Annotated in this window: 103 protein-coding genes, 1 tRNA gene and 1 pseudogene (1 of these 105 cut by a window edge); 49 read left to right on the plus strand and 56 right to left on the minus strand. The window is 66.6% G+C overall.

Features of this window, described 5'->3' with window-relative positions:
• From M1248_RS16210 to M1248_RS16240, 7 genes are all read left to right on the plus strand, one after another.
• Window positions 1-20 carry the 3' end of a hypothetical protein gene (locus tag M1248_RS16210; protein WP_163733492.1) on the plus strand. 508 nt of this gene lie to the left of the window's left edge, so only the last 20 of its 528 coding nucleotides appear in the window; its start codon lies off the left edge, out of view; its stop codon occupies window positions 18-20.
• 43 nt (window positions 21-63) lie between these two features.
• Window positions 64-474, plus strand: a complete 411-nt coding sequence (locus M1248_RS16215) for an SRPBCC family protein (protein WP_317149052.1) — start codon at window positions 64-66, stop codon at window positions 472-474.
• Window positions 475-476: 2 nt separating this feature from the next.
• Window positions 477-575 (plus strand) — tRNA-OTHER (locus M1248_RS16220).
• Window positions 576-817: 242 nt separating this feature from the next.
• Window positions 818-1,699: a hypothetical protein gene (locus tag M1248_RS16225; RefSeq protein ID WP_317149053.1), complete on the plus strand. Its 882-nt coding sequence runs from the start codon at window positions 818-820 to the stop codon at window positions 1,697-1,699.
• Between the two features lie 559 nt (window positions 1,700-2,258).
• Window positions 2,259-2,885, plus strand: a complete 627-nt coding sequence (locus tag M1248_RS16230; protein ID WP_317149054.1) for a DUF305 domain-containing protein — start codon at window positions 2,259-2,261, stop codon at window positions 2,883-2,885.
• Complete coding sequence (locus tag M1248_RS16235) at window positions 2,878-3,192, plus strand: metal-sensitive transcriptional regulator (RefSeq protein WP_163733505.1); 315 nt, start codon at window positions 2,878-2,880, stop codon at window positions 3,190-3,192. Before M1248_RS16230 ends, M1248_RS16235 begins: the two co-directional genes overlap by 8 nt.
• 149 nt (window positions 3,193-3,341) lie before the next feature.
• On the plus strand, window positions 3,342-4,385 hold the full coding sequence (locus M1248_RS16240; protein WP_163733508.1) for a L,D-transpeptidase family protein: 1,044 nt from the start codon (window positions 3,342-3,344) through the stop codon (window positions 4,383-4,385).
• Window positions 4,386-4,436: 51 nt separating this feature from the next.
• Here the strand turns inward: M1248_RS16240 and M1248_RS16245 are convergent, their stop codons facing one another.
• Complete coding sequence (locus M1248_RS16245; protein ID WP_163733512.1) at window positions 4,437-6,461, minus strand: M13 family metallopeptidase; 2,025 nt, start codon at window positions 6,459-6,461, stop codon at window positions 4,437-4,439.
• 74 nt (window positions 6,462-6,535) lie between these two features.
• On the opposite strand from M1248_RS16245, the gene M1248_RS16250 reads away from it, so the two are divergent.
• Window positions 6,536-7,117 carry a hypothetical protein gene (locus tag M1248_RS16250; protein ID WP_317149055.1) on the plus strand — a complete coding sequence of 194 codons (582 nt, stop codon included), beginning with the start codon at window positions 6,536-6,538 and terminating at the stop codon, window positions 7,115-7,117.
• Complete coding sequence (locus M1248_RS16255; RefSeq protein WP_317149056.1) at window positions 7,114-7,803, plus strand: hypothetical protein; 690 nt, start codon at window positions 7,114-7,116, stop codon at window positions 7,801-7,803. Before M1248_RS16250 ends, M1248_RS16255 begins: the two co-directional genes overlap by 4 nt.
• On the opposite strand, the gene M1248_RS16260 is transcribed toward M1248_RS16255, so the two are convergent.
• The 4 genes from M1248_RS16260 to M1248_RS16275 are packed head-to-tail and all read right to left on the minus strand — an operon-like array spanning window position 7,800 to window position 12,003.
• On the minus strand, window positions 7,800-8,195 hold the full coding sequence (locus M1248_RS16260; protein WP_163733521.1) for a CoA-binding protein: 396 nt from the start codon (window positions 8,193-8,195) through the stop codon (window positions 7,800-7,802). The genes M1248_RS16255 and M1248_RS16260 overlap by 4 nt on opposite strands.
• A gap of 6 nt (window positions 8,196-8,201) precedes the next feature.
• Complete coding sequence (locus tag M1248_RS16265; protein ID WP_163733524.1) at window positions 8,202-8,570, minus strand: DsrE family protein; 369 nt, start codon at window positions 8,568-8,570, stop codon at window positions 8,202-8,204.
• Between the two features lie 17 nt (window positions 8,571-8,587).
• The gene (locus M1248_RS16270; protein WP_174262141.1) at window positions 8,588-9,109 is read right to left on the minus strand and encodes a helix-turn-helix domain-containing protein; all 522 of its coding nucleotides are present in this window, start codon (window positions 9,107-9,109) and stop codon (window positions 8,588-8,590) included.
• Window positions 9,106-12,003, minus strand: a complete 2,898-nt coding sequence (locus M1248_RS16275) for an MMPL family transporter (protein WP_317149057.1) — start codon at window positions 12,001-12,003, stop codon at window positions 9,106-9,108. Before M1248_RS16275 ends, M1248_RS16270 begins: the two co-directional genes overlap by 4 nt.
• 362 nt (window positions 12,004-12,365) lie before the next feature.
• On the opposite strand from M1248_RS16275, the gene M1248_RS16280 reads away from it, so the two are divergent.
• The 4 genes from M1248_RS16280 (at window position 12,366) to M1248_RS16295 (ending at window position 15,586) form a co-directional block, all read left to right on the plus strand.
• A complete protein-coding gene (locus M1248_RS16280; protein WP_317149058.1) occupies window positions 12,366-12,938 on the plus strand; it encodes a hemophore in 573 nt (190 codons plus the stop codon).
• Between the two features lie 170 nt (window positions 12,939-13,108).
• Window positions 13,109-13,507: a heme-binding protein gene (locus M1248_RS16285; protein WP_163733535.1), complete on the plus strand. Its 399-nt coding sequence runs from the start codon at window positions 13,109-13,111 to the stop codon at window positions 13,505-13,507.
• Between the two features lie 60 nt (window positions 13,508-13,567).
• Window positions 13,568-14,236 carry a response regulator transcription factor gene (locus M1248_RS16290; protein WP_174262285.1) on the plus strand — a complete coding sequence of 223 codons (669 nt, stop codon included), beginning with the start codon at window positions 13,568-13,570 and terminating at the stop codon, window positions 14,234-14,236.
• 3 nt (window positions 14,237-14,239) lie between these two features.
• Window positions 14,240-15,586, plus strand: a complete 1,347-nt coding sequence (locus M1248_RS16295) for a sensor histidine kinase (protein WP_163733542.1) — start codon at window positions 14,240-14,242, stop codon at window positions 15,584-15,586.
• On the opposite strand, the gene M1248_RS16300 is transcribed toward M1248_RS16295, so the two are convergent.
• Genes M1248_RS16300 through M1248_RS16310 form a run of 3 tightly spaced genes read right to left on the minus strand, consistent with a single transcriptional unit; the run spans window position 15,542 to window position 18,227 of the window.
• Complete coding sequence (locus M1248_RS16300) at window positions 15,542-15,919, minus strand: DUF3054 domain-containing protein (protein WP_163733545.1); 378 nt, start codon at window positions 15,917-15,919, stop codon at window positions 15,542-15,544. The two genes, M1248_RS16295 and M1248_RS16300, sit on opposite strands and share 45 nt — an antisense overlap.
• Window positions 15,906-17,147, minus strand: coding sequence for a M23 family metallopeptidase (locus tag M1248_RS16305; RefSeq protein ID WP_317149059.1), 1,242 nt, complete (start codon window positions 17,145-17,147; stop codon window positions 15,906-15,908). The genes M1248_RS16300 and M1248_RS16305 overlap by 14 nt, the downstream gene beginning before the upstream one ends.
• An 18-nt stretch (window positions 17,148-17,165) precedes the next feature.
• On the minus strand, window positions 17,166-18,227 hold the full coding sequence (locus M1248_RS16310) for a YbhN family protein (protein WP_163733551.1): 1,062 nt from the start codon (window positions 18,225-18,227) through the stop codon (window positions 17,166-17,168).
• 77 nt (window positions 18,228-18,304) lie between these two features.
• Here M1248_RS16310 and M1248_RS16315 point away from each other — a divergent pair, with 77 nt between their 5' ends.
• Together M1248_RS16315 and M1248_RS16320 are read left to right on the plus strand one after the other, a co-directional pair.
• Window positions 18,305-19,453: an AI-2E family transporter gene (locus tag M1248_RS16315; protein ID WP_317149060.1), complete on the plus strand. Its 1,149-nt coding sequence runs from the start codon at window positions 18,305-18,307 to the stop codon at window positions 19,451-19,453.
• 94 nt (window positions 19,454-19,547) lie between these two features.
• Window positions 19,548-20,390, plus strand: coding sequence for a hypothetical protein (locus M1248_RS16320; protein WP_317149061.1), 843 nt, complete (start codon window positions 19,548-19,550; stop codon window positions 20,388-20,390).
• A gap of 57 nt (window positions 20,391-20,447) precedes the next feature.
• On the opposite strand, the gene M1248_RS16325 is transcribed toward M1248_RS16320, so the two are convergent.
• The 3 genes from M1248_RS16325 to trmB are packed head-to-tail and all read right to left on the minus strand — an operon-like array spanning window position 20,448 to window position 25,287.
• Window positions 20,448-23,732: an MMPL family transporter gene (locus M1248_RS16325; RefSeq protein WP_317149062.1), complete on the minus strand. Its 3,285-nt coding sequence runs from the start codon at window positions 23,730-23,732 to the stop codon at window positions 20,448-20,450.
• Window positions 23,733-23,779: 47 nt separating this feature from the next.
• The gene (locus tag M1248_RS16330) at window positions 23,780-24,463 is read right to left on the minus strand and encodes an NYN domain-containing protein (protein WP_163733560.1); all 684 of its coding nucleotides are present in this window, start codon (window positions 24,461-24,463) and stop codon (window positions 23,780-23,782) included.
• The gene (gene trmB / locus M1248_RS16335; RefSeq protein ID WP_317149063.1) at window positions 24,460-25,287 is read right to left on the minus strand and encodes a tRNA (guanosine(46)-N7)-methyltransferase TrmB; all 828 of its coding nucleotides are present in this window, start codon (window positions 25,285-25,287) and stop codon (window positions 24,460-24,462) included. The genes M1248_RS16330 and trmB overlap by 4 nt, the downstream gene beginning before the upstream one ends.
• Window positions 25,288-25,472: 185 nt before the next feature.
• Between trmB and M1248_RS16340 the strand changes: the two genes are divergently transcribed.
• From M1248_RS16340 to M1248_RS16360, 5 genes are all read left to right on the plus strand, one after another.
• A complete protein-coding gene (locus M1248_RS16340; protein ID WP_317149106.1) occupies window positions 25,473-26,453 on the plus strand; it encodes a hypothetical protein in 981 nt (326 codons plus the stop codon).
• On the plus strand, window positions 26,450-27,922 hold the full coding sequence (locus tag M1248_RS16345; RefSeq protein WP_317149064.1) for a hypothetical protein: 1,473 nt from the start codon (window positions 26,450-26,452) through the stop codon (window positions 27,920-27,922). Before M1248_RS16340 ends, M1248_RS16345 begins: the two co-directional genes overlap by 4 nt.
• 211 nt (window positions 27,923-28,133) lie before the next feature.
• Entirely contained in the window at window positions 28,134-29,963 is a 1,830-nt protein-coding gene (locus tag M1248_RS16350; RefSeq protein ID WP_317149065.1) for a phosphoenolpyruvate carboxykinase (GTP), read from the plus strand.
• 140 nt (window positions 29,964-30,103) lie between these two features.
• Complete coding sequence (gene fadD4 / locus M1248_RS16355) at window positions 30,104-31,624, plus strand: fatty-acid--CoA ligase FadD4 (RefSeq protein ID WP_317149066.1); 1,521 nt, start codon at window positions 30,104-30,106, stop codon at window positions 31,622-31,624.
• Entirely contained in the window at window positions 31,621-32,505 is an 885-nt protein-coding gene (locus tag M1248_RS16360) for an enoyl-CoA hydratase/isomerase family protein (RefSeq protein WP_163733571.1), read from the plus strand. Before fadD4 ends, M1248_RS16360 begins: the two co-directional genes overlap by 4 nt.
• A 52-nt stretch (window positions 32,506-32,557) precedes the next feature.
• On the opposite strand, the gene M1248_RS16365 is transcribed toward M1248_RS16360, so the two are convergent.
• Together M1248_RS16365 and M1248_RS16370 are read right to left on the minus strand one after the other, a co-directional pair.
• Complete coding sequence (locus tag M1248_RS16365; protein ID WP_163733574.1) at window positions 32,558-33,286, minus strand: GntR family transcriptional regulator; 729 nt, start codon at window positions 33,284-33,286, stop codon at window positions 32,558-32,560.
• Window positions 33,286-34,443, minus strand: coding sequence for an acyl-CoA dehydrogenase family protein (locus M1248_RS16370; RefSeq protein ID WP_163733576.1), 1,158 nt, complete (start codon window positions 34,441-34,443; stop codon window positions 33,286-33,288). Before M1248_RS16370 ends, M1248_RS16365 begins: the two co-directional genes overlap by 1 nt.
• Before the next feature lie 29 nt (window positions 34,444-34,472).
• Between M1248_RS16370 and M1248_RS16375 the strand changes: the two genes are divergently transcribed.
• Genes M1248_RS16375 through M1248_RS16385 form a run of 3 tightly spaced genes read left to right on the plus strand, consistent with a single transcriptional unit; the run spans window position 34,473 to window position 37,919 of the window.
• Entirely contained in the window at window positions 34,473-35,495 is a 1,023-nt protein-coding gene (locus M1248_RS16375; RefSeq protein ID WP_317149067.1) for a MaoC family dehydratase, read from the plus strand.
• A gap of 13 nt (window positions 35,496-35,508) precedes the next feature.
• Complete coding sequence (locus M1248_RS16380; RefSeq protein ID WP_317149068.1) at window positions 35,509-36,624, plus strand: CoA transferase; 1,116 nt, start codon at window positions 35,509-35,511, stop codon at window positions 36,622-36,624.
• A complete protein-coding gene (locus tag M1248_RS16385; RefSeq protein ID WP_317149069.1) occupies window positions 36,618-37,919 on the plus strand; it encodes an amidohydrolase family protein in 1,302 nt (433 codons plus the stop codon). Before M1248_RS16380 ends, M1248_RS16385 begins: the two co-directional genes overlap by 7 nt.
• On the opposite strand, the gene M1248_RS16390 is transcribed toward M1248_RS16385, so the two are convergent.
• Together M1248_RS16390 and M1248_RS16395 are read right to left on the minus strand one after the other, a co-directional pair.
• Entirely contained in the window at window positions 37,916-38,830 is a 915-nt protein-coding gene (locus M1248_RS16390) for an alpha/beta hydrolase (RefSeq protein WP_163733589.1), read from the minus strand. The genes M1248_RS16385 and M1248_RS16390 overlap by 4 nt on opposite strands.
• A gap of 86 nt (window positions 38,831-38,916) precedes the next feature.
• Window positions 38,917-41,097 (minus strand): acyl-CoA dehydrogenase, encoded by a 2,181-nt coding sequence (locus tag M1248_RS16395; protein WP_317149070.1) that lies wholly within the window; start codon window positions 41,095-41,097, stop codon window positions 38,917-38,919.
• A 176-nt stretch (window positions 41,098-41,273) separates the two neighbouring features.
• On the opposite strand from M1248_RS16395, the gene M1248_RS16400 reads away from it, so the two are divergent.
• The gene (locus tag M1248_RS16400) at window positions 41,274-42,497 is read left to right on the plus strand and encodes an alpha/beta hydrolase (protein WP_163733594.1); all 1,224 of its coding nucleotides are present in this window, start codon (window positions 41,274-41,276) and stop codon (window positions 42,495-42,497) included.
• A gap of 24 nt (window positions 42,498-42,521) precedes the next feature.
• On the plus strand, window positions 42,522-43,937 hold the full coding sequence (locus tag M1248_RS16405; RefSeq protein ID WP_317149071.1) for a wax ester/triacylglycerol synthase family O-acyltransferase: 1,416 nt from the start codon (window positions 42,522-42,524) through the stop codon (window positions 43,935-43,937).
• On the opposite strand, the gene M1248_RS16410 is transcribed toward M1248_RS16405, so the two are convergent.
• Together M1248_RS16410 and M1248_RS16415 are read right to left on the minus strand one after the other, a co-directional pair.
• The gene (locus M1248_RS16410; protein ID WP_317149072.1) at window positions 43,927-45,201 is read right to left on the minus strand and encodes an alpha/beta hydrolase; all 1,275 of its coding nucleotides are present in this window, start codon (window positions 45,199-45,201) and stop codon (window positions 43,927-43,929) included. The genes M1248_RS16405 and M1248_RS16410 overlap by 11 nt on opposite strands.
• 41 nt (window positions 45,202-45,242) lie before the next feature.
• Window positions 45,243-45,986 carry a lysophospholipid acyltransferase family protein gene (locus M1248_RS16415; RefSeq protein ID WP_232076677.1) on the minus strand — a complete coding sequence of 248 codons (744 nt, stop codon included), beginning with the start codon at window positions 45,984-45,986 and terminating at the stop codon, window positions 45,243-45,245.
• Between the two features lie 143 nt (window positions 45,987-46,129).
• Here M1248_RS16415 and M1248_RS16420 point away from each other — a divergent pair, with 143 nt between their 5' ends.
• The 3 genes from M1248_RS16420 to M1248_RS16430 are packed head-to-tail and all read left to right on the plus strand — an operon-like array spanning window position 46,130 to window position 49,035.
• Window positions 46,130-47,359 (plus strand): serine/threonine-protein kinase, encoded by a 1,230-nt coding sequence (locus tag M1248_RS16420; RefSeq protein ID WP_317149073.1) that lies wholly within the window; start codon window positions 46,130-46,132, stop codon window positions 47,357-47,359.
• A gap of 17 nt (window positions 47,360-47,376) precedes the next feature.
• Window positions 47,377-48,159 carry a crotonase/enoyl-CoA hydratase family protein gene (locus M1248_RS16425; protein ID WP_163738048.1) on the plus strand — a complete coding sequence of 261 codons (783 nt, stop codon included), beginning with the start codon at window positions 47,377-47,379 and terminating at the stop codon, window positions 48,157-48,159.
• A gap of 51 nt (window positions 48,160-48,210) precedes the next feature.
• Window positions 48,211-49,035 carry an arylamine N-acetyltransferase family protein gene (locus M1248_RS16430; RefSeq protein WP_163733608.1) on the plus strand — a complete coding sequence of 275 codons (825 nt, stop codon included), beginning with the start codon at window positions 48,211-48,213 and terminating at the stop codon, window positions 49,033-49,035.
• On the opposite strand, the gene M1248_RS16435 is transcribed toward M1248_RS16430, so the two are convergent.
• Both M1248_RS16435 and M1248_RS16440 read right to left on the minus strand, forming a co-directional pair.
• On the minus strand, window positions 49,013-50,026 hold the full coding sequence (locus M1248_RS16435) for an acyl-CoA dehydrogenase family protein (RefSeq protein WP_163733611.1): 1,014 nt from the start codon (window positions 50,024-50,026) through the stop codon (window positions 49,013-49,015). The two genes, M1248_RS16430 and M1248_RS16435, sit on opposite strands and share 23 nt — an antisense overlap.
• Window positions 50,023-51,180: an acyl-CoA dehydrogenase family protein gene (locus M1248_RS16440; protein ID WP_317149074.1), complete on the minus strand. Its 1,158-nt coding sequence runs from the start codon at window positions 51,178-51,180 to the stop codon at window positions 50,023-50,025. The genes M1248_RS16435 and M1248_RS16440 overlap by 4 nt, the downstream gene beginning before the upstream one ends.
• 41 nt (window positions 51,181-51,221) lie before the next feature.
• On the opposite strand from M1248_RS16440, the gene M1248_RS16445 reads away from it, so the two are divergent.
• Window positions 51,222-52,196 (plus strand): helix-turn-helix domain-containing protein, encoded by a 975-nt coding sequence (locus M1248_RS16445; protein ID WP_163733617.1) that lies wholly within the window; start codon window positions 51,222-51,224, stop codon window positions 52,194-52,196.
• Between the two features lie 5 nt (window positions 52,197-52,201).
• On the plus strand, window positions 52,202-52,723 hold the full coding sequence (locus M1248_RS16450; RefSeq protein ID WP_163733621.1) for a dihydrofolate reductase family protein: 522 nt from the start codon (window positions 52,202-52,204) through the stop codon (window positions 52,721-52,723).
• On the opposite strand, the gene M1248_RS16455 is transcribed toward M1248_RS16450, so the two are convergent.
• The 4 genes from M1248_RS16455 to M1248_RS16470 form a co-directional block, all read right to left on the minus strand.
• On the minus strand, window positions 52,720-53,367 hold the full coding sequence (locus M1248_RS16455) for a TetR/AcrR family transcriptional regulator (RefSeq protein WP_317149075.1): 648 nt from the start codon (window positions 53,365-53,367) through the stop codon (window positions 52,720-52,722). The genes M1248_RS16450 and M1248_RS16455 overlap by 4 nt on opposite strands.
• Window positions 53,368-53,398: 31 nt before the next feature.
• Window positions 53,399-53,533 (minus strand): hypothetical protein, encoded by a 135-nt coding sequence (locus M1248_RS16460; protein ID WP_317149076.1) that lies wholly within the window; start codon window positions 53,531-53,533, stop codon window positions 53,399-53,401.
• Window positions 53,534-53,722: 189 nt separating this feature from the next.
• The gene (locus M1248_RS16465) at window positions 53,723-55,198 is read right to left on the minus strand and encodes an aldehyde dehydrogenase (RefSeq protein WP_317149077.1); all 1,476 of its coding nucleotides are present in this window, start codon (window positions 55,196-55,198) and stop codon (window positions 53,723-53,725) included.
• Window positions 55,199-55,212: 14 nt separating this feature from the next.
• Complete coding sequence (locus M1248_RS16470) at window positions 55,213-56,007, minus strand: class I SAM-dependent methyltransferase (protein WP_163733628.1); 795 nt, start codon at window positions 56,005-56,007, stop codon at window positions 55,213-55,215.
• Between the two features lie 35 nt (window positions 56,008-56,042).
• Here M1248_RS16470 and M1248_RS16475 point away from each other — a divergent pair, with 35 nt between their 5' ends.
• Window positions 56,043-57,203, plus strand: a complete 1,161-nt coding sequence (locus tag M1248_RS16475; protein ID WP_317149078.1) for a glycosyltransferase family 4 protein — start codon at window positions 56,043-56,045, stop codon at window positions 57,201-57,203.
• Here the strand turns inward: M1248_RS16475 and M1248_RS16480 are convergent.
• Together M1248_RS16480 and M1248_RS16485 are read right to left on the minus strand one after the other, a co-directional pair.
• Window positions 57,187-58,878: a hypothetical protein gene (locus tag M1248_RS16480; RefSeq protein ID WP_317149107.1), complete on the minus strand. Its 1,692-nt coding sequence runs from the start codon at window positions 58,876-58,878 to the stop codon at window positions 57,187-57,189. The genes M1248_RS16475 and M1248_RS16480 overlap by 17 nt on opposite strands.
• 38 nt (window positions 58,879-58,916) lie before the next feature.
• On the minus strand, window positions 58,917-60,113 hold the full coding sequence (locus M1248_RS16485; protein ID WP_163733632.1) for a DUF3068 domain-containing protein: 1,197 nt from the start codon (window positions 60,111-60,113) through the stop codon (window positions 58,917-58,919).
• Window positions 60,114-60,345: 232 nt separating this feature from the next.
• On the opposite strand from M1248_RS16485, the gene M1248_RS16490 reads away from it, so the two are divergent.
• Window positions 60,346-61,467 (plus strand): acyltransferase family protein, encoded by a 1,122-nt coding sequence (locus M1248_RS16490; protein ID WP_232076679.1) that lies wholly within the window; start codon window positions 60,346-60,348, stop codon window positions 61,465-61,467.
• Here M1248_RS16490 and M1248_RS16495 read toward each other — a convergent pair.
• The 4 genes from M1248_RS16495 to M1248_RS16510 are packed head-to-tail and all read right to left on the minus strand — an operon-like array spanning window position 61,433 to window position 68,384.
• Complete coding sequence (locus tag M1248_RS16495; protein ID WP_317149079.1) at window positions 61,433-62,920, minus strand: AMP-binding protein; 1,488 nt, start codon at window positions 62,918-62,920, stop codon at window positions 61,433-61,435. The two genes, M1248_RS16490 and M1248_RS16495, sit on opposite strands and share 35 nt — an antisense overlap.
• Window positions 62,920-63,891 (minus strand): phosphotriesterase-related protein, encoded by a 972-nt coding sequence (locus M1248_RS16500; RefSeq protein ID WP_317149080.1) that lies wholly within the window; start codon window positions 63,889-63,891, stop codon window positions 62,920-62,922. The genes M1248_RS16495 and M1248_RS16500 overlap by 1 nt, the downstream gene beginning before the upstream one ends.
• A 10-nt stretch (window positions 63,892-63,901) precedes the next feature.
• Complete coding sequence (locus M1248_RS16505) at window positions 63,902-68,233, minus strand: alpha-(1->3)-arabinofuranosyltransferase family protein (RefSeq protein WP_317149081.1); 4,332 nt, start codon at window positions 68,231-68,233, stop codon at window positions 63,902-63,904.
• Complete coding sequence (locus M1248_RS16510) at window positions 68,211-68,384, minus strand: DUF2613 domain-containing protein (RefSeq protein WP_083128208.1); 174 nt, start codon at window positions 68,382-68,384, stop codon at window positions 68,211-68,213. Before M1248_RS16510 ends, M1248_RS16505 begins: the two co-directional genes overlap by 23 nt.
• A gap of 184 nt (window positions 68,385-68,568) precedes the next feature.
• Between M1248_RS16510 and M1248_RS16515 the strand changes: the two genes are divergently transcribed.
• Both M1248_RS16515 and M1248_RS16520 read left to right on the plus strand, forming a co-directional pair.
• Entirely contained in the window at window positions 68,569-69,741 is a 1,173-nt protein-coding gene (locus M1248_RS16515) for a glycoside hydrolase family 3 N-terminal domain-containing protein (protein ID WP_317149082.1), read from the plus strand.
• Between the two features lie 59 nt (window positions 69,742-69,800).
• A complete protein-coding gene (locus M1248_RS16520) occupies window positions 69,801-70,424 on the plus strand; it encodes a TetR/AcrR family transcriptional regulator (RefSeq protein WP_317149083.1) in 624 nt (207 codons plus the stop codon).
• Window positions 70,425-70,442: 18 nt separating this feature from the next.
• On the opposite strand, the gene M1248_RS16525 is transcribed toward M1248_RS16520, so the two are convergent.
• Both M1248_RS16525 and M1248_RS16530 read right to left on the minus strand, forming a co-directional pair.
• Entirely contained in the window at window positions 70,443-71,267 is an 825-nt protein-coding gene (locus M1248_RS16525; protein ID WP_163738061.1) for a MaoC/PaaZ C-terminal domain-containing protein, read from the minus strand.
• Window positions 71,268-71,272: 5 nt separating this feature from the next.
• A complete protein-coding gene (locus tag M1248_RS16530; RefSeq protein WP_163733651.1) occupies window positions 71,273-72,655 on the minus strand; it encodes a 3-oxoacyl-ACP reductase in 1,383 nt (460 codons plus the stop codon).
• Window positions 72,656-72,693: 38 nt separating this feature from the next.
• Between M1248_RS16530 and M1248_RS16535 the strand changes: the two genes are divergently transcribed.
• The gene (locus M1248_RS16535; protein ID WP_317149084.1) at window positions 72,694-74,001 is read left to right on the plus strand and encodes an acetyl-CoA C-acetyltransferase; all 1,308 of its coding nucleotides are present in this window, start codon (window positions 72,694-72,696) and stop codon (window positions 73,999-74,001) included.
• A gap of 185 nt (window positions 74,002-74,186) precedes the next feature.
• Here the strand turns inward: M1248_RS16535 and M1248_RS16540 are convergent, their stop codons facing one another.
• A complete protein-coding gene (locus M1248_RS16540) occupies window positions 74,187-75,308 on the minus strand; it encodes a TDT family transporter (RefSeq protein WP_317149085.1) in 1,122 nt (373 codons plus the stop codon).
• A 30-nt stretch (window positions 75,309-75,338) separates the two neighbouring features.
• Between M1248_RS16540 and M1248_RS16545 the strand changes: the two genes are divergently transcribed.
• Window positions 75,339-76,280: a TIGR03564 family F420-dependent LLM class oxidoreductase gene (locus M1248_RS16545; protein ID WP_410506678.1), complete on the plus strand. Its 942-nt coding sequence runs from the start codon at window positions 75,339-75,341 to the stop codon at window positions 76,278-76,280.
• A 289-nt stretch (window positions 76,281-76,569) separates the two neighbouring features.
• Here M1248_RS16545 and M1248_RS16550 read toward each other — a convergent pair whose 3' ends face one another.
• Window positions 76,570-78,405, minus strand: coding sequence for an acyl-CoA dehydrogenase (locus M1248_RS16550; protein ID WP_163733659.1), 1,836 nt, complete (start codon window positions 78,403-78,405; stop codon window positions 76,570-76,572).
• 238 nt (window positions 78,406-78,643) lie between these two features.
• On the opposite strand from M1248_RS16550, the gene M1248_RS16555 reads away from it, so the two are divergent.
• Both M1248_RS16555 and M1248_RS16560 read left to right on the plus strand, forming a co-directional pair.
• Complete coding sequence (locus M1248_RS16555) at window positions 78,644-79,726, plus strand: dihydrodipicolinate reductase (RefSeq protein ID WP_163733662.1); 1,083 nt, start codon at window positions 78,644-78,646, stop codon at window positions 79,724-79,726.
• A gap of 20 nt (window positions 79,727-79,746) precedes the next feature.
• On the plus strand, window positions 79,747-80,232 hold the full coding sequence (locus M1248_RS16560) for a flavin reductase family protein (protein ID WP_163733666.1): 486 nt from the start codon (window positions 79,747-79,749) through the stop codon (window positions 80,230-80,232).
• Window positions 80,233-80,244: 12 nt separating this feature from the next.
• Here M1248_RS16560 and M1248_RS16565 read toward each other — a convergent pair whose 3' ends face one another.
• The 5 genes from M1248_RS16565 to M1248_RS16585 all read right to left on the minus strand — a co-directional run bounded on the left by M1248_RS16565 (window position 80,245) and on the right by M1248_RS16585 (window position 84,359).
• Window positions 80,245-80,406 carry a hypothetical protein gene (locus tag M1248_RS16565; protein WP_317149086.1) on the minus strand — a complete coding sequence of 54 codons (162 nt, stop codon included), beginning with the start codon at window positions 80,404-80,406 and terminating at the stop codon, window positions 80,245-80,247.
• A 64-nt stretch (window positions 80,407-80,470) separates the two neighbouring features.
• Window positions 80,471-81,223: a succinate dehydrogenase/fumarate reductase iron-sulfur subunit gene (locus tag M1248_RS16570; RefSeq protein ID WP_163733669.1), complete on the minus strand. Its 753-nt coding sequence runs from the start codon at window positions 81,221-81,223 to the stop codon at window positions 80,471-80,473.
• A gap of 9 nt (window positions 81,224-81,232) precedes the next feature.
• Complete coding sequence (locus M1248_RS16575; RefSeq protein WP_163733672.1) at window positions 81,233-83,146, minus strand: fumarate reductase/succinate dehydrogenase flavoprotein subunit; 1,914 nt, start codon at window positions 83,144-83,146, stop codon at window positions 81,233-81,235.
• Between the two features lie 38 nt (window positions 83,147-83,184).
• Window positions 83,185-84,024: a hypothetical protein gene (locus tag M1248_RS16580; protein WP_163733675.1), complete on the minus strand. Its 840-nt coding sequence runs from the start codon at window positions 84,022-84,024 to the stop codon at window positions 83,185-83,187.
• A 38-nt stretch (window positions 84,025-84,062) separates the two neighbouring features.
• Window positions 84,063-84,359, minus strand: coding sequence for a hypothetical protein (locus M1248_RS16585; RefSeq protein ID WP_083128142.1), 297 nt, complete (start codon window positions 84,357-84,359; stop codon window positions 84,063-84,065).
• A 109-nt stretch (window positions 84,360-84,468) separates the two neighbouring features.
• Between M1248_RS16585 and M1248_RS16590 the strand changes: the two genes are divergently transcribed.
• From M1248_RS16590 to nirD, 5 genes are all read left to right on the plus strand, one after another.
• A complete protein-coding gene (locus tag M1248_RS16590; RefSeq protein WP_163733678.1) occupies window positions 84,469-85,227 on the plus strand; it encodes an isocitrate lyase/phosphoenolpyruvate mutase family protein in 759 nt (252 codons plus the stop codon).
• Between the two features lie 3 nt (window positions 85,228-85,230).
• Entirely contained in the window at window positions 85,231-85,533 is a 303-nt protein-coding gene (locus M1248_RS16595) for a hypothetical protein (protein ID WP_317149087.1), read from the plus strand.
• Between the two features lie 59 nt (window positions 85,534-85,592).
• Window positions 85,593-86,345, plus strand: coding sequence for a class I SAM-dependent methyltransferase (locus M1248_RS16600; protein WP_317149088.1), 753 nt, complete (start codon window positions 85,593-85,595; stop codon window positions 86,343-86,345).
• A 183-nt stretch (window positions 86,346-86,528) separates the two neighbouring features.
• Window positions 86,529-89,075, plus strand: a complete 2,547-nt coding sequence (nirB, locus tag M1248_RS16605) for a nitrite reductase large subunit NirB (protein WP_163733685.1) — start codon at window positions 86,529-86,531, stop codon at window positions 89,073-89,075.
• Window positions 89,072-89,419, plus strand: coding sequence for a nitrite reductase small subunit NirD (gene nirD / locus M1248_RS16610; protein WP_163733687.1), 348 nt, complete (start codon window positions 89,072-89,074; stop codon window positions 89,417-89,419). The genes nirB and nirD overlap by 4 nt, the downstream gene beginning before the upstream one ends.
• A gap of 12 nt (window positions 89,420-89,431) precedes the next feature.
• Here the strand turns inward: nirD and M1248_RS16615 are convergent, their stop codons facing one another.
• The 15 genes from M1248_RS16615 to M1248_RS16685 all read right to left on the minus strand — a co-directional run bounded on the left by M1248_RS16615 (window position 89,432) and on the right by M1248_RS16685 (window position 101,866).
• Window positions 89,432-90,169, minus strand: a complete 738-nt coding sequence (locus M1248_RS16615) for a superoxide dismutase family protein (RefSeq protein WP_174262148.1) — start codon at window positions 90,167-90,169, stop codon at window positions 89,432-89,434.
• A gap of 73 nt (window positions 90,170-90,242) precedes the next feature.
• Entirely contained in the window at window positions 90,243-90,923 is a 681-nt protein-coding gene (locus tag M1248_RS16620; RefSeq protein WP_163733690.1) for a sirohydrochlorin chelatase, read from the minus strand.
• Window positions 90,920-92,068: a uroporphyrinogen-III synthase gene (locus tag M1248_RS16625; protein ID WP_163733694.1), complete on the minus strand. Its 1,149-nt coding sequence runs from the start codon at window positions 92,066-92,068 to the stop codon at window positions 90,920-90,922. The genes M1248_RS16620 and M1248_RS16625 overlap by 4 nt, the downstream gene beginning before the upstream one ends.
• 178 nt (window positions 92,069-92,246) lie before the next feature.
• Window positions 92,247-92,816 (minus strand): GNAT family N-acetyltransferase, encoded by a 570-nt coding sequence (locus M1248_RS16630; protein ID WP_317149109.1) that lies wholly within the window; start codon window positions 92,814-92,816, stop codon window positions 92,247-92,249.
• Between the two features lie 57 nt (window positions 92,817-92,873).
• Entirely contained in the window at window positions 92,874-93,773 is a 900-nt protein-coding gene (locus M1248_RS16635) for a 5-oxoprolinase/urea amidolyase family protein (protein WP_317149089.1), read from the minus strand.
• Window positions 93,774-93,784: 11 nt separating this feature from the next.
• Window positions 93,785-94,471: an allophanate hydrolase subunit 1 gene (locus M1248_RS16640; RefSeq protein ID WP_317149090.1), complete on the minus strand. Its 687-nt coding sequence runs from the start codon at window positions 94,469-94,471 to the stop codon at window positions 93,785-93,787.
• 74 nt (window positions 94,472-94,545) lie between these two features.
• A complete protein-coding gene (locus M1248_RS16645) occupies window positions 94,546-95,250 on the minus strand; it encodes a queuosine precursor transporter (RefSeq protein ID WP_317149091.1) in 705 nt (234 codons plus the stop codon).
• A 12-nt stretch (window positions 95,251-95,262) separates the two neighbouring features.
• Window positions 95,263-96,171 carry an ABC transporter substrate-binding protein gene (locus M1248_RS16650; RefSeq protein ID WP_317149092.1) on the minus strand — a complete coding sequence of 303 codons (909 nt, stop codon included), beginning with the start codon at window positions 96,169-96,171 and terminating at the stop codon, window positions 95,263-95,265.
• Between the two features lie 13 nt (window positions 96,172-96,184).
• Window positions 96,185-97,303 carry a YeiH family protein gene (locus M1248_RS16655; RefSeq protein WP_317149093.1) on the minus strand — a complete coding sequence of 373 codons (1,119 nt, stop codon included), beginning with the start codon at window positions 97,301-97,303 and terminating at the stop codon, window positions 96,185-96,187.
• A 151-nt stretch (window positions 97,304-97,454) separates the two neighbouring features.
• A complete protein-coding gene (locus M1248_RS16660) occupies window positions 97,455-97,751 on the minus strand; it encodes an EF-Tu/IF-2/RF-3 family GTPase (protein ID WP_317149094.1) in 297 nt (98 codons plus the stop codon).
• Entirely contained in the window at window positions 97,751-98,554 is an 804-nt protein-coding gene (locus M1248_RS16665) for an SDR family oxidoreductase (protein ID WP_163733716.1), read from the minus strand. Before M1248_RS16665 ends, M1248_RS16660 begins: the two co-directional genes overlap by 1 nt.
• 52 nt (window positions 98,555-98,606) lie before the next feature.
• Window positions 98,607-99,200 carry a TetR family transcriptional regulator gene (locus M1248_RS16670; protein ID WP_163733719.1) on the minus strand — a complete coding sequence of 198 codons (594 nt, stop codon included), beginning with the start codon at window positions 99,198-99,200 and terminating at the stop codon, window positions 98,607-98,609.
• 12 nt (window positions 99,201-99,212) lie between these two features.
• Window positions 99,213-99,812: an L-lysine exporter gene (gene lysE, locus M1248_RS16675; RefSeq protein WP_163733723.1), complete on the minus strand. Its 600-nt coding sequence runs from the start codon at window positions 99,810-99,812 to the stop codon at window positions 99,213-99,215.
• 118 nt (window positions 99,813-99,930) lie between these two features.
• Window positions 99,931-101,037: an alpha/beta hydrolase gene (locus M1248_RS16680; protein WP_197905551.1), complete on the minus strand. Its 1,107-nt coding sequence runs from the start codon at window positions 101,035-101,037 to the stop codon at window positions 99,931-99,933.
• Window positions 101,038-101,098: 61 nt separating this feature from the next.
• Window positions 101,099-101,866: a glucose 1-dehydrogenase gene (locus M1248_RS16685; protein WP_163733726.1), complete on the minus strand. Its 768-nt coding sequence runs from the start codon at window positions 101,864-101,866 to the stop codon at window positions 101,099-101,101.
• 123 nt (window positions 101,867-101,989) lie between these two features.
• Between M1248_RS16685 and M1248_RS16690 the strand changes: the two genes are divergently transcribed.
• Both M1248_RS16690 and M1248_RS16695 read left to right on the plus strand, forming a co-directional pair.
• On the plus strand, window positions 101,990-102,871 hold the full coding sequence (locus M1248_RS16690; RefSeq protein ID WP_317149095.1) for a helix-turn-helix transcriptional regulator: 882 nt from the start codon (window positions 101,990-101,992) through the stop codon (window positions 102,869-102,871).
• Window positions 102,868-103,368, plus strand: coding sequence for a cyclophilin-like fold protein (locus tag M1248_RS16695; protein WP_317149096.1), 501 nt, complete (start codon window positions 102,868-102,870; stop codon window positions 103,366-103,368). The genes M1248_RS16690 and M1248_RS16695 overlap by 4 nt, the downstream gene beginning before the upstream one ends.
• 103 nt (window positions 103,369-103,471) lie before the next feature.
• On the opposite strand, the gene M1248_RS16700 is transcribed toward M1248_RS16695, so the two are convergent.
• The gene (locus M1248_RS16700; protein ID WP_317149097.1) at window positions 103,472-103,642 is read right to left on the minus strand and encodes a hypothetical protein; all 171 of its coding nucleotides are present in this window, start codon (window positions 103,640-103,642) and stop codon (window positions 103,472-103,474) included.
• 274 nt (window positions 103,643-103,916) lie between these two features.
• Between M1248_RS16700 and M1248_RS16705 the strand changes: the two genes are divergently transcribed.
• Window positions 103,917-105,248 carry an MFS transporter gene (locus tag M1248_RS16705; protein WP_317149098.1) on the plus strand — a complete coding sequence of 444 codons (1,332 nt, stop codon included), beginning with the start codon at window positions 103,917-103,919 and terminating at the stop codon, window positions 105,246-105,248.
• Complete coding sequence (locus M1248_RS16710; protein ID WP_163733734.1) at window positions 105,248-106,120, plus strand: LysR family transcriptional regulator ArgP; 873 nt, start codon at window positions 105,248-105,250, stop codon at window positions 106,118-106,120. The genes M1248_RS16705 and M1248_RS16710 overlap by 1 nt, the downstream gene beginning before the upstream one ends.
• On the opposite strand, the gene M1248_RS16715 is transcribed toward M1248_RS16710, so the two are convergent.
• Entirely contained in the window at window positions 106,110-106,628 is a 519-nt protein-coding gene (locus M1248_RS16715; protein WP_163733736.1) for a sigma-70 family RNA polymerase sigma factor, read from the minus strand. The two genes, M1248_RS16710 and M1248_RS16715, sit on opposite strands and share 11 nt — an antisense overlap.
• A 212-nt stretch (window positions 106,629-106,840) precedes the next feature.
• On the opposite strand from M1248_RS16715, the gene M1248_RS16720 reads away from it, so the two are divergent.
• Together M1248_RS16720 and M1248_RS16725 are read left to right on the plus strand one after the other, a co-directional pair.
• Window positions 106,841-107,662: a helix-turn-helix transcriptional regulator gene (locus tag M1248_RS16720; RefSeq protein WP_163733739.1), complete on the plus strand. Its 822-nt coding sequence runs from the start codon at window positions 106,841-106,843 to the stop codon at window positions 107,660-107,662.
• Window positions 107,663-107,878: 216 nt separating this feature from the next.
• Window positions 107,879-109,204, plus strand: coding sequence for an NAD(P)/FAD-dependent oxidoreductase (locus tag M1248_RS16725; RefSeq protein ID WP_317149110.1), 1,326 nt, complete (start codon window positions 107,879-107,881; stop codon window positions 109,202-109,204).
• Here the strand turns inward: M1248_RS16725 and M1248_RS16730 are convergent.
• Window positions 109,114-109,508 (minus strand): annotated as a pseudogene (locus M1248_RS16730) (cytochrome b); the annotation flags it as partial. The gene M1248_RS16725 and the pseudogene M1248_RS16730 overlap by 91 nt on opposite strands.

Below are 109,508 nucleotides of genomic sequence, written 5' to 3' on the forward strand. Positions count from 1 at the left end.
CGCCACCGCCCCCGCGCTAGCGAGCTCTCGTTTAGTACTTCGCCATTGGGGCACAGACCGCCAATGGACTTTCGCTTCCGGCAGCGCATGCCGACCGTCGAACGGCATATTCCTGCGCCGCGTGAGGCGGTGTGGAACGTTCTTGTCGACCTCGACCTGTGGCCGAAGTGGGGCCCATCGATCCAGCGGGCCGAGCTGGCGGAGGCCGGGCCGATGAAGTTGGGTTCGCGAGGAAAAGTGTGGACGGCGATCGGAGTCGCGCTTCCGTTCACGATCACCGAATTCGAAGAGAACCGCTGCTGGGCGTGGGAGGTGGCCGGCGTACGCGCCACACGGCATGAAGTGTGGCCGACCGACGGTGGAACACGGTTGGCGTTCGCAGTCCCGTGGTGGGCGCCGGCCTACCTGTCGGTGTGCGCGGTCGCGCTGCAGCGGATCGACCGGCTAGCTACAGACCGCGCCGCCGGCGGCTGAGCCGACGAGCTTGGTGTACTTGGCCAGCACACCGGTCTTGTAGACGGGCGGCAGTGGCTCGAAGCCGGCCTTGCGCGAATCGAATTCGTCCTTGTCGACCAACACGTCGAGCGTGCCGTTCGCGACGTCGAGGCGGATCTTGTCGCCGTCCTTGATGAACGCGATGGGCCCGCCGTCGACCGCCTCCGGCGCGATGTGTCCCACACACAGGCCCGTGGTGCCGCCGGAGAACCGGCCGTCGGTCATCAAGAGCACGTCCTTGCCGAGGCCCGCACCCTTGATGGCGCCGGTGATGGCCAGCATCTCGCGCATGCCGGGCCCACCCTTGGGTCCCTCGTAGCGGATGACCACGACGTCGCCGTTGGTGATCGTGCCGTCCTCGAGCGCATCGAGCGCGGCCCGCTCGCGCTCGAAAACCCTTGCAGTGCCCTCGAACACGTCGGAGTCGAAGCCGGCCGACTTGACTACCGCACCTTCGGGTGCCAGCGATCCGTGCAGGATCGTGATGCCGCCGGTCGGGTGGATCGGGTTGTTCATCGCGCGCAACACCTTGCCGTCCGGGTCCGGCGGCTCGATGTGGGCCAGGTTGTCGGCCATGGTCTCACCGGTCACCGTCAGGCAATCCCCGTGCAGCAGATTGGCATCCAGCAGCGCCTTCATGACGACCGGCACGCCGCCGATCTCGTCGACGTGCTTCATCACGTGGCGACCGAAGGGTTTGACGTCGGCGAGATGCGGGACCTTCTGTCCGATGCGGGTGAAGTCCGCCAGTGTGAGTTTGACCCCGGCTTCCGACGCGATCGCCAGCAGGTGCAGAACCGCATTGGTGGATCCACCGAACGCCATCACCACGGCGATGGCGTTCTCGAACGCCTCGATCGTGAGGATGTCGCTGGTGGTGATACCGCGACGCAGCATCTCGACGACGGCCTCACCCGAACGACGGGCATATTCGTCGCGACGCGAGTCGATCGCCACCGGCGACGCGCTGCCCGGCAGCGACATGCCGAGTGCCTCGGCGGCCGACGCCATGGTGTTGGCGGTGTACATACCGCCGCACGCGCCCTCACCGGGACAGATCGCACGCTCGATGATGTCGACGTCCTCGCGCGACATCAGGCCGCGGGCGCAGGCGCCTACCGCCTCGAAAGCGTCGATGATCGTGACTTCTTTCTCGCTGCCGTCGGTGAGCTTCGCGACGCCCGGCATGATCGAGCCGTTGTAGAGGAAGACGCTCGCCAGGTTCAGCCGCGCGGCTGCCATCAGCATGCCGGGGATCGACTTGTCGCAGCCGGCGAGCAGCACCGATCCGTCGAGGCGCTCGGCCTGCATGACGGTCTCGACGCTGTCGGCGATGACCTCGCGCGAAACCAGCGAGAAGTGCATGCCCTCGTGGCCCATCGAGATGCCGTCGGACACCGAGATGGTGCCGAACTCCAGCGGGTAGCCGCCGGCAGCGTGCACGCCGCCCTTCACCGCCTGTGCGAGCCGCTGCAGCGACATGTTGCACGGAGTGATCTCGTTCCACGATGAGCCGACGCCGATCTGCGGCTTGGCCCAGTCGTCGTCACCCATGCCGACGGCGCGCAGCATGCCGCGGGCGGCGGTCTTCTCGAGGCCGTCGGTGACGTCGCGGCTCCGTGGTTTGATGTCGGGCGTCGCCGAGCCGCCTGCGCGGGGAGATTCGGTCGTGGGCTGTGAGGGCATGAGAGCAGTATGCCTTCGGCTTTTCACCGGACAAACTCCTTTAGATACCCCACAGGGGTATGCGGTACTCTGATCTCATGTCGCTTCGCACCACACGCCTCGCTGCCGTCTTCATAGCCATCTTCGCCGCCTTGTTTCTCACCTCGTGCTCGGGGTCCAGCGACCACACCGAGACGCACCAGGCGGACGAACCGGTCGGCACCGCCCAGCCCCCCGGCTTCAACGCCGACGACCACGCGTTCGCGACCAACATGATTCCCCATCATGAGCAGGCGATCGAGCTGGCCGCCATGGTGCCGGACCGCTCGACCAATGCCGACGTCATCGCGTTGGCCGCCAAGATCTCCGCCGAGCAGGAGCCCGAGATCAAGGCATTGCGGGTGTTCCTTGTGCAGTGGGATGAAAATCCAGACGATGACGCGTCCCAGGGGGAACACGGAGCACACGGCGGCCACGGCGCGATGGCGGGGATGGTCGACGAGGCCACGATGACGAGACTCCAGTCGCTGCGCGGTACGGAGTTCGACACACTGTGGCTGCAGTCGATGATCAGCCACCACCAGGGCGCGATCGAGATGGCCAAGGCCGAGGTCGCCAACGGTCAGAACGAGGACGTCAAGCGCATGGCCCAGACGATGATCGACACCCAGCAGGCCGAGATCGCCCAGATGAACCAGATGCTGAAAGGTGGGGGAAATGGCTGACGAGGTCACCGTGGGCGACTCCGGGGCGCATGGCTATTCGGCCCAGAAGGAGAACTACGCCAAACGCCTGCGCAGGATCGAAGGTCAGGTTCGCGGCATCGCGAAGATGATCGACGAGGACAAGTACTGCATTGACGTGCTCACCCAGATCAGCGCCGTCAACAGTGCACTGCAGTCCGTCGCGCTCGGACTGCTCGACGAGCACCTGGGGCATTGCGTCACCCAGGCCGTGGCCGAGGGCGGGGACGAGGCGGACGCCAAGCTGGCCGAGGCATCCGCTGCCATCGCCCGGTTGGTGCGTTCCTGACGTAACGTTCGACCGCCTCAGGCGGATGAACACAGCAGGTCAACGTCATTGGTGGCGTGACGGTCGGGGTTCTGGCGACATGCAGATTTCAAAGACCGCCCGGCACGCTGTGCCACACTAGACGAAGTTATGCGACTGGGAGGTCACGTATGCGGGAGCCGAAATTGAGGCGCCTATTCTCCGCCGTGCTGGCGGCCGGACTCGTCGGCGGGATGGTGCTGAGCACCCCATCAGCACTGGCTCAACCTGGCGTTCCGCCGCCACCACCGCCCGCGCCGGTCGATCCGGCCGCCGCAGTGGCACCCGCGCCCGGGCTGCCTCCGGCACCGCCTGCGGCCCCGGCCGCCTTCCCGCCCGGACCGCCCGCACCGGCTCCATTCGGTGCGCCTCTGCCGCCGGCCCCGCCACCGCTCTTTGGGCAGCCCCAGCCGATGGCGATCCCCGAGGGGACGCCGGAAGGGCAGAACCCGACGCCGTTCGTCGGGGAACCGCCGTTCCTGCCGCCGTCGTTCAATCCGACCAACGGTTCGATCGCCGGCGCCGCCAAGCCGATCTACATCAACTTCCAGCGGCCCATCGCCAATCGGCAGATGGCCCAGGACGCGGTGCACATCACGTCGGTGCCGCCCGTTCCCGGCCGGTTCTACTGGACCACCGACACGCAGCTGCGGTGGCGGCCGCAGGACTTCTGGCCGGCCGGTACCACCGTCTACATCGACGCCGCGGGCACCAAGTCGAGCTTCACCGTCCCCGAGCAGTTGGTCGCGACCGTCGACAACGCCACGCATGAAATGACGATCGTGCGAAACGGTGAGGTGGAGAAGACCTTCCCTGTCTCCATGGGCAAGGAGGGCTACGAGACCAAGAACGGCACCTACTACGTGCTGGAGAAGTTCGCCGACATCGTGATGGACTCGTCGACCTACGGAGTGCCCGTCAGTTCTGCCGAGGGCTACAAGCTCAAGGTGCAGGACGCCGTGCGAATAGACAACAGCGGCATCTTCGTTCACAGCGCGCCGTGGTCCACCGGGGCGCAGGGCAACAGCAACGTCAGCCACGGCTGTATCAACCTGAGCCCGGCCAACGCGCAGTGGTTCTACGACAACTTCGGTAGTGGCGACCCTGTTGTCATCAAGAACTCCACCGGGATCTACAACAAACCGGACGGCGCCTCCGATTGGCAGATGTTCTAAAGCACCAACGCGAAAGGCCCCGACAATGTCGGGGCCTCTTGCGTGCTGCGACTAGCTCCAGATCCGCACGCGCTCTTGCGGATCCAGGTACAGCTCGTCTGACTGGTTGACTTCGAACGCCTCGTAGAACGCGTCCAGGTTGCGGACGACGCCGTTGCAGCGAAACTCCGGCGGCGAGTGCGGATCGATCGCAAGCCGCCGAATGGCTTCGGCGTCACGCGACTTCGTGCGCCACACCTGGGCCCAGCCAAAGAACACCCGTTGCTCACCGGTCAGTCCGTCGATCACCGGCGACGGCTCGCCCTTGAGCGAGAGCTGGTAGGCGAGCAGCGCGATCGAAAGGCCACCCAGGTCGCCGATGTTTTCGCCGACGGTGAATGCGCCGTTCACATGATGGCCGTTGCTGAGCGCCCTGGGCACGTACTTGTCGTACTGCTCGATCAAAGCCTTTGTCCGCGTGCCGAACTCGGCGCGATCGTCGTCGGTCCACCAGTCGACCAGGTTCCCGTCGCCGTCGTACTTGGATCCCTGGTCGTCGAAGCCGTGACCGATCTCGTGACCGATCACCGCACCGATCCCGCCGTAGTTGGCGGCGTCGTCAGCGTCGGCATCGAAGAAGGGGGGCTGCAGAATCGCGGCGGGAAAGACGATCTCGTTCATGCCGGGGTTGTAGTAGGCGTTCACGGTCTGCGGCGTCATGAACCACTCGTCACGGTCGACGGGCCCACCGAGCTTGGCCAGATCCCGGTCGTATTCCACGGCGTAGCCACGTAGGTAGTTGCCGTACAGATCGTCACGCTTGATCACCAGCGCCGAATAGTCGCGCCACTTGGCCGGATAACCGATCTTCGGGGTGAACTTGTCGAGCTTGGCGAGCGCCTTCTCGCGCGTCTGCGGCGTCATCCACGCCAGCGAGTTGATGCTGACCCGGTACGCCTCGCGCAGGTTGGCGACCAGCTCGTCCATCCTGGCCTTGGCCAGCGGCGGAAAATGCCGTTCGACGTAGAGCCTTCCGACCGCGTCACCCATCAGACTCTCGACGACCGACACTCCGCGCTTCCACCGATCGCGCAGCTCTTCGGTGCCCGAGAGTTTGCGGCCGTAGAACTCGAAGTCCTCGGCGACCAACTCGTCGGTCAGCAGGAACGCGCGGGCGTGGATGAGCCGCCAGCGCAGCCACGCCTTCCAGTCCGCTAGATCGAAGGCGGACCACGCCGCGGCGAAGGCCGTCAAGTAATCGGGTTGGCGCACCACAACTTCGGAGACTTCGGCCACCTTGTCAGGGGTGGCACCAAGCGCGGCCACCCACCCGGCCCAGTCGAAGCCGGGCGCCTCGTTGAGCAGGTCGGTGAAGGTGCGCAGGTTGTAGGTCAGCTCGGCGTCGCGGCGCTTGACGACGTCCCAGTGCGCGGCGGCCAGCTTGGTTTCCAGCGCGACGATGCGTTCGGCGGTGGCCTGCCATTCGTTCGGCTGGGGTTCCTCGCCGTAGACGAGTCCGAACATCGCTGCGATGTGCCGCGGATAGGCGGCGAGAATGTCGGCGTGCTGCTCGTCGCGGTAGTACGACTCGTCGGGCAGGCCGAGGCCGGACTGGCTCATATGCACCAGATAGCGGGTGGAGTCCTTGGAATCGGTGTCGACGTAGATTCCCGTCCCGCCGCCGACGCCGGTGCGCTGCAGCGCGCCGAGGACCGCTGCCAGGGCCTCGGGAGTATCCGCGGCGTCGATCGCGGCCAACTCGTCGAGCAGCGGTTGCACACCGCGTTCGGCGACCGCCGGCTCGTCCATGAAGCTGGCGTACAGGTCCCCGATGCGCTGCTCGTCGGTACCGTTCGCCGGTGTTGCGGCCACCCCGTTCGATGTCGCCGCCGAGGCGGCTCCGGTGATGAGGTCCCGCACGTGCTCCTCGGCCCGGTCGTACAACGACCGGAACGCGCCGTCGGTGGCACGGTCACCTGGCATCTCGTACTCGGTCAACCAGCGGCCATTGACGTGGCCGAACAGGTCGTCCTGGGGACGGGCGTCAGAGTCGACGTGGCTCAGGTCGATACCCGAGCGAATAGCTTCAACTGTCACCCCACCAGACTGCCAGACCGGTCGTCGCGGCAGCGTGGCGATCGCGCTCGCTGCCGCCCGGTACCCTCACGCGCATGCCCGACGACGAGCCGGATGCCAACGAGCACGATTCCGCGATCTCCGGATATGGCATCGGCTCGGCGGTGGTCGGCGTGATCGCCATCGCCGCGGTCGTGCTCGCCGCGCTGATCTGGACGCAGCACCGCAGCGACGCCGCCGAACTGCGCTACCGCACGCAGGCCATGGAGGCCGCCGCTGAATGGACCACCGTGCTCATCAACATGAACTCCGACACCGTCGAGGCCAGCCTGGCCCAGCTACACGAGGGCACCGTCGGACAGCTCAACGCCGACTTCGACGCTTCGATCAAGCCGTACCGCGATTTGGTGCAGAAGCTGCAGGCCCGCACCACCGGCCAGGTCGACTCGGTCGCTGTCGAGTACGTGCACCACGAAGAGCCGGGCGCGCAGGGGCCGCCGCCCGCCTCCGATGTGTCGGTGTTCGCCTCACGCACCGACACCGTGATGGTGATCGCGACGTCGGTCAGTGAGAACGCGGGCAACGAGAAGCCCCAGACGGTTCGCTGGACGCTGCGGCTCGACGTCGCCGACGTGGACGGCAAGCCGATGATCTCCCGGCTGGAGTCGGTCCGATGAGGACCGCCTGGCGCATCGGTGCGTTCGACGTGGCGGCGCCGCTGGCCGCGATCGCCGCGTTGCTCTACATAGGCGTCGCGCTCGTCTGGCCGCTGTGGTGGGTTTCGGTCTGTTCGGTGCTGTGTCTGCTCATCGTCGAAGGCGTTGTGATCAACGTCGTGCTGGCTCGCAGGGACGGGGTCACCGTCGGCACGGATGACGACGGGCCGAGGCTGCGACTCGCGGTGGCAGGCACCGCGGCGGCGGCACTGGCGGCGGCCGTCGTCGTCGCCTACCTGAACTGGTCGGTGCCCGACCGCAACCTGGAAACCGACACCGCAGAAGTGGTCGACATCGCCAGCAGCGTCTCGGAGGCGTCGGCGACCTTCACCCCGCAGAGCCCCACCGCGTCGATCGACCGGGCCACCGCGATGATGTCGTCACAGGCCGCAGCGGAGTTCAAGAAGGAATTCGACTCTGTGGCAAAGGATTTGGCCAGCCGCAACGTCTCGGCGACGGCCAGTACCGTGTCAGCGGGCGTCGAGGCGATCGGTCCCGCGGCCGCCAGCGTCGCCGTGATACTGCACGGGTCGCAGAGCTCACCGGGCACCCCACCCGACACCGCGGTGCTCGCGTTGCGGGTCCGGCTGTCCAAGCAGGACGGCCGCTGGCTGGTCGACGACGTGTCGCCGATTCACTCCCGCTAGCCGAGCAGATTCGCGTGGTCCACCTTCAGGCAGCGGTCCATGACGACCTCGAGTCCGGCGGCGGCACCGTCGCGGGCGACCTCGTCATCCCATAGACCCTGTTGCAGCCAAAGCGTTTTGGCGCCGACGGCAATCGTCTCGGTCAGCACGGAGTGCAGATGTTCGCGGCGACGGAACACGTCGACCATGTCCGGAACCGCGGGAAGGTCCGCGAGCGACGGATAGACCTTGTCGCCGTCGATCTCGCTGATCGTCGGATTGACCAGGTACAGCTCGTAGTCACTGGCTGCCTTCAGATATTGCCAAACACCGTGACTGGGCCGCATCGGGTCATCGGAAACGCCGACGATCGCCACACTTCGGGTCTGGCGGAGAATGCGCTCGATATCCATCGGCGGCTAGTAGCTGAACGTGGTCGCGCCGTCGCCGATCCATTCCCAGAGTTGAACGGTGCCTCCGGGTTCGGCGCCGTCGATGAAGTTGTCGGCGTCGAGTTGCTTGGACTTGATGCAGATCGGGCAGACCAGATAGCGGCCGCCGGCTTTCGTGTAGCGCTCCATCAGCTCTTCCAGGGGTGGGCAGCCGTCGCAGGCCGTGCCCACGCCGACGCCGGGCACCATCAGACGGACGGCCTCCTTGGTGAGGAACATGAGCGTCGGCCGTCCGCTCTCGGCGGCACCGACGGCGACCAGAAATGCCACGGTGACTTTCTCGGCATCTTCGAGTCCGGTGGTGAGGCTGATGGCGGCTTTGTTGGCGCTGTTCATGCCGCCAGCCTAGGGCTTCAGTCGTGGCCCTCGCGGCGGGTCGAACGCATCTTGGCGAATCGATCGGAAAGCTTGCGCATGCGCACCATCAGCGACGCGGACGGACTCGTTTCACCGCGGAGGTAGGACGTGAAATCGTCGTTGGGCACACCGATGCGCGAGGCGAACTCCTGCTGGCCCAGACCCGACCTGTCGAGCATCGTCTGGATATGGCGCGCGACCTCGGCGCGCTCGTTGGCCTCGAGATGTTCGCGGGTGCGGTGCAGCACCTCGGCGAGCGCCTTGGAGACTCCGTACGGACGGGCGGTCTGCAGAACTTCCTCGACCTGGCGTGCGGTCCGGCCGAACGGGTCACGTTTGATGGCCGCGACGATGCGCTGCCACACCGCGAGGTCGTCGGTCTCCAGCGCCGCGCGGATCGCGGATGTAGGCCAGAACTCGACGGGCCGGTCATCCACCGGTGGACGGCGTCCTGGCGCGGGATCGGGCGAGGCAGGCTCGCGGCGCGAGGTGCCCCGGACGTCGGGAGTCACCGTCACCTCGCCTCCTCCAGCATGGCCACCGCCACCGAAAGGCAGCGTTCCTTCACCCTGGCCCAATCGGCCTCCGCCTGCGGGCCCGACATGCGGGTGTCGTGCTCGTCTGACGGTTGGGGGTCGGCCAGTCGGCGTACCAACTGGGTGGCCACCCATTGTTTTCTCGAATCCTGTCCACAGTAGTACCGGTCCATGCCGGCCAGCACGCTTGCGGCCGTACGAGTCTCCATCGCGTCGACGAGTTCGGCAAACTCTGCGTAGTCCCGGGTGCTGTTTCGGCACATGATGAGGTAGCTCTGCAGTCGCAGCGTCTCGGCGCCCGTCGGGATCTGCAGGCGATCGCCCGTCGGCAGTTGCACATTCGTGGTCTCGACCGGGCTGCGCCGCTCCATGGGTGCCCGCTCGAAGGCGGACGCTTCGCTCAGCGCGTCCAGCGCCACCGACAGCCGGCCCCGCCACATCGTCACCGGATGCACCGGAAGCTCTGCGGTGAGCACCGCCTTGCCGCCTGCGCCGTTGCGGTGCGTGCCGTTGAGCCGGTCGGCGCTGCGCAACTGCTTGGCGGGCATACAGCCGCTGAACGCCAGCGGATCGGCGACGGTAACGGCTTGGGGCGCAAGGTTTTTCAGCTTGGCCGCCGACTTGACCACCATGCGCAGTTCCGAACCGGTAGGACCGAGAGACGAGAGGTCGTCGGGGATGATGATGAGGTCGGGAAGGTCGATCTTGGGCAGCGGCTTCTCGAAGTCGACCTCCGGCAGGATGCGGTCCAGCCAGCGCGGCAGCCACCAGTTCCACTCGTCGAACATCGCCATCAGCGCCGGCACCAGCACGAGGCGAACCACCGTGGCGTCGACGGCGATGGCCACCGCGCAGGCGACGCCGAGCTGGGCGACCAGCGGCATGCCCGCGAACGCGAACCCGATGAACACCGCGATCATGATCAGCGCGGCGCTGGTGATCGTGCGCGCGCTGGTGCTCACGCCGTACGCGACGGCGTCGCGGGTGTTGCCGGTCTGCAGGAAGCGCTCCCTGATGCGGGTCAGCAGGAAGATCTCGTAGTCCATCGAAAGGCCGAACGTCATCGCCAGGACCAGCGGCGGGATCGTGCTGTCCAGCGACGAGATCGGTTCGAAGCCCAGTGACTCCAGCCAGCCCCATTGGAAGACGGCCACCAGGCTGCCGTAGGCCGCCGCGACCGACAGCACGGTCATCAACACACCCTTGAGCGCCAGGAACACCGACCGGATGGCGATCAACAGCATCACAAACGCGATCAGCGCGACGAACGCGAACACCAGCGGCTGTTTGGCCGACACCTGGTCGTCGAAGTCCTTGATCAGTGCCGTCGGACCGCCGACGTCGATGCGGGCGTCGCCGAGCCCCGGCGTCGATGGCAGCTCCGCGCGCATCCAGTCGACGGTTTCGCGGGCACCCATGTCCTCCGGGTCCACCGAGAGCACCGCGGACAGCAGCGCGTGCCGGTAATCCTCGCCGAACACCGCGGGCGCCACCGAAACAACGTTGGGCCCCTGGGCCATTCGCTGGCGCATCGAGTCCAGCAAGGGTTGTTTGGAAGGCGCTGATGCCGCGTTGCCGTCGGGGAAGCTGACCAACACCCGGACCGGTCCGAGCGCGCCGGGCCCGAGCGCCTCGGCCGCGGCGTTCACCCCGCCCCGGATCTCGTGGGTCGGCTCGAACTGACGCTGCATGCTGTTGCCGAGCACCATCGAGAACGCGGGTGCGGCGAGTGTCAGCAGCAGCGCCGACGCCCCGAGCGCCGCGATCCACGGGCGCCGCATCACCCAGCCCGTCCAGCGGGTCCAGAACCGCGACTGGGTGGTCTCCGGACGCCGCGACCAGTGCAGGTACGACGAGCGCTTGGCCGCTGCCTTGCCAAACGTCGCGAGGATGGCCGGCGTCAGCGTCGTCGACGTCAGCACCGCGACGGCCACCGCGAGGATCGCGCCGGTGGCCATCGAGACCAGCACCGGCGTCTGGATCAGGTAGATACCGGTCACCGAGGCGATCACCGTGAGGCCGGAAAGCACCACCGCCAGACCGGAGGTCGCCATGGCGGCGTCGGCCGCTTGTTCCGGATCGCGGCCCGACCGTAGCTCCTCGCGGAAGCGCATGAGGATGAACAGCGAATAGTCGATGGCCACGGCGATGCCGAACATCGACACCGTCGACGTCACGAACACCGACATCGTCGTGAACATCGACAACAGATAGACCAGTCCCATGGTCACGACGACGGTGCAGATGCCGAGCACCAGCGGAATCGCCGCGGCGGCCAGCGACCCGAACACCGCGAGCAGAACAATCAGGACGATCGGAAGGTTCCACTTCTCGGCCTGAGCGATGTCGTGTTTGGTGGCCTGGGTGGCCGCGGCACCGAGCGCGCCCTGGCCGATGACGTAGAGCTTGACCTTGCCGTTCTCGATCTCACCGGGTTCCTCGCCGTCGATACCGACCTTCTGGCGAAGTTTCTTGGCGACATCGACCGCGCCGGTGTTGTCGAAGTCCAACTGCAGCGTGACGACGTAGGGGCGGTCGGGTTGGGGCGCCGGTTGCTGCGGATTGGGCGCCACCCGCACGCTGGGCACCTCGGCCGCGGCGCGTTCCAGGAAGGCGACCGCGTTGTCCATGTCGGCGAACGACGCGTCGGCGCGCGGCGAGGCCACCAATGCCAGCGGTGAGGCGCCCTGGTCAGGAAAGTTCTCTTCGAGCTCGCGCTGGACCCGCAGCGACTGCGAGCCTTCGACCTCAAAACCCCCGCCGGTGAGGTGACTGGACTGATTCAGCGCGAGATACACCGATGGCACCAGGAGAAGCAGCCATACAGCGAACACCGCCCAGCGGAATCTGCGCAGGGTGCTGCTCAAGCGCATCATGAACTGCTGGATGTCGAACTCCCCGCTTTCTCCCCCGGAGTCGATCTGCCGACGACATTTGGCCCGGCGTTGCTAGCGTGAGCGTACAACAGCGTGTGCTATAGCGAGGATCCGCGAGAATCCTGCCAGCAACGCCTTAAGCAGCTCTAACCCTCTTCTTCGGTGCGCGCCCGATTCTGGTTACAGGCTGTCCGTCTGTTGCCCATGACGTGTGTTCTCGGTCGCTGAATTCGTATGCCCCGCGGATTCGGTGGCACTATGTAGTGGGCCGTTTCGGCCGGTATTGCGGTCGGGGATCGAGTGCCGCCTATGGCGGGCGTTTCGGGTCCGCCGAAACGTTCGCAAACCCATGAGGAGTGCATATGAGATCCATCACTGCTGCATCTCGCCGCGGGCTGTTCGCTATGTTCGCGGCCTCCGCCGTCGGCGGCGCCGCGGTGGTAGCGATGACGGTGTCGTCGTCGCCGGCGATGCCGTCAGCAACGGCGGCGCCGGACCCGTGCGCGGCCAGTGAAGTCGCCAGGACGATCGGTTCGGTCGCCACGTCGACGGGCAACTACCTCGATACGCATCCGCAGACCAACCAGGCGCTGACGAGTATCGCCAAACAGCAGGGTGGCCCGCAGTCGCTCGTCGCCGTGAAGGCGTACTTCGATGCGAACCCGCAAGCGGCCAAGGACATGCAACAGCTGCAGCAGCCGCTGGCGACTCTGTCGAGCCGGTGCAAGCTTCCGCTGACCCTGCCGCAGATGATGGGTCTGATGCAGGCCGCCCAGCAGGCGGCACCGGGCCTTCCGAGTTTGCCAGGCGCCCAGCCAGGCTCCTCGGCTGCAGGTACCCCAGGTACGGGGTCACCGGCGCAGTCGCCGTCGGCGTCCCCCGTTTCGCAGGGCACCACATCGCTCCCCGGAGCAGCGATCGCAGGCTTGCCGTAGCCTGGGCCGACGCGCGGCTCTCCCTGGTAAGGCGATTGAGCTGCGAATTCAGACTTTCTTAAGATTCGTTGGCCGCAAGGCAGGAAAGTCTGTGCACATTCTGATTAGCTTTTGATGTCGGTAACCGACCATGGTTACCTCCTTTCCACTTCCGAAGAAGGAGCTTGTCCATGTTGCTCTCGGCCCGTACTGCCCGACGTGCGGTAGCTGGCGCGGTGGGCACCGGCGCGATCGCCGGTGCGATGTTCTTCGGCGCCATGCCTCTGGCTTCGGCGCAACCGGCACCTCCTCCGCCTCCTCCGCCGCCCAACTGCACCGCGGCCGACCTGGCCGGCGTGGCTTCGGGTGTCTCCGCGGCGACGTCTGCCTACCTGTTCGCGCATCCGGACGTGAACTGGTTCTTCACCAGCCTCGAAGGCGTGCCGCGCGATGAGGTGCGCGACGACGTTCAGCAGTACCTCGATCAGCATCCGCAGACCAAGGCGGACCTGACCGGTATCCGCCAGCCACTCGTCGACCTGAAGAATCGCTGCGGCGACACCAACGGCGACGGCATCGCCGACAGCTAAGTCTGCGTCCGGGTGCAACAGGAGCCATCCAAGGGGGAGGGCGCTGGCCGCACCGTCTTGATGGTCGACGACGATCCGGACGTCAGAACTTCGGTTGCGCGAGGTTTGCGCCATTCGGGGTTTGACGTCCGGGTCGCGGCGACCGGCAAAGAGGCCCTGCGGCTGTTATCGAATGAGTCGCACGACGCGCTTGTTCTCGACGTTCAAATGCCAGAACTCGACGGCGTCGCCGTCGTGACTGCGCTGCGCGCACTCGGGAACGAGATCCCGATCTGTGTGTTGTCCGCGCGGGACACCGTCAACGACCGGATCGCGGGGCTGGAAGCCGGCGCTGACGACTATCTGACGAAGCCGTTCGATCTGGGTGAATTGGTCGCGCGTCTGCACGCGCTGTTGCGTCGGGCAGGCCATTCCGACCAGCAATCCGACACGATGACCGTCGGCCCGTTGACGATCGACACCGCGCGACGGCTGGTGTTCACCGGCGGTGAGCGGGTCAATCTGACCAAACGCGAATTCGATCTGCTCGCCGTGCTGGCCGAGAACGCCGGCGTCGTGCTGAGCCGGCAGCGGTTGCTCGAACTGGTGTGGGGTTACGACTTCGACGTCGACACGAACGTGGCCGACGTCTTCATCTCCTATCTGCGACGCAAGCTCGAGCGCGAGGACCTGCCTCGGGTGATTCACACGGTTCGCGGGATCGGTTATGTCCTGCGGGACGAGCCGTAGCGGGTGAGACTTCCGCGGTTCCTGCGATCCGCGTCGCTGCGCACCAGAGTTGCCGTCGCGTCGGCAGCCGCAGCGGCCGCGGTGGTCGCGGTGTTCACGATCGCGACGTCGGTGGTTCTCGCGAATAACGATGCGGCACAACTGGATCGCCGACTCGATTCGATCATCGACGCCAGTATGCGTCCCGAACAGCTACAGGATCCGCGCCGCGGAGTGCTGACGACAGGACGGTCCGAATCCACCGGACAGGTGGTGTTCCAGCGGGGCTTCCAGTTGCCGCCGCTGCCGCCGGGCACCGACACGGTGGAAGTCAACGGGGTCGAGTACCGGGTACGCACGCTGCCCGTCGACCAGCCCGACGGCGTCTTGATGTCGATCGGTATCCGCGCCGACAGCATCCTGTTGAGCGCCTCCAGAATTCCGCTGTACGCCGCGGCGGGCCTGCTCACGGTGCTGATCGCCGCGCTGCTGGGATGGATGCTGGCGGGCCCAGCGATCCGGCCGCTGCGCAAGCTGACCGAACACACCAAGCAGTTGCGCCGGGGCAGCGAGGAGATGCCCAAGGTGCATGGGGCGCGGGAAGCCGAAGACCTCTCCGAGGCGATGTCGGCGATGCTGAGTCGACTGACCGCCGCGCAGCGGGCGACCACCAACTCGCTGCAGGCCGCCCAGGATTTCGCGGCCAACGCCGCCCACGAGCTGCGAACGCCGCTGACAGCGATGCGCGCCGATCTGGACACGCTGCGAATCCACGACCTCCCCGCCGAGGAGCGCGACGAGGTGGTGGCCGACCTGTCCCGGGCACAGCGACGGGTGGAGGCGATCATCACCGCGCTGGGGCAACTGGCGTCAGGTCAACTGGCGCAGGCCGAAGATCGCGAACTCATCGACATCACCGACATGCTCGACCGGGTAGCCCGGGAGAACATGCGCCTGCGCGATGACGTCGAGATCGTCGTCGAGGCGAAGGACGACCTCGGTGTCATCTGGGGCTGGCCGAGCGGTCTGCGGCTGGCCGTCGACAACCTGGTGCGCAACGCGATCCAGCACGGCCAGGCGACGCGGATCGTGCTGGAGGCACTGCGGGAGCGCGACGAGATCGTCATCATCGTGGACGACAACGGCCGCGGTCTGCCCGTCGAGGAGCACAAGGCCGTTCTCGGCCGATTCTCCCGCGGCACCACCGCGGCGCCGGGCGGCTCCGGGCTCGGCCTCGCGCTCGTGGCGCAGCAGGCGGCGCTGCATCGCGGCAGCATCGAGCTGAGCGACGGGCCGCTCGGCGGGTTGCGCGCGACCCTGACCGTGTCAGCCGCGACTGAGCAGGGCGACCCCGGCACGCCAGCCCAGTAACAGGAGGGCCGTCGAAAGTGACGCCACAACAATGAAACTCGGTGCCACTCCGGCGGAGGTGAGTTTGCGCAGCAGCATGCCCACCACCACGGTGCACAACCACACCGCCACGCCGGTGGGCACCAGTGCGGCCGGACGCTGCCAGGCCCTCGACAACAGCCAGCCGGTGAGCGTGCCGACCAGGAAAGGCCAGGCCGTCTCGGCGATGCCGGAAAGGGTCAACCCTTCGGCGTGACTGCGCCGGCCGATCGTGCAGAAGACGACGACGCAGACGACGTCGGTCGCCAACGCGGTCAATGCGGGGCGGGTCTGTCCGGCGCTATCGATTGGCATAGGTCATCACGTCCAGTTCCATTGGCATGACGCTGTTTTCGTCACGCGCGGTGAATCCGGGTTGCATCGGTGCGGGTTTACCGTCGAACAGCACATTCAGGTTGCTCGCCGGTTCGGAGACCCTCGAGTCGAGCCGGAATCTGGAGAACACGAACGGAAGGCCGTTCGAGCGCAAGGGATCCGGTGAGCTCATGACATGGAAGTGCAGATGCGGTGCATCGCTGTTGCCGGTGTTGCCGACCGCGCCGATCACTTGGCCGGCGGTGAGGCGGTCGCCGACTGCTACTTTGACCGCGCCCGTCTTGATGTGGGCGTACAGCGCATAGTTGCCGTTCCCGAGATCCTGGACGATGTGGTTTCCGGCGTACTGGTTCAACTCCAGTCCAGTGGGGCTCGCACCGGGGATCTGCTCGGGCATCCCGTCGACGGCCGCGATGACCGGACCGTCGGATACGGCGCGGATGTCAGCGCCGAAGTAGGAGTAGCTGTCCAGCTTCGAACGGTCACCGGAGAACAGCGTTCCGTCCGGCCGAAGCTGGACATAGTCGATCGCGTACCGCTCGGCGGCCCACAGTTGGCCGTCGATCGGGTTGAGCGCCATCCGGTGTGCGCTGGTGCCGCAGCAGCCGTCGCCGTTCAGCCAGTCCGGTCCTGACAGCGGCGGCGAGATCGCTATCGGCTTGCGGGACTCTACCGCCGTCGGGGCGATGTCGATGGTCATGGTCGCTCCGAACAGCGGCGGCTTCGGGTCGGGCAGCGACAGGCTGATGGCGTGCACCAACTGCTCCGGTACAGCGGCATCCTTCTCCAGCGCGACGTCGAGCCAAACGACGGCGGTCTGCGCGGGTCCGATTTTCGTTGTCGGCGTAGGGTTTCCGACGACGCGAGTCCTGTCGGCGAGCCGCTCGCCGACCAGCTTGAGCAGCGAGACGTCGCGGTCCAGCGCGGCCAGCGAGGTGAGTGTCACCTCTTGGGAGAGCACATTGGTCAGCTGAACCTCATAGGCCAGGTGCACGCGGCCATCGGTCGCCGGCACGGGGATCGGCGGGGCCAGCACGCTGCCGATCAACGGGGTGACCACCGGCTGTTCGGGCCCGCGGATCGGCCCGGCATTGGTGGTCGGGGAGGTCGATGTCGTCGACGGCGCCGGTGGCGCGGACGAGGACGAGCAGCCGGCGGCCAGCAGCAGCGAGACAGCGAAAAGTGCAGGGACAGCGAGGGTTCGCATGGGCGAGGTGACTACCTTCTACGAGTCGGGTTCGGCGTCGGGATCGAGCTCGGCCTCGGTGCGGAACATGAAGAAGAACACCACCCAGCCGATGGCGGCGATGAAGATCCAGCTGACCATCCGATAGATGAGCATGGCGGAAATCGCTGAGGCCAAGGTCATTCCGCTGGAGACCAGGCCCGGCACCAGCACCGCCTCGACCACCAGTAGCCCACCGGGCATCAGCGGGATCGATCCGACGGCGCGGGCGGCGACGTAGGCGACCACGACACCGAGCAGCGACGGTTTTCCGCCTGCGGCGAAGCACGCGAAGAGCAGCGTGCCCACACCGGTGACGAGCGTCATCATCGACCACACGAACGCCACGCCGAGCTGGCGCCTGGTCAGGTTCACCGACTCGAGCTGGGCCAGGGTTTCGCGCCATTTGGCCAGCCCTTTGTCCGCCGGTTTGGCGCGCACATAGTTGACCCACGACAGCACTCGCACCCCGATACCGTCGAGCAGGTCCGGCCGCGACGCGACGGCCTGGGCCAGCACGATCAACATGATGAACCCGGCGAGGGTGAAGATCAACGAGAACGGATTGTGTTTCGCGCCAAGGAAGAAGGCGCTACCGATCCCGAGCAGCGTCAGGCTGATGACTTGCAGTGCACCCGACATCACCAACTGCCATGACGCGATCACCGGGCTGGCGCCCCACCTGCGCTGCTGGCGGTAGATGAACGTCGCCGACAGCACGGGGCCGCCGGGCAACGTGGTGCTCAGCGAGTTGCCCGCGTAGAACGCCGCCTGCGAGCGCCATTGGTGTACGGGCACGCACGCCGAGCGCAGCAGCTTGCGCTGAATGTCTCCGAAGAAGTGCATCGACGCCATCGCCGCGCCCACCGCGGCCAGCACCCACCACCAGTTCGCGGAGTACAGGCTGCGCCAGGCGTTGGCGAGCTGGTCGCGTACCAGCGTCAGTTCGACGGACAGCACGACGACGGCCACGGCGATGATCGCCCACCGCAGCCACCAGTACTTGCCGCGCGCGGGGCGGTCCTGACCGCGGGACTCGCGCGCCGGCGCGTCGTGCGACACGCCCTACAGGGTAAAGCGTGAGGTGGCGGTTTCCCGAGATACCGGGTCTGCGCGGGGCGGGCCGTTACGCTGGCGGGATGTCCGCGGGTCTATCTGACGCAGACGAGGCGGTCAGCCCGCTGGTCCGTAAGGCCGCGGCGTGGTCGTGGCGGCTGCTGGTCATCGGGGCCGCGGTCGTCGCGGTGCTCTGGGTGGTCCAGCGTCTCGAGTTGATCGTCGTGCCGGTCGCCCTGGCGACGATGGTGGCGGCGCTGCTGTTGCCCGCGGTTGACTTCCTTGATCGCCTTGGCGTTCCGCGTGGCGTCGCGGTCGCATTGATGCTGCTGTCTGGTATCGCGGTCGTAGGCGGCATCCTCACTTTCGTCGTCAGCCAGTTCGTCGAGGGGTTGCCCGACCTTGCCGAGCAGGTCGGCCAGAGCATCGAGGGTCTGGGTAACTGGCTGTCCAGCGGCCCGCTGCATGTCGGCGGCGACCAGATCAAGCAGGCCCGCGAGACCGCCCTCGAGGCGCTGCGTGACAACCAGGAGAAGGTGACCAGCGGCGCGCTGTCGACGGCGGGGACACTCACCGAAATCGTCACCGGCGCGCTGCTCGTGCTTTTCACCCTGATCTTCCTGCTGCACGGTGGCCGCAACATCTTCGGGTTTCTTACGAAGATCTTCCCCGAGAACGTGCAGCCGCGCGTCCATGAGGCCGGCCGGGCGGGGTTCCGGTCGCTCATCGGCTATGTGCGCGCGACGTTCCTGGTGGCGCTCGTCGACGCGGTGGGTATCGGCACCGGCCTGGCCATCATGGGCATTCCACTGGCACTTCCGTTGGCGTCGCTGGTGTTTCTCGGTGCGTTCATCCCCCTGGTCGGTGCGGTGGTCGCCGGATTTCTGGCCGTCATCGTCGCGCTGATCGCCAAAGGCTTGATCTATGCACTCATCACCCTCGGCCTGATCATCGCCGTCCAGCAGCTCGAGGGGCATGTGTTGCAGCCGCTGGTGATGGGTCGTGCGGTGTCGATCCATCCGCTGGCTGTCGTGCTGGCCATCGCCGCGGGTGGCATCACGGCGGGCATCGTCGGGGCACTACTCGCGGTGCCCGCGGTCGCCTTCCTCAACAGTGCGGCGAGGGTGCTGCTCGCCAGGGATCCCGCGGCGGAGGAGGCCGCGCAGGCCACCGGGGACGAAGCCGTCATCCAGGCGACCCCGGATGACATCGGGGACAGCGCCAAGGACTAGCTCTCTGGTGTATCCGGACGGCGAGATTTACAGCGGAATCGCGCCCTGGGGTTACACACGCGGGGATGTCAGCGTCCCTGTGCAGAATCCGGCCATGAATCAACCCTTTGTGGGCAGTGCAGCGACGGCTGCCGGAGCGCTGACGCGCCACGCGCTGCGCCGCGATTTCATCGCGCTGCACAAGGACATATACCTGGACAAGAACACGCCGGTCACCCCCGTCATTCGGGCCAAGGCGGCTTGGCTGAGGTCCCGACGCCGTGGCGTTCTTGCTGGCCTGTCGGCATCTGCGTTGCATGGCGCGCGGTGGATCGACGCGAGCTCGCCCGCAGCGATCATCGACACCAATCGCAGGCGTGCTGAAGGCGTCACCGCGTGGGCTGACTCCATCGAGAGCGACGAGATCTGCGTTGTCGACGGTATGCAGGTGACCAATCCGGCGAGAACCGCCCTCGACCTCGCGTGTCGTTACCCGGTCGACTCGGCGGTCGCCGCGATCGACGTGCTCGCCCGGGCGACCCGCGTGAAGATGGCCGATGTCGAGTTGTTGGCCGATCGGTATCGCGGCCGCCACGGCATCCCGAAGGCACGCAAGACTTTGGAACTCGTCGACGCGGGCGCGGAATCGCCGCGGGAAACGTGGCTACGCCTGGTTCTCATCCGCAACGAATTTCCCCGCCCCACAACACAAATACCCGTGTACGACGGTTACGGCACACTCGTCGCCGAACTCGACATGGGCTGGGAGGACATCAAGGTGGCGGCCGAGTACGAAGGCGACCACCACAGGACCGACCCCGAGGTGTTCAACAAAGGCATCAGACGGCATGACGAGCTCACCGGCCTTGGCTGGCTCGTCGTACGAGTCACCAAACGGGACACCGAAGGTGCCGTCGTCGGCCGGGTCGCCACCGCTTTCGCGCGTCGCGGGGTGTAACCGAACGGCGAGATTTCAGGCGAAATCGCGCCCTGGGGTTACACACGCCGACGCGCCCTACATCCGCCCTTCGCGGCGCAGCAGATCCGCGGCGCTCACTCCGCCGCCACGCCGCTTCGGCTGCTCTTCGGCGGCGGCGTTGAGCTTCTCGGTGGCGGTGTCTGAATCCTCGGCGCGTTGAGCGGGAATCGCGGTCGTCGCTGCGTCGTCGGGCTGCGCTTGAGGCTGCGCCCTGCCTTGCGGCGGGGGCACCGGACCCTGGCTTTCCGGTGCGGCCGCACCCGGCATCTTGCGGGTGGACGCGGTCGACGGGCGGCCCCGTGCCTCGGTGGCCGGCCTTCTGCTGGGCGGCGGCGCCGGCTGACCGGCAGGCGCGCCGGTGCCGCGCAGTTCGCCGAGCCACGACTCGATCTCGCGTTCTTCCCGCGGGGGCGGGGGACCGGCGGCCCCGCGGGTGGCGGACGCGGCGTTATGCACGGCGTTGCGTACCGCGTCCCGTGCGGTCGACAGGCGCGTGGTCTGCGGTTCGTCTGCCTGCGGGCGTCCGGCCGGCATGCGCGTCGTCCCCGTGCTCGATGGCGCATTCGTCCGTGGCGGCGCGGCGGCCCGGCTGGCAGCGCCGGGACGCGATGCGCCCTCGGCCGCCGGATGTGTGGGATCGTGCGGCGGGCGGGAACGCGCGGGCGCCGGTGCGCCCGCACCCACCAAAGCTTCGGGGTTCTCGACGGATTCGCGCACCGCGGGCCGCCTGCGCTCGTCGGGCAGCTCGGTCTCACCGAGGCCGAGGCGTTCCTGGATCCGTTTCATCCAGCGCGGCGCCCACCAGCAGTCGTCGCCGAGCAGCTTCATGATCGCGGGCACCAGGAACATACGGACGATGGTGGCGTCCAGCAGCAGGGCGATCAGCAGGCCGAACGCGAGGTACTTCATCATCACGAGGTCGGAGAACACGAACGCACCCGCGACGACCGCGAGAACCAGTGCGGCGCCGGTGATCAGCCGGCCCGTGGTGGCTGTACCGATGCGGATCGCCTCGGCGGTGGACATGCCACGTTCGCGGGCCTCCACCATTCGGGACACCAGGAATACCTCGTAGTCGGTGGACAGACCCCAGATCACCGCGATGATCAGACCGATCATCGGAGCCATCAGCGGCTGTGGTGTGTAGTTCATCAGGCCGGAGCCGTGGCCGTCGACGAACATCCACGTCAGCACGCCCATCGTGGAGCCGAGCGTGAGCGCGCTCATCACCGCGGCCTTGATCGGCAACACCACCGAACCGAATGCCAGGAACATCAGGATGGTCGTGGTGACGATCAGGATGGTCACCATCAACGGCAGCTTGTCGAACAGGGCGTGGATGCTGTCCTGCTCCAGCGCGGGGGTACCGCCGACGGAGATCGTGAGTCCACGAGGCGGGGAGATCGAGCGCAGCTCGTCGACCTTCTTCGCGGCGTCGTTGCGGTCGATCAAGCCGTTCTGGATGACGCGCACGGACGGATCGGTGGACTCCCCGCCGCGGGCCTGCCACATCTTGGCGGGATCGCCATCGGGCTCGATGAACCCGGGGACCGTCATGGCCTTACTGCGGATCTCTGCGACCTGCTGGTCGGTGACCGGCTGGCCGTCGGTGTTCTCGATCACCAACGTCAGCGGTTCGGTGCGGAATCCGGGGAAGGTCTTGTCGAAGTTCTCCTGCGCCGAGCGGACCGAGTTGTCGGGCGGCAGGTACTTCTCGCTGATGCCGCCGAGCGCCAGCTGCCCCAGCGGGATGACGAGCACGATCATGGCGATCGCGATGGGTGCGGCGAAGGCGACGGGCCGCTTCATCACGACGTTGACGAGCTTGCCCCAGAAGCCCTTCTCGACCTCGGCGCGCGTCTTGGTCTTCTGCGTCTTCTCGGCGAGCCAATTCAGCCACCACACGATCGGGGTGCGGGCCAGCGGGACATAGCGCGCGAGCACGACGCCGACGACAACCACGGCGACGAAGATGACGATGCCCATCAACACCCAGTAGAGGGCGGTGCCGAGGGTGTCCTTCGAAGCCGAGATGGCGTAGGCGAGACCGCCCAGCAGGGTGATGTAACCGAGCGTGAGGCCGATGAGCGCAAACTGCGCGCCCTGCTCACCGGTCTCCCTGATGCGCTTGCGTGCCAGGTGTCCGAGCGCGATACCCACCGGCGGGAGCAGCAGGCCGGTCGGGATCGACGCGATCGCGAACGTGTTGGTGCGCGGGTTGTTCGGGTCGGACCTGATGGTGTCCGGCTCGGCGAACTTCATCAGCCAGCGCACGCCGAGGGCGTCGACCCGTGAGCCGAGAATGGCGAGCGCGGCCGGCAGCACGGTGATCGACAGGATCGCCGCGAGCATGACCGACGCGATGATCGCGTAGGTGATCGACTTCAGGAAGCCCTGCGGGAACAGCAACAGCGGCACCGAGGACGCCACGAGGATGACCGCCGAGAACATGATGGTGCGCCCCGACGTCATCACCGAGCGGCGTACGGCAGCCTCGGTGTCGTAGCCCTCGGCGATCTCCTCGCGGAACCGGCTCACCATGAAGAGGCCGTAGTCGACCGCGATACCGAGACCCATGAGCGTGACCACGGGTTGGGCGAAGAAGTGCACAGGCATGAACTCGGCGAGCAGCCGCATGATGCCAAGTGCGCCCGCGATGGTCAGGCCACCGATGATGCCCGGAAGGGCGGCCGCGACCACGCCGCCGAAAACGAAGAACAGCACGACACAGACCAACGGGATGGCGGCCACCTCGGCGCGCTTCTGGTCCTCGCCGATGGTGCCGGTGAGCTCGCTGGCCAGCGGTTGCAGGCCGGCGAGCTGGATGTTGCCGTCGTTGACCTCGCGCAGGTCGGGCTCGATCGCCTGGTAGTTCTTCAGGATCGTGTCGTCGTCATCGCCCTTGAGCGGGACGCTGATGAACGTCGTCGACATGTCCGACGTCTTCATCTGCTGGACCGTCGGGTCGTCGCTGTTGGGGGCACGCAGCCAGCCCACCCAGCCGACCATCTTGTCCTCGTGGTCGGCGACGAGCTGGTTGAGCTCGTCGGTGACCTTCTTCATCCACTCGGGGTCGTCGACCTTCTTGCCGTCGGGCGGCGTGAGTATCGCCACCACGTGGCTCGTTCGGTCACGCCCGTAAGCCTCGTCGGCGGTTACCGAGGCATGGACAGACTGGCTGCCCTCGTCATAGAAGCCGCTCTGCGTGACGTTCTCGCCCAGACTGATGCCGAACACGCCGCCACCGAGACACAGTGCAACCATGACGCCGATGACGGAGTACCGAAACCGGTACACCATCCGACCCCACCAGGCGAACACCTAAGCTCCTAACACTTACAAATCTTCAAGGCGCGACGTCGCGCGGTTCAGTTGTTGACGCGCGAGGTCAGTAGCGATGACAGCGGCCGGAACGGCTGCAGCCAAGCCCCCTGTTCGGGCAGCGAATCGAGGCCGATCCGCGGCAATGGCTCCCGGAAAACACCAGGAATGTCCTCCAGGTCGACGAACACCAAGGTATCCGACGCTAGCGCCCAGCTCGCATGTTCGCGAAATCCGAGCACCTGCACAGGCACGCCGTCGCGGGCGATTTCCTCCAACGGCTGTTTGAACGCCTGACCGTCGGCCGAAGCCACCAGCACACCGGCCAGTCCCTCACTCCTGCGCAGCGCGATGTGATTGAGCATGTCGATGTCGACGTCACTGTCCTCATCGATCTTCGGCTTCGCGAACACCGCGAAACCGACGTTACGCAATGCCTCCACCCAAGGTCGAACCACATCGGCGCTACCAGGGGCGATGTTCGTGAACACCGTCGCTTCGGGCTCCAGCGAGACATCGGGCCGAGTGGCCGACAGCTCGGCTGTGCGCGACAGCAGCCAGCGTCCCAGCGCGTCGAACCGGGGCCGGTGTGCCGCGGTGGGACGACCGCCGAGGATCGAGCCGAGGCCCATGTCCAGGTTCGGCGCGTCCCAGACCAGCAGCACCCGGCCGGTCGCAGCGGGTGTGTCGGACACCTCAGCTATCTGTGTCATGTCTTCGGTGAGGCTCATTCGGCCTTCTCCCAGAGCAGTTCGGTCACGACGGGGCCGGCGAGAGCCTTGCGCTCGTACTTCGTCACCGGCCTATCGACCGATATGGGTAGGGCGTCCTCGGTGCCCACGCGGCGCAACCGCGGCTCGGCGTCACCCACCTCGGCGATGTGTTCGGCGTAACCCATGTGGTCCGTCGCGGCGTGCAGCACACCGCCGGGTCGTAACCGGTCGGCGATCAGCGCCATCGTCGCGGGCTGCAGCAGCCTGCGCTTGTGGTGGCGCGCCTTGGGCCATGGGTCGGGGAAGAAGACCCGCACGCCGGTCAGCGAGTCCGCCCCGAACATGTACTGCAGGACGTCGACGCCGTCGCCGCGGACCAGGCGGATATTACGGACGCGTTCCCGGTCGATACCGGACAGCAGTTGTGCCAGCCCGCGACGGTAGACCTCGACGGCAACCACATCGATGTTCGGTTCTGCCTGGGCCATCGCCAGTGTCGAGGTGCCCGCTCCGCAGCCGATCTCGACGACGATCGGCGCCGTGCGCCCGAACCACGCCTCGGTGTCCAACGCGGGAACCGGGCCGTCGCCGTCGCGGGCGTGCATGCCCAACTCAGGCCAGAGCCGGTCCCACGTGGCCTGCTGTGCACTGCTCAGCGTCGTCCGGCGGGTTCTGAAGCTGGTCACCCGGGGATGCAGATGTGACGGGGGTGGTGCCCCGACATCCGCCGGCTGAGCCGGCAGTTCGGCAGGGGCCGGCTGAGCCGGCAGTTCGGCAGGGGCCGGCTGAGCCGGCAGTCCCACACCCCCGCTACCCGAAAGCATCCGTCCATGGTCGCTCACAAAGGGGGGAGTACCCGCATCGTGGTACAGATTGATACCCAACAGTTGCCTTCGACTGCTAGGCCTCGACTGCGGGCTGCCGGTTTACCCCCAACCGCCACAACTACCGCTCGCGACATGCCTGTGGAGATGCCAGCATCGTGGGTGGGGAGCGGGGGCCACCGACCGTGGAATCCGTGGGGAACATGGAGGCTGCTGAGATTTTCGTTGACGTCTTGACGCAATTCGCTGAGCAGAGCCGCAATCCGCGGTTGACCCCGATCATTCGGCGGTCCGGTGCGCCGGTACGCGTTGCCGTGTGCGGTCGCCGCGGTGTCGGGCGGAGCACGGTGGCTGCCGCGCTGGCCGATGCGGGCGTTGCGGTGACGGCGGACGCCGCCGACGTCACGGTGCTCGTCGTCGCCGAAACCCTCAAGCCAGAGGATCTGATCGTGGCGAACCGTTCGGACCGGCCGACGGTGGTCATCTTGAACAAGGCGGATCTGAGCGCGTTCGGTGACGCCGGGCCCATGGCGACCGCGCAGCGCCATGCCACCGCCCTGCGCGCACTGACGGATGCGCCCACCGTGCCGGTGGTGGGTCTGCTGGCCCGCGCCGAGTTGGACGACGAACTGATGACCGCATTGCAGACGCTGGTGGATGCCCCCGCGAACCTCACGTCGACCGACGCCTTCGTGCACTCCGAGCATCCGCTGTCATCCGAGATCAGGAATCGCCTGCTCGACGCGCTGGACCGGTTCGGTATCGCCCACGCGGTGCTGGCCGTCGAAGGCGGCGCCGACCTCGCGGCAGTCCAGGCGGTGCTGCGTCGAACAAGCCGGATCGATGAGGCGGTCGCGCAGGTGACGGCGTCCGGCGCGGCGATCCGGTACCGGCGGGTCCGCGCGGGGATCGACGAATTACGCTCGCTTGCAATGCGATCCGGCGATCAACAGCTAGCTGATTTCCTCGTCACCGACGACGTGGTGCTGGCCGTGATGGGCGCCGCCGTGGAGGCGGTGGAGGCCGACGGCATGCACGTCGACCGTGGTGACGATTCCGCCGCGCATCGCAGACGTGCCGTGCACTGGCGGCGGTACGGCTGCGGCCCGGTCCACGCCGCGCATCGGAGGTATTCGGCCGATATCTGCCGAGGCTCTCTGCGTTTGCTCGGGCGGTCTCGGTGACCAGCGAGAGCACCGATACACAGGTCGGGGAGCGCAGCGATCCGATCGCCGCGGCCGACGCCGTGGTTGCCGCGATCGAACCGGGTCTGACGTCGCCCGGTGTTCAGGGCCGCGACGTCGTGTTGGTGGTGGGCCCGTGGCTGGCCGGCACCACCAGCCTGATCGCAACGTTGCGAGAACAGCTGCCCGAGCACACGTTCGTCGAATCCGAAGACCTGCACCCGGCGCACGCTCCGGCGGCGGTCGTTTTCACCGTGTCCGCGATCGCGCCGATGACGGAATCCGACTGTGCGCTGATCGATTTGGCCAGCAGGCACACCGACCTGGTGATTGGTGTGGTGTCGAAGATCGATGCGCACCGCCACTGGCGCGAGGTACTGGCTGCAAATCGTGAGTTGCTGACGCAACGCGCGCCGAACTACGCCCAGGTGCAGTGGGTGGGTGCCGCGGCCGCCCCCGATCTGGGTCCGCCCCGCATCGACGAGCTCGTCGGCCTGCTACGGCAGCGGCTGTCCGATCCCGATGTCGCGCGCCGAAACAGGCTGCGCGCGTGGGAAACCCGACTGCTGGGTGACATCGCACACTACCGGGCCGACGGTGACGGAACGGACCGGCGGGCCCGGGTGAGCGCACTGCACTCCAAGCGCGACGACATCCTGAGCCGCCGACGGCTGTCGAAGTCCGAACGCGCGATCGCGCTGCGCAGCCAACTGCAGCAGGCCCGTGTGCAGCTGGGGCACTTCGCCCGTAACCGCTGCACGTCCGTGCGCAGTGAACTGGCCGAGGACGCCGCACAGTTGACCCGCCTCAAGATCGGCGCGTTCGAATCGCGTGTGCGGGCCCGCATGCACGAGGTCGTCGACGAGGTGGAGGAGGGCATCACCGATCAGCTGACGGACGTGGCGACGGAGGTGGGCCTACCTGTGCCGCCGGCCGCCGCATCGCCGTCCACACCGGAGATCCCCGCACCGCCACTCAAATCGCGTCGGCAGGAAACCCAGTTGATGATGATCCTGGGCGCCGGCTTCGGGCTCGGGGTGGCGCTCGTGGTGACCCGGCTGTTCGCCGGGCTGGCACCCGGGATGACCGTCGCGGGACTTGCGGCAGGAGGCATCGTCGGGCTGGTGCTGACGGTGTGGGTGGTCGGCATTCGCGGGCTGCTGCACGATCGAGGGGTGCTCGACCGCTGGATCAGCGACGCCGTCAACGTGTTGCGGTCCGCGGTGGAGGAACGGGTTGCCACTCGGGTCCTGGTCGCCGAGACGGCGCTTACCTCCGAGCTCGCCCATCGCGACGAGGTGGAGGGCGCCACCGCCGCCGGTCGGGTTGCCGAGATCGACGCCGAACTGCGCGACCACGCGCTGCAGACGGCCAAGGCGGCTAAGGCCAGGGACCGCCGGCTGCCCCCGCTGCTGGCGGCTGTGGACGCCGTCCGGGCCGAGCTATACGGAAAAACCGCGACGAGCTGAATCGATACACCGCGCACATACCTTCTGAGCGGGCCTTCTGAATCGTTCCTGTGAGTGATCGGACATAGATCCGATTTACCGCGGGTATGTCACCCGCGTTAACCTCTGTATTACAGGGACGACCGAGACGCGCTGTCTTTTATTGGTACACGCTCCTCAGTCCCGCGTCCTGGCAGAAACGCATACGCAGCAAGATTGCAGGAGACACACAATGACCGCAGCGACCATTCCAGGTCTGGACACCGCACCGACGAAGCATGAGGGGCTGCTCGCCTGGGTCCAGGAGGTCGCCGAACTCACGCAGCCCGACCGGGTCGTGTTTGCCGACGGGTCCGAGGAAGAGGCTGCGAAGCTGACGGCGCAACTCGTCGAGGCTGGCACCTTCCGGAAGCTCGACGACAAGAAGAAGCCGAACTCGTATCTTGCGCTGTCGGATCCGTCCGACGTGGCGCGCGTGGAGTCGCGCACCTACATCTGCAGCGAGCGCGAGGTCGACGCGGGTCCGACCAACAACTGGATGGACCCGACCGAGATGCGCGGCATCATGACGGACCTGTACCGCGGTTGCATGCGCGGCCGCATCATGTACGTGGTGCCGTTCTGCATGGGCCCGCTCGGCGCCGAAGACCCCAAGCTCGGCGTGGAGCTCACCGACTCGGAGTACGTCGTGCTCTCGATGCGCACGATGACCCGGATGGGCCAGGCGGCGCTGGACAAGATGGGCACCGACGGCTTCTTCGTCAAATGTCTGCACTCGGTCGGTGCGCCGCTGGAAGCCGGCCAGGCCGACGTGCCGTGGCCCTGCAACGACACGAAGTACATCACCCACTTCCCCGAGACCCGCGAGATCTGGAGCTACGGCTCGGGTTACGGCGGCAACGCACTGCTCGGCAAGAAGTGCTACTCGCTGCGTATCGCGTCGGCGATGGCCCACGACGAGGGTTGGCTGGCCGAGCACATGCTGATCCTCAAGCTGATCTCGCCGGAGAACAAGGCGTACTTCATCGCCGCGGCGTTCCCGTCGGCATGCGGTAAGACCAACCTGGCGATGCTGCAGCCGACGATCCCCGGCTGGCGCGCAGAGACCGTCGGCGACGACATCGCCTGGATGCGGTTCGGCAAGGACGGCCGGCTGTACGCCGTCAATCCGGAGTTCGGCTTCTTCGGCGTCGCGCCGGGCACCAACTGGGACTCGAACCCCAATGCGATGAAGACGATCGAGGCGGGCAACACCGTCTTCACCAACGTCGCGCTGACCGACGACAACGACGTGTGGTGGGAAGGCCTGGAAGGCGAACCCGACCACCTGATCGACTGGAAGGGCAACGACTGGATTCTGCGTGAGACGGAAACCAAGGCGGCCCACCCGAACTCCCGCTACTGCACCCCGATCTCGCAGTGCCCGACGCTGGCGCCCGAGTGGGACGATCCGCAGGGTGTGCCGATCTCGGCGATCCTGTTCGGTGGCCGCCGCAAGACGACGGTGCCGCTGATCACCGAGGCCCGCGACTGGCAGCACGGTGTGTTCATCGGCGCCACGCTCGGCTCCGAGCAGACGGCCGCCGCCGAGGGCAAGGTCGGCACCGTGCGTCGCGACCCGATGGCGATGTTGCCGTTCCTCGGCTACAACGTCGGTGACTACTTCCAGCACTGGATCAACATCGGCAAGAACGCCGACGAGTCCAAGATGCCGAAGGTGTTCTTCGTCAACTGGTTCCGCCGTGGCGATGACGGCCGCTTCCTGTGGCCGGGCTTCGGTGAGAACAGCCGCGTGCTCAAGTGGGCCATCGAGCGCATCGAGCACAAGGCCGACGGTAAGAGCACGCCGATCGGCATCGTGCCGACCGCCGCGGACATGGACCTCGAGGGCCTCGATGTCGATGCTGCTGACGTCGACCTGGCGCTCGCGGTGAACGCCGATGAGTGGCGCCAAGAGGTGCCGCTGATCGAGGAGTGGTTCGAGTTCGTCGGCGAGAAGCTGCCCACCGGCATCAAGGACGAGTTCGACGCCCTCAAGCATCGCCTCGCCGAAGCCGAGTAGTTCGTTTCTGCGCTGAAGCCCCCGCTCGCCGGCGGGGGCTTTCGCGTTCCCCAGTCCCCTACTTGCGTGTGGGCCCATGCGCTGTGGGCCCACCGGACCCACTTGACACCTGTCAAGATCCCACGTCGTAGAGTCGGCGCATGCAGATTCGCGAGCATGCCGAGGCCACCCCCGACAGGCCGGCCGTCATCATCCATCCGGCCGGAACGATCGTCACATTCAAGGAGCTGGAGGAGCGGGCCAACCGGCTGGCTCACCACTTCCGCGAGGCCGGCCTGGTCGAAGGTGACACCGTCGCGGTGCTCATGGAGAACAACGAGCATCTGCCGACGGCGATGTGGGCCGCGCGCCGCAGCGGCCTGTACTACACCGTGATCAGCACCCACCTCACCCCGCCCGAGGTGGCCTACATCATCGACAACAGCGGCGCGAAGGCCATGCTCGGATCGCGTGCGACGCGCAAGGTCTGCGAAGGGTTGGCCGAGCTGGGCGCACTGCCGGACCTGCTGCTGATCGCCGACGACGACCTCGACGGCTGGCAGCGCTACCCGGAGTGTGTGGCGGACCGGCCGAGCACACCCATCGACGACGAGATCGAGGGCGATCTGCTGCAGTACTCGTCGGGAACGACGGGCCGTCCCAAGGGAATTCGCCGAGAGCTCACCCACGCCAAACCTGCCGACGCACCGAACCTGGTGTCCGCGCTGCTGATGGCCATCCAGATGAGCCCGGAGTCCGTATACCTGAGTCCGGCGCCGCTGTACCACACGGCGCCGTGTCTCTGGTCGATGAGCGCGCAGGCGATGGGCGTGACGACGGTGATCATGTCGAAGTTCGACCCGGAATCGGCGCTGGACGCCATCCAGCGGTACCGAGTGACCAGCGGCCAGTTCGTCCCGGCGATGTTCGTGCGGATGCTCAAACTCCCTGAGGACGTACGCAATTCGTACGATCTGTCGAGCCTGCACCGCGTGGTGCACGCCGCCGCACCGTGCCCCGTCGACATCAAGAAACAGATGATCGACTGGTGGGGCCCGATCGTCGACGAGTACTACTCGTCATCCGAAGGCGCAGGCATCACCTTCATCTCCGCCGAGGAATGGCTGAAACGCCCTGGCTCCGTTGGCAAGCCGCTGCTCGGTGTGGCGCACGTCCTCGATGACGAGGGCAACGACCTCCCGCCCGGTCAGGCGGGGCAGATCTACTTCGACCTGGGCGTCGTGCCGTTCGTCTATCACAAGGATCCTGAGAAGACCGCCGAGTCACGAGACAGGCACGGCTGGGTGACAGTCGGCGACGTCGGTTACGTCGACGACGAGGGCTACATGTTCCTCACCGACCGCAAGCACCACATGATCATCTCCGGTGGCGTCAACATCTATCCGCAGGAAGCGGAGAACATGTTGATCACCCACCCGAAGGTGCTCGACGCGGCCGTGTTCGGCATCCCCGACGACGAGATGGGCCAGAGCGTCAAGGGCGTCGTCCAGACGGTCGACCCCGCCGACGCGAGCGAGGCGTTCGGTGACGAGCTACTGACCTGGCTGCGCGAGCGGCTGGCGCACTACAAGTGTCCGCGGTCGATCTCCTTCGAGGCGCAGCTGCCGCGCACCGAAACCGGCAAGATGTTCAAGCAGGAGCTGATAAAGAAGTACTCGTGAAGCAGGTGGAACTCGCCTCGGGTGTGGTCGTCGCGATCGGATTCCCATCGGAGGACGCGACTTTCACACTGACCGAGCAGGACGCCGACGATCGCCGCGCCGTGACCGTCGGCTCGATACCCGACGTTCTCGACGACTTGCGTGCGCGGTGCCTGCGCTGGCCGCAGGCCGCCGCGATCTGCAGCGATGTACTACGTGCGTTCGACCCCGGCGCGCCCGCGTTCGCCGGCGTCGTCACCGAATCGCTCGCCTACTCGACGCTGCAGTCCGGACCCGAATTCGCGCGCTGGCTGGGGGAGCGGGGACCGGCGCGACCGGCGAATCTGCCGGACCCGGTACAGGCTGAGCGCGTCGAGGACAGCCTCTACGTGCGGTTCAACCGGGGGCAGCGGCACAACGCCTTCTCGACCGACGCGCGGGCGGCGCTACTGGAAGCACTCGAGGTGGCTCGCCTCGATCCATCGGTCACCGATGTCGTGCTGTCGGGCAATGGTCCGTCGTTCTGCAGCGGCGGCGATCTCGCCGAGTTCGGCACGTTCGACGATCCGGCCAGTGCCCATCTCGCCCGCACCCGGCACAGCCCGGCGCTGGTGCTCGATGAATTGACGGCCAGGTTGGGCACGCACTGCCGCGCCGAGGTGCACGGTCAGGTACTGGGCAGCGGGTTGGAGATGGCCGCCTTCTGCGGCTGGGTCCGGTCGCGCCCGGATGCGGTCTTCGGTCTGCCGGAGCTGAGCCTGGGGCTGATTCCCGGAGCGGGCGGCACCGTCAGCATTGCCCGCAGGATCGGGCGCTGGCGGACGGCCTATCTGGTGCTGAGCGGGCAGACCATCGATGCGCCGACCGCACTGCAATGGGGCCTGATCGACGAAATCCTGTGAATTCGGCGCGCAAACGCACCGCAGCGGTTGATCAGCGCGCCGAAATCACAAACTAGCCCGACCGACGCAACGTCACCCGATAGGTGTACTGCTCGGGCAGGAAGTGGCTGACGGACAACTCGACGGGGTGGTGGCTCGCGTCGGAGTAGAGCCGGTCCACCCGCAGCATGGGATGGCCGGGTTCGCACGACACCGCCTCCGCGACGGCAAGCTCGGCGGGCGCGACCGTAATCGACTGCGCCGCTTCGGTGATCGGCTGGATCAGATGCGGCTCGAGGATGCCGATCACGGTCTGGGTGCCGACAGCACCGTCTCGGAGTTCGGGCGACGACAGCACCGCATGGGCGACCGCGGGAACCAGGTGCACAGTCGTCATAACGAACGGCACACCGTCGTGCAGCCGCCGGAACACCACCGAATAGACGACGTCGTCGTCGAGCCGCAACCGGCTGGCGGCGTGCAGGTCCACCCGCCTGCGCAGCCCGGTGAGCACTTCCATCGTGGTGTCGTCCGACAGGCTCATCAGGTCTTCGATCGAGCCGAGCTGCCGCAGATAGCGTTGCCCGGTCTCGCTGGCGTACGTGCCGCGCCCCGGCACCCGGTACACCACGCCTTCGGCGACCAGATCCTGGAACGCCCGTCGCACCGTCTGCCGTGAAAGGCCATGGCGCTCGACCAGTTCGGATTCGGTGGGCAATCGAGAGCCGTCGCTGTACCGACCCGCTGCGATATCGTCGCGAAGTTGCTCGCGCAGGGTCTGGTACGCGGGCGCTGATCGCACTAGATGCCGCCGCGGGCAACCAGTTGGGCGGCGATCACATTGCGCTGAATCTCGTTCGTTCCCTCACCGACGATCATCAGTGGTGCATCGCGGAAGTACCGCTCGACGTCGAACTCGGTCGAATAGCCGTAGCCGCCATGGATCCGGACGGCGTTCAGCGCAATCTCCATCGCCACCTCGGAGGCGAACAGCTTCGCCATCCCGGCCTCCATATCGCACCGTTCGCCGCTGTCGTAGCGCTGCGCGGCATACAGCGTCAGCTGCCGTGCGGCAGTCAGCTTGGTCGCCATGTCGGCCAGGTAGTTGCCGATCGACTGGTGTTTCCAGATCGGCTGGCCGAAGCTCTCGCGCTCCTGGGCGTACTTCAGCGCGTCCTCGAGTGCCGCGGTGGCCACACCGAGTGCGCGTGACGCGACCTGAATACGGCCTGTTTCGAGGCCTTTCATCATCTGCGCGAAGCCCTTCCCGGGCTCGCCGCCGAGGATCGCGGTCGCGGGCAGGCGATAGTCGGCGAAGGTCAATTCGCAGGACTCGACGCCCTTGTAACCCAGCTTCGGCAGATCCCGTGACACCGTCAGACCGTCGCCGTGCTCGACCAGCACCACCGAGATGCCTTTGTGCTTCGGCGTCGCGGTCGGATCGGTCTTGCACAGCAGGGCGATCAGGCCGGAGCGACGAGCGTTGCTGATCCAGGTCTTGGACCCGTTGATGACCAGATCGGAGCCCTCGGTGGCCGCGACGGTGCTCATGTTCTGCAGATCCGACCCGCCGCCGGGCTCGGTGAGCGCCATCGTCGCCCTCAACTCACCGGTCGCCATCGGCGGCAGATACCGCTGCTTCTGCTCCTCGGTGCCGAACAGCCCCAGCAGCTTCGCGACCACGGTGTGCCCGCCCATCGCGCCGGCCAGACTCATCCAGCCCCGCGAGAGTTCCTGGGTGACCTCGACGTAGCACGGCATCGACACCGGGGAACCGCCGTACGACTCGGGGATGGCCAGACCGTAGATACCGATCCGCTTCATCTGATCGATCCACGCCTGCGGGTACTCGTTGGCGTGTTCGGTCTCCCGGACGGCGGGTTTGACGTCACGGTCCACGAAGGCCCGCACCGTCTCCACCAGCATGGCTTCTTCTTGCGTCAACATTTGTACGGCCATATTGACACTTTGTGCGGCCTAATGCCAACATGGCTGCCGTGACCGGCCCATACTTCGACGATCTGGAGGTCGGCCAGGTCTTCGACGCCGCACCATCGATGACATTGACCGCCGGCGCCGCGGCCGTGCACCAGTCGATCATCGGCGACCGTCTGCGCCTCGCCCTCGATGCCGAACTGTCGACGGCCGTCACCGGCGCCCCCGCGCCGTTGGCCCATCCGGCGCTCGTGTGCGACGTGGCGATCGGGCAGACGACGCTGGTGACGCAGCGGGTCACGGCCAACCTGTTCTACCGCGGGCTGACGTTCCAACGCTACCCGGTCATTGGTGACACATTGTTCACCCGCACCGAAGTCGTTGGGCTGAAACAGAACTCGATGAAGCCCGGCCGTGCTCCGACCGGTCTCGCGGCGTTGCGGATGACGACCGTCGACGACGTCGGCCGACTGGTCCTCGACTTCCACCGCTGCGCGATGTTGCCGCTCAGCGAGAAGGCACCCGACACCGGCCATGCCGATGACATGTCGGTGATCGGCCTCGATCAGGCGCCGGTGCCCGACCCGACGGCTGACTGGAATGCCGACGCCTACCGCGCCAAGGTACCTGGAGCACATTTCGATGCGGAGCTTGCCGGCGCCGTGCTGCACAGCAGCGCCGACGTCGTCAGCAGTGCACCCGAACTCGCGCGGCTGACGCTGAATATCGCGGCCACCCATCATGATTGGCGAGGCAGCGGCCAACGGCTGGTGTATGGCGGCCACACCATCGGATTGGCGTTGGCGCAAGCCAGTCGGCTGTTGCCCAACTTGGTGACGGTGTTGGGCTGGCGGTCCTGTGACCACACCGCACCGGTACATGAGGGCGACACGCTCTACAGCGAACTGCATGTCGAGGGCGCGGTGCCGCTGCCCGACGGTCGCGGCGGTGTTCTCGAGTTGCGGTCCGTGGTCTACGCGGTTCCAGGGGGTAGGAGCGAAGCGACTGGGGGGATCAACCCAGGTGAGCCTGACCAGCAGGTACTGGACTGGCGCTTTACTGCTCTGCAGTTCTGAGCACAATAGGGCTGTGACGTCGTTGGCGGTCCCCGTTGGAGTAGTGTCGCGGGCTCGCCGTGTCGCCAACGGTTTTCGCACCCTCACCGACACCGAGGTTGACGCCGACGTCATGATCGCGGGCCGCGCAGGGTTACTCGGCCACACACCGCAGGGCCGAGTCTCCGCCGGTGGGGCGACGCATCTGATGCCAAGCCGCGACGGGTGGTGTGCGCTGACGCTGTCGCGTCCCGATGACGTCGACACGGTGCCCGCACTGATAGAGGCGGATGCCGTCGGCGATGACGTCTGGCCCGCGGTGCACCGCTGGATCATCGAACGCGACAGCGCCGAGATCACCGAACGCGCTCGCCTGCTTGGGCTTCCGGCCGCCGCGCTCGGCGAGACGCCCGCCGAAGCGCCGCGCATCTACCCGTTCGGCGCGGCGACCATAGCCCGCAGCCCCTCGCGACTCCTGGTCGCCGACCTGTCCGCGATGTGGGCTGGCCCGCTCTGCGGACAACTGCTCGCGCGTGCTGGTGCGACCGTCGTGAAGGTCGAAAGCGTTTCGCGCCCCGATGGGGCACGCGCGGGAGCGCCGGCGTTCTTCGACTGGATGAACGGTGGAAAGCTCTCGTATCTGGCGGATTTCGACGATCCCACCGGATTGCGGGCCCTGCTTGCCGCCGCCGATGTCGTGATCGAGTCGTCGCGCGCGTCGGCATTGAACCGCCGTGGACTCGGACCGGTGGCGATCGGTCCGCGAGACGGCAAAGTCTGGCTGAGGATCACCGGCCACGGCACCAGGGAGGAGCACGCCAACTGGGTCGCCTTCGGTGACGATGCGGCCGTCTCCGGCGGGTTGGTCTGCGGTGGTGACGATTCGCCGGTCTTCTGCGGTGACGCGATCGCCGACCCGCTGACCGGTCTGGAAGCGGCGTTGGCGGTGGCGCAGTCGTTGCGCAGGGGCGGCGGTGAGCTGATCGAGTTCTCGATGTCGGCCGTCGCCGCGACCTACGCCGAACTGCCGAATGCCGGCGAGACCCGTTGCAGTGCGACGCCACAGCTGTCCACCAAGGCCTCGGAGTTGGGTGCGGACAACGGGATCGTGGAACAGTTGATCGTCGACAAGCATTCTGCCGCATGCTGATTCAACGTGCGGCACTCCTCGACGGGGGTGTCGTCGACATCCGCGTGGAGGACCGGATCATCGCGGTCGAGCCGCGGCTCGAGACCCTACCCGGCGAGCAGGTATACGACGCCGGGGGCGGCACGGTGATTCCCGGCCTGCACGATCATCACGTCCACCTCCGTTCGGCCGCAGCGGCATTGACGTCGGTCCGGGTGGGGCCGGCCGAAGTGCACACCCGCACCGACTTGGCGCGGGTACTCGCGGCCGCCGATGTCGGCGATGACGGCTGGGTCAGGGCCGTTGGGTATCACGAGGCAGTCGCCGGGCCGCTGGACAGAGCCACCTTGGACGACGTCTCGCCGCCGGTACCGGTCAGGGTCCAGCACCGCAGCGGCGTCCTGTGGACGCTGAACTCGGCGGGCTTGGCACGAGTCGGACTCACCGATCACCCGGACGGGCGGCTGCGCAGTTCCGACCACACGTGGTCGGACACGTTGCAGCGCAACGAGATCGGGCTCGCCGACGTCAGCGCACGGTTGACCGCCTACGGGGTGACCGGTGTCACCGATGCGACCCCGGATCTAGAGGTCGGGGATGTCGTCAAACTCCTGGACGCCCACCGTCGCGGCGAACTGCGTCAGCGGGTGCACTGCCTGGCGCCGGGCAAGCGCATACTGCACGACACCGACCTCGATCTCGCAGACCTGACCGAGTGGATCGCGCAGCGGCACGCCGATGACGCGCCGGTCGCGGTGCACTGCGTCACCGCTGCGCAACTGGTGATCACCCTGGCGGCACTGCGCGCGGCGGGCGGTCATCCGCACGACCGCATTGAACATGCCGCGGTGGTGCCCGAGGCCAGTATGGCCGACGTCGTCGACGTTGGCGTGACCGTCGTGACGCAGCCCAACTTCGTCGCCGAGCGCGGTGACCAGTATCTGGACGACGTGCCCGTCGCCGAGCATCACGAGCTGTGGCGGGTGGCTTCGCTGTTGGCCGCCAAGGTGCCGGTGGCGCTCTCGACTGACATGCCGTTCGGTCATGACGACCCGTGGAAGGCGATGCGCGCGGCGGTCTTTCGCACCACCGGTGGAGGCGCGGTACTCGGGACCGACGAACGCGTGGCGCCGCGCGACGCGCTGACGATGTTCTTCGGTGCGGCCGACGCGCCGACGGTGCCGCGCCGGATCGCGCCGGGTCAGCCGGGCGACCTGTGCGTGCTGGGCGCTAAACCGCACGAGGTGCTGAAAGAGCTCGACTCCGGTCTCGTCGCTGCCACGGTCATCGCCGGGACCGTGGTGATCGGGGGCTAGGCGGCCGCCGGCGCGAGCAGTCGCTGCAGCATGGTGCACTGACTGTTGAAAAATGCTTGCGACACTGCGGCTTTCGGGACGATTCCGTCGAATCCGTGGAACGCACCTTTGACGATCTGCACGTCACACGGCACGCCGGCTGCCTTCAGTCGCTCGGCATACGCGAGGTCCTCGTCGTGGAACAGGTCGAGCGTTCCGACACCCATCCACGCCGGTGGTAGGCCGCTCAGATCGGTCCGGCGTGCGGGCACGGCGATGTCGCGGTCGGCGTCGCCCAGGTAGGCCGCCCACCCGAACCTGTTGTTCTGGCGGTTCCACAGCCGCAGGCCCGGATGCTCCTGTACGTCACGGCCCACAGTGCGGTCGTCGAGCATCGGGTAGACCAGCAATTGGGCGGCCACTGCGATGTCACCGCGATCGCGGGCGAGCAGCGCCAGCGCCGCCGCGAGTCCGCCGCCCGCGCTGGCACCGCCGATCGCGACCCGGTTCGCGTCGACCGTCGGAAGTCCGGCCAACCAGTTCAGTGCCGCGTAGCAGTCCTCGAGCGGGGCCGGATACGGGTGCTCGGGGGCCAGTCGGTAATCCACCGAGGCGACCGTGGCGCCGAGACGCTGGGCGTAGCGTCGGCACAGCTGGTCGTCCTGGCCGGGATGGCCGATGACGTAGCCGCCGCCGTGGATCCACACCAGCGCGGGTCCGGGATGAACAGCGCCGGACGGCCGATACAGCCGCACCCCGACACCCGACGGCAGGGTCAGCGCCTCGACGTCCTTCGGGACGCGTCGCCACATCTTGCGGGTGACCAACCGAATGGCCGGCAGCGTCACCGGCGTCACCACCTGCTTGGGGACCAAACGCGCGATGCGGCGCAGATCCGGATGGAAGTCTGAAGGGTTGAAGGCGCCTGCCACCAAACCAGTATTACGCCAGCGTGGTTTCGACGGCGATGCGGTGCCCGCGGTACAGCGCACGGACCACCTCGATTACCGGCGTGGAGTCACTTCAGCAGCGGATCGCGGGGCAGTCCCAGGATGCGCTCGGCGATCGTGTTGCGGGTGATCTCGGAGGTGCCGCCCGCGATGGTCATGGCCCGATTGCCTAGGTAGGAAAGCGTCAGGGTCGGCGTCTGCCCGACGATGGCCGCCGAGCCGGCCAACTCCAGGCCCAGCTCGGTCATCCGCTGGCCGGCCTCGGCGACCAGCAGCTTGGTGACGTTGCCCTCGGGGCCGGGTTCGGACCCGGCGATCGCGCGCGTGACCCGGCGCAGATTCAGCAGCCGCAGCGTGTGGGACTCGGCGATCACCTCACCCGCACGACGCACGTAATACGCGGCGGTTTCGGCGGGCGCATTGTCGAGCAGCTTGATCAGATCATCGGCGGAGAAGCCACTCGTGCCGCCCGAGCCGCCGCCGATCGACACGCGCTCGTTGCCCAGCGTCGCGCGGGCCACCAGCCAGCCCTTGTTCACGTCGCCGACCACGTCCGCGTCGGGCACGAAGACGTCGTCGAAGAACACCTCGTTGAAGTGTGCGTGACCGGTCAGGCCCTTCAGCGGATTGACCGTGACGCCTTCGGATTTCATGTCGATGGCCATCATGGTGACGCCGGCGTGCTTGGGAGCGTCGGGATCGGTACGCACGGTGGCCAGACCCCACTGACACAGGTGCGCCAGGCTGGTCCACACCTTCTGTCCGGTGACGCGCCACCCGCCGTCGACCTTCTTGGCCGACGTGCGCACCGCCGCGGCGTCGCTGCCCGCACCGGGCTCGGAGAACAGCTGGCACCACATGACCTCACCGCGCAGTACCGGCTCGACCCACCGCTCACGCTGGTCGTCGGTGCCCGCCTGCGAGATCGTCAGCGTCACCCACCCGGTGATGCCCATGTCCGGGCGGTCGACACCGGCGAACTCCTCCTCGATGACCAACTGCTCGAGCACGTCCGCGGCGCGGCCCCACGGCTTGGGCCAGTGCGGCACCAGATAGCCGGAGTCGACGAGAAAGTCGCGCTGCTGGTCGGTGGGCAACCCGCGCAGCGTCGCGACGGCCTCGCGCGCCTGCTCGCGGTACTTCTCGGCGTCCTCGGGCAACGTGAACGACGCGCCGTGCGCCTGGCCGCTGCGCTGGCCCTCGACGACGTCGAGCAGCGGATCGCCAGCCTCCTGCATCAACGCGGCGAGGGTGCGGGCGCGACGCAGATACAGATGTGAATCATGCTCCCAGGTGAAACCGATACCGCCGTGCAGCTGAATGTTGTTCTGCGAGTTGAAGACCTGAGTCCGGATCGCATGCGACGCGGCGACCGCGGCGGCGAACCACGCCGTGTCCAGATCGTCGGCGCGCGCCGCATCCCAGGTCGCCGCGGTGGTCTCCTCGGAGTTGACGAGCATGTTGGCGGCATGGTGCTTGACGGCCTGGAACGTGCCGATCGTGCGGCCGAACTGCTCGCGCACCTTGGCGTACTCGACGGCCATCTCGAGTGTCGCCCAGCTGACGCCGACCGCCTCGGCCGACGCCAGGATCCGGAACACCGTGCGTGCCTTGCGGGCGGCGCCGCGCAGCACCCGGTCGTCGGCGACACTCACGCCGCTCAGCGCGACGGATCCGAGGCTTCTGGTGGGATCCAGCGACTCCAGCGCCGTCACGGTGACACCGTCCGCCTTCGCTTTCTGGCTAGCGTCGACCACCACAACGTCCTCACCGGCGACAACGACGAGCACGTCGGCGTCGGGAGCGCCCAGCACGGCGGGGCTCTCGCCGGTCACCACCAGATCGGAACCGATCGTCACACTTCCTGAAACGGCCAGTGCACCGATGGTGGTGCCGTCGGCCAGCCCCGGAAGTAATTGTGCGCGAAGAGAATCCGATGCACAGCGGTCCACGACCACGGCTGCGGCAACGCTCGGCAGGAACGGGCCGGGGCACAGCTCGTGTCCCAGGGCCTCCAGGACCACCGCCAATTCGGACAGCCCGAAGCCCGACCCGCCGTGTTCCTCGGCGATCGCCAGGCCGGTCCAGCCCAGGTCGGCGGCCGCCTTCCACACGTCGGCGGGATGTGAGGGCCCGCCCTCGAGCGCCGAGCGAGCGGCGGCTCGGCTCTTCACCCGGCTGAGCTGCCCAAACGCCGCGTCGGCAAGATCGGTGTGCTCTTCGGTGATCGCCAGGGCTGACTTACTCACGATGGGGAATCCTCATTCACATTCGGCTTACATATGACGCTCGTCATGTCACGCTAGCCCTCCGGTGCAGCTCAGCGTCTACGTGATCCGGGTCACAAATAACGTCTCGAGTGCAATCGCTAGACATCTGGCGAATGTTGTCGTTTGGAAACTCTCCAGCGGGGTACAGTCGCGAAATGTCTCCTCAACCGGACACGCGGTACCCCGGACCGACGATCTGGACACGTGCCCGGTGGTTGCTGAACGCCGGGCCCTCGGACTACATCATGGCAATGAGCGTGGCGTCGGCGTCCCTGCCCGTCATCGGGAAACATCTTGAGCCTCTTGGCGCTGCCACCGCCATGAGTGTCTGGGGATACCGCCACCTCCCCGACTTCCTGAACGCGACGGCGAAGTCTTTGCTTAGCCCCGGCAGCGGTGAGCAAAAGCGCGCCGAGCGCGACAGCACCCAGAACGTCACCGCGACGGCGCTGCGCGGCATCGTCAACGCCAAGGATCTTGACATCGAATGGCCGGCACCCGAGAAAGTGCCCCCGCTGTGGAAGATGCGGGAGCAGCGCCGCAACGTCCACCGCACGTCAGTGCAATACGGTCCGCGGCCGTCTCAGCTTCTCGACGTGTGGCGCCGCAAGGATCTGCCCGCCGAACCCGCGCCCGTGTTCATCTTCGTGCCGGGCGGCGCTTGGGTACACGGCAGCCGGCTGCTGCAGGGTTATGCGCTCATGTCGCACCTGGCCGAACTCGGCTGGGTCTGCCTGTCCATCGACTATCGAGTGGCGCCACACCACACGTGGCCGTCGCACATCACCGACGTCAAGACGGCGATCGCGTGGGCGCGCGCCAACGTCGACAAATTCGGCGGCGACCGCAACTTCGTGACGATCGGCGGCACCTCGGCCGGCGGCCACCTGGCGGCGCTGGCCGGCCTGACCCCCAACGATCCGGAGATGCAGGCCGAACTTCCGGCGGGCTCCGACACCTCGGTAGACGCCGTCGTGCCGATCTACGGCCGTTACGACTGGGAGGACCGCTCCACTGTCGAACGGGTCAGGTTCGTCGATTTCCTGGAACGCGTCGTGGTCAAGCGCAAGCTCGACAAGCATCGCGACGTCTTCCGCAAGGCGTCGCCGATTGCCCGCGTGCACTCCGACGCACCTCCCTTCCTGGTCATCCACGGCACCGGCGACAGCGTCATCCCCGTCGCGCAGGCGCGCAGCTTCGTCGAGCAAATGCGCGCGGTGTCGCAAACGGTGGTGGGTTACGTCGAACTGCCGGGCGCGGGGCATGCGTTCGATATGATCGACGGCGCTCGCACGGGATCGATGTCGACCGCAATCGGGTTGTTCCTCAACCAGATTCACCGCAGCCGGTCGCTGATCGGGGCGAAGAAGGTCATCTAGCTGCCCCGGGCAGGGAGGTAGCTTGTGAAGAGACTCAGCGGGTGGGACGCCGTCCTGCTATACAGCGAGACGCCGACCGTGCACATGCACACCCTCAAGCTCGCGGTGATCGACATTTCCGAGCTGAAGGGCCGGCCGTTCGGCATCGATGAGTTCCGCCAAGTCATCCACGGTCGCCTCTACAAACTCGAGCCGTTCTGCTATCAGCTCGTCGACGTCCCGCTCAAGTTCCACCACCCGATGTGGCGGGAGAACTGCGAGGTCGACCTCGAATACCACGTCCGCCCGTATCGGATCGACAGTCCCGGTGGCCGCCGTCAGCTCGACGAGGCGGTGGGGCGGATCGCCAGCACCCCGCTTGACCGCAGTCGGCCGCTATGGGAGATGTACTTCATCGAAGGCCTCGCGAACGGCCGGATCGCGGTGCTGGGCAAGATCCACCACGCTCTCGCCGACGGTGTGGCGTCGGCGAACCTGTTGGCGCGCGGCATGGATCTGCAGCAGGGCTCGCAAGCCGACCGCGACTCGTATGCCACCGACCCGCCGCCGACCAAGGGCGAGCTTCTGCGAACGGCCTTCGCCGACCATATGCGGCACATCGGCCGATTCCCGGGTGTGGTCGCGTACACGGCGAAAGGGCTTCGACGCGTGCGGCAGAGCTCGCGCAAGCTGTCGCCCGAGCTCACCCGACCGTTCACCCCGCCGCCGTCGTTCATGAACCATCGCGTCGATGCGCAACGCAAGTTCGCGACGGCGACGCTGTCGCTGGCCGATGTGAAGGAAACCGCGAAGCACCTGAACGTCACGATTAATGACATGGTGCTCGCGATCTCGGCGGGCGCCCTGCGGCAGCTGTCACTGAAATACGACGGCCAGGCCGACCATCCGCTGTTGGCTTCTGTGCCAGTGAGTTTCGACTTCTCCAAAGACCGGATCTCGGGCAACCGGTTCAGCGGCGTCATGATGGTGGTGCCGATCGAACTCGAGGATCCGTTGGAGCGGGTGAAGGCCGTGCACGACGCGGCGGTGAACGCCAAGGAAACCCATCACCTCATGGGCCCCGAACTCGTGAGCATGTGGTCGTCCTACTTCCCGCCGGCACCCGCGGAGCGACTGTTTCACTGGCTGGCGGACAAGGACGGCCAGAACAAGGTGCTGAACATCCCGATCTCGAATGTGCCTGGGCCGCGGGAGCCCGGTCGCGTCGGCGGCGCGCTGGTCACCGAGATCTACTCGGTCGGACCGCTCACCACCGGCAGCGGGCTGAACATCACGGTGTGGAGCTACGTCGACCAGCTCAATGTGTCGGTGCTCTCCGACGGTGCCACCCTGCTGGATCCGCACGAGCTGACCGATGCCATGGTCGACGCATTCATCGAAATTCGCTGTGCCGGTGGACTTTCCGAGAAGTTGACGGTGATCGAAAACGCTATGTCGTGATCGCAGGCACAGCCGACTCTGTCTTTGCCTGGCGCTTGGCGTGCACCCAGGAGAGGAACACCTCCACCGCCCGCGCCGTGTAGTGCGCGCGTGGCGACCCATAGTAGAAGTCGAACGCGTGCTGCGCGTGCGGGATCTCCGCGTAGGCGACGGTGGATGTCGACACCTCGCGCAACGCCGAGGCGAACTCACGGCCCTCACCCACCGGGATTATGGAGTCGTCTTGACCGTGCAGGATGAAAAACGGTGGCGCATCGGCGCGTAACCGCCTGATCGAGGACGCGTCGAGATAGGTCTGCCTGTTCTGCGCGAACGGCTTTTTCACCACGAACTTCTGCAGGAACGCGATGAACTCCTTGCGGCCGGAACCGTGGGAGGTGAACCAGTCGTAGCGGCCGTAAATCGGCACGGCGGCCACGACCGACGTGTCGGCATCCTCGAATCCGGGCTGCCATTGCGGATCGTTCGGCGTCAACGCGGCCAGCGAGGAAAGGTGGCCACCGGCCGAACCCCCGGTCACCGCAACGAAATCCGGGTCGCCGCCGTAGTCGGCGATGTTCTCCTTGATCCACGCGATGGCACGCTTGACGTCGACGATGTGGTCGGGCCAGGTGTTCTTGGGGCTGACGCGGTAGTCGATCGACAAGCACACCCAGCCGCGTTCGGCCATATGGCTCAGCAGGGCATAGGACTGCGGGCGCCGCATTCCGATCGCCCACGCGCCGCCGGGCACCTGCAGCAGCACGGGTGCCTTGGCGTCGCGGGGCAGGTCGGCACGACGCCAGATGTCGGCACGGTTCGACCGGGCGTGCGGACCGTACTGCACGATGCCGGCCTTCTCGACGTAGCGTCTGCGGACCAGGTCGGTCGGCCACACGCCGATATTGGCGCGGCGCCGGCGTCCCGGCTGCGACTGGGCGGCGATCTGTTCGTAGTCGTCGCCGAGCGCCCTGCGCAGCGGTTCCTCGAAGTGCGGTTCTGACGCCACGTTGCGACGATGGATGAGGTAGAGCAGAGCCCACGCAATCGCCGTCAACACCAACGCGATTCGGCCCGAGGTGCCGCGGAAGTCGCCGCGAATGCCGCGGCGCAGCGCGTCGAGCATCGAGACGCCCATGTACACCGGTGACATCTCCGACGTCGGCCAGCCGAACGCGAACACCGGGATCGTGGGGTAACCCTCGCGAGCGATGGGTTGTACGCCGTTGGCGGCGTTGACGAGTTCTGCGACCGCGCGCAGCACCGTATAGCGACGCTTACTCATGAAACCTCTTGATAGCCAACGGGCCGATATTCAAAACCAGCTCAACCCAGTATCGGAAGCCGGCGTTCGCTGGCCAGTTCGTCCAGCGCCCGCTGCATCACGTGCCGCACATGCGCGTCGATCTCGTCGATGTCGGGATCGTCACCGAACTCGGCGGTGAGGTCGATAGCCGGCAGCACCTTCATCACGATCTTGGACGGCAGCGGAATGTTGGGCGGAACCACCAGGGACAGCCCGAACGGGAAACCGAAGGACACCGGCACGATCTTGGTGCGCGCCAGACGGGCGATGGGCCCCAGACGCTTGGCCAGCCAGGTCCCGCGCGTGAGAAAGATCTGGGTCTCTTGGCCACCGATTCCCACTGCGGGCACGATCGGCACCCCGGCGTTCAGGGCGGCCTTCACGTAACCGGTGCGGCCGCCGAAGTCGATCACGTTCTCGGTGAACGTGGGCCGATATACGTCGTAGTCGCCGCCGGGGAACACCACCACCAGGCCGCCCGACCGCAGCGCTTCATCGGCGTTGGCGTGGTTGGCGCTGATGTAACCGATCTTTTTGAAGAAGTCACCCGTTGGGCCAACCGACAGCATGTCGTGGCTCAGCGTGTAGAGAGGGCGGTCGTAGCCGTGGTGGTCGTAGAAGTCGGCCGCCAGAATCGGAACGTCCATCGGCAGCATGCCACCGGAGTGGTTGCAGACCAGCAGCGCTCCGCCGGACGGGATGTTCTCGAGCCCTCGCGTCTCCGAGCGGAAGTACCGCTTCAGGAAGGGCCGCATGATCCCCATGACGCGCTCGGTCAGACCCGGATCCCACTTGGTGAGCTCCGACGGTTCGGTCTCGGTCACAGGTGCTTCCCCTCGCTTCAAATTGAAACGTGTTCTAGTTTACCTTGGTTTGAGGCACTGTCCCACGGGCTACGTTATCGGCCATGGAGGGCCGCGAAATGCTTGCGGGCCGATACGAGGTGCGGGGCCTGCTCGGCCGAGGCGGAATGGCCGAGGTCTACGACGGGTGGGATACCCGTCTGAGCAGACCAGTGGCCATAAAGCTGCTGTATCCCGCCTTTAAGGCCGACGCCGATGCGCGTCACAGATTCGAGACGGAGGCGCAGGCCGCCGCCTCGCTCAACCATCCCAACATCGTGGCGGTGCACGATTGCGGTGATCACGACGGGACACCGTTCATCGTGATGGAGCGGCTGCCGGGCCGCACACTGGATGACGAGATCGCGGCGGGCCCCATGGCGCAGCATCGGGTCCGGGCGATGCTCGACGACGTGTTGGGCGCGCTGGCGACCGCCCATGCAGCGGGAATTGTGCACCGCGACATCAAGCCCGGCAACGTCCTGGTCACCGATGACGGCGGCGCTATGAAGGTCGCCGACTTCGGCATCGCGAAGACGGCCGGTGCCGCGCTCACCGCAACCGGGCAGATCGTCGGAACGATGGCGTACATGAGCCGCGAGCGGGTCAAGGGTGCTCCCGCGTCGGTCGCCGACGACCTCTACGCGGTGGGCGTCATGGCACACGAAGCGCTCAGCGGGCGACGACCGTATCCCCAGGAGAACCCCGCGTCGCTGATCCGGGCCATATTGGACGATGCGCCCCCGCCGATCGAGGCGGTACGACCCGACGTCGACGCCGACCTGGCCGCGGTGATCAATCGCGCGACGGGCGCCGACGGCACCAGGCCCAGATTCGGCAGTGCCCTCGAGATGCGGGCCGCACTCTCGGGCGCTCCGCACGTGCAGTATTCGGCCACACCGACGGCAGCGAAACACCGGCCGTCAACCAAGGTGCTCGCACAACCGCTGGCTCCGTCGGCCAACTACGTGGCTCCATCGGCCAACTCGGCTCCGTCGGCCAATTACTTCGTGCCATCGGCTCGCCGTAGGCCCATGAGCCGGGGGCGGAAACTGCTGCTGGCGGCCGCCGCGTTCGTCGCGCTGATCGTCGGAACGCTCGCACTGGCACTCGATCCGTCGTCGACCACGCAATCTCCACAGCCGATCAGCACAAGCACCACCGTTCCTCCGACGTCCCCCCCGACGAGTTCGCCGCCCCCGCCGCCGCCGACGAGCTCCGTTCCGGTAGTGGATGAGCCCCCGGCTCCGAAGAAACCGAAAGGCAGGGGGAACGGCAACGGCAAGAAGGGCTGACCGGGCGGGCCGTTACGATCACCGGCGTGAGTGATAACAGCGAACAAGCAGTCCTAGTCGAGCAGCGCGACCGGATTTTGATCATCACCATCAACCGGCCGCAGGCCCGCAACGCCGTGAACGCCGACGTCAGCCGAGGTCTCGCCGAGGCAATGGACCGCCTCGACGGCGACGCCGGACTCTCGGTGGGGGTGCTGACCGGAGCCGGGGGTTCGTTCTCCGCGGGGATGGATCTGAAGGCCTTCGCGCGCGGCGAGAACGTCGTGGTCGAGGGCCGCGGCATGGGCTTCACCGAAAAACCGCCCGCCAAGCCGTTGATCGCTGCGGTCGAGGGGTACTGCCTGGCCGGCGGATGCGAGTTGGCGTTGGCCACCGATCTGATCGTGGCGTCCAATGACTCGGCGTTCGGCATCCCCGAGGTCAAGCGCGGCCTGGTCGCCGGCGGTGGCGGACTGTTGCGGCTGCCGCAGCGCATTCCGCCGGCCGTTGCGATGGAATTGGCGTTGACCGGTGAGAACCTGCCCGCCACCCGCGCCAAGGAGCTTGGCCTGGTCAATGTGTTGGCCGAGCCGGGTCAAGCGCTCGACGCGGCGATTGCGCTGGCGGAGAAGATCACCGCGAATGGGCCGCTGGCCGTGGCCGCCACGAAGCGGATCATCGTCGAGTCGCGCAATTGGGGGTCTGACGAAATGTGGACCAACCAGATGAACATCCTGGCGCCCGTCTTCATGTCCAACGACGCCAAGGAGGGTGCGATCGCGTTCGCCGAGAAGCGCGCGCCCAAGTGGACAGGCACCTGACAGCCGCGACGTCTTGACCTCAACAATAGTTGAGGTCGCACGATGGCGGCCATGACCGATCTGTCCGACTACTTCCTTCGCATCGGCTACGCCGGGCCGGCGACGCCGACGCACGAGACGCTGCATGCGCTTGTCGCGGCCCACACCGGCGCGATCCCGTTCGAGAATCTCGATCCGTTGATGGGTATCCCCGTCGCCGATCTCGGCCGGGCCGCGTTGTTCGACAAGCTCGTGGCGCGGCGTCGCGGCGGCTACTGCTACGAGCAGAACGGCGTGATGGGATATGCGCTGGCGGAGTTGGGTTTCGGAGTGCAGCGACTCGGCGGGCGCGTGGTGTGGATGGACAGCTCGGGTGAATTGCCCGCGATGACGCACGAGGCGTTGTCGGTGACCGTGCCCGGTGACGACAGCCCGTGGCTCGTCGACGTCGGCTTCGGAGGACAGACCCTGTCGTCCCCCATTCGGCTCGAGGTCGACACCGTGCAGCCCACCCGGCATGAGCCGTACCGCATTCTCTCCGACGGAGATGGCTACGTGCTACAGGCGCAGATTCGCGGCGACTGGCAGACGCTGTACATGTTCACCGCGCAACCGCGCCCGCGTATCGACCGTGAAGTCGGAAGTTGGTATGTGTCAACGTATCCGCGGTCGACGTTCGTCGTCGGGCTGTCGGTTGCGCTGCTCACCGACGACGCCCGCTGGAATCTGCGTGGCCGCAACCTGGCTATTCACAGCGGCGGGGCCACCGAGCGCATCCGATTCGCAACCGCAGCCGACGTGCTCGACACCCTGACCGACAGGTTCGGGATCGACCTGACCGACCTCGGCGACCGGGTGGACGTCGAAGCACGCGTCAACGCGGTTCTGGACAGCTGACCACGACCTGCCACGGGTCCTCGGCGGCGAGTGCAATCCGCCCGAGTCGCCGCGCGTACTGCGTTGTCGCACCGAAATCGGCGACCCAATTGCGGGCCCGCGTCGTGAACAGCCACAGCCGGTGTTCGACGGTCACGCCGATCGCGCCGTGCAGCTGGTGCGCGATCCTGGTCACCGACTCGACGGCGCGGCCGACGGCGACCTTGGCCACTGTCACCGCGTAATCGGTTGCCGCGCTGTCGAATCCGAAGTCGGTGGCGGCGGTGACGGCCAGATCGGTGGCGGCTCGGGCACGCTCGATCTCACCCGCCATCTCGGCCAGGGAGTGCTGCACCGCCTGGAACTTGGACAGCGGACGGCCGAACTGAACACGCTCGCTGGTATGCCTCACCGTGAGATCTCGGGCGGCTTCGAGTGCGCCGATCACCTGCACGCAACGAGCCCATGCACCACGGCGGGTGAACTCGTCGATTACCTGAGCGTCGAGCACGTCGTGCGCCTGGAACTCGAAGTCGAATGTGCCGCGTGGCTCGCCGGCGAGGTTGTGGCTCGTCGCGGTCGGTTCAGCGGTCACCAGTCCGACGTACAGGCCGTCGGCCGTCTTGGCGGCGACTACCACGGGCGTCGAGTCCGCCCACAGCACATCGTGTGCCGTTCCCGCGACGGTGCCGTCGCGCAAGTCGGCATCTGCCAGCGCGACGGTCAGCGGTCCGGTCTCAGGGACGGTGACGTTGGCCTTGGCCACGAGAAACATTGCCAATAGGTCGGTTTCGGCGATCGGCACCGCTGCCGCACTCCGGGCCAGACCCGTGAGCAGTGTCGCCGCTTCCGCGGGCCCGGCGTCCTCGGTGGACGTCAACCGGCTCAGCCCGGTCTCTTCGAGGTTGCGCCACAGCTTCTCGTCGAATGTGTCGGGGTACGCGGGTCTACCGTGCCGGGCTTCCAACGCGCGCTCACCGATGTCGGCGACGAGTTGTTTAAGTTCGTTCACCGCACACCCAATCCTCGTGCCACCACACCCCGCAGGACCTCGTTGGTGCCGCCGCGCAGCGTGAACAACGGCGAATGCAGTCGAGCGGTGTCCAACAACGCACGCAGGCGCCGGGCGTCCGGGGTTCCACCGTCGTCCACTCGGTCGAGGAGATCGGCGACCAACTCGACGGAGTCCTGCTCGAATCGGGTGCCCAGATCCTTCACCAGGGCGGCGCTGGTCGCCGCGTCCTCACCGGCGGCGAGCGCGCGCGCCACCGAAATCGACAGCTGCCGAAGCGAAATCATCCGGGCCACGAGGTCACCTACCGCCGCCGCGGTGCCGTCGTCGGCATCGTCGGGCAGAGCGCGGATGACGTCGCATATCAAGGTGACCGTCGACAGGATGCGTTCGGGTCCGCTGCGCTCGAAGCCGAGCTCGGAGGTGACCTGCCGCCAGCCGTCGCCGATGCTACCCAGCACGTCGCTATCGGGCACGAACACGTCGTCGAACGTCACCTCGTTGAAGTGATGTTCTCCGCCCATTTGCACGATCGGGTCGATCGTGATGCCCGGGGAGTCCAGCGTCACGAAGAATTGGCTGAACCCGGCGTGCCGATGCTCGGGATCGAGCGGACTGGTGCGGGCCAGCACGACGATCCGCTGCGCGAGATGTGCGCCGCTGGTCCACACCTTGGTGCCGCTCAGCGACCAGCCGCCGTCGACCCGGTCGGCGCGTGTCTTGACCGCGGCCAGGTCGGAACCTGCGTCGTGCTCGCTCATCCCGATCGCCGCATGCAGCCGGCCCTTGGCGATGACCGGCAGAAACTCCCGACGCTGCTCGTCGCTGCCGTAGGACAGCAGCGACGGGGCGAACTGACGATCGGCGAACCAGTGGGCGGCGACGGGCGCGCCGTGAGCCAGCAACTCCTCGGTCACCACATAGCGGTGCAGGTGCCCCAGCCCGTGTCCGCCGTACTCGGTCGGGATGGTCAGGCCGACGAAGCCCGCGTCGGCCAGCCGGGCGGAGAATTCGCCGTCCCACCTGGCCAGCCAGGAGTCGATCGCGGGCTCCCAGCCGAACTTCTCGCGGTCGGCGACGAGAAACTCCCGGATGGCCGATCGTAGTTCGGCCAGCTCCGGGTCATTGGCGCACAGTTCGTCAAATTTGGTCACTGGCTATGACACTAGAGCGTGGCACCGCAGCAGGAATTGTCATGTCCCTGCCAGGGCCGCGGCGACCATACTCGAACATCGTGAGCGAGCCATCCCACCGCGACCGACTGCGCGAGCTGCTCGACGCCGTCGTGGACGCCGACAACACCGACGTTCCGGAGATGGCGCGCAGCAGCTACGCGTCGGAGTTCCACTTCTCCCGGGAGGTGCGACGGCTGACGGGGGAGTCTCCGGCCGCGCTGCGGCGCCGCATCATGCTCGAGCGCGCGGCATGGCGTCTGCACCGGGGCGAGTCCGTATCGGCGGTGGCCGCCGACGAGGGCTGGTCGTCGGCCGAGGTGTTCTCCCGCGCGTTCAGCCGTACCTTCGGGACGCCGCCGTCGCGGGCGGCCGAGATCGGGTTCCGGCTGCCCGCGCCGAACGGACTGCACTTCCATCCCCCACACTCTCTCTGGCTCGACAGCGACGAAAAGTCCGGCGAGACCGAACAACCCGACATCTCGAGGTTGATGGTCGCTCACGACCTGGCCGACACCGCCTACCTCATCGATCAGGCGACCGCGCTGTCCAAAGAGCAGTGGGCAGGCGATATTTCGCCAGCACAGCAGGTGCTCGAATGGGACGGTCCCGAAGCCAGCGTCGGTGCGGTGCTCGGTGCCCTCGTGTGGACCAAGCAGGTGTGGCTGGCGACGATCGAAGGCCGAGATTTTCCCGACCGTGCGGCGACGCAGCCCGACACCTGCACGGCCGAACGGCTGGCCGATCATCACTCGGATATTGCAAAGCGCTGGAGCGCAATGGTTTCGGAGTACTCGGCGGCCGGGCGACTGGGCGATACGGTCATCGACGCGCTATGCGATCCACCGGAGTCGTTTCAGCTCTTCGGGATCGTCGCCCACGTGCTGACCTTCTCCGCGCACCGTCGCGGACTGGCCAGGGCCATGCTCGCCCACCACGGCATCCGCACCGGCCACGGCGACCCGCTCGAATGGATGATGAAGGCACGCGAAAGGTAACGCACATGGCAACCGTCTACTACACCGCGTCCAGCTTGGACGGCTACATCGTCGACGAGTCCGACAGTCTCGACTGGCTGACGTCGCGCGAGATCGATCCCGACGGCCCGTTCGGGTACGACGAGTTCATCAAATCCATCGGGGCACTGGTGATGGGATCGGCGACATACGAGTGGCTGTTGCGCAATCAGCCCGGCGCGTGGCCCTACGAACAGCCGTCGTGGGTGCTGACCCATCGTCGACACATCATCGTCGAGGGACACCCGGTGCAGACGTTCGACGGCGATGTGCGCCAGTTGCATTCGAAGCTCGTCGCCGACGCGGCGGGCAAGGACGTGTGGGTGATGGGCGGCGGAGACGTGGCCGGGCAGTTCGCGGCCGCCGGTCTCATCGACGAGATGATCGTGAGCTATACCCCGTGCTCGTTGGGCGGCGGGTCCCCGGTGCTGCCGATCCGCTCGGAATGGGTGTTGGCGGAGGCGGGGGTCAACGGCGAATTCGTGTGCGCGCGTTGGCGTAAGGCCTAGTGCTTGCCGACGGTGGTTGGATTGTCGGCTCGGCCGACGGAAGGCAGCCCGTAGCGCTGCACGAATTCCCTTGATTTGATCAGGAACTCGAGCTGGGAAGCGACGTCCTTCAGCGGGTCGACACTGCGCGTCGACCGGCACAGCACGACGGCACCCTCCAGGGATGCGATGCAGGTGATCGCCAAGGAGGCGGCATCGAGTTCGGTGAAGCCGTCGGACATGAAGGCGCGGGTGAGTGCGTCGCGCCAGAGGCTGAAGATGCGGCCCGCGACCGTGGTGAGCTGTGGCTCGTCCTCGGCCGAGCCGATCGCGGCGGCGACCACCGGACAGCCAGCGGTGAAATTGCTCTCGACGAGCAGTTCCTCCCAGAACACGACGAATTTTCTGACCAGGAACATGCCCCCGTTGGCGGCGGCTTCATCGATGACCTCGGTGATGGCTTCACCGGCGTACTGCAGGGCCTCGGCGAGGATCTGATTTCGGCCGCCGGGGAAGTGGTGGTACACCGACCCCCGGGGTGCGCCGCTGCGGGCCAGCACCTCGTCGATCGTGACGCCTGCAGCGCCACGCTCACGCAACACCTCGGCGGCACTGACCAACATGGCGGTGCGGCTGGATCCGCGTTTGGTGGCGGGCTTGGTCATGCTGGGAGACAGAACAAACCTCCGAGAAAGATCATGCGGCGCTGGACTGCGGAAGCTGCGACTGGCGCCAGCCGAGCTTGCGCGAGCTCAAGCGGACGAACGGTCGCCGGGCGTGCACTTCGTGGACGAATCGACGGCCAGCGACATTGATCTCAATGATCCACATGGCGTGCCTCCCTGCCTATGACAAGCATCATAAAAGAGAGAACACACGAACGCGAGAATTATATTCCGTGTCACAGCCCGATCGCCGGTAACAGCAGGTGAACTCGTATATAGCCTGGCCACGAATGCGTAGGCCGATCAAACGACGGTGTCGGTGATTATGGTCTACAGCATAATTTCGCCGCGTCGCTCACTCCGCGGGGGTGTAGCCGAACGGCAGCAGGATGCTCTTGGGCTCGACGTACGCTTCGATGCCTTCGGGTCCGTTCTCGCGGCCGACGCCGGAGTTCTTGTAGCCGCCGAACGGGGCGCAGGGATCGAATGCGTACATGTTGACCGCGTAGGTGCCGGTGCGGATCTTGTTGGCGATCTCGACCGCCTTCTTGTTGTCCGTCGTCCACACGCTGCCGGCGAGGCCGTACACCGAATCGTTGGCGATCCGGATGGCGTCCTCTTCGGTCTCGTAGGGGATCACCGCCAGGACGGGTCCGAAGATCTCCTCCTGCGCGATCGTCATCGAGTTGTCGACGTCGGCGAAGACCGTCGGCTGGACGAACCAGCCGCTGTCCAGGCCCTCGGGACGGCCGCCGCCGGTGACGATGCGCGCGCCTTCGTCGACGCCCTTCTTGATGTAACCCTCGACGCGCTCACGCTGCTTCTCGGAGATCAGCGGGCCGATCGCGGCGTTCGGGTCGTCGGGCAGGCCGACGGGCATGGCGGCGATGAAGTTCGAAAGCTTCTCGACAACTTCGTCGTACCGGGAGCGCGGCGCGAGGATGCGGGTCTGCGCGACACACGCCTGTCCGCTGTTCATCACACCGGAGAACCCGAGCATCGGAAGCGTGGCGTCCAGGTCGGCGTCCTCGAGGATGATGGCCGCCGACTTGCCGCCGAGCTCCAGCGTGCACGGCTTGAGCTTCTCGGCGGCGATCTTGGCGATCTCCTTGCCGACGGCGGAACTGCCGGTGAACGTGAACTTGTCCAGCTCCGGGTTTGACGTCAGCGCGCGCCCGGTCTCCGGGCCGCCGGGGACGATCGACAGCACACCCTCGGGAAGGCCTGCCTCAGCGAAGATCTCGGCCATCGCGAACACCGAGAGCGGCGTCTCCGCGGCGGGCTTGAGCACCACGGTGCAGCCCGCCAGGAAGGCCGGGCCCAGCTTGTTCGCCGCGAGGAAGAACGGAACGTTCCATGCGGTGACGGCGCCGACGACACCGATCGGCTCGCGCACGACCAGCGTCTGACCGTAGACACCGTCGCGGATGTCGCGCCAGGGGAACTTGTCGGCTGCGCCCGCGTAGTACTGGAACGCCGACATGGCGGCCCCGTACTGCATCATGTCGACGATCGTCTGCGGCTGGCCGGTCTCGGCGGCGAGCAGGTACTTGAGTTCGTCGGCGCGCGCTTCCATGCCCTTGATGGCGGCGGCGAGGATCGCGGCGCGCTCCTCCGGCTTCATGTGGGGCCAGGGGCCCTCGTCGAAAGCCTTGCGCGCGGCCGCGCATGCCGCGTTGACGTCAGCTTCCACGGCGAGGGGAACCTTGCCCACCACCTCGCCGGTAGCGGGTGAGCGCACCTCGATGACCTCCGAGGAGGCCGGCTCGACCCACTTGCCGCCGATGAAGAGCTTGTCCCATTCGGTCTTAAAAGCGACGGTCTGTGTCATGCCCGTCACATTACCTACGAACCCGGAAAAGTAGAACCTGTTGCAGTCGGCGGCCGCAGGACCAGCATCACATTGCTGACCAGGAACTCCCGCAGCACCGGAACCCGCACCATCCACCACGCCCATCGTGGGTGGTAGCGGGGGAATGCGGTGAGCAGCGCGCCGGTAGAGGCCGCCCATTGCAGTCCGTCGGCGGCCGAGACGGCGAACAGTGACGAGCCGTAGTTGTTCTTCGGCCAATGGCCGTGCTTTCGGGTGTATCGCCTCGCGGCACGCTGCCCGCCGAGGTAGTGCCACAAGCCGGTCTCGTGGCCGCCGAATGGGCCCAGCCACACCGTGTACGACAGCACCACCAGTCCGCCCGGTTTCGTGACGCGCAGCATCTCGTTGCCCAATCGCCACGGCTCGGCGACGTGCTCTGCGACGTTGGAGGACAGGCAGACGTCGACGCTGTCGTCGCCGAACGGTAGCGCGGTGCCCGACGCCCGCACGTAAATGGCGGTGCCGGCGTTGTCGGCGGGTCCGGCGTGCATCTCTGTGGGATCGGGCTCGACCCCGATATAGGTGAAACCCTCGCGGGCGAACGCGGCCGCGAAGTAGCCCGGTCCGCCACCGACATCGAGCACAACCTGTCCGGTCGGCGCGAGCCCGCGCCCGGCCCGCCACAGGTCACCGACCAGCGCCGCGGTGTCCTCGGCGAGCGCACCGTAGAAGCGTGCCGGATCGGACTGCTCGAAGCGGAACTCCCGCAGTAACCGCACCGACCTCGACAGCGTTGCCCGACGGGCGAAAAGGTCGGTGACGGCCATCCAGGCCACCCTAGCCAGCGTCTAGGGTGGACGGGATGTCTGACCGAGGTGTTCGCTCCGTGCTGCTGTTGTGCTGGCGCGACACCGGGCACCCGCAGGGCGGCGGCAGCGAGACGTATCTACAGCGCATCGGGGCCCACTTGGCCGCATCCGGCGTCGACGTGACCCTGCGGACCGCGCGCTATCCGGGTTCGGCGCGGCGCGAGATCGTCGACGGAGTGCGGGTGAGCCGCGGCGGTGGCTCCTACTCCATCTACATCTGGGCGGGGCTGTCGATGGTGCTCGCCCGCATCGGGCTGGGCCCGCTGCGCAAGGTCGGCCCAGATGTGGTGATCGACTCGCAGAACGGGATTCCGTTCCTGGCCCGGCTCGCCTACGGCCGACGCGTCGCCGTCCTCGTCCACCACTGCCACCGTGAGCAGTGGCCCGTCGCCGGACCGATGATGGGACGCTTCGGCTGGTTCGTGGAGTCGAAGCTGTCGCCGTGGCTGCACCGCCGCAATCAGTACGTCACGGTGTCACTGCCGTCGGCGCGGGATCTGGCCGCGCTCGGTGTACAGCCCGACCGGATCGCGGTGGTGCGCAACGGTCTCGATGAGGCCCCCGCAGCCACCCTGACCGCGCCGCGGTCGGCGACGCCGAGGGTGGTGGTGCTGTCCCGTCTGGTGCCGCACAAGCAGATCGAGGATGCGCTCGAGGCGATCGCCGAATTGCGCCCGCGCATTCCGGAGGTTCATCTGGACGTCCTCGGCGGCGGCTGGTGGGAGCAGCGTCTGGTCGAGCACGCCGAGCTGCTCGGCATCTCCGACGCGGTGACGTTCCACGGACACGTCGATGAGCACACCAAACACGATGTGCTGCAGCGCAGTTGGGTTCACGTCCTGCCATCCCGCAAAGAGGGCTGGGCGCTTGCCGTGATCGAGGCCGGCCAGCACGGTGTGCCGACCATCGGCTACCGATCCTCGGGCGGGCTGACCGATTCGATCGTCGACGGGGTCACCGGACTGCTCGTCGACGATCACGGCGGTCTCGTCGACCGACTCGATCGGCTGTTGACCGATCCGGTGTTGCGCGACCAACTCGGCGCCAAGGCCGCGGTCCGCAGCGGCGAATTCTCGTGGGCGCAAAGCGCCGATGCGATGCGCACGCTGCTGGAGTCTATGCTGGCCGGCCGGATGGTCAGCGGCGTCGTCTAGCCCTCGCGGCGAGCCCCGCCAGCCCACCGAACAGCAGCAGCGCCAGCCACGCGAGATGCGCGGCCAGCACGACGCCGCGCCCCTGTGCGTGAGGCAGGTCGCCGCCAACGTGGTAAAGGGTGATGTCGTCGTCGTGATACGCGACCGGTAGCGCCAAAGTATCTGCGGCACCGCTGGATTCGACGACCACCCAGCCGACGCCGGCGTCGGCCAACTGGTCGCGATCGGCACCGTCCACCAACATCTGCTGCACGGCGCGGGCCCGTTCACCCTCACCGGGCACCGTGCGGCCGCCGATCGTCAGGTCGCCCGTCGACAGCACGTCCGCGCGCACCCACCGGGGCAACGGGTCGAGCACCGGCGCATCGCCCGCCCACTCGAAACGCCGCATGCTGTCGACCGGGAGGACGGCAACCGGCCGCGGGTCGTCGTTGATCATTGCCGTTGCCGTCGCCCACCCCGCGGGGTAACGCACCGGTGCGACCTTGCCGCCCACTCCCCACGCAAGATCGGGCAGCGTCGCGATGAGCGCGGCACAGCAGATCAGCGCAGTCGCTGCGGACGGAAGTCTCGGAAGTCCCCAAAGTCCCTGCCGCAGTGTGACGACCGCGGCGGCACCCGCGAGCGCGTAGCCGGGAACCGCCAACGCCACCCACTTCTGCCCGTCGCGCAGCACACCGAGTCCGGGCAGTGCTCGTACCGTCGCCTCGACGGCCGCCAAACCCGGTCCGGTCGCCATGAGCGCGGGCACCACCACCGCGAGTCCGGCCAAGCACAACAGCGGCACCGCCGTGCGGGTGCGGATCGCCACGGGCAACCCCAGCGCCACGATGCCGAGTAGGACAACCGCTGCGATGACAGCGAAAAGCGTTGTGCGCGAGGCTGGTACGGCCTCGCTGTTCCAGATCCCGCCGAGGCTGGCCAGCGTCCCGAACGTGCCGAGCCCGGGTTCGGCTCGCGCGGCGAACGCCGCCACGCCCTCGGCCTGCGACGGCGCCAACGACCTCGCCACGACCGCAGCCGCCAGCCACGGCAGCGCCGCGATCAACGCGGTGCAAAGCGCGACCGCTGCGCACCGCCACCGTGGCCACCCCGTTCCCGGCGCAAACACACACGCCGTGGCCACGCTCGCGGCGAGCATCAGCCCCGTCGGCGTCAGCCCGGCCAGTGCGATCCAGAACACGAGCGCGCCCACATCGGTCCAACCTGGTTCCGGCTCGCGCAGGCGCAGCATCGCGGTCGCCACCCACGGCAGGCAGCCATAGCCGACGATCAGGCTCCAGTGCCCCTGCAGCAGACGTTCGGCGACGTAGGGATTCCAGATCGCCAGCGTCGCCGCAACGCACTGGCCGGCCATCCCCGCTCCGGTTGAATTGCCGGCACCGCCGGCGGAGGGCAGGACCACGGCCGCCAACCGCGCCGCTCCCCAGCCGGCCAGCCACAGACCGACAATCACCAGCAATTTGACCACCACGCCGCCGTCGACCACCGTCGATGCCAGCGCCACCGCGAAATCCTGCGGCAGCGCCCGCGGTGCGGCCTCGGCGAGCCCCAGCGCCGCATCCGACAGATATGAGCGTGGGGTGGACACCGCATCGCGAAGCAGCAGATAACCCGGCGCCAACAGCGGCGCGTTCACCGCCAGGGACAGCACCAGCGCATACGCCGGGGCGATCAGCGATCGCGCCCGTACGGGCACCGTGAAACGCGCGGTCAGACCGGTCTGTCCGGCGGCAGATCGGTCGGCTTCTGTGCAGGCAGCTTCTCGGTCTTGGCCTCGGCGCCCGGCACCTTCATCCCCTGCGTGTCGAAGAAGCTGTGATCGGCCTCGTCGAGTCCGGGATCAATGAGGGCGGATTCCGCCCGCAGGCTGAACGATCCCAGCAGCGCACCGCCGACCAGTGACACCAGGCCGATGGCGATGAAGGTGATCGGCAGGATGCGCCCCCACAGCCCCACCCGGTCCCGCTCCTCTCTGGCGCTGGCGACCTGGGACTCTATGGTCTCCTCGTTGTAGGCAACCTTGAAGTCGACGAAGGTCACTTCAGGCTTGAGCGGCTCACGTGCGTAGTAGTGGTAGCCGTGGTTCTCTTTCTTGACGATGGTGCCCGACACCGGATCCACCCAGAAGGTGCGCTGCGCGGCGTAATAGCGCGACATCGTGATCCGCTCGTCGGGTTCGCCGGGGACACCCCACATCGCGGCGGAGGCGGTGACCTCGCTGTCGGCGTCGTCGTCGAGCAGTGACGCGTACTTGATCGGCTCGACGAGCTTTCCGTCGGAGTCGTAGCCGACGTTCTGGCTGAACCGGTACGTCGTCAGCCCGTTGACGTCTTCCTCGCCGTCGTAGTTGGCGTCGAACGGCTTCTGCGCGATCGGGTCGAATACGGAGTATGTCCGTTTCTCGGTGTCGAACGGGAACCGGTACGTAAGCCCCTCGTGCGGCAGCGCGATATTGGTCGGCGGCTGGTCATCGTCGATGGCACGCGGCTTCTGGACCGCGCCGCCGGGATTGCTTTCGCTCGAGACCGCTTCGGCCGTCTCGCGGTTCACCGTGACGGTGTCGACCATCGCGAGCAGCAGGCCGTCGTCCTTCTGCTTGTCGGTGCGGCGCAGCGTGCTGCCGACCTGCAAAGTCACCACGTCCGCGTTCGACGGCGCCTCGACGGAGACCTGCTCCTGCAGCGCCAGCGGCACGTCACGGTCGACGACGAACTTCTCCCGGTTCAGCGAAGCGGGATCGAACGCCGTCCCGGTGCCATCACTGATCAGTGTCGCGTCCAGGTTCAGCGGAACCTTCGCGATCTTCCCGAGGGTATAGGTCGACAGCAAGAGCGCGGCGATCAACAAGCCAGCGCCCAGCCCCATAATGCCGCAAGCCGCGATACGGAGCGCCACTGCGCGGTTCAAACCGTGCCTCCTTCACCTGCGGGAGTCCCGCAAACCCGTTCGACCCTAACAGCACAAGTTAAGTTGGATGTTTACTCCGAGTGCAGCCAACCATGAGCGGCCCGAGTACCCGTATTCAGCGGCTTTCGCTCCTCCCGGCACACTGTTTGTCGTGACGGATTCCAGCACTGAGTCCGGCGGCGCCGAAAACGCCGTCGGCGGAACGCGCGGATTCCTGCCCGCCGTCGAGGGCATGCGGGCCTGCGCGGCGGTCGGCGTCGTCGTCACCCACGTCGCCTTCCAGACCGGTCACACCGGCGGCATCACCGGCCGGTTCTTCGGCAGATTCGACCTGGCGGTCGCGGTGTTCTTCGCGCTCTCGGGCTTCCTGCTGTGGCGTGGTCACGCCGCCGCAGCCCGCGGTCTGCGGCCCAAGCCGCCGACGGGTCACTACCTGCGGTCACGGATCGTGCGCATCATGCCCGGCTATCTGGTTGCGGTCGTGGTGATCCTCACGTTGCTGCCGGAGGCCAAGGCCGACCTGACGGTTTGGCTGGCGAACCTGACGCTGACTCAGATATATGTGCCGCTGACGCTGACCGCCGGCCTCACCCAGATGTGGAGCCTGTCGGTCGAAGTGGCGTTCTATCTCGCGCTGCCGCTCCTGGCGCTGCTGGCGCGACGCCTGCCGGTGCGGGCCCGGATCCCGGCCATCGCGGCGACGGCGGTGGCCAGCTTCGCCTGGGCTTTACTGGTTGGGGCCAGCCCTGTCTCCGCGCCATACGGCGTCAACCCGCTGAACTGGCCGCCCGCGTTCTTCTCCTGGTTCGCCGCGGGCATGCTGCTGGCCGAGTTGACGGTGACGCCAGTTGGGTGGGCGCACCGGCTGGCCAGGAGGCGCGTGCTGATGGCAGGCATCGCGGTGGTTGCTTTCGCGGTGGCCGCGTCACCGATCGCCGGTCCCGAGGGGCTCACGCCGGGCACGGTGAGCCAGTTCATCGTGAAAACGGCGATGGGTGCGGTCGTCGCCGGCGCCTTGATCGCCCCGCTGGTGCTCGACCGGCCCGACACCTCACACCGCCTGCTGGGCAGCGCGACGATGGTGACGCTCGGCCGATGGTCCTACGGCCTGTTCGTCTGGCACCTCGCGGCGCTGGCGATGGTGTTCCCCGTCATCGGCGAGTTCGCGTTCAACGGGCACATGCCGATCGTGCTCGTGCTGACGGTGGTGTTCGGGTTCGCCATCGCGGCCGTGAGCTACGCGCTGGTCGAGTCGCCGTGCCGAAACGCGTTGCGGCGCTGGGAGCGACGAAACGATCCGACGCCCCTCGATAGCTCGGTCACCGATGTGACGGAGCCTGCCGCCGCGCGATGACCTCGTCGCGTACCGCGGAGCGGCGGGCTTTTCCGGCATCGTCGCGCAGTGGGGTATCGCTGAACTCCACCGTGTGCGGCAGCTTGTACCCCGCGACGCGCTCGCTCAGAAACGCGATGACGGCACCCTCGTCAAGGTCGTTGCCCTGCACGATCGCATGCGGCACCTGCCCCAGATCCTCATGCGGTACGCCGACCACCAGACAGGACAACACATCCGGGTGTGCCGACAGCGCCGACTCGATCTCCGCGGGGTAGACGTTGCGTCCACCGACGGTGAACATGTCCACGCGGCGGTCGTTGAGGTAGAGGAAGCCGTCCTCGTCGAAATAGCCGAGATCGCCCAGCGAATCCCAGCCGTCGCGTTGTTTCGCGGTGGCGCCGATGTAGCGGTACGTCGGCGAGGTTCCCGGTGAGCGCCGCATGTAGATCTCGCCGGTCACACCGGGCGGGCACTGGTTCCCGTCGTCGTCGAGCACCTTCATCTCACCGGCGACCACCACGCCGACCGACCCCGGGTGAGTCAGCCACTGATCGCCGGAGATGAACGTCAGCGCCTGTAACTCGGTGCCGCCGTACAGTTCCCAGATCACTTCGGGTCCAAGGATGTCGATCCACGCCTGCTTGATTACCGGCGGGCACGGCGCGGCCAGGTGCCAGAACCGCCGGATCGACGACAGGTCATACGCATCTCTGCCCGCTTCCAAAGCGGCCCGGTAGACCGGGAGCAGGCGTTGCATGATCGTCGGCACCGTCGCCAAGAACGTGACACGGTGTTCGGTGACCAGCTGCAGGAACTCGTGCGGGTCGAACCGCGGCATGAGCACCAGATGATGCCCCTGCACCAGGCCGATCGTGAAGGTGGTGAACCCCGTGTTGTGTGACAGCGGCACCGAGACGAGGTTGACGTCGCCTTCCTGCGCGCCCAACGGGTGGCCGGCCGCAGCAGGGAAGCGGGTGTCGCCGCCGGCCTCGATCAGCTTGGGCCTGCCGGTGCTCCCACCGGACGCCATGGCCTTGAAGACCGGTGACACCGCCTCAGGCAACGGCGCGTCGGAAACCGATTCGTCGGGCGCGAAATCGGCTGCCAGGCTGGGCGTCACGCCGTTGGGGTCCTCGCGTCCGACCAGCAGGGCCAGCGGTCGCAGCTCCAGCAGCGCAGCCAACTCGATGTCGGGCAGGCGTGCGGACAACGGCTGCGGCACCGCACCCAGCTTCCAGCACGCCATCACCGCTTTAACCCACTCAATCGAGTTGGGCAGCACGATCGTGACGTAATCGCCCTGTCCGACACCAAGTTCGGCGTAGGCGCGCGCGAGCCGGTTAGTCGACGCGTCCAGCTCGCGGCGCGTGATCGTGCGGCCCGCGCACGTGACCGCAGGTGCGTCCGGATCTGATTCGGCGAGGGCGGAGAACTGCGTCGGGATGGGTGGAACCGGCGACGGCTGCGCCATCAGTAGGCGCCCTGCGCTTCAAAGATCCGGCGCGGGTTGTCGACGAGCATCGTGGTCAGCTGTTCGTCGGTGACCCCGCGCTCTTTCAGCGCCGGGATCACGTCGTTGTGGATGTGCAGGTAATGCCAGTTCGGCATCACGACCGGCACCATGTCCTCCGGCAACCAATCCATGAGGCAGGCGGCGTCGTGAGAGAGCACCATCTTGTCGGCATGACCGCGTTCGCACATCTGCGCGACGGTGTTGACGCGCTCCTCGAAACCGAGGAAGACGTCGACGCCGAACCGGTCCATGCCGATGTAGGAGCCCGCCTCGATGAGCTCGGTGAGGTAGCCCAGGTCGGTCGAGTCGCCGGAGTGGCCGATGACGACGCGCGACAGGTCCACGCCTTCCTCGGCGAAGATCGCTTGCTGTTCGAGACCGCGGCGGGTGGCAGCGTGAGTGTGCGTCGAGATCGGCACACCCGTGCGTCGGTGTGCCTGCGCGACCGCGCGCAACACCCGCTCCACTCCGGGCGTCACTCCCGGTTCGTCGGTGGCGCACTTGAGGATCGCGGCCTTGATGCTGGTGCCCGCAATTCCGTTCTCGATGTCGCTGACGAACATGTCGACCATCGGCTCACCCAGCGGCGTCTCGGGTCCGCTGAAGTGGAAATACATCGGCACGTCGTTGTATGTGTAGACGCCGGTGGCCACCACGATGTTGAGGTCGGTCTGTTCGGCGATCTGCGCGATGCGCGGAATGTATCGACCGAGCCCGATGACGGTGAGGTCCACGATGGTGTCGACGCCGCGCGCTTTGAGTTCGTTGAGTCGCGTGACCGCGTCGGCCTGACGCTTGGCCTCATCGCCCCAGACTTCGGGGAAGTTGTTGTGGATCTCCGGAGACAGCACGAAGACGTGTTCGTGCATGAGCGTGACCCCCAGGTCGGTGGTCGCGATTTCTCCCCGGGCGGTATTCAGCTGCGGCACATAGCCGATGCTAGGGCTCGGCGGTGTCCGTGGCTGTGAAACGGGTGCGATCGTCGGGCACGACGGACGCGGCCAGCATCGCCACCGAGACGAGAGCAAGCAGCTGCACCCCGACGGAGTGACCGACGTATCCGTCGACCGATCGCCACGGGTACTGGCTCAGGATGGCCCCCGCCAGGATCAGCCCGCCCGCGGTCGTCGTGACCGTGACGGCGTCGCAGAGGCGTTCGCGGTTGCGCAGCAAATACCGCAAACCCACAGCGACACCGACGACGATGACGCCCGTAACCCCGGAGATCAGCGCCCCGACCGCAAGGACCGCAGCACTTGTCGGCCACCTGCCCGGCCGCCACACGCGCGCGGGCTCCTGGGGTTCGGTGCGACGGCGCGCCGGGACGAAGGCCAGCAGCAAGAGCAAAGGCAGCAGGGCGAGACCGCCGATGAGCCCGGCCCGGTAGAGGGCATTCGACGGAAACGTGAGTGTGACGGGCCCTTCGGTGCCCGGCGGCAGCACCCAGCCCTGCTGCCAGCCGTTGACCTTGACCGGTATCAGCGCGGTGCCGTCGGCGCGGTGCGCGATCCAGCCGGGGTTCACGCTTTCCGGGACGACCAGCACCCGCGACGCGTTGGACGCCGGCACATTCACCTCGCGGTGATCGGCGCTCCACGCGTCGATTTGCGCGGGAACCGTTGCCGCCGAACGGATCCGATCCGCGAGCGGTCCGTCGAGCTGGACGCCGTCGGCGGTGAACGCGGCGCCGGGGCTGATCAGCAGCTCCTGCTGGCCAACGGGCAGCCGGATCGGCCCAGCCTGGCACGGCTGCGCCGTCACCGGCTCGCCGTCGAGCAGCGCACCGACCGTCGTGCTGATCGACGTCTGGATGAACTGACCGGCGACACCGATGATGGGGCCACGGCCGCACGGTAGTTCGATCATCCGCGCACGGTTGCGTTCGGCGTCGGCCGCCGCGATCGGGGCACCCCGCGCGTCCAGGGCCGTCACCTCCGCCAACCCGGGAGGCTTGAGCTGATCGAACCCGAGCGCCGTGCGGTCGATGATGTCGTCCCAGTCGAGGATCGACACCTTCACCGTGTCGGTCACGCGGGGTTTGAGGTCAAGGGTCTGCGCGCCGGCGTCGCCGGCGAGCCTGCGCACCTGCGGTCCATCGCCGAGGTCGACGGCCACCAGCGTCGGATGGGCAGGAAGCTCAGACGAACTGGGCGTCACCCGGACGGCGGCCACCTCGCGGCGGCTGGGCAATCTCAGCGTCAAGGTGGGCGGCGACTTGTGTTGTACGACGCCTTGACGCGCGGTCCACGCCGTATCCGGGTCGCCGTCCGCGGCGGCATACGCCGAACCGAGCACGTCGATCGGGTCCGCGTCTCCGGTGGCGATCGCAGTGCCGGGTGCCCGCACCAGGTCGGCGAGGTTGGGACCCTGACGTGCCCGCACCCACACGGTCGGCGTCACGGCCATCGGCTCCGGCACCGTCAGTGTGCGGCTCAGGTTCACCGGTTCCTCCGGTGACAGAGCCATGGTCGCGGCGCACCGAATGCCGTCGGGGCTCTGCGCACAGCCCGACCTGCCCAGCAGTTCTGATCCCAGATCCCATTGCGCCACAGCAGAATCCGCGGGTGGCCCGGGGACAGCCACCGTGTGCCGGAGGTCGACGGGGTGGGCGAACCCGTTCGCGTCGTACTGGGTGACGGCGAAATCGGTGATGCCGAACTGGACGCCCGGCGACCCGTCCTCGGTGGCGACGGCGGTGATACGCACCCACGGCGACTCGCCGTACGGCAGCGCCGCGGTCAACGGCTTACCCGCTTCATCGAAGCGCAGTGTGCTGGTGCCGTTGACGGTCGATATCTCGATGCGGCGTACCTGCGAGCCGACCGCGGTGGCGCTCGGGGTGACCGTGATGGTCGCGTTGGTGACCGGATGATCGAAGTCGACCTGAAGCCACTGGCCGATCGCCGACTGCAACGCGTTGGACACCCAGCTCGTCGACGAATCGGCGTCGACGGCGGCGGCTGGGCCGGTCGCGGGTGCGACGTTGGGAAGGGCGGTCGAATCCGACGCCGAACTCGACACCGAGACCCGGCCGCCGGACCACTGGCCGTAGACCGTCTCGGCGTCTGGGGTCGGATAGTCCATCACACGGTTGAATGTGTTGCGGGGATCGTCGGGAGTCCGGATCGCCGACGAGTGGTCGTCGACGCGTCCGTAGTCGGTTTCCCGCGCGAGCGGGGTGTCGGTGACGACGACACCGGTCCCCGCAGGCACGGACAGACCGGCTTGCTGCGCATCCGCCGTCAGCAGCATGGGCCCCAGCGGTGGCTGCCCCAGGAGGCGGCGACGCTCGTCGAGGCGTAGCAGGACCTCGGGTGCGCCGTCGACGCGCGCCATCGCATCGGAGTCGGCCAGGTAGGGCGTCACCGGAACCGCGGGCGTGACCGGGTTCACCCGGTAGATCTCCACCGCGGGATAGCGCGGTCGCAGACCACTGTCGGTGATGAAGCCCGGCAGTGTGCCGGGCCCGACCGGGTCGCCGAACGCGGCGACCCGCTGCAGCCCCGGCGAACCGTCGATCGCGCGATGCACCAATACCGGCCGAGCCGATCGCGACGCCTCCGGATCGAGGTCGTTGCGGACCACGACAAACGAGATACCTTGCCGGGCAAGGGTATCTGCCAATCCGGCGGACGGTCTTCCGGCCGCGAACAGGCGTTGTACGGAGTCCAGGGCGCGAATGGTCTCCGGCGGCGTCAAGGGGATCGAGTCCCGCACTCCCCACGCGCTGTCGCCCAGCACCTGCAGCGGTTCGTCGTGGCTGCTGCCCCACACCTGAGTGGCGAACGGGGCGCCCGGCGCCACCAGCACCCGCCCGGAATCGTTGTGCTCGTCGAGCCAGTCGGCGGTCTCGTGCCAGTACTGCGGGATCGCGTCGAACGCCCCCGGTGGGGTGAGCCGACCCGTCCAGGCCAGCGACGTCGCAGCCATCACTGCCACCAGCACGACGACGCCGACCGCCACCCGCTTGTCGCGTTCGGGGTGGGCGAACGCATCCCGCCACACCGCGCGCGGTGCGCTGCCCGGCAGCGGGATGCGGCCAAGCAGGTGCGCGAGACCGAGCGTGATCGGCAGCCGCAGCAGCGGTTCGAGTTTGTGAATGTTGCGCAGCGGAGTGCCGTCCGCATCGAGGAAGGCTTGAACCGCATGGGCCATGGGCGATCCCAGTCCGCCCGAGTATCCGAGCGCGAGCACCGTGACGCCGGCGAGCAGGATGGTGATCAGACGTCCGCGGGCCGGCATGGACCGCATCGCCAGGCCCGCCAGACCGGCAGCGGCAACCAGCGTCGTCGCGAGCACCGCCACCGAACCCGTCACCAGCGAGGCGCCCGCCGTCGCGTTCGGCGCGACGAACGGGGTCCACACGTCGGTGCCGCGCAACATCTCGGTCAGCGACATCCACCGCGTCGTCACTCCGGAGGATTCGATGAAGTCGAGGAACGGCGGGCTGATCCGGCCGAGCAACGCCAGCGCGACCACCCACCACGTCACCGCGAGCACGATGCACAGCGCCCACCAACCGGTGAAGCGCCACCACAACCGGTTCGGTTTGTGACAGACCAGCCATATCGCCGCGACCAGGCATGCGGTCAGCGTTGCGACGGCGTTGACCGCGCCCATCAACGCGATGGCCACCGCCGACCGCGCAGCCAGCACCCGAACACCGCCGGTGCTTGTTCCCACCCCTCCGGACCCGCCCGTGCTTGTTCCCACCCCTCCGGACCCGCCCGTGCTTATTCCCACCCCTCCGGACCCGCCCGTGCCGCGCAGGGCCAGAATCACCGGCAACAGCACCCACGGCGCCAGCATTATGGGCAGCGTCTCCGACGAGATCGCACCGATGGTGGTCAGGACCCGGGGGGACAGCGCGAACGCGACTGCGGCGATCACGCGGGAGGTGGCGCTGCCGATGCCGAGCGCTTCGGCGATACGTAGGAGGCCCCAGAATCCGACGACCAGCAGCAGCGCCCACCACAGCCGCTGGACCACCCAGCCAGGCAGTCCGAGCAGGTCCCCGGCGAGGAAGAAGGTGCCGTGCGGGAACAGATAGCCGTAGGCCTGGTTCTGGGCCTGGCCGAACGGCAGCTCGCTGTTCCAGAGATTGAAGGCGCGGGACAGGAACCGCAGGGGGTTCGCGGTCAGGTCGAGCTTCGTGTCAGGGGAGATCTGTCCGGGTGACTGCGCGAACGACAGAACCAGCGCCGCCGCAGCGGCCACCCACAACCAGCGCCGCGACAGGGGCGCGAAATTAACTTCGGTCGCCGTACTCAACCCTGTTGAGCACCGACGACGCCGGATCGCCTGCCTGCAGCGGCGGCTTGCTGTCCTGCTGCACCATCAGCGTCACCCCGAATACGGCGGCCGCACCCAGCAGCAGGCCGACAACGATGCTGGCCGCGGCGGGCACGAGAAACCGATCCATCCGGCCAAAGTAGCAGACAATGTCGGCGTGCCCGCCGACGAGCGTGCGCCCTGCGCAGAACCGGCCGAGGACGTCGTCGACCTGGTCTGCGGCCACGTCGACGAGATCAGGCGCGCGGTGAACGGAGCTGGCTGCAGGACCGGGGGATCGAATGCGGCTTCGTTTCCTACTAGGGTCGGGGCCCATGGTCTCAATTGGTTCGGGGTTGCGCGGGCTGTGCGCCGCCGTGGCGTTGCCCGTGCTCGTGTCCGCGTGCTCGACGGCGGCGGATCAGGAGGTCCCGCATCCGGAGATGGCGGCGACGGCGGTGCCGCAGGCGCCGGTACTGGTCCCCGCCCCGGCGTGCGGCCAGGGGCCGGAGCTGCTGTCGCAGATCTCGACCCGCGACAAGCTCGCGCAGCTGTTGATGGTCGGCGTCACCAACGCGGCCGACGCTCGAGCGGTGGTCGAGAGCCAGCACGTCGGCGGGATCATGATCGGCAGCTGGACCGACCTGTCGATGGTCACCGACGGCTCGCTGGTCGACATCGCGAACTCGGCGGCGCCGCTGCCGCTGGCGGTGAGCGTCGACGAAGAGGGTGGCCGGGTTTCGCGGCTGTCTGCGGTGATCGGCACCCAGCCGCCGGCACGAGAGCTGGCGCGGACCCAGACACCCGAGCAGGTGTATGCTATTGCGCTGCAACGTGGTCAGGCGATGCGGAGCAAGGGCATCACGATCGACTTTGCGCCGGTGGTGGATATCTCGAACGCCCCGGACGACACCGCGATCGGCGACCGCTCCTTCGGATCGGACCCCGCCGTGGTCACCGACTACGCCGGCGCCTACGCGCGCGGCCTGCGCGACGCGGGAATGCTGCCGGTGCTCAAGCACTTCCCGGGGCACGGGAGCGGTTCCGGGGACTCCCACACCGGCAGTGTCACCGCGCCTCCGATCGGTGATCTGCAGAACGCAGACCTGGTTCCGTATCGCACCCTCAACGCTCAGTTGCCGGTCGGAGTGATGGTCGGCCACATGCAGGTTCCCGGACTCACCGGCAACGAACCGGCCAGCCTGAGCCCGAGCGCGTATGCGCTGCTGCGCTCCGGCGAATACGGTGGCCCGCCGTTCAACGGACCCGTCTTCACCGACGACCTCTCCTCGATGCGGGCCATCTCGGATCGCTTCGGGGTCGCCGAGGCGGCGCTGCGCGGATTGCAGGCCGGCGCCGACGCCGCGTTGTGGGTGACGACGGGCGAGGTGCCTGCCGTGCTGGACCGGTTGGAAAAGGCGGTCTCGACAGGCGAGTTGTCGATGCCTCAGGTCGACGCGTCGGTCCTGCGGATGGCTGCCGTCAAAGGGCCACATCAGCGGTGCTGATATTTGGCCGGAGTCGCGCTGCTGACCCCGCGAGTTCGCCCATTGCTTACTCTTGAGTAATGGCAGGTGGAACGAAACGGTTGCCGCGCGCGGTGCGTGAGCAACAAATGCTCGACGCCGCCGTGCAGATTTTCTCGGTCAACGGCTACCACGAGACGTCGATGGATGCTATCGCCGCCGAAGCCAAGATCTCCAAACCCATGCTGTACCTCTACTACGGCTCCAAAGAGGAACTGTTCGGTGCGTGCCTGAACCGCGAGCTGTCCCGATTCGTCGAAGATGTGCGCGACAAGATCGATTTCACGCAGAGCCCGAAAGACCTGCTGCGCAACGCTGTTCTGGCGTTTCTCACCTACATCGACACCAGCCGGGCGTCGTGGATGGTGCTTTACAGCCAGGCCACCAGTTCTCAGGCGTTCGCTCATACCGTGCGCGAGGGCCGCGAGCGGATCATCGACCTCGTCGGTCGACTCCTGCGGGCGGGCACGCGCCATCCGGAGCCCGAGACCGACTTCGACATGATGGCCGTCGCGCTGGTGGGTGCCGGCGAAGCCATCGCCGCGCGCGTCAGCACCGGCGATGCCTCGGTGGACGAAGCCGCGGAACTGATGATCAACCTGTTCTGGACGGGTCTGAAGGGTAAGCAGTCCGAGAAGGACGCGACGGCGATCAGCGCCAGCTAGGCGTCATCAGCACGACCATTACAGCGCTGTCACCGAACCCAGCAGATGGGGATCGCCCTTGGTGGCGTGGCGCAGCGCCAGCTCCCAGCCGTCGGTTTGCCGCTCGACGTAAAGGTTTGCCCGCGCAGGCAACACCACCGGCTTGACGAACCGCACCGAGTACTTCACCGCGTCGGGCAGTTGACCCTCGATATTCGCCAGAACCGCTGCTGCACTGAACATTCCGTGTGCGATCACCGTCGGAAAGCCGAACAGCTTGGCCGCGATCGGGTTGGTGTGAATCGGGTTGTGGTCCCCGCCGACGGATGCGTAGTGCCTTATCTGGCCCGGCGTGATGCGCAGCACCGCGTTCGGGGGACCCAACTTCGGTTGCTTCTGCGGCGGCGGCTTCGGCTCGTCGGAGAGGCTGGTCTTCTGCTGATGCAGGAAGGTCGTCACCTGATGCCATGCGGTCTCGTTGCCGACGTTCACCTCGGTGATGATGTCGACGAGCAGGCCGCGACGGTGCTCACGCAGGTTCTCTGCGTGTACCTTGACCGACACGGAGTCGGTCACCGCGATCGGGCGGTGCTGCGTGATGTGGTTCTCGATGTGCACCGAACCCAAGGCGGCGAAAGGGAAGTCGAAGCCGGTGACCAACGACATGACGGTCGGAAACGTCAGTGCGAACGGATAGGTCAGCGGCACGGTGTCGCCGAATCGCAGCCCGGTCACCGCGGCGTAGGCCGCCACGTTCGCGCTGTCGATCGGCAGATCCTCGACGGTCAGGGTACGGTCCGGCAGCGACTCGTCGCGCGGGATGAACGGCAGCGCACCCACGGCCGCGCGGAGCATGTTGTTCATCGCGCTCACGCCCCCAGCATGGCCTGGCCGCATACCCGGATCGTGTTGCCCGTGACGGCATTCGATGCGGGGCTGGCGAAGTAGGCGATGGTCTCGGCGACGTCGACCGGCTGGCCGCCCTGATACAGCGAGTTGAGCCGGCGGCCCACCTCGCGCGTGGCCAGCGGGATGGCCTCGGTCATCTTGGTTTCGATGAAGCCGGGCGCGACGGCGTTGACGGTGATGCCCTTGTCGGCATACTCGGCGGACAGCGCGTCGGTCAGCCCGATCATGCCCGCCTTCGTGGCGGCGTAGTTCGTCTGGCCGCGGTTGCCCGCGATGCCGGCCATCGACGACAACCCGACGACCCTACCGCCCTCGCCGATCGTCCCGTTGTCCACCAAGCCTTCGGTAAGGCGAAGCGGGGCAAGGAGATTGACGGCCACGACGGCGTCCCAGCGGCCTTCGTCCATGTTGGCGAGGAGCTTGTCGCGGGTGATGCCCGCATTGTTGACGAGGATGTCCAGGCGGGAGCCGTGGTAGTGCTCGCGCAGGTGTTCGGCAATGCGGTCCACCGCATCGTCGGCCGTGACATCGAGCGTGAGCGCGGTCGCGCCGACCTTCGCGGCGACGTTTCCGAGGTCCTCGTGGGAACCTTCGACGTCGACGGCGATCACGCTGGCACCGTCACGTGCGAACACCTCGGCGATGGTGGCACCGATACCGCGCGCCGCACCGGTGACCAAGGCGATCTTGCCGTCGAGCGGGCGATCCCAGTCTGCTGGCGGTGCGGAATCGTCGGCACCGACCCGGAACACCTGCCCGTCGACATAGGCGGACTTTCCCGATAGCAGGAACCGCAGCGTCGACTCGAGGCCGGTCGCGGCGGGCTTCGCCTCGGCTGCCAGGTACACGAGGTTCACGGTGGCGCCGCGCCGCATCTCCTTGCCGAGTGAGCGCGTGAACCCCTCGAGCGCGCGCTGCGCAATCCGTTCACCGACGCTGCCGGTGTCCTCGGGGGTGGTCCCGATGACGACGACGCGTCCCGACGGTCCGAGGTTGCGAAGCAGCGGCGTGAAGAACTTGTACAAGCCTTTGAGGTCGACGGGTGCGGTGATGCCGGTGGCGTCGTACACCAGCCCGCCGAACGAGTCGGCCCAGCGGCCACCGAGGTTGTTGGAGACGACGTCGTAGTCCTCGGACAGCGCAGTCCGCAGCGGTTCGACCACCCGGCCACCGCCGGCTGAGCCGGCAATCGAGCCGGAGCCGCCGATCAGCAGCGTGCCTGCGAGTGGCGGATCGCCGGCCCGGTAGCGGCGCAGCGTCTCGGGCTGCGGGATGCCGAGCTGCTTGGCGAGGAACGATCCGGGCGTCGAGTGGACGAGTTGCGAGTACAGATCGGTAGCCATGGGGACGAACTTACTCCAGAGTAAGAAGGGTGGGTACTATGGGTCTCATGGCTAGTGATACCCGTCGACGGGTCGCGATTCTCGGTGGCAACAGAATTCCCTTCGCACGCTCGGACGGCGCGTACGCCAACGCGTCCAACCAGGACATGTTCACCGCCGCGCTGGACGGCCTGATCGACAGGTACAACCTGGCGGGCGAGACGCTGGGTGCGGTGATCGGCGGCGCGGTGCTCAAGCACAGCCGCGACTTCAACCTGATGCGCGAGTGCGTCCTCGGCAGCTCGCTGTCGGCGTACACGCCGGCGTTCGACATTCAGCAGGCGTGCGGGACGGGATTGCAGGCCACCATCGCCGCCGCCGACGGCGTCGCCGCGGGCCGCTACGAGGTCGCGGCGGCCGGGGGTGTTGATACCGCCTCCGACGCTCCGATCGCGTTCGGCGACGACCTGCGACGGGTACTGCTGGGGCTGCGACGTTCGAAGTCCAACGTCGACCGCCTCAAGCTGGTCGGCAAGCTGCCCGCGTCGCTCGGTGTGGAGATCCCAGTCAACAGCGAGCCGCGCACGGGGCTGTCGATGGGTGAGCACGCCGCGATCACCGCAAAGAAGATGGGCGTCAAGCGTGTCGATCAGGACGAGCTGGCGGCGGCCAGCCACCGGAACATGTCCGCCGCCTACGACCGCGGGTTCTTCGACGACCTCGTCACCGGATTCCTCGGCGTCTACCGCGACAACAATCTGCGCGCCGATTCGTCGGCCGAGAAGCTGGCCAAGCTCAAGCCGGTGTTCGGCGTGAAGGCCGGTGACGCGACGATGACGGCGGGCAACTCGACCCCGTTGACCGACGGCGCCTCGGTGGCGCTGCTGGGCACCGACGAGTGGGCGTCCGCTCGCGGAATCGAGCCGCTGGCGTACTTCGTCGACGGCGAAACCGCGGCGGTCGACTACGTCAACGGTGATGACGGCCTGTTGATGGCGCCCACCTACGCGGTGCCTCGGCTGTTGGCGCGAAACGGCCTGAGCCTCAGCGACTTCGACTTCTACGAGATTCACGAGGCGTTCGCCTCTGTGGTCCTCGCCACACTGGCGGCGTGGGAGTCCGAGGAGTATTGCAAAGAGCGGCTCGGTCTCGACCAGGCACTGGGCAGCATCGACAGGTCCAAGCTCAACGTCAACGGATCGTCGCTGGCAGCAGGCCATCCATTCGCCGCGACCGGCGGTCGGATCGTTGCGCAGCTGGCCAAGCAATTGGCCGAAAAGAAGAAGCAGACGGGCGGGCCGGTCCGCGGTTTGATCTCGATCTGCGCAGCTGGCGGCCAGGGCGTGGCGGCGATTCTCGAGGCCTGAGAAGTATTTCGGTGAAGGCTGTAACGGCTGCGTAAGAGGCGTCGATAGACCGGATAGCTCCGTGTTGGCGTCTGACCCCCCGACCCGACGTCAGCACGGGGCTCTTAATCCATTTCTCCCGCGAGTGTGGGCTTGTGGCACGTCCAACAGCCTTAGAGCGTGCGGGTAACCCACGTTCGCCAGGCCTAGGTGCCGGGCGGCGGATCCTTCTTGGCCTTGATCGGCCCGGCGGCCGGCGGCGGAGTGAACAAACCTCCGCCGAGGCTGCCGCGAGCCGTCTGCACGGCGACCAGCCCCCACGTCCCCAGCAGGGCGAGGTAGGCGATCGCGGCGGCCACCCGGAACGCGGGCAGCCCGGTGTGGTTCGCCAGCTGCGTCGTGCCGGTGACGAACGTGCCGACGGGGAACGTCAGGCTCCACCACGTCAGCGCGAACGGCATCCCGCGCCGCAGTGTGCGGACGGTGAGTTCGGTGGCCAGCACGATCCACAGCACCGCGAAGCCCCACACGGGCACACCGAACAACACCGCGAACACGTTCATCCCGCCGGCCAGGTCGGGCGGGACGGCCAACGCCGCATTCGCACCGAGCAGGCCCGCGGCGGTGATGCCCTGACCCAGTGGGCCGAGCACGATCCACAGCGTCGGCACCCGGGTGGTTCCCGATGTGCCGTAGAGGGCGAGGCGGCTCCAGATCATCGAGATGATGATCAGCGCGGCGACGAGCGACAGCCCGAACATCGCGTAGCAGCCGTACAGCATCGTGGTGCGCCCGGTGCCTTCGGCCATGTGGGGGATCAGCAGCGCGCCTGCCGCCGCGGACACCATCGGCGGCACGACGGGCATCAGCCAGCCGCCGAAGGCCGCGTCCGGTTCGACGTTGATCTGCGTGAACATCAGGAACGGGATGGTCGCGGCGGTGAACAATCCGCCGATCGTGCCCGCCGTCCACAACACCCACGCCAGGTCCACGGCAATGCGCTCGCCGATCAGGTCTTTGCCGATCAGCAATGCGCCCGATCCGACTGTCAGCAGAGCCATCGGCGCGGCGCCGTAGAAGTGCGCCATCTGAGGGTTGCGGGCGTGGCTGCGCGAGGCCGACGGATGCCGAACGCGTTGCACCGTCACTGCGATGATGAGCACGACGAGCAGGACCGCGGCCGCCACCCATACGACCCGCGTGAACACGTGCAACCCCGGAATGTGGATCGGCAGCGTGGCACCGGCGGTGGCGACGATGCCCGTACCCATCACCGACGCGAACCAGTTTGGGCCGAAGTGTTGGAGTCGAGCCAGTTCGGTCGTCATCGGCAAGTATGTTCGCATTCGCGTGCTTCGATGACAGATATGGACATCAGCCTTTCCATCGTCGGACTGAACACCGCCGGGCCGTCTCCCGTCGACTCCCTGGTGCGCAACCTCGCCAAGCTACGCGACGAGGGCTTCCGCAGGGTCTGGATGGCTCAGCTTCCCTACGACGCCGACCTGCCCATCGCGCTCGGGATAGCGCTGCGCGAGGTCGACGGCATCGAGGTGGGCTCGGCCGTCATACCCATCCAGGTGCAGCACCCGATGCAGCTGGCCCAGCGCGCTCTCACGCTCAGCCTCGTGGGCGGCGGCCGATTCTCGCTCGGTATCGGCATGAGCCATCGCATGGTGACCGAAGGGGTGTGGGGAATCTCGTGGGACAGGGCGGTGCGTCAGATGCGTGAGTATCTCGACTGTCTGCAGCCGCTGTTGGCGGGGCAGCCCGCGGATTCGACCGGCGAATTCTGGACGGCGCGCGGGTCGTTGCAGATTCCCGGCGCACCAGCACCGGACGTGTATCTCGCCGCGCTCGGTCCGCAGATGCTGCGGCTGGCGGGGCGGCGCACAGCCGGGACGCTCACGTGGATGACCGGGCCGAAGACCCTTGCCGAGCATGTCGTGCCGACACTGCGCGGTGCGGCGGCCGAGGCGGGCCGTCCGGAGTCGGTGGTGCGGGTCGCCGCTTCGCTGCCGATCAGCGTGACCGACGACGTCGACGGCGCGCGTAGGCAAGCCGCAGAGGAGTTCGCGATCTACGGTTCGCTGCCGTCGTACCGCGCGATGCTCGACCGCGAAGGGTATGGCGGACCCGAGGATGCCGCGATCATCGGCGACGAGGAAACCGTGTCACAGCGCCTCGACGAACTGAGCGCAGCGGGTGTCGACGAGTTCACCGCATCGATCTTCGACGGGTCACCGGAGGTGCGTGCGCGCACCCGCGCACTGCTGCGAAGCAAGGACGAGAGGGGTTGAAAATTGCCCTGGTGTGACTGCGATCACAAGCGTACGATCGATCGCACGACGGGTTCGGGAGTGACTAATCCGAAGTGCCGGTGAGGGTTGAAAGCCGGACGCGCGAGACCAATGTGACGCACCCATTGTCCTCCCGAACCCGCCCCCATGACATGAACCGCAAGACGCCCCCGGGCAGGGTCCGGGGGCGTCTTGATGCTCCCGTCGCGCCGCGTCGATCACCTGTAGGCGCAATGCAAAAGGCCCCCGGGAAGAGTCCGGGGGCCTTTTGGTGTGAAGCGGCGAGGGGCTAGAACGCCGCTTCGTCCAGTTCCATCACGTCGTTGTCGAGGTGCTCGACGACCTGGCGGGTGCTGGTCAGCAACGGCAGGAAGTTCTTCGCGAAGAACGAGGCCACGCCGATCTTGCCTTCGTAGAATGCGCGATCGGCAGCCGCGGCGCCGTTGTCCAGCGCCTCGATCGCCACCGCGGCCTGCTTGGCAAGCAGCCAGCCGATCACCAGATCACCGACGCTCATCAGGAAGCGCACCGAACCGAGTCCGACCTTGTACAGCTCGGCCGGGTTCTCCTGCGCAGCCATCAGATAACCGGTGAGCGTGGCCGCCATGGCCTGCACGTCTTCCAGCGCGGTGGCCAGCAGCGCGCGCTCGGCCTTGAGCCGCCCGTTTCCGGACTCGTTCTTGACGAACTGCTCGATCTGTCCGGCGACGTGGGCCAGCGCCACACCCTTGTCGCGGACAATCTTGCGGAAGAAGAAGTCCTGCGCCTGGATGGCCGTGGTGCCTTCGTACAGCGAGTCGATCTTGGCGTCGCGGATGTACTGCTCGATCGGGTAGTCCTGCAGGAAGCCCGAACCACCGAAGGTTTGCAGGCTCTCGGTCAGCTTCGCGTAGGCCTGCTCTGAGCCGACACCCTTGACGATCGGCAGCAGTAGGTCGTTGACCTTGACGGCCAGATCGGCGTCGACGTCGTGCACGGTCTTGGCCACCGCGGCGTCCTGGTAGGTCGCCGTGAACAGGTACAGCGCGCGCAGACCCTCGGCGTATGCCTTCTGGGTCATCAGCGAACGACGCACATCGGGGTGGTGCGTGATCGTGACGCGCGGTGCGGTCTTGTCGGTCATCTGCGTCATGTCGGCACCCTGCACGCGCTCCTTGGCGTACTCCAGGGCATTGAGGTAGCCGGTCGACAGCGTCGCAATCGCCTTGGTGCCCACCATCATTCGGGCCTGCTCGATGACGTCGAACATCTGCGCGATGCCGTCGTGCACCTCGCCGACAAGCCAGCCGACGGCGGGCTTGTCATGCTGACCCAGCGAGAGCTCACAGGTGGCCGAGACCTTCAGGCCCATCTTGTGCTCGACGTTGGTGACGTAGACGCCGTTGCGCTCGCCGGGCTCACCGGTCTCGGGATCGAAGTGGAACTTCGGCACGAAGAACAGCGACAGACCCTTGGTGCCCGGACCGGCGCCCTCGGGGCGGGCCAGCACCAGATGCATGATGTTCTCGAACAGGTCATCAGAGTCGCCAGAAGTGATGAAGCGCTTGACGCCGTCGATGTGCCAGGTGCCGTCGGCCTGCTGCACGGCCTTGGTGCGGCCGGCGCCGACGTCGGAGCCCGCGTCGGGCTCGGTCAGCACCATGGTGGCGCCCCAATTGCGTTCGGCGGCCAGCACGGCCCACTTCTTCTGCTCGTCGGTGCCGTTCTTGTAGAAGATCTCGGCCATGCCCGAGCCCATCGCATACATGTAGGCCGCCGGGTTGGCGCCGAGGATGTGCTCGATCAAGGCCCACTGCAGCGCACGGGGCATCGGCATGCCGCCGAGTTCTTCGAGCACGCCGACCTTGTCCCAACCGCCCTCGAGCAGCACGCGCATCGACTTCTTGAAGGACTCCGGCAGCGTCACCGTGTGCGTCTTGGGATCGAACACCGGCGGGTTGCGGTCGGCGTCAGCGAAAGATTCCGCGATGGGCCCCGCGGCCAGCTTCGCCATCTCACCGAGCATCTCGCGCGCCGTGTCGGCGTCGATGTCCGTGTAGTCGCCGTCACCGAGAACCTTGTCGAGTCCGAAGACCTCGAAAAGATTGAATTCCTGGTCACGTACGTTGCTCTTGTAGTGGCTCACTGTTCCTCCTCGTCGAGAGTGCCGCCTGTGGTTGGGTACTTTTGGCTAAGTTACCCACCAGTAACTGCTTCGAACTATACCGCCCGGTAACTTCAACACAAAGCACGCGGGAGCAATTTCCACGACCTAAGCAACCCGGTGGTTGGTCGGGACCCTAAATGGGCAGTTGGCGACCGGTTTTCGGGGCGATTCTGGTCACTGTGAATCTCGTCACGGGGCCGACCGATAGGGTGGACGCGTGCTTCGAGTCGCGGTATGGGGAACAGGCAATATGGGGGCTACGTCGATCCGGAGCGCGGTGGCGTTTCCCGGGTTGAAACTGACAGGTGTCATCACGTCTTCGCCGGACAAGGCGGGCAAGGATGCAGCCACCTTCGCCAACCTGGATCAGCCGACGGGCATTACGGCCTCCACCGATATAGACGCGGTCCTGAAGGAGTGCGACGCGGTGGCGTACATGGCGTCGGGCGACATCCGCCCCGACGAGGCGATCGTCGACATCGAACGGTGTCTGCGCGCGGGTTCGCACGTCGTCACACCGTCGCTCTACTCGCTCTATGACCCGCGCTCGGCGCCGCAGGAGTGGGTCGACCGCCTGAACCAGGCCGCCGAGGAGGGTGGGGCAACCCTGCTCGTCAGCGGTGTCGACCCCGGCTGGGGCAACGATGCGCTCGCGGTCATCGCCGCGGGGTTGTGCACGCGGATCCAGTCGATCCACTGTCAGGAGATCTTCGACTACTCCACCTACAACCAGCCGCACGCCGTGAAGATTCTGTGCGGTTTCGGCGGTTCGATGGACGAGGTGCCGATGATGTTGCTGCCGTCCATCCCGACCATGGTGTGGGGAGGCAACCTTCGGCTCATCGCGCGCGGGCTCGGCCTGGAACTCGACGAAATCACAGAGGAGATCGAGCGGCGTCCGCTCGAGGAGTCCGTCGACACCGTGATGGGCCGCTTCGAAAAGGGCACCCAGGGGGCGTTCTGGCTCAAGGTGATCGGAAAGTCGGGTGGCCGCGAGCGAATCGTCATCGACCACATCACCCGCATTCACGAATCCTGCGCACCTGACTGGCCGTATCCCGACGAGGGAGTGGGCGACCACCGGGTGATCGTGCACGGCGACCCCGAGCTCACCATCACCAGTCGCGCCGACGTGCCAGGTGGCACGCGCGCCGACGGCGGCAACACCACTGCGGCAAACCGGCTGCTCGGCGCACTCGACTGGTTGTCGACGCAGAAGCCGGGCATCTACGACGGTCTCGACGTGCCGATGCAGACCGGCCGTCCCGCTGAGCTGGAAGCCCAGCGCTGGGCCGACTGATACGTGTGAAGATGGAGGCGATGAGCGAAAAGGATCTGAGCCCCACCTCTTTGCGAGAGGCATTCGGGCATTTCCCGTCCGGTGTCATCGCGATCGCCGCCGAGGTCGACGGTGTCCGGGTGGGTCTGGCGGCGAGCACGTTCGTCCCGGTATCTCTCGACCCGCCGCTGGTGTCCTTCTGCGTGCAGAACAGCTCGGAGACCTGGCCCAAGCTCAAGGACCTGCCCCATCTGGGCATCAGCTTGCTCGGTGAATCACACGATGCCGCCGCGCGCGCGTTGGCCGCCAAGACCGGCGACCGGTTCGCCGGCCTGGAAACGCATTCGCAAGAGTCCGGCGCCGTCTTCGTCGGGGGCACCAGCGTGTGGCTGGAGAGCTCGATCGAGCAACTGGTCCCAGCCGGGGATCACACGATCGTCATCTTGGCGGTCCGGTCCATCACGGTGCACGACGACGTGCCACCGATCGTGTTCCACCGCAGCACATTCCGTCGACTGGGCGCATAGCGCCCGCGCCGATCAGGGACGGCCGGCCAGTTCCTCGCGATAGCCGTCGATGCGCGACTCGATCTCCTCGGCGTCGCCGGTGCGGCCCTCCTTGCGGGCCAACTCGGCGCGACTGCTCAACTCGCGGATCGCGTTACGGATGTCGTTGATGCTGTGGGGTTCCCGCAGACTCATGGGCGCTGCCTTTCGTCGATGATTGGCCGCTCGACTAGAGGCTACCCGCGAGAGTGGTCGTGAATCAGTTTCGCCGGAACAGCTTGTTCCCCAGCCACACCACCGGGTCGTACTTGCGATCGGCCGCGCGCTCCTTCAGCGGGATCAGCGCGTTGTCGGTGATCTTGATGTGTTCGGGGCACACCTCGGTGCAGCACTTGGTGATGTTGCAGAAGCCAAGGCCGTTCTCTTCCTGCGCCTGCACCGAACGGTCGGTCCGGGTGTCCAGCGGGTGCATGTCGAGCTCGGTCTGCCGCATCAGATACCGCGGACCCGAGAAGGCCTTCTTGTTCTCCTCGTGGTCGCGCACCACGTGACATGTGTTCTGGCACAGGAAGCACTCGATGCACTTGCGGAACTCCTGTGACCGGTTCACGTCCTCCTGCATCATCCGGTATTCGCCGGGCTGCAGGTCCTTGGGCGGCGTGAACGACGGGATCTCTCTGGCCTTCTCGTAGTTGAAGGACACATCGGTGACGAGATCGCGGATCACCGGGAAGGTGCGCAGCGGCGTGACGGTGATGGTCTCCGTCTCGGAGAACGTCGACATCCGCGTCATGCACATCAGCCGCGGCCGTCCGTTGATCTCGGCCGAGCACGATCCGCACTTACCCGCCTTGCAGTTCCACCGCACGGCCAGATCGCCGGTCTGCGTCTGCTGCAGGCGATGGATGATGTCGAGCACCACCTCGCCCTCGTTGACCTCGACGGTGTAGTCCTGCAGGTCGCCGCCGGCTTCGTCGCCGCGCCACACCCGCATCTTCGCTTGGTAGCTCATCAGGCTCTCCTAACCTTTCCGAGCCGAGTGATGCTCGAGTTCCTCAGGGGTGAAGTACTTCTCCAGCTCCTCGACCTCGATGAGCTCGAGCAGGTCCTCGCGCATCGGGATCTGGTCCTCGCGGGTGATGGTGATGTCCGGCACGACCACGTCACCCTCGGCGCGACACACCAACAGCGTCTTACGCCAGGTCGCATCCATCGACGGATGGTCGTCGCGGGTGTGCCCGCCGCGGCTCTCGGTGCGCTCCAGCGCGGCCATCGCGATGCACTCGCTGACGATGAGCATGTTGCGCAGGTCGATGGCGAGGTGCCAGCCCGGATTGAAGTGCCGGTCGCCCTCGACCCGGACGCGCTTGAACCGCTCCCGCAACTCCTTGAGCTTCTCGATGGCCTCGGACACTTCGTCGGCCTTGCGAATGATGCCCACCAGGGTGTTCATCGAATCCTGCAGATCGAGCTGCAGCGTGTAGGGATTCTCCGCCGCGTCGCCATTGGACGGACCCTCGAACGGCGCCAGCGCCAGCTTGGCCGCGTCTTCGATGGCCTGCTCGGACACCTTCGGCCGCTCGGACAGTGCCCGCACGTAGTCGGCGGCACCCATCCCCGCCCGCCGGCCGAACACCAGCAGGTCGGAAAGCGAATTGCCGCCGAGTCGGTTGGAGCCGTGCATGCCGCCCGAGCACTCACCCGCGGCGAACAGTCCCGGTGTCTTGGCTGCGCCGGTATCGGGATCTACCTCGACACCACCCATCACGTAGTGACACGTCGGGCCGACCTCCATCGGCTCCTTCGTGATGTCCACCTCGGCGAGCTCCATGAACTGGTGGTACATCGACGGCAGTCGGCGCTTGATCTCCTCGGCCGGCAGACGCGACGCGATGTCGAGGTACACCCCGCCGTGCGGGGTGCCGCGTTCCGCCTTGACCTCGGAGTTGATGGCGCGGGCCACCTCATCGCGCGGGAGCAGGTCAGGGGTGCGTCGCGCGGAGTCGTTGTCCTTGAGCCACTGGTCGGCTTCCTCGATGGACTCGGCGTACTGCCCCTTGAAGACCGGCGGAATGTAATCGAACATGAACCGCTTGCCCTCGGAGTTCTTCAGCACTCCGCCGTCGCCGCGCACGCCCTCGGTGACCAGGATGCCCTTGACGCTGGGCGGCCAGACCATGCCGGTCGGGTGGAACTGGACGAACTCCATGTTGATCAGGGTCGCGCCGGCGCGCAGTGCCAACGCGTGCCCGTCGCCGGTGTACTCCCACGAGTTCGACGTCACCTTGTAGGACTTGCCGATGCCGCCGGTGGCCAGCACCACGGCGGGGGTCTCGAAGAGGATGAAGCTGCCGCTTTCACGCCAGTAGCCGAACGCGCCTGCGATCCGGTCGCCGTCTTTGACCAGGTCGGTGATGGTGCATTCGTGGAAGACCTTGATGCGGGCCTCGTAGTCCCCGAACTCGGCCTTGTCCTCCTGCTGCAGCGAGACGATCTTCTGCTGCAGGGTGCGGATGATCTCGAGGCCGGTGCGGTCGCCGACGTGGGCCAGTCGTGGGTAGGTGTGGCCGCCGAAGTTGCGCTGGCTGATCCTGCCGTCCTTGGTGCGGTCGAAGAGCGCGCCGTAGGTCTCCAGCTCCCAAACGCGGTCTGGCGCCTCCTTGGCGTGCAACTCGGCCATCCGCCAGTTGTTCAGGAATTTCCCGCCGCGCATGGTGTCGCGGAAGTGGACCTGCCAGTTGTCCTTGGGGTTCGCGTTGCCCATCGCGGCGGCACAGCCGCCTTCGGCCATCACGGTGTGCGCCTTACCGAACAACGACTTCGTGACGACGGCCACCCGCAGGCCACGTTCCCGCGCCTCGATGACCGCACGCAAACCCGCGCCGCCGGCACCGATCACGACCACGTCGTAGGAGTGCCGTTCGACCTCAACCATTTTTGATAATCCTCACTACCGTTTTCCGTAAAAGTCTGTCAGCCAATAAATCTCAGGTCAGAAATGGTGCCACTGGCGACCAACATGATGTAGAAGTCGGTCAGCATCAGCGTGCCCAGGGTGATCCAGGCATACAGCTTGTGCCGGGTGTTCAGCCTGCTGATCTGCGTCCACATCCAGTACCGGACGGGATGTTTGGAGAAGTGCTTGAGGCGGCCGCCGACGACGTGGCGGCAGGAGTGGCAGGACAGTGTGTACACCCACAGCATCACCACATTGACGACGAGAATGATGTTGCCCAAACCGAATCCGAAGCCGGATGGCGACTGGAAGGCGATGATCGCGTCGTAGGTGTTGATCACCGAGATGATCCCGGCGATGTAGAAGAAGTACCGGTGGGTGTTCTGGATGATCAGCGGAAAGCGTGTCTCACCAGTGTATGTCGCGTGCGGTTCGGCCACCGCGCACGCGGTCGGGGACTGCCACACCGACCGGTAGTAGGCGCCGCGGTAGTAGTAGCACGTCAACCGGAACAGCAGCAGGAACGGCAGCGTCACCGCCGCATACGGCAGCCACCACACGTCGGGAAGGAACTGACCGAAGTGGCTTGCTTCGGGGATGCACCCGGACTGGGTCGCCTCGTTCCACTTCACCACGCAGGGTGAGTAGAACGGCGTCAGGTAGTGGTATTCCGCCACGTAGTAGTTGTTCTGCAGGAAGGCCCGCACCGTCGCGTAGATGACGAACGCGGCGAAGCCCAGGTCGACGACCAACGGCGATTGCCACCATCGGTCGGTCCGCAAGGTGCGCTGCTTGATCTGGGCACGGCCCGGCGAGAAGACGCCGGTCGCCTTGCGGTCGGCGGTTGGTGCGCTCACTGTTGCCTTTCGGTGTTGATGTCCCGGTCGGTCCGCGCCTAGCGCGTACCGCCGAGACCCTCGTCGTCGACACCACGCCAGAAGTCGCTGTCGTACGCGGTGTCCGGGATCGAGATTTTTTCGCCGGCGTGGTGGTGTTGCACCACGCCGCGGGCAAGCTCCAGTTCCTCGGCGTCAATGTCGAGACGATCGATGTCGTTGAGGATCCGCTCGGCGTCGTTGACGATCCGACGCGTCGCAGGGCTGTCGCCATACCTCGACGCCAACGATGTGACACACCGCCGCAGGCTTCCGATTAGCTCGTGCAATTCGGCAAGTTCGGTAGTGCTGGACAATTGACCTCCTTGGGCTGAAGGGTGTCAGGCATCACGTTACGACACCTGACGTTGTTCACATCATGCAGTACCCAGTGAGACAGATCACGTCTGAAGCGGAGGTTTGCCAATGTCCGACCGGGTCCTGAAAGAGCGCGCCGAGTCCCTGCTGGCCTTGCACCAACCCGGAAGCCCGGTGGTCCTGCCGACGGTGTGGGACGCCTGGTCGGCCAAGCTGGCGGTCGACGCGGGGTTTGCCGCGCTCACTATCGGCAGCCATCCGATGGCCGACTCCATCGGCAAGGAGGACGGTGAGGTGATGTCGTTCGACGACGTCCTGACGCGGGTCGCCCAGATCACCGCGGCGGTCGACGTGCCGATCTCGGTGGATATCGAGTCTGGATACGGAGAATCGCCGAGCCGGCTCATCAACGGGTTGCTGGAAGCGGGCGCCGTCGGGCTGAACATCGAGGACACCGTCCACAAGGAGGGCAAGCGACTACGGTCGTCCGGCGAGCATGCCGAGTTGGTCGGTGCGCTGCGCAAGGCCGCTGACGATGCGGGTGTGCATGTGGTCCTGAATGCGCGCACGGACCTGTTCCTGCGCCAGGACGGCGATGAGTCCGACCGCGTGGAGAGAGCGATCGCGCGGCTCGAGGAGGCCGCGGCCGCGGGTGCCGACTCGCTGTATCCGGTGGGGCGCCACGATCCGGAGACGATGCGGCGGTTGACCTCTGAGCTTTCGTTGCCGGTCAATGCGATCGCGCTGCCGGAGGCCGACGACCCCGCGTCGTTCGGGCCGCTCGGTGTCGGCCGGATCAGCTTCGGCCCGTTCCTGCAGCGCGCGTTGTCGGTCAACGCCACGGAGATGCTGCAGCGCTGGGCATAGACCGTGACGCGTGACGATGAGCCGAACTGGCAGGATCAGCGGTCGTTGGTGATTTGGGCGGGCGTCGCCGTGCTGCTTCTGTTGGCGATCCTGGTCTATGCCGTGTCGTGCACCGCGGATGAGTCCAGGGTGCCCGAGACGCTGCCGACGGCGCCGTCGTCATCGGCAACCCCGTCGACCTACACCACGTCATCGACGTCTTCGACGCGCTACACCACTCCGAGTGTGGAAACCAGTCAGGACAATCCGGTCATCCCCGGACCTACAACGGAAACCAGGGCGGAGTCTGAGACGACGACGGGCTGAGGTGAGCGAAACCGGGCAAATCCACTGCAGGTGGCCGCTGGGGCGAGAAGACTCGCTCCATGACCGAGGACATGTGGGGAACCGGCGACTACGAGGCGGTAGCGGAGAAGGTGACGTCCATCGGTGACGTTCTGGTCTCGAGAGCCGATATCAAGCCGGGCGAGAAGGTCCTCGACGTGGCCTGCGGAACTGGGAACGCTACCGTTCCCGCCGCGAAGTCAGGGGCAATAGTCACGGGCGTGGATCTGTCGCCGGGCCTGATCCGGATCGCGCAGGCGCGGGGAGCACGAGCCGGCGTGGACGTCGAGTGGATGGAAGGTGACGCGCAGGCCTTGCCATTCGACGATGACATTTTCGATCGAGTCATCTCGGCGATCGGCCACATGTTCGCCCCCGATCACCAGCGAGCCGCGGACGAGTTGCGCCGGGTGTGTCGGCCCGACGGGCGGATCGCGATCGCTTGCTGGACTCCAGAAGGATCGATCGGGTCGATGTTCGAGACCCTGGGCTCGATATCGCCTCCGCCGCCGGACGGGTTCCAATCACCGCTGTTGTGGGGTACTGAGGATCATGTCCGTGAGATGCTTGGTGGCACAGTGAAATTCGAGCGGCACAGCGTCGAATTCCGCGAGCCGTCGCCCGAAAGTTACGCCGACTTCATGTTGGCGAGCTTTCCGCCTTTGATTGCCGCGCGGGCTCAGCTCGGCGAGAAGTTGGTGCGAGACGTCTACCTGGGATGGGTGATCGACGTGAACGAGGCCACGGACGGGACGCTGTTCTACCGCGGCGAATATCTGGTCGCGGTCGCCTAGCCGGACGACGCCGCCACCACACCGTCTGCACAGTTAACTTGAGTCGACCACGCTCAGGTTTCAGCATGGCATTCGCTGTCAGCGAACCCGCTCACATCAGGCTTTCGGCGGCGGTGAGCACACCGTGATGGCCGCTTCACACAAGGCGACATAGCGGCAATATCGGCTGCCTAGCCTCACGTCATGTCTTCAAAGAACGTCGTGGTCGTCGGCCACGGCATGGTTGGCCACCGGTTCGTCGAGGCGTTGCGTTCGCGCGACAGCGCCGGTGAATGGCGGGTGACGGTGCTCGCCGAGGAGGCCGACGCCGCCTACGACCGTGTCGGGCTGACCGGATACACCGAACACTGGAATCGCGCGCTGCTGGCTCTGCCCGGCAATACCTATCCCGACGACGACCTGGTGGAGACTCGGCTGGGCAGCCGGGTGACGGCCATCGACCGCGACGCCAAGTCGGTGCTGACGGCGGATGGCGGGCGGGTGAACTACGACGCGCTCGTGCTGGCCACCGGTTCCTATGCGTTCGTTCCCCCGGTGCCCGGACGCGACCTGCCGGCCTGCCACGTGTACCGGACCCTCGACGATCTCGATGCGATCCGAGACAGCGCAGAGCGCACGAAGGACGCGGGCGCCCCGGTCGGGGTGGTCATCGGTGGAGGTCTGTTGGGTCTGGAGGCCGCCAACGCGTTGCGCTCTTTCGGGCTGCACGCGCACGTCGTCGAGATGGCGCCGCGCCTGATGGCCCAACAGCTCGACGAAGCGGGTGGCGCCCTCCTGGGCCGGATGATCAGCGACCTCGGCATCACCGTGCACACCGGCGTCGGTACCGCCAATATCGCTCCGGCACAACGAAACCGACCGGTGCGCCGTTCTGCCGAAAACGATTCGATGCGGGTCACGCTGAGTGACGAGTCGTTCATCGACGCCGGCGTGATCGTCTTCGCAGCCGGCGTGCGGCCCCGGGACGAGCTGGCCCGCGATGCAGGCCTTGCGATCGCCGAACGTGGCGGTGTCCTGACCGACCTGTCCTGCGCGACAGACGATCCCAACATCTACGCGATCGGCGAGGTCGCGGCGATCAACGGCCGCTGCTACGGCCTGGTCGGTCCTGGCTACACCAGCGCCGAGGTGGTGGCCGACCGCCTCGTCGGTGGCGGCGCGGAGTTCGGCGAGGCCGACATGTCGACCAAGCTCAAGTTGCTCGGGGTCGACGTCGCCAGCTTCGGCGATGCGATGGGTACCACCCCGGATTGTCTCGAGGTGGCGATCAACGACGCGGTCAACCAGACCTACGCCAAGCTGGTGCTTTCCGACGATGCCAAGACGCTGCTCGGCGGCATCCTCGTCGGGGACGCGTCGGCGTACGGCGTGCTGCGGCCGATGGTGGGCGAAGAACTGCCCGGCGACGCGCTCGCGCTGATCGCGCCCGCCGGATCAGACGGCGGCGGGGGACTGGGCGTCGGCGCATTACCGGCCGCCGCGCAGATCTGCTCGTGCAACAACGTCACGAAGGGCGATCTGACCGCGGCCATCGCGGGTGGCTGCTGCGATGTGCCCGAGCTGAAGAAGTGCACGCTCGCCGGTACGTCCTGCGGTTCGTGCGTCCCCTTGCTCAAACAGTTGTTGGAGGCCGAGGGCGTCGAACAGTCCAAGGCGTTGTGTGAACACTTCAGCCATTCGCGCGCAGAGCTCTTCGAGATCGTCACCGCTACATCGATCCGGACGTTCTCGGCGCTGATCGAACGCTTCGGCACCGGAAAGGGCTGCGACATCTGCAAGCCCGTGGTCGCCTCCATCCTGGCGTCCACGAGCTCGGACCACATCCTCGACGGTGAGCAGGCCTCGTTGCAGGACTCCAACGACCACTTCCTGGCCAACATCCAGCGCAACGGCAGCTATTCGATCGTGCCCCGATCGCCCGGTGGTGAGATCACGCCCGAACAGCTCATCCTGATCGGCGAGATCGCCCGCGATTTCAACCTTTACACCAAGATCACCGGCGGACAGCGCATCGACATGTTCGGTGCGCGGGTCGATCAGCTTCCCGAGATCTGGCGGCGACTCGTGGACGGCGGCATGGAATCGGGCCACGCCTACGGCAAGGCGTTGCGCACGGTGAAGAGTTGTGTCGGCAGCACATGGTGCCGATATGGCCAGCAGGACTCGGTCGACATGGCGGTCGAGATCGAAAAGCGCTACCGCGGCCTGCGTGCACCACACAAGATCAAGATGGCGGTGTCGGGTTGTGCGCGCGAATGCGCGGAAGCCCAGAGCAAGGATGTCGGCGTCATCGCGACCGAGAACGGCTGGAACCTCTACGTCTGCGGAAACGGCGGCATGTCGCCGAGGCACGCACAGTTGCTCGCGAGCGACATCGACGACGAGACGTTGATCCGCTACATCGACCGTTTCCTGATGTTCTACATCCGTACCGCCGACCGATTGCAGCGCACCGCACCGTGGTTGGAGTCGCTGGACGGCGGGCTGGAGCATCTGCGTGACGTCGTGTGCGACGACTCGCTTGGCCTGGCCGCCGAGTTCGAAGAGGCCATCGCCCGCCACGTCGAGGGCTACTCGTGCGAGTGGAAGGGTGTGCTCGAGGACCCCAACAAGCTGTCGCGCTTCGTGTCGTTCGTCAACGCCCCCGAGGTCGCGGATCCGACGATCGAGTTCACCGAACAGTCTGGGCGCATCGTGCCCATCGGAATGCCGAAGGTACCCCAAAGATGAGTCTTCTCAATGACATCCAGGTATGGACCGTGGCCTGCCCCTACGACTACCTCATCCCCAACCGCGGTGTGGGCGTGCTGCTGTCCGACGGTACGCAGGCGGCGCTGTTCCGGCTCGACGACGGCACTCTGCACGCGGTCGGCAACATCGACCCGTTCTCCGGCGCCGCGGTGATCTCACGCGGAATCGTCGGTGACCGCGGCGGCCGCGCAACCGTGCAGTCGCCGATAAAGAAGCAGGCGTTCGGCCTCGACGACGGTGTCTGTCTCGACGATGCGAACGTCGCGCTGCCGGTCTACCCGACGCGCATCACTGCTGACGGTCAGGTCGAGATCGGCTCCTGACCCCGGGGCGGATCAGCCTCCGGTGCCGGGCAGCGGAGGCACGGTGATCTCCGGGATCTGCGGAGGCTGAATCACGGTGACGGTGCTGGTGCTCGTGCCGGGGGCGACGCTCGTGGTGGACTCGGCCGGGGCCGGAGATGTCGTCTCGGTGACGGTGGCCGGCGGAACTGCGGTCGTGGTGACGGTCGAGGTCGACGTCGAGGTCGACACGGAGGTACTGGTGGTGCTCGCCGGGCTGAGTACGCCGCAGGCGATGCGCTGGTCGGAAGTGGCGTCCTGGTGTAGCAGGATCGCCGAGCCGCCTGGACCCTTGAGTTGGTCCTCGGTGAAGCCGTCACTGGTGGCGACGAGTTTGCCGGCTCCGTCCGAGCGCACGAGCAGAGGCGGAAGATCTCCGCTCGCGGGCTCGCCGGTACGCCCGGGCGCCTGGAAGTGGTCGCCCGCGGACATGAAGTCGCCTTCGCACGTGCCGACCGCATGGATGTGCAGGCCGTGCAAGCCGGGCGAGAGGATTCCGGTTCCGATGGTTTCGACGGTCACTGTGGCGTATCCGCTGGTGAAGTCGATCGTCGCGTCGGCGACGGGTTCGCCGTCGGTCGACTTCAGCTGGGTGGTCAGCGTCTGTGCGCCGGACGCCGATCCGGAAGTGGTCGTCGTCGAAGAGCTGTCGGAGGACTCGTTCGCGCAGCCGCTCAAAATGGTTACGGGCGCGGCGAATAAGGCGATGGCGGCGGTGGCATGCTTGATCATGAGGCGCACGTACCCGTGCGGCGGTGGCGACAAACCCAGGGTTCGTTGGCTCCTTCCGAAGGCAAAGACCCCGCTACGCCGCGATCGGTAACCGGGCGCGCCGGAACCTGCTCGCGATCAACCGTACCGTCGCCGGGTGGGCGCCCAGCGGATCGGTGACGGCGTCGGCGCCACTGTTTCGCAGCCGATCCTGAAAGAGTCCGTCCGCCAAAAGGTATGACGCCACGACGACGCGCTTGGCGCCGCGGTCGCGGAGCTGGGCGACCGCGCAGGCAACGGCCGGCTCACCCGTCGCGGCGAACGCCAGCTCAACGCGGGAGCTCGTGAGCGCCGACACCCATGCGGCCATCTTGTGAAGGTCGCTGCGGGCGGCCGGATCCGATGTTCCCGCCGCCGCCAGAATCACGGAGTCGCCTGGACGCCAATCACTTTCGATGAGTCGATCCGCAAGCACGCGCGCGATCTCGGGACTGGGTCCCAGCGCCTGAGCGACCGTCACGTCGGGATGCCCGCTCGCCGCGACATGCGTCGGGATGTCGGCGTTGACGTGGTAGCCCCGCGACAGGAACGCCGGAACGACGACGGCCGGTCCCGCGAGTCCGCGGAGGACATCGGCGGGCGTCGGGCCGAGCACATCGACAAAGGCCACGTGAACCGGGGTTCTCAACGCGGCCGTCACCCGATCCGCCAGCGAACCGATCATTTCCACACCGGTGCGCTTACGAGTGCCGTGTGCTACGAGCACGTGTCTCATCGTGCGTGCACCAAGTCCTCGTCGACGGCCAGTCGGTACCCCCGCTTGACGACCGTCGATACGATGTTCTTGTCTCCCAAGGCAGTTCGTAACCGCAACACGGCCGTCTCCACAGCGTGGGTGTCGGTACCGCTGCCGGGCAGCACCGAAAGCAGCGCGTGGCGTGACACCACCGCGCCGGGTTGATGCGCAAGCGCCCGGATCGTCGCCATCCCGGCCGGTGAAACCGCCTTGACCTCCCCGTCGACGAGGACGCAGGTGCCGCGGATCTCGAGCACGTGGCCGGCCACCCGGGTAGTGCGCGCGCACAGCAGCGGGAGTTCGTCGGTGATGTGGCGGGCCAACGCGCCCAACCGCATTCGCTCCGGTGCCGATGTAGGCACACCGAGCCGGACCAGTGGCCGCGCCGTCACGGGCCCGACGCACATCGCGTGCACATTCGTGCGCAGCGCGGCGAGCAGCCGATCCTCGATCCCCAACTCGGCCGCACGCATGAGTACCGACGCGACCGCCGGCGCCGAGGTGAAACTCACCGCGTCGAACTTCTCGTCCGCGATGCCCATCACCAATTGATCGAATTCACCGTTGCGCGGTGCGGGATGCCAGCGGTAGACCCGGATCGGCACCACCTGAGCGCCGGCGGCGCGCAGTTCGTCGAGGAACTCCGGAAACGGATCCCAGTCGTCGGTGGCGCCGTGCAGTTGCACCGCGATGCGTTTCCCGGCGATGCCGCCCTCGACGAGGTAGTGCAACACCTCTCGCGACGATTCCGACTCGGGTGACCACTCCTCGGGCAGCCCGGCGGCGCGCAGAGCGCCCGTCGCCTTGGGCCCGCGCGACACGATGCGGGCATTCCCGAGCGCGGCGGTCAGGTCGTTCGCCAGCCCCCAGCCGTCGGCCGCCGCGATCCAACCGCGGAATCCGATGCCGGTGGTGGCGATCACGATGTCGGGCGGTGCATCGATCAGCGCCTCGGTATGTGCGCGCAGCGCCTCATCGTCGGGCAGCGGCACCATCGTGATCGCTGCCGCGCTGGTGACGGTCGCGCCGCGGCGTTCCAGCAGCGTGCCAAGCTCCTCGGCACGCCGGGCGGAGGTCACCGCCACCCGAAACCCGGTGAGCGGTGCCCAGTCAGGCTCACTCATGTCACCTGTCTATTCACGTCATGTTTCCAGGCGATTACTTGGTCATTGCCTGGACATGTCGCGGCTCGTCGGCAATGCATAACACCAAGTTAGAGGGGCTTTATTGCCCAGCAATGCGTCGTGGTGACCCCACCGTGAAATTACGCTCACGCGGCGGGTGGTGTGCGTGTGAGCGCGGCTACCAGACGTCGCCGTCACGCCAGTCGCAGGTGATCTCCGCGGTGCGGTCCAGTTCACCGCCGTCAGGCAGAGCAATCGGCAAGACGAACAGGCAGCCGTCGTCGTCCGGGGTCCGCGTCACTCCGGCGGGCCCCAGTACCGACGTCGGGCCCTGCCACGGCAGCCAACCGCGGGCCGGATAGATGTGTCTGCCCGCATCCGACGCGCTCAGCGCGCCGAGGTGATACGCGCCGCGCAGCACCTGTTCCACGGCGTTTATGACGGCGCTGGCCAGGCCCTGGCCGCGCCGGTCTTCACGCACCGCGACACCTTCGACGTAGCCGCATCGCAACGCGGTACCGCGGTACAGCAGCCGCCGTTGGACCACCGCCGCGTGTGCGATCAACGCGCCGTGATCGGAGATCAGCGCGTGCATACCGCCCAGCGAGTGCTCCCAGTCGGCGTCGGTGAACTCGCCGCCGAACGCGTCGGTGACCATTCGGCGCGCGTCCTCGCGGGTCTCGTTGTCGAGATCGGAGGTGTGGATCAGACGGGCGCAGTGCACGCGAGGAAACGGGTCCTCCCGCAGATGAGCGACGCTCGAGCTGTGCGCGTGCACACTGCCGTTCTACCAGCAGCGAGCGTCCTATGGGCTGCCTTCGAATGGCCTGCGCGGTCGCGTCCAGTGCATGCGCACCGTCTGCCCGGGCCGGATTTGGGCGACCCTGTCGATGTCGTCGTCGGCGACCACGCCGATCACCGGGTATCCGCCGGTGACTGGATGGTCAGGGCCCAAGATCACCGGGAAACCGTTCGGCGGTACCTGAATTGCTCCGCGCGTCGCGCCCTCGCTGGGCAGCTGGCGATCGGGCCACCGATATTCCAGCGGCATCCCGACCAGCCGCATCCCCACGCGGTCGCTCTTGTTGGTGGCCTGCCAGTTGGTGCGGATCAGCACATCGGGGTCGACGAACCAGTCGTCGCGCGGGCCCGGCACCACCATCAGTTCGAGCACGTCATCCTCGATCGCGGCCACCGGTGCCTGATCCAGCTCGGGGAACTCGTCGCTGTGCTCGCCGACAGGCAGGACGTCACCCGGCGCAAGGGGCAGCGGCCCGATGGCCGACATGACGTCGTATGAGCGGGAGCCGAGCACGGGCTCGACGTCGATGCCGCCGCGGACGGCCAGATAGGTCCGAAGGCCCGAGTGCGGTGCGCCGAGCGTGATCACCTCGCCGTCGCGCACAAAGTGAATGCTGTTCGTGCCGAACGGAACTCCATTGACGGCCGGGTCGGTGTCGGCTCCGGTGACCGCGATGGCGACGCCTTTCTTGTCCCCGCCGCGGACACGCGCCGTCAGGCCGCCGAACGTCACCTCGATGGTGGCCAGCTCTCCCGGATTGGCCACCAGCCGGTTCGCCAGGGTGTGGGAGCGGCGATCGGCGGCACCGGACCTGCTCACCCCCATGTGAGCCAGACCCGGTCGGCCCAGATCTTCGATCAGCGACAGCGGACCAGAATGCAGGATCTCGAGTGTGGCGCCCATGACTCGGCCTCCTAACCCACCGCTCGAAACTGCACCCACATGCCCGGTATCAGCAGCGCGGGCGGATCACGTTCGACAGCCCACAGCGCCGCCTGACCGTCGGCGGTGCGTCCGATCAGCTGCCAGCCGCCGGGAGACTCGCGGGGATAAACCCCGCTGAACTGGCCGGCGAGACCCACCGCCCCGACCGGGACCTTGGTGCGCGGCTCGTCCCGCCGGGGGACCTCGAGTCGTGCATCCCCCCCGATCAGATATGCGAAACCCGGTGCGAAGCCGCCGAATCCGACGCGCCACGGTGTGTCGGTATGCGCCGCGACGACCTGATCGGCGCTCATTCCGGTGAGCCGCGCGACGTCGTCGAGATCGGGACCGTCGTAGACCACGTCGATGTGAACGTCGATCTGAACCGCACCGGCAGGCTCGGCCGACTCCGATGCGGCGACGACGTCCAGCTTGCCCAGTCGCTGCCGGGTGGGGCCCTGGTACCGGGTACCGGCCAGCTTGATCAGCACGGTGCGCGAGGCAGGAACGATGTCGAGCACCCCCGGCAGTTCGGCAAAACGGATCGCCGCTGACCACGCCAGCACTTCGTCGGTCCCGTCGAATTCCAGCAGCAGGGCCCGATCCCCGTAGTCGCGGATCTTGGCGGGACCCGCACCCGTCGCGTTGGCGTCCATGAGATCCACTGTCACGCTCATGGACCCAAATTACCCGCGAGTAGCAACTGCTATGCGCGCTCTATGAGCCTTGCCAGAGGAGTTTTAACGAAGCCTCACACGGCGGGCCGATACGTCGGCTCGCGGCGCTTGATGTACGCGATCACCCGGTACGTGATGGGCAGCACGAGGATCTCGACGACGGTCTTGTACACCCAGCCCAGGGCTACGTAGGTGAGGAAGTCGCGCCATGTGCTGATGCCTATCGCGCCTGCCGCGATGGTGCAGAACACCACGGTGTCAGCGAATTCGCCGACGATCGTCGACCCGATCAACCGGGCCCACAGGTGTTTCTCCTTGGTCCGTTCCTTGATCTTGACGACCACCCACGCGTTGAGCGTCTGCCCGACGATGAAGCCCGCGAGCCCGGCGATGATCAACTGCGTGAACGGCTTGACGACTGCCTCGAACGCCGCCTGGTTGGTGTAGAAGTCAGCCGCGGGCAGGTAGGCGGTGAGCCAGAACGTGAACGCGGCAATGGCCTCCATGACGAAGGCGATGTAGATGGCCTTGCGGGTGGCCCGGAAGCCGTACACCTCGGACAACACGTCGCCGATCACGTACGTCATCGGGAACACGATGAACCCGCCGTCGGTGATCAGTGACCAGTCGCCGATGATCGGTCCGAACGCGATGCCCTTGGTGGCCGACACGTTGGAGATGAGCACGAGGCCGGTGAAGATCGCGACGAGCACGGGATAGTAGGCCGAACCCGTGAGTGCGAAACCCCGGTGCTCGGACTCTGTGCTGGTGGCGGTCACCGGAACATCTTGTCAGGCGATCACCCTGGCGATGTGGGCCGGCAGCTGGTCGGCGACCACCGGATAGGACAGGGTCGAGGCGAAGGCGATGGCGCCCCCGAGTTCCTTACCGGTGAACACATTCCGGGTGGCGGGCAGTTTGGCCACGGCCGGATCGGCGAGCAGGGCGGCCTGCTGTTCGTCGCTTTCCGTGGTCCAGATCAGCACGTCGGCCGAATCGATGTTGTCGGCGACGGCACAGCCCATCTTGGTGAGGAATTCACTGCGCCAGTCCGGGGACATCACCGTGGGGCCGTCCGGACCGAGCGTGCCTTCGAGCAGCAACACCCGCTTGCCGGCGAACTGATTGTTCGAACCCGCGGCGGCGAATCGCTCGTCGACGGCGGCGATCAGCGCCTGCATCTCGTCGTGCTTGAACACCGCCTGGCCGATGGCGCCCGCCTGAACCTTCCACGGCTCGAAGAACGCGTCCTGACCCGATTGCGCGATCGTCGGGGCGATGGCCGTCAGCCGGTTGTAGGTGTCGCGGTCGAGGCCGGCATTGGTGGCGATGACCAGATCGGGCTGCAGTCCGGCGATCTGGTCGACCGGGATGCCGTCGACGAGGTTCAGTACCACCGGCTGCGCACCGCCGAGTTTCGATTGCGCCCATGGCCATACGCCGAACGGCTCGCCCCCGAACCAGTCCGTCACCGCGATCGGCACGACGCCGACGGCGAGCAGGTCGTCTTGTCCGGTGAGGCCCGCGCTGACCACCCGCTTGGGCGGCGCCGGGACCTTGGTCTCGCCGAACACGTGCTTGACGGTGACCGAACCATCGTCGGCGACCTCGCCGGGCTTCGATTCGCAGGCGGCCGCGAAGGCCGCCGCCGCTCCGGCAGTCAACGCCAGGAAACTCCGCCGGGACAACGAAGCACGCACCCGGCGAGAGTAGCTAACTCACCTGAAAACTACCGAACAACACGACGGCCAGGCCGAGCGCAACGACGATGTTGACGACCGTCGCCGAGGCGAACAACGCGATGGGCCGCCAGCCCGCCTCCCTGAGGCCCTTCAGCGAGAACTCCAGGCCGATCGCGACGAACGCGAAGATCAGGAACCAGGTGCGCAGATCGTTGACCGTCGTGATCGCGGACTTGTCACCGCGCAGGTGCAGAAACAACGTGCCGATGATCGACGCGGCGATGAATCCCAGCACGAACTTCGGGAAACGCTCCCAGAACTGAAAAAGGATCGGACGCGCCGCTTCACCTTCTTGGGAAGCCGACTTGCGCTCCACCTTCAACGCGAAATACGCGGTCAACGCGATCGCGACGACACCGATCAACGCGTTCTGCGTGGTCTTCACGATGGTCGCGATCTGCAGGGCGTCCTCACCGGCAATGGCTCCCGCGGCGGCGACGGCCGCCGTGGTATCGATGTTGCCGCCGATCCAGGCGCCCGCAACCGCATCGGAAAGGTTCAAAACGTCTGCGAGCCAGGGGAGTAGGAAGATCGACGGCAACGCGAAAACGATCACCAGGGAAGCGGCATAGGCCAGCTGCTCCTTCTTCGCCTGCACCGCACCGGCCGCCGCGATAGCCGCACTCACACCGCAGATCGACACCGCAGACGCCAACAGTGCGCGCAGCTTGTCCTCCAGCTTGAGGACTCCGCCCAGCCACCAGGTGAAGCCGAACACGATGGTGATCAACAGCAACGCCTGGATGATCGCCGGCCCTGCCGCGGTGACGAGCACCTTCAGGTTGATGGACGCACCGAGCAGCACCAGACCGGTCTTGATGAAGAACTCCGTGCGGAACCCCCGTGCCAGCGCGTCCCGCAAGGCGAGTTTGGACAGCACGAAGTTGCCGATCAAGCCCAAAGCGATGGCATAGACCGGGAATTCGATGGACTTCGCGACCTTTGCGAACGGAGTTCCTGCCGCCCACTGCGGAACTTCCTGCTCCAGGAATCGCGTCGCGGCGCCCAGCGCGATGACAACCAGCACCCCGGCGACCGCGTACCTGATCCCGGACTCGCGGACCTCGGGTTTGGTATCGGTCTCGGTCACGGGATCACGCTGCCCGGGATCGCTCCGATGAGTACGAGCGCCAGCAGAGCCAGGCCTGCGATGACGGCGAGCCAATCCTCGTTCATGCGCGGCACCGTATGCCGAAGCGCGCGCGAGAGCAGCGGTTGCGCTCAGCGCGATTTAGACGGCCTCAGATGGGCGGGGCCTCGTAATACCCCGAAGACGATGCCGACGACGACCAGGTCAGGACGTCGCCGCGGTTGAGATCTTTGCGCTCGATCCCCTTCATCAGCACGCCCACGTTCTCACCGGCGCTCGCCTCGTCGAGCTGTTTGCGGAACTTCTCGATCGCGGTCACCTCGACCCCCGGACCCCCGTTGATCTGTACGGTGTCGCCAACGCGCAGCGTTCCACTTTCGACGCGGCCGGTCGCGACCACGCCCCGATTCTTGATGGCGAAGACCTCTTCGACGGTCATCTTGAACATCAGGAATGCGCCAATCTCTTGTTGACCAGACGGGTGAGCCAGCCGGGTGAGAATCGGGAGCCGGCCGCCAAGACCTTGGTCTGGGAGCCGACGGGGAAGTGCACCTGGTGGATGGCGCGGCGCAACCAGTGCGGGTCGACCGCCGCGGTGATGGCGTCGGCGATGTCCTGCGCGGTCAACCGAATGCCGAGCGACTCGGTGGTCCCGGTTTTGAGGTCGTCGGTCATCGCGGTGTTCACGAACAGCGGCCAGACCGCGATCACCCGGATGCCGTACCTGCTCCACTCGATGTCCAGCGCCTCGGTGATGCCGCGGATGAAGAACTTGGTCGCGCTGTAGTTGGCGAGTTCAGCCTGCCCGTAGATCGCCGAAGCGGAGGCGAGGTTGACGACGACCGAGTTGCGCGTGGCTCGCAGGTAGGGAAACGCGGCGTAGAGCCCGTTCACCACACCCTTGGTGTTGATGTCGATCTCCTTGAAATGACCGCCGAGGTCCATCTCCTCGAACCGGCCTGCGCGAAGAATGCCGGCGTTGTTGATCATCACGTCGAGGCGGCCACCCGCCGCCTTCGCGAACTCGGCGACCCGCTGGGCCATTTCGTCGGGGTCGGTGACGTCGAGGTGCCCGATGATCGCCCGCCCGACTCCGCGTTGGTCGATCTCGTCGGCGAGCGACTTGAGTCCGACCTCGTCGATGTCGAAGCCGCCGACGAGGAACCCGTTTCGGGCGAACGTCAGTGCGGTCGCCCTCCCGATTCCGGCCGCAGCACCGGTGATGAATACGGACTTTCTCGTCGCGGTCATCTGGGCTACATACCCGCTTTCGTGAAGTCCCGTGTTCTACGTGGCCGGTCCATCATTTCGGACGGATCACCATCGCAGCTTCGAGTAAGTCCAGGGTCCGTTGCATCCGGTCGGTCAGCTCGGACAGATGGCCGTCCAGGGCGGCCATCAACCCGCCGGACAATGCCCCGACGAACACACGGACCTCGAGATCCTGTGGGTCGCGACCGGTGCGCTGTGCCTCTGACTCGGCGAGTCGCTCGACGGTGTGCCGGTACTCGTCCAGCTGGGCGGCTTTGAGTTCCGGCACCGAAAGGACCAGTCGCAGCCGGGCGCGTTCGAATCGCCACTCGGCCGCGGTCACCGCGGCCAGAGTGATCTCGAGTGAGCGCCGAAATGCCGCGAACCGTGGCATGTCTGACGGCAGCCCGGCAAGCGCGTCGATGGTCACCTGGTCCAGGTCGTTCGCAATCAGCACCGACTCTTTGGTGGGGAAGTAGCGGAAGAAGGTGCTCGGTGCGACATCCGCTGCGGCGGCGATCTGTTCGATCGTGGTGTTCGCGTAACCGTTGGCCTTGATGAGCCGCATGGCCTCGCGCCGGATGGTGTCTCGAGTCTGGATTTTCTTGCGGTCCCGCAAACCCAGCGCTGGCTCGGCTGCCGTCATACGCGGATTATTTCAGGACAAGATCAACGACACACCGAGTCCGGTCATAGTGACGGCAATCAGCCCGTCGAGGATCCGCCAGGTAAGTGGTGTGGCGAACAGTCCGGACAGGCGCCGCGCTCCGAGTCCGAGGCTGACGAACCAGACGACGCTCGCGGTGACCGCACCGACGCCGAACAGCCACCTCTGCTCGCTGTGCTCGTTGGCCAGGGTGCCCAGCAGAATCACCGTGTCGAGATAGACGTGCGGATTGAGCCACGTCAGCGCGAGGCAGGTGACCAGCACCTCGAGGAGTCGCGCCGGCCCCTTCTCCGAGGCCGTCAGTGTGGACGGCCGGCATGCGCGCCCGGCCGCGAGCATTCCATATCCGATCAGGAACGCGGAGCCACCGAACCGGGCGATGTCGAGCGCGCCGGGGTGTGCGGCGATGAGGGCGCCGACGCCGGCGATGCCCGCGGTGATGAGCAGGATGTCGGATACCGCGCACACCGCCACCACCGCGGCCACATGTTCACCGCGGATGCCCTGGCGCAGCACGAAGGCGTTCTGCGCGCCGATCGCGATGATCAGCGTCAGGGAGGCCAGGAAGCCGACGATCAGCGGGGAGTCCATGGATACGACGGTAGGCATCCTGGCCGAATCAGTACAGCTAATGATTCTTCATCTGCATTAGATATGTTAATGTCCGCCAACCGTTGCTGTCACAGTTGCACGGCCGCTCCCTTAAACGTCAGCCGAGCTTTTCGGCGAAGAACTCAGTAAGCGTGTCGAACGGGATCATTTCGATACGGTCGTAGAGGTCGACATGCCCCGCGCCGGGCACGATGACGAGGTCCTTCGGTCCTGCAGCGCGGGCAAAGGCGTCCTCGCTGAAGTACCGCGAGTGAGCCTTCTCTCCGGCGATGAACAGCAGGGGCCGCGGCGAGATGGACGCTATTTGGGTGAAGGGGTAGTAGCCGTTCATCGCCGGGTTACTTGTCAGCGTGAACGCCGTTGTCGAGCGTGGGTGTTCGCCGCGGGGAGTCCGGTAGTAATCGAAGAACTCGCGCTCGACCGCGGTCGATTGATCGGTCAACTCCACCGGCGTCCCAGGCACCATCTGGGGCTGCTCACCGTCGACTTCGGCCCAGCGTTGGTCGGCGACCTGCCTGAGCGTCTGCTGGCGCTGCTCCTCGGGAACGGTGTCGTTGAGACCTTGCCGCATCGCTCGTCCCATGTCATACATGCTGACGGTGGCCAACGCACGGATGCGTGGGTCGGCGGCTGCAGCGCTCAGCGAAAAGCTTCCGCTGCCGCACACGCCGATGACTCCGATGCGGTCTCTGTCGACCAAAGAGTTCGTCCCGAGGTAGTCCACGGCGCTGCTGAAATCTTCGGTGAAGGCCTCGGGCGACGCGATGTTGCGCGGTGACCCACCGCTCTCACCGCCGTAGGATGCGTCGAATGCCAGTGTGACAAAGCCCCTTTCGGCCATCTGCTGGGCGTACAGTCCCGACGACTGCTCTTTGACGCCTCCGTAGGGGTGACCCACGATGATCGCGGGGTGTCGCACGGCGCGGTCGATGTTCTTCGGGATGTAGAGATCCCCGACGAGATTGATGCCGAGTCGGTTGTCGAAGGTGACCTTCTCGACGTCGACGCGGTCACTCTGAGGGAATGTCTTGTCCCAGGTTCCCGCTTGGGATACGGCGCTGTCGCCCTGTGTCATCTCGCCGGACGACGGGGCGCAACTGGTCAGCGCGATCACGCCGAACGCTGTTAGTGCCGCGCCGAGGGCAGGCCGAAAACGGCGCCTGGCGGTGTGCGACGAGGTCGGCAGATCGGATGTCGTGCTCATTTTTGTTCTCCTGATGATGTGAGGTAGTTGGCGAATATTGTTGCGGGAAAGGAGGAAAGGGTCATCGGGCGGTGTAGCCGCCGTCGACCGGTAGCGCGACTCCGACGACGAAGGCGGCGCCGGGACTGCACAACCACAGCACCGCGGAGGCGATCTCTTCCGGCTCGCCGAGCCGGTTGATCGGTTGATTCGCAATGGCTTCGGCGCGGTCCAATTCGCCGTTGTCGATCATGTCGGTCACCATCGGCGTGGCGATGGTGCCGGGGCACACCGCATTGATGCGGACACCTCGCGGGGCGTATTCGAGGGCCGCGCTGCTGGTCAGGCCGATCACACCGTGCTTGGAGGCGTGGTATGCGGCGCGCCCCGGAATTCCGACGAGTCCGCCGAGTGACGAGCAGTTCACGATGGCTCCGCTGCCATGGCTGCGCATCTGCGCCAGTTCATGTTTCATACATGCCCACACCCCGCGCAGGTTGATGGCGTTGACTCGATCGAACGTCTCGGCCGGTTCGTCCGCGGCGTCGCTCGGCGGCACCTGAATGCCGGCGTTGTTGAACGCCATGTCGAGACGTCCGTACTTGCGCACCACTTGGCCGACCGTTGCGGCGACGTTGTCTTCGTCGGACACGTCGCAGCCGAGGCCTATCGTGTCGAATCCGTCGGCGACAAGGGCCTCGGAGGCCTCCTTGGCCGCCGCCTCGTTGATGTCGGCGAGCGCTACCGTTGCGCCCGATCGCGCGAATGCGCGGGCGGTGGCCAGGCCCATTCCTGACGCGGCGCCGGTGACGAACGCAGTCTGCCCGGTGAAGTCGTATGTCGGGTTCATCTTGTTTTCCTTCGTTCGACTGACATCCAGGAAACGCCGTTTAGACGGCGTGAGGGAGTCACTGAGCAGAGGTGTACTCAGAGTGCATCCCTCATCGAGGGCTGCCGACGTACCGTCGATGGCATGGACAACCGAGCCGAGGTCCGCGAGTTCTTGACCTCGCGGAGAGCGAAGATCACTCCGGAGCAGGCCGGCATCCCCGTCGCCGGGCAGCGGCGCGTGCCTGGTTTGCGCCGCGGGGAGGTCGCGTCGCTGGCCGGTGTGAGCATCGAGTACTACTCGAAGCTGGAACGCGGTGCGCTCGGCGGTGTGTCGGCGTCGGTACTGGACGCGCTGGCCCGGGCTCTGCAGCTCGATGACGCCGAACGCGCGCACCTCTTTCACCTCGCACACGCCGCGGACGGAACGAGTGCCGGGATGCGCCCGCGCCGCCGTCCCGGCACACGTTGGACCCCGAGACCCGCGCTGCAATGGGTGCTTGACGGGATCGCGCCGCCGGCCATCATCCGCAACGGACGGATGGACCTGCTGGCCACGAACTTTCTGGGCCGGGCGATGCATTCTTCGCTGTACGAGCGTGAACCGGGCGACGTTCCAAACTTCGCGAGGTACACGTTCTTTGATGATGACGCGCAGCGTTTCTACGTAGATTGGGAGACGGCCGCAGATACCTGCGTGGCGATCCTGCACACCGAGGCTGGTCGGGACCCTCATGACAAGGCCCTACATGACCTCGTCGGTGAATTATCGACCCGCAGTGCGGAATTCCGCTGTCGATGGAGTTCGCACAACGTGCGTCTGCACGGCGCGGGGGTCAAGCATTTCCACCACACCGTCGTCGGGGACTTGGAGTTGGCGTACGAAGGCGTGGATATGATCGCCGACCCGGGCCTGACCCTAACCATCTACGTGGCCGAACCCGCCTCACCGACCGCGCACGCCCTCGACCTGCTTGCCTCTTGGGCGAGCACCACCTCTGACTCCGACGTTGGTGCTCCATCATGAAAGGAACTGGCTGGGTGCTCCTTTCGCTATCGCTTCTCGCTATCGGGTGCTCGAACTCCGAAACCGATAACACCCCAATATCGGCGACAGGTGTTGCCTCGCAACAAGAGGACTCACAGGCCCCGGTCATCGGCGAGATCCCGGTCGCCGGCATTCGGCTAGAGGTCGGCGGTCAACGGATCGCAGCGCAGCTCGCCGACAACCCCACTGCGATCGAACTGGCCGCGCAGCTACCGATGACCCTGTCGTTCAGGGATCTCAACGCAGTGGAGAAGATCGCCAGACTTCCGCGACCGCTCACGATGGATGGGGTGCCCGCCGGTGACGATCCCCAGATTGGTGACATCGGCTACTACGCACCTTCGCAGGATTTGGTTCTGTACTACGGCGACGTCGGCTACTGGAACGGCATCGTCCGCATCGGTCGGTTCGACGCCGCCCAATTGTCTTTCCTGGAGGAGCTCGACGGTTTCGATGCCGTCATCGAAGCTGCGTGAGCCGCCCAGCAGAGCGCCGTCCTGGCCGCCGTCGTGCCCCCGAAATGTGGAAGGCGGAATCGTCTGCCGCCGAGGGCGCCGGCGTCGAGATTTCGCGGAATGATCAGCGCCCCGCAGCCGCCGGCCCGGCGGAGACCTTCACCGGCGAGGTGAGCGTCAGACCGCTCTTCGAGCCCAATGCCGCCCGCGACTTCAGCTCGGCCGAGGTGTCGTTCACACCCTGCGCGCGGACCGCGTGGCACAGCCACTCCGCCGGACAAACGCTGATTGTCACCGCGGGCTGAGGTTGGGTGCAGGAGTGGGGCGGCGCACGACAGAACATCGCCGCCGGCGACGTCATCTGGACCGACCCCGGAGTCAAGCACTGGCACGGAGCCAACAGCGATACTGCCATGACCCACATCGCTGTTCAGGGCGTGGTCGACGGCAGCCCCGCGGCCACGCAGGGCCCTGGGATCGGTGCGAGAACCCACAGAAGCCCCAGTTCAGCCCCGCGAGGCGTCGCTAATCTGCTTCCATTGCGTCGGACCTGCGCAGAAGGGGCAACGATGACCACCCACCTCCCCGATTCGGCCCTGGGTCAGCAGACGATGGTGAAGGTCACCCGTCGCCTGCTCCCGTTCCTGATTCTCCTCTACTTTGTCAACTACCTCGATCGCGTCAACATCAGCTTCGCCGGCCCCAACGGCATGAACGAAGACCTCGCGATGAGCGCCAAGATGTTCGGCTTCGCGTCGGGCATCTTTTTCATCGGCTACCTGCTGCTCGAAGTGCCGAGCAATATCGCGCTGCACAAGTTCGGCGGCCGCCGCTGGCTCGCACGCATCATGCTGACGTGGGGAATCATCAGCAGCGCAATCGCATTCGTGCCCAACGCGGAAACCCTGATCGTCCTGCGCTTCCTGCTCGGTGTGGCAGAAGCGGGCTTCTTCCCGGGAATCATCCTCTTTCTCACCTTCTGGTTCCCGGAAAGGCACCGCTCCAAGGCCATTTCGTTGTTCATGGTGGCAGTGCCGGTGTCAACCGCCGTCGGTTCCACACTGTCCTCGCTGATCATCGAGTGGGGGCACGGCGTTCTGTTCGGCCTCGACGGCTGGCGGTTCATGTTCCTCGTCGAGGGCATCCCCGCCGTCATTCTCGCGTTCGTCTGCTGGTTCTACCTGACCGACCGGCCTGCCGAGGCCGAGTGGCTCGAGCACGACGAAAAAGGTTGGCTGGAAAGCATTCTGGATGTCGAACGGTCAATGGCAGAAACCGGCCAGCACTGGCCGCTCAAGAAGGCGCTCAGTCACCCGAGAATCCTCCTGCTGGCGTTCATCTATTTCGGCATCACCTACGGCCTGTACGCGGTGGGCTTCTTCCTCCCCACCATCGTCGCCGGATTCCAGCAGCAGTACGGCACCCACCTGAGCATCATCGAGCGCGGCCTCGTGACGTCCGTGCCCTACGTCGTCGCTGCCATCGTGATGGTGCCATGGGCCCGCCACGCCGACCGGACCGGCGAGCGGGTGTGGCACGTCGCGATCCCTGCGATCGTCGGAGCGGTGTCCATCCCGGTCGCGCTCTACATGACCGATCCCTACCTGGCGATGGTCGCTGTCACCCTGTCGACATGCTCGGTCATGTGTGCCCTGCCCGTCTTCTGGGCGCTGCCGTCCGCGTTCCTCACCGGGGTCGCCGCGGCGGGCGGTATTGCGCTGATCAACTCGCTGGGGAACCTCAGTGGCTTCGGCGGCCCGTACATCACCGGGTGGCTGACCGATCTGACCGGCAACGCCAAGGCCGCGATGTGGGTGGTCGGGATCCTGTCGCTGGCCGCCGCCGTCGTGGTGGTGTACCTGGGCCACAAGCCCAGGCCCGAAACGGAGGCATCGGCCTAGTGCAGATAGACGGCCAGCAGCTGGCGGCGTTCGCGGCCGTCATCGAGCACGGCTCGTTCGATGCCGCAGCGGCCCAGCTCCACGTCACACCGTCGGCGATCAGCCAGCGCATCAAGGCGCTGGAACAGCGGGTGGGACAGGTGGTGGTGGTGCGGGAGAAGCCCTGTGTGCCAACGTCCGCCGGCGTTCCACTGTTGCGGTTGGCTGCGCAGACCGCGCTGCTGGAGGCCGAGACTCTCGCGGAGATGGCCGGGGGTGACGGGTCCTCTCCACGTATTGCGTTGGCTGTCAACGCCGATTCTATGGCGACGTGGTTCACCGGTGTGCTCGACACGCTCGAGGGGGTGCTGTTCGACATCCGCATCGAGGACCAGGATCATTCGGCGCGACTGCTGCGCGAGGGTGTGGTGATGGGGGCGGTGACGACCGAGCGCACGCCGGTAACGGGTTGCCGAGTATTGCCGCTAGGCGTGATGAGGTACGTAGCCGTCGCAGCCCCGCGGTACATCGAAAGGTATCTGCCCCAGGGTTTCACGGCTCGCGCCGTGGCGGCAGCACCGTCGCTGGCGTGGAATCGAGACGATGCCCTGCAGGACATGTTGGTGCGCAGGGTGTTCCGTCGCGACATCACTCGTCCGCAGCATTTTGTGCCGACGGCTGAAGGGTTCGGGAGCGCCGTGCGGGCGGGCCTCGGGTGGGGGATGTTCCCGCAGAATCTGGCCGCACCCGCCCTGTCGGACGGATCTTTCGTTCGCGTGGTCGACGCTCACCTCGACGTCCCGCTGTTCTGGCAGTGCTGGAAGCTCGACAGCCGGTTGGTCGGGGCCATCACCGCGGCGGTTCAGTCCGCCGCCGTGAAGATCATGGTGTGACGCCCATTTCGCGCATTGTCTGCCGTAGGGCGCGCAGCGCGTAGTGCAGTCGCGACTTCACGGTGCCCTCGGCGATCCCGAGGTCGGCGGCGATGTCCGCCGTTGTCCAACCCATGACGTACGAGCGGTGAACCACCGCACGGTGTTCCGGCGTCAGTCGCGCCAACGCGGTGTTGATCAACAGTCGATCCAGAGCGGCATCCACGTCGTCCGGGCAGGCCCGCTCGGGAGTGCCCGAATCGTCCAGCGCGCTCACCTCTCGGCGGGAGCGTAGGGAGCGACTCTCATCGATGATCATGTTCCTGGCGACAGTGAACAGCCATGAACGTGCCGACCGCTCGCTGTCGTTCGTCACCTCCGGGTGCTGCCAGGCGCGCAGTAGCGTCTCCTGCACCACGTCTTGGGCGCGGGATCGATCGCCGGTCAATCGCCAGGCGTAATGCCACAGGGCGGCGGCATGCTCGGTGTAGAGCGCCTGCATCCCATCTGCCGCTGCGGCTGTCGTCATACTTCGACGATGGCATCGCCCGAGGCGCAGTGGCAGGTAGTGGCTCCGCTAGTAGTGGAACTACCAGCGCCGAGCTGGGCCGATTGCGGGCCGATTCCAGCTAGCGGGTAGGTAAGACGGACGGCAGCGGGGACGCCAAGTTCCAGACGACAAGCCATTGTGAACACAGGGACATCGACATCGTGTTCCGCCACCCTCGGTTAGGCGCACCCGTGAAGCACAACGCGGCCATGCTCGGCCAATTCCTCAGAGCCCGCCGGAGGAACCTGGTGCGCGCAGAACTGGGCATGCCTCGCACTGGACGGACGACGTCTGGGCTGCGTCGTGAAGAGGTGGCCTTTCTGGCCGGCGTGAGTGTCACCTGGTACACGTGGCTGGAACAGGGACGCGACGTCACCCCGTCACGCCAGGTTCTCGACTCGCTCGCGCGGACGATGCGGATGTCGCACACCGAACACGTGTACCTGTTGGCCCTGGCCGGGTACAGCCCGCCGCATTCCACAGCGGAACCGACTCCTGTCACCGTCCCAGCTGACGTACAGCGTCTGCTGGAAGCCTGCGCCGACTTTCCGGCGATGGCGGTTGCCACCGACTGGACGGTATTGGCCTGGAACGCCGCATACGAATCCGTGTATCCGAACATCGCACGAGTCGCCGTCGCCGATCGCAACTTCCTATGGCTGCTCTACACCGATTCGTACCTGCGCGCGCTGATACCGGACTGGGAACGGACCGGCATGTACAACGTCGCGTCATTTCGGGCCGAAGCCGGTACGCGGTTGGACGAGCCGCCGTTCGCGGACCTAGTCGCACGGCTCCTGCAGACCAGCGACGCGTTCCGAACGGCCTGGGAGAGCTTCGACATCGACACGATGCCGTCGCGCGAGCGTCGTTTCCACCACCCCGACGTGGGTGATCTCTATATGGAGCAACACATCCTGGCGCCCTCGGACCATCCGAACCTGCGCGTCGTGACCTTCATCCCGGTAGCCGTGACCGATACGGCCGACAAGTTGCGGGTCTTGGTGGGTTGAGTCCAGCCTCGGCGGCGAATCGATGAAATAGCTTTATTCAGAGTGCCTTTCGGCCCTTCGCCGTGCGTCACCTGTAGCTATGTGTGAGGTCGACCACTTCGATGAACAGAAGCCATCCACGAGTCGTATCACGTTCAGCCGGCGACTACACCGGATCTCGGACTGCGACATCGAGGGGACCCCATGGTTCTGCTATCAGTCGAAAACCGCAAGGAAATGAACGCACTTCGCGTTCTCGTCGTCGGAGCCGGCGTCGGTGGCGTTTCCATCGCTCGGGGTCTACTGCGCGACGGACACGATGTCACGGTCTTCGAGCAACGTCCGGATACGCGGCCCGGTGGCGGTGCGGTGACCATCTGGCCCAGTGGCTCAATGGTTTTGGAACAGCTTGGCGTCGACATGGACGGGGCGGGTCAATTGCTTTCCACCGTGCGGATCGCGACGTCGACTGGTCGCCCCCTGATCAACATCGCGGTGGATACGATTCGCGACAGGATGGGCGGCCCCGTTCGAATGGTCCCTCGCCGCGTCCTGCTCGACCGCCTGCTCGATGGCTTTCCGGCCGGCCGCATCCGATGCAACTCCCGCGTGGCCGCGGCATTCAATACGCCGGGCGGGGTGCGCGTCCAGTTCGACGACGGCAGCTGCGCGGATGGGGATCTGTTGATCGGCGCGGACGGTCTGCACTCGATGGTCCGCCGTATCGTCGGCGGGGCGCCCGCGAAATCGACCGGCTGGTGCAGCTGGCAGGGACTGAGCACCGTTGATCACATCGCCGAAAAGGATGTCGCAGTGCAGATTATCGGCGAACACGGAAACCTTGGTCTGTGGCCAGCCGGTGGCTCTGATCTGCAGTGGTGGTTCGACTTGCGGTGGTCGCCCGACTTCGTCAGGCCGGACCGTCCGATCGACGCGATCCGGTCCAGCTTCGCCGGGTGGTCCGAGTTGGTCGATCAGGTCTTGGCGACGTTGACCGACGACGATCTGGCGGCCTCCCCGTTTCCACATTTTCGGCATCCGATTCCCCGCTTGCGGCGGTCGGGTGCCATGACGTTGCTCGGCGATGCCGCTCACGCGATGCCGCCCGCCCTGGCGCAGGGGGCGAATCAAGCACTGCTGGACACGATGGTTTTACGCAAGGCGCTTGCGGATCTCCGGGGCAATGATGAGCTTGCAAGCGCTCTGCGGTGGTATGAGAAAACCAGGCGACGCAGGCTCACCGTCTTGTCCTGGGTGACGTCGCGGCAGATATCGCAGAGTCAGTCGGTGTTGAAGTGGGTCGCCCTGATCTCGGACTCGTTTGGCACGTGGGTGATGACGGCGTTTCTGCGATGGTTGAGCCAGCGGCGGATATCCGTCAGTGCTGTTCTTTGTGCTTCTTCTTGCCGTTTCGCTGCGCTGGCGGACCTTCTAGTCGAACTTGGCATTGCGGCGCTGCAACGCGAGCACGGTCAGTGGTGTCCATTGGTCTTGCCGTTCGACGACCCGTTGTGGTCCTGGTGTTCACGCAACGCGGTGAGGGCACGCTGTCCCGACGCATGATGCGCCGCGGTCAGCGCCTCCTGCTCAGACGGCGGGTCGGCGAACAAGAAGCTTCCGCTGCCCGGTGCTCCCGCGGCGCCGAGCTTGTTCATCCGCTTCGGAATCGCAGCGCCCTGGTAGGTCAACGGAATTGGGTGACCGTCGGAGTCGACGGGCCCGAGCGGCTGATGCAATTCGACGTAGGCTCCGTGCGGCAACCGCTTGATGATTCCGGTCTCGATGCCGTGCTCGAGCACCGCGCGGTCGCTACGCTGCAGGCCGATGCACCACCGGTAGGTGACGTAGTACACGATTGCGGGCAGCA

It is taken from the genome of Mycobacterium sp. 29Ha, assembly GCF_032883055.1.
Lineage (GTDB): Bacteria > Actinomycetota > Actinomycetes > Mycobacteriales > Mycobacteriaceae > Mycobacterium > Mycobacterium gallinarum.

Bases quoted from the DNA above. Each gene is read 5' to 3' on its own strand.
- M1248_RS16215 (WP_317149052.1), top strand. From the start codon at position 64: ATGGACTTTCGCTTCCGGCAGCGCATGCCGACCGTCGAACGGCATATT.
- M1248_RS16225 (WP_317149053.1), top strand. From the start codon at position 818: ATGACCACGACGTCGCCGTTGGTGATCGTGCCGTCCTCGAGCGCATCG.
- M1248_RS16230 (WP_317149054.1), top strand. From the start codon at position 2,259: ATGTCGCTTCGCACCACACGCCTCGCTGCCGTCTTCATAGCCATCTTC.
- M1248_RS16235 (WP_163733505.1), top strand. From the start codon at position 2,878: ATGGCTGACGAGGTCACCGTGGGCGACTCCGGGGCGCATGGCTATTCG.
- M1248_RS16240 (WP_163733508.1), top strand. From the start codon at position 3,342: ATGCGGGAGCCGAAATTGAGGCGCCTATTCTCCGCCGTGCTGGCGGCC.
- M1248_RS16250 (WP_317149055.1), top strand. From the start codon at position 6,536: ATGCCCGACGACGAGCCGGATGCCAACGAGCACGATTCCGCGATCTCC.
- M1248_RS16255 (WP_317149056.1), top strand. From the start codon at position 7,114: ATGAGGACCGCCTGGCGCATCGGTGCGTTCGACGTGGCGGCGCCGCTG.
- M1248_RS16260 (WP_163733521.1), bottom strand. From the start codon at position 8,195: ATGGATATCGAGCGCATTCTCCGCCAGACCCGAAGTGTGGCGATCGTC.
- M1248_RS16265 (WP_163733524.1), bottom strand. From the start codon at position 8,570: ATGAACAGCGCCAACAAAGCCGCCATCAGCCTCACCACCGGACTCGAA.
- M1248_RS16275 (WP_317149057.1), bottom strand. From the start codon at position 12,003: ATGATGCGCTTGAGCAGCACCCTGCGCAGATTCCGCTGGGCGGTGTTC.
- M1248_RS16280 (WP_317149058.1), top strand. From the start codon at position 12,366: ATGAGATCCATCACTGCTGCATCTCGCCGCGGGCTGTTCGCTATGTTC.
- M1248_RS16285 (WP_163733535.1), top strand. From the start codon at position 13,109: ATGTTGCTCTCGGCCCGTACTGCCCGACGTGCGGTAGCTGGCGCGGTG.
- M1248_RS16290 (WP_174262285.1), top strand. From the start codon at position 13,568: ATGGTCGACGACGATCCGGACGTCAGAACTTCGGTTGCGCGAGGTTTG.
- M1248_RS16300 (WP_163733545.1), bottom strand. From the start codon at position 15,919: ATGCCAATCGATAGCGCCGGACAGACCCGCCCCGCATTGACCGCGTTG.
- M1248_RS16305 (WP_317149059.1), bottom strand. From the start codon at position 17,147: ATGCGAACCCTCGCTGTCCCTGCACTTTTCGCTGTCTCGCTGCTGCTG.
- M1248_RS16315 (WP_317149060.1), top strand. From the start codon at position 18,305: ATGTCCGCGGGTCTATCTGACGCAGACGAGGCGGTCAGCCCGCTGGTC.
- M1248_RS16320 (WP_317149061.1), top strand. From the start codon at position 19,548: ATGAATCAACCCTTTGTGGGCAGTGCAGCGACGGCTGCCGGAGCGCTG.
- M1248_RS16330 (WP_163733560.1), bottom strand. From the start codon at position 24,463: ATGAGCCTCACCGAAGACATGACACAGATAGCTGAGGTGTCCGACACA.
- M1248_RS16340 (WP_317149106.1), top strand. From the start codon at position 25,473: ATGGAGGCTGCTGAGATTTTCGTTGACGTCTTGACGCAATTCGCTGAG.
- M1248_RS16350 (WP_317149065.1), top strand. From the start codon at position 28,134: ATGACCGCAGCGACCATTCCAGGTCTGGACACCGCACCGACGAAGCAT.
- fadD4 (WP_317149066.1), top strand. From the start codon at position 30,104: ATGCAGATTCGCGAGCATGCCGAGGCCACCCCCGACAGGCCGGCCGTC.
- M1248_RS16370 (WP_163733576.1), bottom strand. From the start codon at position 34,443: ATGGCCGTACAAATGTTGACGCAAGAAGAAGCCATGCTGGTGGAGACG.
- M1248_RS16375 (WP_317149067.1), top strand. From the start codon at position 34,473: ATGGCTGCCGTGACCGGCCCATACTTCGACGATCTGGAGGTCGGCCAG.
- M1248_RS16385 (WP_317149069.1), top strand. From the start codon at position 36,618: ATGCTGATTCAACGTGCGGCACTCCTCGACGGGGGTGTCGTCGACATC.
- M1248_RS16400 (WP_163733594.1), top strand. From the start codon at position 41,274: ATGTCTCCTCAACCGGACACGCGGTACCCCGGACCGACGATCTGGACA.
- M1248_RS16410 (WP_317149072.1), bottom strand. From the start codon at position 45,201: ATGAGTAAGCGTCGCTATACGGTGCTGCGCGCGGTCGCAGAACTCGTC.
- M1248_RS16415 (WP_232076677.1), bottom strand. From the start codon at position 45,986: ATGGGGATCATGCGGCCCTTCCTGAAGCGGTACTTCCGCTCGGAGACG.
- M1248_RS16420 (WP_317149073.1), top strand. From the start codon at position 46,130: ATGGAGGGCCGCGAAATGCTTGCGGGCCGATACGAGGTGCGGGGCCTG.
- M1248_RS16430 (WP_163733608.1), top strand. From the start codon at position 48,211: ATGACCGATCTGTCCGACTACTTCCTTCGCATCGGCTACGCCGGGCCG.
- M1248_RS16445 (WP_163733617.1), top strand. From the start codon at position 51,222: ATGTCCCTGCCAGGGCCGCGGCGACCATACTCGAACATCGTGAGCGAG.
- M1248_RS16450 (WP_163733621.1), top strand. From the start codon at position 52,202: ATGGCAACCGTCTACTACACCGCGTCCAGCTTGGACGGCTACATCGTC.
- M1248_RS16455 (WP_317149075.1), bottom strand. From the start codon at position 53,367: ATGACCAAGCCCGCCACCAAACGCGGATCCAGCCGCACCGCCATGTTG.
- M1248_RS16460 (WP_317149076.1), bottom strand. From the start codon at position 53,533: ATGTGGATCATTGAGATCAATGTCGCTGGCCGTCGATTCGTCCACGAA.
- M1248_RS16465 (WP_317149077.1), bottom strand. From the start codon at position 55,198: ATGACACAGACCGTCGCTTTTAAGACCGAATGGGACAAGCTCTTCATC.
- M1248_RS16470 (WP_163733628.1), bottom strand. From the start codon at position 56,007: ATGGCCGTCACCGACCTTTTCGCCCGTCGGGCAACGCTGTCGAGGTCG.
- M1248_RS16475 (WP_317149078.1), top strand. From the start codon at position 56,043: ATGTCTGACCGAGGTGTTCGCTCCGTGCTGCTGTTGTGCTGGCGCGAC.
- M1248_RS16490 (WP_232076679.1), top strand. From the start codon at position 60,346: ATGCGGGCCTGCGCGGCGGTCGGCGTCGTCGTCACCCACGTCGCCTTC.
- M1248_RS16495 (WP_317149079.1), bottom strand. From the start codon at position 62,920: ATGGCGCAGCCGTCGCCGGTTCCACCCATCCCGACGCAGTTCTCCGCC.
- M1248_RS16510 (WP_083128208.1), bottom strand. From the start codon at position 68,384: ATGGATCGGTTTCTCGTGCCCGCCGCGGCCAGCATCGTTGTCGGCCTG.
- M1248_RS16515 (WP_317149082.1), top strand. From the start codon at position 68,569: ATGGTCTCAATTGGTTCGGGGTTGCGCGGGCTGTGCGCCGCCGTGGCG.
- M1248_RS16520 (WP_317149083.1), top strand. From the start codon at position 69,801: ATGGCAGGTGGAACGAAACGGTTGCCGCGCGCGGTGCGTGAGCAACAA.
- M1248_RS16525 (WP_163738061.1), bottom strand. From the start codon at position 71,267: ATGAACAACATGCTCCGCGCGGCCGTGGGTGCGCTGCCGTTCATCCCG.
- M1248_RS16530 (WP_163733651.1), bottom strand. From the start codon at position 72,655: ATGGCTACCGATCTGTACTCGCAACTCGTCCACTCGACGCCCGGATCG.
- M1248_RS16535 (WP_317149084.1), top strand. From the start codon at position 72,694: ATGGGTCTCATGGCTAGTGATACCCGTCGACGGGTCGCGATTCTCGGT.
- M1248_RS16540 (WP_317149085.1), bottom strand. From the start codon at position 75,308: ATGACGACCGAACTGGCTCGACTCCAACACTTCGGCCCAAACTGGTTC.
- M1248_RS16545 (WP_410506678.1), top strand. From the start codon at position 75,339: ATGACAGATATGGACATCAGCCTTTCCATCGTCGGACTGAACACCGCC.
- M1248_RS16560 (WP_163733666.1), top strand. From the start codon at position 79,747: ATGAGCGAAAAGGATCTGAGCCCCACCTCTTTGCGAGAGGCATTCGGG.
- M1248_RS16565 (WP_317149086.1), bottom strand. From the start codon at position 80,406: ATGAGTCTGCGGGAACCCCACAGCATCAACGACATCCGTAACGCGATC.
- M1248_RS16570 (WP_163733669.1), bottom strand. From the start codon at position 81,223: ATGAGCTACCAAGCGAAGATGCGGGTGTGGCGCGGCGACGAAGCCGGC.
- M1248_RS16575 (WP_163733672.1), bottom strand. From the start codon at position 83,146: ATGGTTGAGGTCGAACGGCACTCCTACGACGTGGTCGTGATCGGTGCC.
- M1248_RS16590 (WP_163733678.1), top strand. From the start codon at position 84,469: ATGTCCGACCGGGTCCTGAAAGAGCGCGCCGAGTCCCTGCTGGCCTTG.
- M1248_RS16600 (WP_317149088.1), top strand. From the start codon at position 85,593: ATGACCGAGGACATGTGGGGAACCGGCGACTACGAGGCGGTAGCGGAG.
- nirB (WP_163733685.1), top strand. From the start codon at position 86,529: ATGTCTTCAAAGAACGTCGTGGTCGTCGGCCACGGCATGGTTGGCCAC.
- nirD (WP_163733687.1), top strand. From the start codon at position 89,072: ATGAGTCTTCTCAATGACATCCAGGTATGGACCGTGGCCTGCCCCTAC.
- M1248_RS16615 (WP_174262148.1), bottom strand. From the start codon at position 90,169: ATGATCAAGCATGCCACCGCCGCCATCGCCTTATTCGCCGCGCCCGTA.
- M1248_RS16620 (WP_163733690.1), bottom strand. From the start codon at position 90,923: ATGAGACACGTGCTCGTAGCACACGGCACTCGTAAGCGCACCGGTGTG.
- M1248_RS16625 (WP_163733694.1), bottom strand. From the start codon at position 92,068: ATGAGTGAGCCTGACTGGGCACCGCTCACCGGGTTTCGGGTGGCGGTG.
- M1248_RS16635 (WP_317149089.1), bottom strand. From the start codon at position 93,773: ATGGGCGCCACACTCGAGATCCTGCATTCTGGTCCGCTGTCGCTGATC.
- M1248_RS16640 (WP_317149090.1), bottom strand. From the start codon at position 94,471: ATGAGCGTGACAGTGGATCTCATGGACGCCAACGCGACGGGTGCGGGT.
- M1248_RS16660 (WP_317149094.1), bottom strand. From the start codon at position 97,751: ATGTTCAAGATGACCGTCGAAGAGGTCTTCGCCATCAAGAATCGGGGC.
- M1248_RS16665 (WP_163733716.1), bottom strand. From the start codon at position 98,554: ATGACCGCGACGAGAAAGTCCGTATTCATCACCGGTGCTGCGGCCGGA.
- M1248_RS16670 (WP_163733719.1), bottom strand. From the start codon at position 99,200: ATGACGGCAGCCGAGCCAGCGCTGGGTTTGCGGGACCGCAAGAAAATC.
- lysE (WP_163733723.1), bottom strand. From the start codon at position 99,812: ATGGACTCCCCGCTGATCGTCGGCTTCCTGGCCTCCCTGACGCTGATC.
- M1248_RS16680 (WP_197905551.1), bottom strand. From the start codon at position 101,037: ATGAGCACGACATCCGATCTGCCGACCTCGTCGCACACCGCCAGGCGC.
- M1248_RS16685 (WP_163733726.1), bottom strand. From the start codon at position 101,866: ATGAACCCGACATACGACTTCACCGGGCAGACTGCGTTCGTCACCGGC.
- M1248_RS16690 (WP_317149095.1), top strand. From the start codon at position 101,990: ATGGACAACCGAGCCGAGGTCCGCGAGTTCTTGACCTCGCGGAGAGCG.
- M1248_RS16695 (WP_317149096.1), top strand. From the start codon at position 102,868: ATGAAAGGAACTGGCTGGGTGCTCCTTTCGCTATCGCTTCTCGCTATC.
- M1248_RS16705 (WP_317149098.1), top strand. From the start codon at position 103,917: ATGACCACCCACCTCCCCGATTCGGCCCTGGGTCAGCAGACGATGGTG.
- M1248_RS16715 (WP_163733736.1), bottom strand. From the start codon at position 106,628: ATGACGACAGCCGCAGCGGCAGATGGGATGCAGGCGCTCTACACCGAG.
- M1248_RS16725 (WP_317149110.1), top strand. From the start codon at position 107,879: ATGAACGCACTTCGCGTTCTCGTCGTCGGAGCCGGCGTCGGTGGCGTT.